This window comes from Klebsiella pneumoniae (assembly GCF_000742135.1).
Lineage (GTDB): Bacteria > Pseudomonadota > Gammaproteobacteria > Enterobacterales > Enterobacteriaceae > Klebsiella > Klebsiella pneumoniae.
Map to the genome: position 1 here is coordinate 3,387,659 of NZ_KN046818.1, position 114,601 is coordinate 3,502,259.

Annotated in this window: 106 protein-coding genes, 2 tRNA genes, 1 other RNA gene and 3 pseudogenes (1 of these 112 only partly in view); 63 read left to right on the forward strand and 49 right to left on the reverse strand. The window is 55.7% G+C overall.

Going from position 1 to position 114,601, the window contains the following annotated elements:
- Positions 1-37 precede the first annotated feature (37 nt).
- The 3 genes and pseudogenes from DR88_RS0126295 to DR88_RS09610 all read right to left on the reverse strand — a co-directional run.
- Positions 38-1,192 (reverse strand): annotated as a pseudogene (locus DR88_RS0126295) (tyrosine-type recombinase/integrase); the annotation flags it as partial.
- 179 nt (positions 1,193-1,371) lie between these two features.
- Positions 1,372-1,447, reverse strand: a tRNA-Phe gene (locus DR88_RS09615).
- Between the two features lie 105 nt (positions 1,448-1,552).
- A complete protein-coding gene (locus DR88_RS09610; protein WP_002916694.1) occupies positions 1,553-2,266 on the reverse strand; it encodes a DUF554 domain-containing protein in 714 nt (237 codons plus the stop codon).
- Between the two features lie 419 nt (positions 2,267-2,685).
- Here DR88_RS09610 and DR88_RS09605 point away from each other — a divergent pair, with 419 nt between their 5' ends.
- Positions 2,686-4,824 carry an ornithine decarboxylase gene (locus DR88_RS09605; protein WP_004149820.1) on the forward strand — a complete coding sequence of 713 codons (2,139 nt, stop codon included), beginning with the start codon at positions 2,686-2,688 and terminating at the stop codon, positions 4,822-4,824.
- 43 nt (positions 4,825-4,867) lie between these two features.
- Here DR88_RS09605 and DR88_RS09600 read toward each other — a convergent pair whose 3' ends face one another.
- The 4 genes from DR88_RS09600 to mutY all read right to left on the reverse strand — a co-directional run bounded on the left by DR88_RS09600 (position 4,868) and on the right by mutY (position 8,852).
- Entirely contained in the window at positions 4,868-6,121 is a 1,254-nt protein-coding gene (locus tag DR88_RS09600; RefSeq protein WP_004144787.1) for a nucleoside permease, read from the reverse strand.
- A 191-nt stretch (positions 6,122-6,312) separates the two neighbouring features.
- The gene (mltC, locus tag DR88_RS09595) at positions 6,313-7,395 is read right to left on the reverse strand and encodes a membrane-bound lytic murein transglycosylase MltC (RefSeq protein WP_002916629.1); all 1,083 of its coding nucleotides are present in this window, start codon (positions 7,393-7,395) and stop codon (positions 6,313-6,315) included.
- Positions 7,396-7,444: 49 nt separating this feature from the next.
- Complete coding sequence (locus DR88_RS09590; RefSeq protein ID WP_004105744.1) at positions 7,445-7,720, reverse strand: oxidative damage protection protein; 276 nt, start codon at positions 7,718-7,720, stop codon at positions 7,445-7,447.
- 28 nt (positions 7,721-7,748) lie between these two features.
- Positions 7,749-8,852, reverse strand: a complete 1,104-nt coding sequence (gene mutY / locus DR88_RS09585) for an A/G-specific adenine glycosylase (RefSeq protein ID WP_169313501.1) — start codon at positions 8,850-8,852, stop codon at positions 7,749-7,751.
- A gap of 90 nt (positions 8,853-8,942) precedes the next feature.
- Here mutY and trmB point away from each other — a divergent pair, with 90 nt between their 5' ends.
- From trmB to DR88_RS09570, 3 genes are read left to right on the forward strand one after another with little or no spacing between them, the layout of a single operon-like run.
- Entirely contained in the window at positions 8,943-9,662 is a 720-nt protein-coding gene (trmB, locus tag DR88_RS09580; protein ID WP_002916627.1) for a tRNA (guanosine(46)-N7)-methyltransferase TrmB, read from the forward strand.
- The gene (locus tag DR88_RS09575) at positions 9,662-9,988 is read left to right on the forward strand and encodes a YggL family protein (RefSeq protein WP_002916620.1); all 327 of its coding nucleotides are present in this window, start codon (positions 9,662-9,664) and stop codon (positions 9,986-9,988) included. Before trmB ends, DR88_RS09575 begins: the two co-directional genes overlap by 1 nt.
- A gap of 50 nt (positions 9,989-10,038) precedes the next feature.
- Positions 10,039-10,758 (forward strand): YggN family protein, encoded by a 720-nt coding sequence (locus DR88_RS09570; protein ID WP_019704316.1) that lies wholly within the window; start codon positions 10,039-10,041, stop codon positions 10,756-10,758.
- A 47-nt stretch (positions 10,759-10,805) separates the two neighbouring features.
- Here the strand turns inward: DR88_RS09570 and DR88_RS09565 are convergent, their stop codons facing one another.
- The 8 genes and pseudogenes from DR88_RS09565 to DR88_RS09535 form a co-directional block, all read right to left on the reverse strand.
- On the reverse strand, positions 10,806-12,107 hold the full coding sequence (locus tag DR88_RS09565; protein ID WP_004149816.1) for a TRAP transporter large permease: 1,302 nt from the start codon (positions 12,105-12,107) through the stop codon (positions 10,806-10,808).
- Entirely contained in the window at positions 12,107-12,610 is a 504-nt protein-coding gene (locus DR88_RS09560) for a TRAP transporter small permease (RefSeq protein WP_025861936.1), read from the reverse strand. Before DR88_RS09560 ends, DR88_RS09565 begins: the two co-directional genes overlap by 1 nt.
- Positions 12,611-12,656: 46 nt before the next feature.
- Entirely contained in the window at positions 12,657-13,643 is a 987-nt protein-coding gene (locus tag DR88_RS09555) for a TRAP transporter substrate-binding protein (RefSeq protein ID WP_004149814.1), read from the reverse strand.
- Positions 13,644-13,948: 305 nt separating this feature from the next.
- Positions 13,949-15,085: a radical SAM family heme chaperone HemW gene (hemW, locus tag DR88_RS09550; RefSeq protein WP_004149812.1), complete on the reverse strand. Its 1,137-nt coding sequence runs from the start codon at positions 15,083-15,085 to the stop codon at positions 13,949-13,951.
- The gene (locus tag DR88_RS09545) at positions 15,078-15,671 is read right to left on the reverse strand and encodes an XTP/dITP diphosphatase (RefSeq protein WP_002916615.1); all 594 of its coding nucleotides are present in this window, start codon (positions 15,669-15,671) and stop codon (positions 15,078-15,080) included. Before DR88_RS09545 ends, hemW begins: the two co-directional genes overlap by 8 nt.
- 12 nt (positions 15,672-15,683) lie before the next feature.
- Positions 15,684-15,975: pseudogene (yggU, locus tag DR88_RS0126300) on the reverse strand (DUF167 family protein YggU).
- Positions 15,972-16,538, reverse strand: a complete 567-nt coding sequence (locus DR88_RS09540) for a YggT family protein (protein WP_002916613.1) — start codon at positions 16,536-16,538, stop codon at positions 15,972-15,974. Before DR88_RS09540 ends, yggU begins: the two are co-directional and overlap by 4 nt.
- 20 nt (positions 16,539-16,558) lie before the next feature.
- Positions 16,559-17,260 (reverse strand): YggS family pyridoxal phosphate-dependent enzyme, encoded by a 702-nt coding sequence (locus DR88_RS09535; protein WP_004144780.1) that lies wholly within the window; start codon positions 17,258-17,260, stop codon positions 16,559-16,561.
- A gap of 16 nt (positions 17,261-17,276) precedes the next feature.
- Between DR88_RS09535 and DR88_RS09530 the strand changes: the two genes are divergently transcribed.
- Together DR88_RS09530 and DR88_RS09525 are read left to right on the forward strand one after the other, a co-directional pair.
- On the forward strand, positions 17,277-18,257 hold the full coding sequence (locus DR88_RS09530; RefSeq protein WP_004149811.1) for a type IV pilus twitching motility protein PilT: 981 nt from the start codon (positions 17,277-17,279) through the stop codon (positions 18,255-18,257).
- Positions 18,258-18,605: 348 nt separating this feature from the next.
- On the forward strand, positions 18,606-19,259 hold the full coding sequence (locus DR88_RS09525; protein WP_002916607.1) for a LuxR family transcriptional regulator: 654 nt from the start codon (positions 18,606-18,608) through the stop codon (positions 19,257-19,259).
- A 52-nt stretch (positions 19,260-19,311) separates the two neighbouring features.
- On the opposite strand, the gene ruvX is transcribed toward DR88_RS09525, so the two are convergent.
- The 8 genes from ruvX to metK all read right to left on the reverse strand — a co-directional run bounded on the left by ruvX (position 19,312) and on the right by metK (position 26,573).
- On the reverse strand, positions 19,312-19,728 hold the full coding sequence (gene ruvX, locus DR88_RS09520) for a Holliday junction resolvase RuvX (RefSeq protein ID WP_002916605.1): 417 nt from the start codon (positions 19,726-19,728) through the stop codon (positions 19,312-19,314).
- Entirely contained in the window at positions 19,728-20,291 is a 564-nt protein-coding gene (locus DR88_RS09515) for a YqgE/AlgH family protein (protein ID WP_002916603.1), read from the reverse strand. Before DR88_RS09515 ends, ruvX begins: the two co-directional genes overlap by 1 nt.
- A 174-nt stretch (positions 20,292-20,465) precedes the next feature.
- On the reverse strand, positions 20,466-21,416 hold the full coding sequence (gshB, locus tag DR88_RS09510; RefSeq protein ID WP_002916600.1) for a glutathione synthase: 951 nt from the start codon (positions 21,414-21,416) through the stop codon (positions 20,466-20,468).
- 20 nt (positions 21,417-21,436) lie between these two features.
- Positions 21,437-22,168 (reverse strand): 16S rRNA (uracil(1498)-N(3))-methyltransferase, encoded by a 732-nt coding sequence (gene rsmE / locus DR88_RS09505; protein WP_025861937.1) that lies wholly within the window; start codon positions 22,166-22,168, stop codon positions 21,437-21,439.
- Between the two features lie 91 nt (positions 22,169-22,259).
- Positions 22,260-22,967 carry a deoxyribonuclease I gene (gene endA, locus DR88_RS09500; protein ID WP_002916589.1) on the reverse strand — a complete coding sequence of 236 codons (708 nt, stop codon included), beginning with the start codon at positions 22,965-22,967 and terminating at the stop codon, positions 22,260-22,262.
- 94 nt (positions 22,968-23,061) lie between these two features.
- Positions 23,062-23,562: a SprT family zinc-dependent metalloprotease gene (locus DR88_RS09495; protein WP_002916588.1), complete on the reverse strand. Its 501-nt coding sequence runs from the start codon at positions 23,560-23,562 to the stop codon at positions 23,062-23,064.
- Between the two features lie 77 nt (positions 23,563-23,639).
- Positions 23,640-25,034, reverse strand: coding sequence for a sugar porter family MFS transporter (locus tag DR88_RS09490; protein ID WP_002916587.1), 1,395 nt, complete (start codon positions 25,032-25,034; stop codon positions 23,640-23,642).
- A 384-nt stretch (positions 25,035-25,418) separates the two neighbouring features.
- A complete protein-coding gene (gene metK / locus DR88_RS09485) occupies positions 25,419-26,573 on the reverse strand; it encodes a methionine adenosyltransferase (RefSeq protein ID WP_004149807.1) in 1,155 nt (384 codons plus the stop codon).
- Between the two features lie 467 nt (positions 26,574-27,040).
- Between metK and yqgG the strand changes: the two genes are divergently transcribed.
- The 4 genes from yqgG to speB all read left to right on the forward strand — a co-directional run bounded on the left by yqgG (position 27,041) and on the right by speB (position 30,545).
- A complete protein-coding gene (gene yqgG, locus DR88_RS31880; protein WP_418133705.1) occupies positions 27,041-27,190 on the forward strand; it encodes a small protein YqgG in 150 nt (49 codons plus the stop codon).
- A gap of 84 nt (positions 27,191-27,274) precedes the next feature.
- Positions 27,275-27,406, forward strand: coding sequence for an acid stress response protein YqgB (gene yqgB / locus DR88_RS29885; RefSeq protein WP_002916578.1), 132 nt, complete (start codon positions 27,275-27,277; stop codon positions 27,404-27,406).
- Between the two features lie 8 nt (positions 27,407-27,414).
- Entirely contained in the window at positions 27,415-29,391 is a 1,977-nt protein-coding gene (gene speA, locus DR88_RS09480; protein WP_004149805.1) for a biosynthetic arginine decarboxylase, read from the forward strand.
- 233 nt (positions 29,392-29,624) lie between these two features.
- A complete protein-coding gene (gene speB / locus DR88_RS09475) occupies positions 29,625-30,545 on the forward strand; it encodes an agmatinase (protein WP_002916572.1) in 921 nt (306 codons plus the stop codon).
- A 127-nt stretch (positions 30,546-30,672) separates the two neighbouring features.
- Here the strand turns inward: speB and DR88_RS09470 are convergent, their stop codons facing one another.
- On the reverse strand, positions 30,673-31,893 hold the full coding sequence (locus DR88_RS09470; protein WP_004149802.1) for an MFS transporter: 1,221 nt from the start codon (positions 31,891-31,893) through the stop codon (positions 30,673-30,675).
- 427 nt (positions 31,894-32,320) lie between these two features.
- Between DR88_RS09470 and DR88_RS09465 the strand changes: the two genes are divergently transcribed.
- From DR88_RS09465 to DR88_RS09400, 14 genes are all read left to right on the forward strand, one after another.
- Positions 32,321-32,644, forward strand: a complete 324-nt coding sequence (locus tag DR88_RS09465; RefSeq protein ID WP_004151769.1) for a Rieske (2Fe-2S) protein — start codon at positions 32,321-32,323, stop codon at positions 32,642-32,644.
- Complete coding sequence (locus tag DR88_RS09460; protein WP_004144765.1) at positions 32,641-32,949, forward strand: recombinase-like helix-turn-helix domain-containing protein; 309 nt, start codon at positions 32,641-32,643, stop codon at positions 32,947-32,949. The genes DR88_RS09465 and DR88_RS09460 overlap by 4 nt, the downstream gene beginning before the upstream one ends.
- A 10-nt stretch (positions 32,950-32,959) precedes the next feature.
- The gene (locus DR88_RS09455) at positions 32,960-33,982 is read left to right on the forward strand and encodes a Rieske 2Fe-2S domain-containing protein (protein WP_025861938.1); all 1,023 of its coding nucleotides are present in this window, start codon (positions 32,960-32,962) and stop codon (positions 33,980-33,982) included.
- Positions 33,982-34,731 (forward strand): SDR family oxidoreductase, encoded by a 750-nt coding sequence (locus tag DR88_RS09450; RefSeq protein ID WP_004151771.1) that lies wholly within the window; start codon positions 33,982-33,984, stop codon positions 34,729-34,731. Before DR88_RS09455 ends, DR88_RS09450 begins: the two co-directional genes overlap by 1 nt.
- A 13-nt stretch (positions 34,732-34,744) precedes the next feature.
- Complete coding sequence (locus DR88_RS09445) at positions 34,745-35,533, forward strand: IclR family transcriptional regulator (protein ID WP_004174431.1); 789 nt, start codon at positions 34,745-34,747, stop codon at positions 35,531-35,533.
- Positions 35,534-35,621: 88 nt separating this feature from the next.
- Entirely contained in the window at positions 35,622-36,548 is a 927-nt protein-coding gene (locus tag DR88_RS09440; RefSeq protein ID WP_004149799.1) for a VOC family protein, read from the forward strand.
- On the forward strand, positions 36,545-37,741 hold the full coding sequence (locus DR88_RS09435) for an NAD(P)/FAD-dependent oxidoreductase (protein ID WP_004149798.1): 1,197 nt from the start codon (positions 36,545-36,547) through the stop codon (positions 37,739-37,741). Before DR88_RS09440 ends, DR88_RS09435 begins: the two co-directional genes overlap by 4 nt.
- Before the next feature lie 26 nt (positions 37,742-37,767).
- Entirely contained in the window at positions 37,768-39,024 is a 1,257-nt protein-coding gene (locus DR88_RS09430) for an MFS transporter (RefSeq protein WP_004149797.1), read from the forward strand.
- Positions 39,025-39,034: 10 nt separating this feature from the next.
- The gene (locus tag DR88_RS09425; protein WP_004174433.1) at positions 39,035-39,565 is read left to right on the forward strand and encodes a cupin domain-containing protein; all 531 of its coding nucleotides are present in this window, start codon (positions 39,035-39,037) and stop codon (positions 39,563-39,565) included.
- A gap of 9 nt (positions 39,566-39,574) precedes the next feature.
- Entirely contained in the window at positions 39,575-40,345 is a 771-nt protein-coding gene (locus DR88_RS09420) for an alpha/beta fold hydrolase (protein WP_004174434.1), read from the forward strand.
- The gene (locus DR88_RS09415) at positions 40,329-41,123 is read left to right on the forward strand and encodes an SDR family oxidoreductase (RefSeq protein WP_002916526.1); all 795 of its coding nucleotides are present in this window, start codon (positions 40,329-40,331) and stop codon (positions 41,121-41,123) included. Before DR88_RS09420 ends, DR88_RS09415 begins: the two co-directional genes overlap by 17 nt.
- 9 nt (positions 41,124-41,132) lie before the next feature.
- A complete protein-coding gene (locus DR88_RS09410) occupies positions 41,133-41,897 on the forward strand; it encodes an aspartate dehydrogenase (protein WP_004211378.1) in 765 nt (254 codons plus the stop codon).
- A 15-nt stretch (positions 41,898-41,912) separates the two neighbouring features.
- Entirely contained in the window at positions 41,913-43,382 is a 1,470-nt protein-coding gene (locus DR88_RS09405) for an aldehyde dehydrogenase (RefSeq protein WP_004149795.1), read from the forward strand.
- A gap of 13 nt (positions 43,383-43,395) precedes the next feature.
- The gene (locus DR88_RS09400; RefSeq protein WP_004149794.1) at positions 43,396-45,036 is read left to right on the forward strand and encodes a thiamine pyrophosphate-binding protein; all 1,641 of its coding nucleotides are present in this window, start codon (positions 43,396-43,398) and stop codon (positions 45,034-45,036) included.
- A gap of 136 nt (positions 45,037-45,172) precedes the next feature.
- On the opposite strand, the gene DR88_RS09395 is transcribed toward DR88_RS09400, so the two are convergent.
- On the reverse strand, positions 45,173-46,441 hold the full coding sequence (locus DR88_RS09395; protein ID WP_015958965.1) for an OprD family outer membrane porin: 1,269 nt from the start codon (positions 46,439-46,441) through the stop codon (positions 45,173-45,175).
- Positions 46,442-46,818: 377 nt separating this feature from the next.
- Positions 46,819-47,577, reverse strand: a complete 759-nt coding sequence (gene loiP, locus DR88_RS09390) for a metalloprotease LoiP (RefSeq protein ID WP_004151780.1) — start codon at positions 47,575-47,577, stop codon at positions 46,819-46,821.
- A gap of 278 nt (positions 47,578-47,855) precedes the next feature.
- Between loiP and tkt the strand changes: the two genes are divergently transcribed.
- The 7 genes from tkt to DR88_RS09355 all read left to right on the forward strand — a co-directional run bounded on the left by tkt (position 47,856) and on the right by DR88_RS09355 (position 56,333).
- Positions 47,856-49,847, forward strand: coding sequence for a transketolase (gene tkt / locus DR88_RS09385; protein WP_002916513.1), 1,992 nt, complete (start codon positions 47,856-47,858; stop codon positions 49,845-49,847).
- Positions 49,848-50,232: 385 nt separating this feature from the next.
- Positions 50,233-51,261: an erythrose-4-phosphate dehydrogenase gene (gene epd, locus DR88_RS09380; RefSeq protein WP_002916512.1), complete on the forward strand. Its 1,029-nt coding sequence runs from the start codon at positions 50,233-50,235 to the stop codon at positions 51,259-51,261.
- A gap of 39 nt (positions 51,262-51,300) precedes the next feature.
- Positions 51,301-52,464, forward strand: coding sequence for a phosphoglycerate kinase (gene pgk / locus DR88_RS09375; RefSeq protein ID WP_002916508.1), 1,164 nt, complete (start codon positions 51,301-51,303; stop codon positions 52,462-52,464).
- Between the two features lie 97 nt (positions 52,465-52,561).
- Positions 52,562-53,641: a class II fructose-bisphosphate aldolase gene (gene fbaA, locus DR88_RS09370; protein WP_004144748.1), complete on the forward strand. Its 1,080-nt coding sequence runs from the start codon at positions 52,562-52,564 to the stop codon at positions 53,639-53,641.
- 190 nt (positions 53,642-53,831) lie between these two features.
- Positions 53,832-54,689, forward strand: coding sequence for a small-conductance mechanosensitive channel MscS (locus DR88_RS09365; protein ID WP_002916504.1), 858 nt, complete (start codon positions 53,832-53,834; stop codon positions 54,687-54,689).
- A 151-nt stretch (positions 54,690-54,840) separates the two neighbouring features.
- Positions 54,841-55,476 carry an arginine exporter ArgO gene (argO, locus tag DR88_RS09360; protein ID WP_004144747.1) on the forward strand — a complete coding sequence of 212 codons (636 nt, stop codon included), beginning with the start codon at positions 54,841-54,843 and terminating at the stop codon, positions 55,474-55,476.
- A gap of 89 nt (positions 55,477-55,565) precedes the next feature.
- Entirely contained in the window at positions 55,566-56,333 is a 768-nt protein-coding gene (locus DR88_RS09355) for an oxidative stress defense protein (RefSeq protein WP_002916499.1), read from the forward strand.
- A 53-nt stretch (positions 56,334-56,386) separates the two neighbouring features.
- Here the strand turns inward: DR88_RS09355 and argP are convergent, their stop codons facing one another.
- A complete protein-coding gene (gene argP / locus DR88_RS09350; RefSeq protein WP_002916497.1) occupies positions 56,387-57,280 on the reverse strand; it encodes a DNA-binding transcriptional regulator ArgP in 894 nt (297 codons plus the stop codon).
- A 167-nt stretch (positions 57,281-57,447) separates the two neighbouring features.
- On the opposite strand from argP, the gene rpiA reads away from it, so the two are divergent.
- Together rpiA and serA are read left to right on the forward strand one after the other, a co-directional pair.
- Positions 57,448-58,107, forward strand: a complete 660-nt coding sequence (gene rpiA / locus DR88_RS09345) for a ribose-5-phosphate isomerase RpiA (RefSeq protein WP_002916495.1) — start codon at positions 57,448-57,450, stop codon at positions 58,105-58,107.
- A gap of 269 nt (positions 58,108-58,376) precedes the next feature.
- Positions 58,377-59,609 (forward strand): phosphoglycerate dehydrogenase, encoded by a 1,233-nt coding sequence (gene serA / locus DR88_RS09340; RefSeq protein ID WP_002916493.1) that lies wholly within the window; start codon positions 58,377-58,379, stop codon positions 59,607-59,609.
- Positions 59,610-59,692: 83 nt separating this feature from the next.
- On the opposite strand, the gene DR88_RS09335 is transcribed toward serA, so the two are convergent.
- The 3 genes from DR88_RS09335 to zapA all read right to left on the reverse strand — a co-directional run bounded on the left by DR88_RS09335 (position 59,693) and on the right by zapA (position 60,942).
- Positions 59,693-60,289 (reverse strand): 5-formyltetrahydrofolate cyclo-ligase, encoded by a 597-nt coding sequence (locus DR88_RS09335; protein ID WP_004144746.1) that lies wholly within the window; start codon positions 60,287-60,289, stop codon positions 59,693-59,695.
- Positions 60,290-60,387: 98 nt separating this feature from the next.
- Positions 60,388-60,571: non-coding RNA, 6S RNA (gene ssrS, locus DR88_RS27415), on the reverse strand.
- Between the two features lie 41 nt (positions 60,572-60,612).
- Complete coding sequence (gene zapA, locus DR88_RS09330) at positions 60,613-60,942, reverse strand: cell division protein ZapA (RefSeq protein WP_002916488.1); 330 nt, start codon at positions 60,940-60,942, stop codon at positions 60,613-60,615.
- Positions 60,943-61,108: 166 nt separating this feature from the next.
- Here zapA and DR88_RS09325 point away from each other — a divergent pair, with 166 nt between their 5' ends.
- From DR88_RS09325 to DR88_RS09290, 8 genes are all read left to right on the forward strand, one after another.
- Positions 61,109-61,687 carry a YecA/YgfB family protein gene (locus tag DR88_RS09325; RefSeq protein ID WP_002916486.1) on the forward strand — a complete coding sequence of 193 codons (579 nt, stop codon included), beginning with the start codon at positions 61,109-61,111 and terminating at the stop codon, positions 61,685-61,687.
- Between the two features lie 23 nt (positions 61,688-61,710).
- Positions 61,711-63,027 carry a Xaa-Pro aminopeptidase gene (gene pepP / locus DR88_RS09320; protein WP_004193720.1) on the forward strand — a complete coding sequence of 439 codons (1,317 nt, stop codon included), beginning with the start codon at positions 61,711-61,713 and terminating at the stop codon, positions 63,025-63,027.
- Complete coding sequence (gene ubiH / locus DR88_RS09315) at positions 63,024-64,202, forward strand: 2-octaprenyl-6-methoxyphenyl hydroxylase (RefSeq protein ID WP_002916482.1); 1,179 nt, start codon at positions 63,024-63,026, stop codon at positions 64,200-64,202. The genes pepP and ubiH overlap by 4 nt, the downstream gene beginning before the upstream one ends.
- 10 nt (positions 64,203-64,212) lie before the next feature.
- On the forward strand, positions 64,213-65,415 hold the full coding sequence (gene ubiI, locus DR88_RS09310) for an FAD-dependent 2-octaprenylphenol hydroxylase (RefSeq protein WP_004149783.1): 1,203 nt from the start codon (positions 64,213-64,215) through the stop codon (positions 65,413-65,415).
- Between the two features lie 422 nt (positions 65,416-65,837).
- Positions 65,838-66,932: a glycine cleavage system aminomethyltransferase GcvT gene (gcvT, locus tag DR88_RS09305; protein WP_023301503.1), complete on the forward strand. Its 1,095-nt coding sequence runs from the start codon at positions 65,838-65,840 to the stop codon at positions 66,930-66,932.
- 24 nt (positions 66,933-66,956) lie between these two features.
- Positions 66,957-67,346 (forward strand): glycine cleavage system protein GcvH, encoded by a 390-nt coding sequence (gene gcvH / locus DR88_RS09300; RefSeq protein ID WP_002916479.1) that lies wholly within the window; start codon positions 66,957-66,959, stop codon positions 67,344-67,346.
- A gap of 206 nt (positions 67,347-67,552) precedes the next feature.
- Positions 67,553-70,426 carry an aminomethyl-transferring glycine dehydrogenase gene (gene gcvP, locus DR88_RS09295; RefSeq protein ID WP_023313619.1) on the forward strand — a complete coding sequence of 958 codons (2,874 nt, stop codon included), beginning with the start codon at positions 67,553-67,555 and terminating at the stop codon, positions 70,424-70,426.
- Between the two features lie 62 nt (positions 70,427-70,488).
- Positions 70,489-71,232, forward strand: coding sequence for an SDR family oxidoreductase (locus tag DR88_RS09290; RefSeq protein WP_004174442.1), 744 nt, complete (start codon positions 70,489-70,491; stop codon positions 71,230-71,232).
- A 120-nt stretch (positions 71,233-71,352) separates the two neighbouring features.
- Here the strand turns inward: DR88_RS09290 and DR88_RS09285 are convergent, their stop codons facing one another.
- From DR88_RS09285 to DR88_RS09260, 6 genes are all read right to left on the reverse strand, one after another.
- On the reverse strand, positions 71,353-71,856 hold the full coding sequence (locus DR88_RS09285; RefSeq protein WP_004181240.1) for a protein disulfide oxidoreductase: 504 nt from the start codon (positions 71,854-71,856) through the stop codon (positions 71,353-71,355).
- A complete protein-coding gene (locus tag DR88_RS09280; RefSeq protein ID WP_004149776.1) occupies positions 71,846-72,457 on the reverse strand; it encodes a DsbA family protein in 612 nt (203 codons plus the stop codon). The genes DR88_RS09285 and DR88_RS09280 overlap by 11 nt, the downstream gene beginning before the upstream one ends.
- Position 72,458: 1 nt before the next feature.
- Positions 72,459-74,468, reverse strand: coding sequence for a protein-disulfide reductase DsbD family protein (locus tag DR88_RS09275; RefSeq protein WP_004149774.1), 2,010 nt, complete (start codon positions 74,466-74,468; stop codon positions 72,459-72,461).
- 49 nt (positions 74,469-74,517) lie between these two features.
- Positions 74,518-74,877: a hypothetical protein gene (locus tag DR88_RS09270; RefSeq protein ID WP_004210062.1), complete on the reverse strand. Its 360-nt coding sequence runs from the start codon at positions 74,875-74,877 to the stop codon at positions 74,518-74,520.
- 124 nt (positions 74,878-75,001) lie between these two features.
- Entirely contained in the window at positions 75,002-76,435 is a 1,434-nt protein-coding gene (locus DR88_RS09265) for a 6-phospho-beta-glucosidase (protein ID WP_025861871.1), read from the reverse strand.
- 118 nt (positions 76,436-76,553) lie between these two features.
- Positions 76,554-77,282 (reverse strand): MurR/RpiR family transcriptional regulator, encoded by a 729-nt coding sequence (locus DR88_RS09260; protein WP_002916321.1) that lies wholly within the window; start codon positions 77,280-77,282, stop codon positions 76,554-76,556.
- A gap of 49 nt (positions 77,283-77,331) precedes the next feature.
- Here DR88_RS09260 and yqfB point away from each other — a divergent pair, with 49 nt between their 5' ends.
- Positions 77,332-77,643, forward strand: a complete 312-nt coding sequence (gene yqfB, locus DR88_RS09255; RefSeq protein WP_004144734.1) for a N(4)-acetylcytidine aminohydrolase — start codon at positions 77,332-77,334, stop codon at positions 77,641-77,643.
- A gap of 163 nt (positions 77,644-77,806) precedes the next feature.
- On the forward strand, positions 77,807-78,466 hold the full coding sequence (gene trhA / locus DR88_RS09250) for a PAQR family membrane homeostasis protein TrhA (RefSeq protein WP_002916317.1): 660 nt from the start codon (positions 77,807-77,809) through the stop codon (positions 78,464-78,466).
- A gap of 98 nt (positions 78,467-78,564) precedes the next feature.
- On the opposite strand, the gene ygfZ is transcribed toward trhA, so the two are convergent.
- Positions 78,565-79,548: a tRNA-modifying protein YgfZ gene (gene ygfZ, locus DR88_RS09245; protein WP_002916313.1), complete on the reverse strand. Its 984-nt coding sequence runs from the start codon at positions 79,546-79,548 to the stop codon at positions 78,565-78,567.
- Positions 79,549-79,793: 245 nt separating this feature from the next.
- Between ygfZ and sdhE the strand changes: the two genes are divergently transcribed.
- Together sdhE and DR88_RS09235 are read left to right on the forward strand one after the other, a co-directional pair.
- Complete coding sequence (sdhE, locus tag DR88_RS09240) at positions 79,794-80,060, forward strand: FAD assembly factor SdhE (RefSeq protein WP_002916312.1); 267 nt, start codon at positions 79,794-79,796, stop codon at positions 80,058-80,060.
- Complete coding sequence (locus DR88_RS09235; RefSeq protein WP_002916310.1) at positions 80,041-80,451, forward strand: protein YgfX; 411 nt, start codon at positions 80,041-80,043, stop codon at positions 80,449-80,451. Before sdhE ends, DR88_RS09235 begins: the two co-directional genes overlap by 20 nt.
- Before the next feature lie 6 nt (positions 80,452-80,457).
- Here the strand turns inward: DR88_RS09235 and fldB are convergent, their stop codons facing one another.
- Positions 80,458-80,979: a flavodoxin FldB gene (gene fldB / locus DR88_RS09230; RefSeq protein WP_002916308.1), complete on the reverse strand. Its 522-nt coding sequence runs from the start codon at positions 80,977-80,979 to the stop codon at positions 80,458-80,460.
- Positions 80,980-81,079: 100 nt separating this feature from the next.
- Here fldB and xerD point away from each other — a divergent pair, with 100 nt between their 5' ends.
- From xerD to lysS, 5 genes are all read left to right on the forward strand, one after another.
- Positions 81,080-81,976, forward strand: a complete 897-nt coding sequence (gene xerD, locus DR88_RS09225) for a site-specific tyrosine recombinase XerD (protein WP_004144729.1) — start codon at positions 81,080-81,082, stop codon at positions 81,974-81,976.
- Between the two features lie 22 nt (positions 81,977-81,998).
- A complete protein-coding gene (gene dsbC, locus DR88_RS09220) occupies positions 81,999-82,712 on the forward strand; it encodes a bifunctional protein-disulfide isomerase/oxidoreductase DsbC (RefSeq protein WP_004174456.1) in 714 nt (237 codons plus the stop codon).
- A gap of 5 nt (positions 82,713-82,717) precedes the next feature.
- Positions 82,718-84,451 (forward strand): single-stranded-DNA-specific exonuclease RecJ, encoded by a 1,734-nt coding sequence (gene recJ / locus DR88_RS09215; protein WP_004149758.1) that lies wholly within the window; start codon positions 82,718-82,720, stop codon positions 84,449-84,451.
- Between the two features lie 85 nt (positions 84,452-84,536).
- A protein-coding gene (gene prfB, locus DR88_RS09210; RefSeq protein WP_095858446.1) for a peptide chain release factor 2 occupies positions 84,537-85,635 on the forward strand; the annotation gives its coding sequence in 2 pieces (ribosomal slippage) (positions 84,537-84,611 and positions 84,613-85,635; 1,098 coding nt in all).
- Positions 85,636-85,644: 9 nt separating this feature from the next.
- Positions 85,645-87,162 carry a lysine--tRNA ligase gene (gene lysS / locus DR88_RS09205; RefSeq protein ID WP_002916299.1) on the forward strand — a complete coding sequence of 506 codons (1,518 nt, stop codon included), beginning with the start codon at positions 85,645-85,647 and terminating at the stop codon, positions 87,160-87,162.
- Positions 87,163-87,396: 234 nt separating this feature from the next.
- On the opposite strand, the gene idi is transcribed toward lysS, so the two are convergent.
- Genes idi through DR88_RS09185 form a run of 4 tightly spaced genes read right to left on the reverse strand, consistent with a single transcriptional unit; the run spans position 87,397 to position 90,817 of the window.
- Positions 87,397-87,951: an isopentenyl-diphosphate Delta-isomerase gene (gene idi / locus DR88_RS09200; protein ID WP_002916298.1), complete on the reverse strand. Its 555-nt coding sequence runs from the start codon at positions 87,949-87,951 to the stop codon at positions 87,397-87,399.
- Positions 87,952-88,004: 53 nt separating this feature from the next.
- A complete protein-coding gene (locus DR88_RS09195; RefSeq protein ID WP_004144724.1) occupies positions 88,005-88,721 on the reverse strand; it encodes a DUF554 domain-containing protein in 717 nt (238 codons plus the stop codon).
- Positions 88,722-88,733: 12 nt separating this feature from the next.
- Positions 88,734-89,312, reverse strand: a complete 579-nt coding sequence (locus tag DR88_RS09190) for a UbiX family flavin prenyltransferase (protein WP_004144723.1) — start codon at positions 89,310-89,312, stop codon at positions 88,734-88,736.
- Positions 89,313-89,323: 11 nt separating this feature from the next.
- A complete protein-coding gene (locus tag DR88_RS09185; RefSeq protein WP_032443949.1) occupies positions 89,324-90,817 on the reverse strand; it encodes a UbiD family decarboxylase in 1,494 nt (497 codons plus the stop codon).
- Between the two features lie 211 nt (positions 90,818-91,028).
- Here DR88_RS09185 and DR88_RS09180 point away from each other — a divergent pair, with 211 nt between their 5' ends.
- From DR88_RS09180 to DR88_RS09145, 8 genes are all read left to right on the forward strand, one after another.
- Positions 91,029-91,928, forward strand: coding sequence for a LysR family transcriptional regulator (locus DR88_RS09180; protein ID WP_004181230.1), 900 nt, complete (start codon positions 91,029-91,031; stop codon positions 91,926-91,928).
- Positions 91,929-92,030: 102 nt separating this feature from the next.
- Complete coding sequence (gene actS / locus DR88_RS09175) at positions 92,031-92,744, forward strand: amidase activator ActS (protein WP_004157874.1); 714 nt, start codon at positions 92,031-92,033, stop codon at positions 92,742-92,744.
- Between the two features lie 80 nt (positions 92,745-92,824).
- Positions 92,825-92,898: transfer RNA gene (locus DR88_RS09170), tRNA-Gly, on the forward strand.
- 154 nt (positions 92,899-93,052) lie between these two features.
- Complete coding sequence (locus DR88_RS09165; protein WP_004149745.1) at positions 93,053-94,660, forward strand: site-specific integrase; 1,608 nt, start codon at positions 93,053-93,055, stop codon at positions 94,658-94,660.
- Complete coding sequence (locus DR88_RS09160) at positions 94,661-95,293, forward strand: DUF4145 domain-containing protein (protein WP_000290523.1); 633 nt, start codon at positions 94,661-94,663, stop codon at positions 95,291-95,293. It abuts the gene before it with no gap.
- A 1,101-nt stretch (positions 95,294-96,394) separates the two neighbouring features.
- A complete protein-coding gene (locus DR88_RS09155; RefSeq protein WP_023286860.1) occupies positions 96,395-96,886 on the forward strand; it encodes a hypothetical protein in 492 nt (163 codons plus the stop codon).
- A 347-nt stretch (positions 96,887-97,233) separates the two neighbouring features.
- Positions 97,234-97,644 carry a DUF6971 family protein gene (locus DR88_RS09150; protein WP_023302705.1) on the forward strand — a complete coding sequence of 137 codons (411 nt, stop codon included), beginning with the start codon at positions 97,234-97,236 and terminating at the stop codon, positions 97,642-97,644.
- 102 nt (positions 97,645-97,746) lie between these two features.
- Complete coding sequence (locus DR88_RS09145; RefSeq protein WP_025861868.1) at positions 97,747-98,874, forward strand: hypothetical protein; 1,128 nt, start codon at positions 97,747-97,749, stop codon at positions 98,872-98,874.
- Positions 98,875-99,500: 626 nt separating this feature from the next.
- On the opposite strand, the gene DR88_RS09140 is transcribed toward DR88_RS09145, so the two are convergent.
- Positions 99,501-100,889 (reverse strand): MFS transporter, encoded by a 1,389-nt coding sequence (locus DR88_RS09140; RefSeq protein ID WP_032443950.1) that lies wholly within the window; start codon positions 100,887-100,889, stop codon positions 99,501-99,503.
- A gap of 129 nt (positions 100,890-101,018) precedes the next feature.
- On the opposite strand from DR88_RS09140, the gene DR88_RS09135 reads away from it, so the two are divergent.
- The gene (locus DR88_RS09135; RefSeq protein ID WP_002916293.1) at positions 101,019-101,948 is read left to right on the forward strand and encodes a LysR family transcriptional regulator; all 930 of its coding nucleotides are present in this window, start codon (positions 101,019-101,021) and stop codon (positions 101,946-101,948) included.
- A gap of 134 nt (positions 101,949-102,082) precedes the next feature.
- On the opposite strand, the gene DR88_RS31750 is transcribed toward DR88_RS09135, so the two are convergent.
- The 3 genes and pseudogenes from DR88_RS31750 to DR88_RS0126335 all read right to left on the reverse strand — a co-directional run bounded on the left by DR88_RS31750 (position 102,083) and on the right by DR88_RS0126335 (position 103,706).
- A complete protein-coding gene (locus DR88_RS31750; protein ID WP_108523715.1) occupies positions 102,083-102,172 on the reverse strand; it encodes an IS3 family transposase in 90 nt (29 codons plus the stop codon).
- 66 nt (positions 102,173-102,238) lie between these two features.
- Positions 102,239-102,454 (reverse strand): annotated as a pseudogene (locus DR88_RS31755) (DDE-type integrase/transposase/recombinase); the annotation flags it as partial.
- 118 nt (positions 102,455-102,572) lie between these two features.
- On the reverse strand, positions 102,573-103,706 hold the full coding sequence (locus DR88_RS0126335) for an alpha/beta hydrolase (RefSeq protein WP_032443952.1): 1,134 nt from the start codon (positions 103,704-103,706) through the stop codon (positions 102,573-102,575).
- A 1,359-nt stretch (positions 103,707-105,065) separates the two neighbouring features.
- Here DR88_RS0126335 and DR88_RS09130 point away from each other — a divergent pair.
- On the forward strand, positions 105,066-105,740 hold the full coding sequence (locus tag DR88_RS09130) for a LuxR C-terminal-related transcriptional regulator (RefSeq protein ID WP_004149735.1): 675 nt from the start codon (positions 105,066-105,068) through the stop codon (positions 105,738-105,740).
- 592 nt (positions 105,741-106,332) lie between these two features.
- Here the strand turns inward: DR88_RS09130 and DR88_RS09125 are convergent.
- The 3 genes from DR88_RS09125 to DR88_RS09115 all read right to left on the reverse strand — a co-directional run bounded on the left by DR88_RS09125 (position 106,333) and on the right by DR88_RS09115 (position 111,742).
- A complete protein-coding gene (locus DR88_RS09125) occupies positions 106,333-107,202 on the reverse strand; it encodes an FUSC family protein (protein WP_223369634.1) in 870 nt (289 codons plus the stop codon).
- 276 nt (positions 107,203-107,478) lie between these two features.
- On the reverse strand, positions 107,479-111,123 hold the full coding sequence (locus tag DR88_RS09120; protein ID WP_032443953.1) for a transporter substrate-binding domain-containing protein: 3,645 nt from the start codon (positions 111,121-111,123) through the stop codon (positions 107,479-107,481).
- A gap of 16 nt (positions 111,124-111,139) precedes the next feature.
- On the reverse strand, positions 111,140-111,742 hold the full coding sequence (locus tag DR88_RS09115) for a response regulator (protein ID WP_025861928.1): 603 nt from the start codon (positions 111,740-111,742) through the stop codon (positions 111,140-111,142).
- Positions 111,743-112,676: 934 nt separating this feature from the next.
- On the opposite strand from DR88_RS09115, the gene DR88_RS09110 reads away from it, so the two are divergent.
- The 3 genes in view from DR88_RS09110 to DR88_RS09105 are tightly spaced (each overlapping or abutting the next) and all read left to right on the forward strand, a layout consistent with a single transcriptional unit that may run on beyond the window.
- On the forward strand, positions 112,677-113,174 hold the full coding sequence (locus DR88_RS09110; RefSeq protein WP_207146184.1) for a fimbria/pilus outer membrane usher protein: 498 nt from the start codon (positions 112,677-112,679) through the stop codon (positions 113,172-113,174).
- A complete protein-coding gene (locus DR88_RS0126340; protein ID WP_004900490.1) occupies positions 113,171-113,374 on the forward strand; it encodes a FimD/PapC C-terminal domain-containing protein in 204 nt (67 codons plus the stop codon). The genes DR88_RS09110 and DR88_RS0126340 overlap by 4 nt, the downstream gene beginning before the upstream one ends.
- Positions 113,374-114,601, forward strand: the 5' portion of a protein-coding gene (locus DR88_RS09105; RefSeq protein ID WP_004149726.1) for a tetratricopeptide repeat protein. It continues 95 nt past the right edge of the window; 1,228 of the gene's 1,323 nt are visible here — the first part of the coding sequence; its start codon is at positions 113,374-113,376; the stop codon falls past the right edge of the window. Before DR88_RS0126340 ends, DR88_RS09105 begins: the two co-directional genes overlap by 1 nt.

Consider the following 114,601-nt stretch of genomic DNA (forward strand, 5'->3'; position numbering starts at 1 on the left):
TCTGCCGACAGGCGTCGAGATAGTCCGACCACCACTACATCATCTGCGTGCGCTCATCGAGGTGCTCCGCCTTGTGGATATAGGCGGCGCGCACGTTGTTACGTTCCTGATGGCTCATCTGCCGCTCCACGGCATCTTTCGACCAGCGCCCGGACTCGATCAGCGCGCTACAGGCCATCGTGCGGAAGCCGTGACCGCATACGTCCACTTTCGTATCGTAGCCCATCACCCGCAGCGCCTTGTTGATGGTGTTTTCGCTCATTGGCTTGCGCGGATCGTGATCGCCGGGAAACAGCAACTCGCTGTTACCGGACAGCAGCTTTAACTGTTTCAGCACCGTGACCGCCTGTTTTGACAGCGGCACCAGATGCGGCGTTTTCATCTTTGCGCCACGCTCTGAATAGCGCACACCCGGAATCGGCTCACGCTCGGCGGGGATGGTCCACATTGCGCCATCCAGATCGATCTCCGTCCAGCGGGCAAAGCGCAGTTCGCTGGAGTGAATAAAGATCAGCAGGTTAAGCTGCACCGCCAGACGGGTTAACAGCCTGCCGGAATAGCCCTCGAAGCACTCCAGTAATTCCGGCATTTTCTCCAGCGGCAGAGCGGGGTAGTGGTTTTTCGGCGGCGGTGCGATGGCTCCGGTAAGATCGTTTGCCGGATTGCTGGCGATCAGGCTCTCCTGTACCGCGTAGCGCATGATCGCCGTGATGCGCTGTTGGAGCCGCGCGGCGGTCTCCAGATTGCCCTTTCTCTCCGCCACCCGCAGCGGGATCAGCAGATCGGCGGTTTTCAGGTCGGCAACGGGGATTTTGCCAATCAGTGGAAATACGTGCAGCTCCAGCGAGCGCAGGGCTTTAGCGGCGTGTGCCTCCGTCCAGCGGATATTGCCTGCCACCCATTTACGGGCGATTTCTTCAAAGGTGTTGCCGCTTTTCTTTGCCTGCTTCTCCTGCTGCTTTTTTACCCCCGGATCGTCACCCGCGCTGAGTACGGCGCGGGCTTCCTCACGCAGCTTACGCGCATTCGCCAGCGTAACGGTTGGGTAAGCGCCAAACGCCAGCTTCTTCTCCTTCCCGCCAAAGCGGTACTTGAGCTGCCAGAGCTTAGAGCCGTTGGGTTTAATCAGCAGGTCCAGACACTGCGCGTCGCTGGGCTTGTAAGGCGTATTGCCAGACTTGGTATTCCGGATGGTGGTATCGGTATTTGAGTGCCCGGACTCGGACTAACGCCGCAGGCGTTGAACAGCGCGCGTGTCGCGCTGGCCCCGAAGGGGTGAGCCGCTGTGCGGCGAATAATCGAACGCAGTTCGATGGAGAGTCCGGCTACAGAAAAGCAAAAACCCGCCTTTTGGGCGGGTTCTTTAAATAGTGGTGCCCGGACTCGGAATCGAACCAAGGACACGGGGATTTTCAATCCCCTGCTCTACCGACTGAGCTATCCGGGCAACGGGGCGCATTAAACCGTAATCGCCGCGCCTCGTCAACGAAATTTATCTGTTTTGCAGCAGACTGAACAATCTATCACCACATTGCGCTAAAAGCACGCGTTTTCAGGCAAAAAACAGCGTCCAGGCCGCGGAAATTGGCATCGCCAGCACCAGCGCAGGCAGCATATTCACTACGGCAAACATTTTTATCCCGCAGATGCGCAGCCCGGTGGCCACCAGCAGCATGCCGCCGACGGCGCTGAAATCCGCCAGCATCATCGGCGTGGTAAGCGGCATAATGATCGCCGCGCAGGCTGCAAGAGTCAGCTGGATAAGCAGCATCGGTACGCTGATGGCGGCGACGGCAATGCCCAGGGTGCAGGCGAAGATGGTAGCGGTGAAAAAGTCGAGAAACGCTTTGGCAATCAGAATGCTGGCGTCGCCGGTCATCCCTTCGCGCATGGCGCCGAAGACGCCGGTGCCGCTGGCGCAGAACAGGACGATAATCGCCACATAGCTCTGAATATAAGACTCATGAGCCGAAGCCTTTTTCTTGCCTTTCGCTGACATCAACTGCTGGAGTTTACTGACCAGCGTATTGATGCCTTTTTCCATATTGCATATTTCGCCGAGCAGCGTCCCCACCAGGGTCGACAGCACCATCACCGGCAGATTGGCGCACTTAATGACCAGTAAAATGCCGATGCCCAATGACGCCAGGCCAAAAATAGAGGTCATTGCGGTGCGGATCCGTTCCGGCAACCGTTGGCTGAGTAAGGCGCCCAGCACACCGCCGACCAGCACCGCGCTGGCGTTAATAAAAGGTCCTGTAACCACGCTGACTCCTGTTAAAAATCCCTGATAACCGCATTATTATGGCGTTAACTTACCGGGAAAGCTTGTGTATCCGTGATATAAGTGCATACGGTTTTCATCTTGCGCCTGTTCGGGAAAGGTGCCATGATTGCGCGAATTTTCTCCTCCCTGATATGAGGCCGCCGATGACGACACAGCCATTATCTCGCCAGCGACGCCGCGCCCAGATGCGCGGGCTGCCTCATCTTGCTACGCTTACCCCTCTGTTCACCATGCGGTGAAGGACACGTATGCTCACTGTAGGGCAACAGTAAGATCGGACGCGTCTGCTTTTACTGATGTCCGGCGGTCGGAGCTGAATCCGTCAGACCCGGACACATCGTTGGGCAAGGTCTCCCTTGTCTGAGGTTTTTACACTCCCGATACGGGCATTTGCGCTTATGAAATCCATGCACATTGCCGCCAGCTGCGAGCTGGTCACCCGCTTGTCCACCCACCGTCGCGTTGTGGCGCTGGACAGTACCGATTTTACCGATGTGGCGGCAGTCGTCATCTCCGCGGCCGACAGTCGCAGCGGCATCCTTACTCTCCTCAGGCGTAGCGGATTTAACCTGCCGGTCTACCTGCTGAGTGAGACGGCGGTCGACAAGCCGGAGGGGGTGCAGGCGGTGATCGCCGGTAAAGATCAGGAGTGGCTGGAGCTGGAGGCGGCGGCCTGTGATTATGAAGCGCGTCTGCTGCCGCCGTTTTTCAATACCCTGACCCAGTACGTCGAGATGGATAACAGCACCTTTGCCTGTCCGGGGCATCAGCACGGGGCGTTTTTCAAAAAGCACCCTGCAGGCCGTCAGTTCTATGACTTTTTTGGCGAAAATGTCTTTCGCGCCGACATGTGCAACGCCGATGTGAAATTAGGCGATCTGCTGATCCACGAAGGATCGGCCAAGCACGCGCAGAAGTTCGCTGCGAAGGTGTTCAACGCGGATAAAACCTACTTCGTCCTCAACGGCACCTCGGCGGCCAACAAAGTCGTGACCAACGCGCTATTGACCCGCGGCGATCTGGTGCTGTTCGATCGTAACAACCACAAGTCAAACCATCACGGGGCGCTGATCCAGGCGGGAGCGACGCCTGTCTATCTGGAAGCTGCGCGCAATCCGTTCGGCTTTATCGGCGGCATTGACGAGCGCTGCTTTGATGAGCATTACCTGCGGGATCTCATCCGCGAAGCGGCGCCAGAGAAAGCCACGGCCTCTCGCCCGTTTCGTCTGGCGGTGATCCAGCTCGGAACCTATGACGGCACGGTCTATAACGCCCGCCAGGTGGTGGATAAGATCGGCCACCTCTGCGATTACATCTTGTTCGACTCGGCGTGGGTGGGCTATGAGCAGTTTATCCCAATGATGGCCGACTGCTCGCCGCTGCTGCTGGAGCTGACCCCCGACGATCCGGGTATTTTTGTCACCCAGTCCGTGCACAAGCAGCAGGCCGGCTTCTCACAGACGTCGCAGATCCATAAAAAGGATAACCATCTGCGCGGCCAGGCGCGCTTCTGTCCGCACAAGCGGCTGAATAACGCCTTTATGCTGCATGCTTCCACCAGCCCGTTCTATCCGCTGTTCGCCGCACTGGACGTCAACGCTAAAATCCATGAAGGTGAGAGCGGCCGTCGCCTGTGGGCCGAGTGCGTGGCGCTGGGCATTGAGGCGCGCAAAGCGATCATCGCCAACTGCAAGATGATCCAGCCCTTTATTCCGCCGATGGTGGCGGGGCGCCCGTGGCAGGATCACCCGACCGAGGCGATCGCCCGGGAGCGCCGCTTCTTCAGCTTCGAACCCGACGCGCGCTGGCATGGTTTTGAAGGCTACGCGGACGACCAGTATTTTGTCGACCCGTGCAAGCTGCTGCTGACCACCCCGGGCATTGACGCTGAAAGTGGGGAGTACAGTGAGTTTGGCATCCCGGCAACCATTCTGGCGCATTATCTGCGTGAAAACGGCATCGTGCCGGAGAAGTGCGATCTCAACTCGATTCTGTTCCTGCTGACGCCGGCGGAAAGTGCCGAAAAAATGGCGCAGCTGGTAGCGATGCTCGGGCAGTTTGAACAGCATATTGAAGCGGATACGCCGCTGGCCGATGTGTTGCCGACCATCTATAACAAATATCCGGTGCGTTATCGCGACTATACCCTGCGCGAGCTGTGCCAGGAGATGCACGATCTGTACGTTAGCTTTGACGTGAAGAGCCTGCAAAAAGAGATGTTCCGTAAACGGAGCTTCCCAAGGGTGGTGATGAATCCCCAGGATGCCAACCACGAGTTTATTCGCGGCAACGTTGAGCTGGTGCGTCTGAGCGAGGCGGAAGGCCGCGTCGCGGCGGAGGGGGCGCTGCCGTATCCGCCGGGCGTGCTGTGCGTGGTGCCCGGCGAGGTCTGGGGCGGCGCCGTGCTGCGCTATTTCCTCGCGCTGGAGGAGGGGGTCAATATGCTGCCTGGCTTCTCGCCGGAGCTGCAGGGGGTTTACAGCGAGACGGATCCGGACGGCATTAAGCGGCTGTATGGCTACGTGCTGAAGGGATAAAAAAACGCCCCGCCGAACAGGCGGGGCGTTTTACTTTTGCCGATCACACGCTCTGCTGGGCGGCGGTCGGTTGTCTGACGTGTTTGTATTTGAACAGCGCCACGAAGGCAAAGGCCAGCACCAGCGAATAGCCGGCGAAAATCAGCCACACGCTCTGCCAGTCAGTGATCCCCTCGACGGTAAAGTGTTCGACGACTTTGCCGCTCACCATCCCGCCGAGAATACAGCCGAAGCCGTTGGTCATCATCAGGAACATCCCCTGAGCGCTGGCGCGGATTTCCGGGCGCACCTCTTTCTCAACGAACACCGAACCGGAGATGTTAAAGAAGTCGAAGGCGCAGCCGTAGACGATCATCGACAGCACCAGCAGTACAGTGCCGAACGGCGTCGGGTCGCCAAAGGCGAACAGGCCGAAGCGCAGCATCCACGCCACAATACTGATAAGCATCACGTTCTTAATGCCGTAGCGGCTAAGGAAGAATGGGATGGTCAGGATAAACAGCGTTTCGGAAATCTGCGAAATCGACATCAGCACTGACGCGTGCTCGACGATAAAGCTGCCGGCAAACAGCGGATCTTTATCGAAGCTGTGCAGAAAGGTGTTACCGAACATGTTAGTGATTTGCAGCTCGGCGCCGAGCATCATCGAGAAGATAAAGAAGATAGCCATACGCTTGTTTTTAAACAGCGCAAAAGCGTTCAGGCCGAGCATCTCCGTCCAGCTTTGATTGCGCTGGGCGTTGGCGACCGGAATATGCGGCAGCGTCAGGGTGAACAGAGTCAGCAGGACCGACAGCGTCGCGCCAATGTACAGCTGCATATGGCTCAGTTCAAAGCCGGAGAAGCTCACGCCCCACATGGCGAGGATAAAGCCGATGGTGCCCCAGATACGAATTGGCGGGAAATCGGTGACAATATCCAGCCCCGCCGACTGCAGGCGGTAGTAGGAGATGGTATTGATCAAGCCAAGCGTCGGCATATAGGCCAGCGAGTTAAGCAGGATCACGAGGAACATCTCGCCCGGCGTGGTGACCTGCGCCGCGAGGTACAGCGTTAACGCGCCGACCAGGTGGCAGATGGCGTATACCCATTTGGCGCTGATCCACTTATCGGCGACGATGCCGAGCAGCGTCGGCATCAACACCGCGGCGATACCGAGCGAGCTATACACTGCTCCGATTGCCGCGCCGTCAAACTTCAGCGTGACAAACATGTACGAGCCAAGCGTGGTGAGCCAGCTCCCCCAAAGGCAGAACTGCAGGAACGACAGTATTTTGAGCTGCAGCTTAAGATTCATGTAGTTATCCTCACGAATGTGGGCTTGTTATGTTTTTAAAATAACATTAATCCCGTTATTTTGATGCGATTCTATCATTCACCAGCTTAATGCTTCTGTTAACTGCCGCAGAAAACCGAAAGATATTACAGAGTATGGCGGAGAATAAGCGCGGCCTCAGCGCGGGGCTGAGGCCGGAGTCGGGAGGAGGGCTATTTACGGCGGTAGCTTTTCTGCGCCGTATTAACTTTGTACAGATAGCGGCGCGATTCCGCCGACGGATGGCGGGTGGTCAGCGTCTGGTAGACGTCCCCTGGCGCCATGCTGTTGATAATATTGGCCGCCTGCACTTTATCGCTGGAGAAGACCCGCAGTACGCTGCCGGCGCCGCCGTTATAGGCAGTGATCACCGCGTAGCGACGCGAGGTGGGGTTATCGATGCCGGCGAGGTAAACATTGTTCAGCATCGCCAGGTAGGCGGTACCGGTGTCGATGTTATTCGCCGGGTCAAACAGATAACTGCGGCTTGGCAGGCCGGATTTACCCTGGGAGCGGAAGACGTCTCTGCCGGCGCTGTGCTGGACCACCTGCATCAGCCCCATGGCGTCGGCATGGCTGACCGCATAGGGGTTAAAGGAGGATTCGGTCTGCATAATCGCGAGGATCAGCGACTCATCAACCCCATACTTACGCGAGGCCTGACGCACCATGCCGAGGTATTTATGCGCACGTTTGTCGAGGTGGTTCGGCACCAGGTTAATGGTGATGCTGTAGACCACGCGCAGGCCGTTGTTGCGGCTCTTCAGACGGGTTTGCAGCAGATAGTCGGCAAAGCGCGCGGCGCGCCACTCCCAGCGAATCGACGCCCCGGTGTTATCCACCACCTGACCATAGAGGAACGGCTCTTTGGAGATCTGGATGTCATCGACATCGGAATAGAGGTCAATGGAGTTGGGGTCATCGCCCATCAACAGGGTTTTGACGATCGCCTGGCGCAGACGTCCGCGAGGGTCGGTGCCGGCAATGGTCTCGACGGTGATCGTCCCTTCATCGAAGTTGATGTGGCTGCGGGTTTGATACTGGTCGGTGTACTTGACGTAGTCCTTTGGCCCGGCGAGCAGGACTTCGTTGTACCCCCAAATGTTCTCGATGTTGTGGGCGAACTGGCCCATCAAAATATCGAATCCGTTCGTGTCCTTGACCCAGGCCTCGTTGTATTCGGCGCCTTTTTTATTGGAGCTGGAACACGAAACGAGCAACGGCGCAATCAGCGCGAGCGCTAAGTATTTTTTCATCATTCCGGGCGTGCGTGTTGTGTTTGTTTTTTTAAAGGCCGCAGGGCCCTTACTGTTTTTCCGGCGGCGTGTAGCCTTCGATGTGCACGTCTTTCCCTTCAAACAGGAACTGCACCATCTCCTGCTCAAGCAGTTTGCGGTGCTCCGGGTTCATCATGCTGAGCTTTTTCTCGTTGATCAGCATGGTCTGCTTGTGCTGCCACTGCGCCCAGGCTTCTTTGGAGATTTCGTTGTAAATACGCTTTCCGAGCTCGCCCGGATACAGCTGGAAATCCTGGCCGTCCGCTTCACGCTGCAGGAAGGTACAAAAAATGGTTCTGCTCATAATTAATCCTCTTTGATAGCCGAAAAATTTATACCGGCGCTCCGGCTTTTAGCTGTTGCAACAAGCGCTCCACGGGGGCCGCCAGACCGACCGACGGCGGCTGCGCTAAGTTATACCAGAGTGCGTTGCCTTCATCCATGCATGCGCCAGATGAGTGCACTGTAAGCCACATCGGCACAATATCCAGGTGGAAATGGCTGAAAGTGTGGCGAAAAGCGGTTAATTGCGTCAGGTTATCGGCCTTTATCTGGCGCTGCGCCAGCCACTCGCGTAGCTCCGCTTCGTCTGCAAACTGCGGAAAACAGAACAACCCGCCCCACAGACCCACCGGCGGACGCTGGGAAAGAAACACCTCGTCGCCGTGCTGCATCAGCAGGAAGTAGCCGGTGCGTTCCGGGAGGGTCTGCTTCGGTTTTTTGCCCGGGTATTCCGCCCATGAATGGTTCGCGTAGGCCACGCAGCCGTTGCTCAGCGGACACAGCTCGCACTTCGGCTTCGAGCGGGTGCAAACCATTGCCCCGAGATCCATCATCGCCTGGTTGAAGCGCTCGACGCCCTCTGCCGGGGTGACCTCTTCGCTGATGTCCCACAGCCGTTTTTCCACCTCTTTTTTCCCCGGCCAGCCGCTGACAGCATAGCAGCGGGCGAGCACGCGCTTCACGTTGCCGTCGAGAATCGGATAATGCTGACCGAGCGAAAGGGATAAAATCGCCCCCGCCGTTGAGCGCCCGACGCCGGGCAGCGCCGCCACTTCGTCAAAGGTCCGGGGGAATTCCCCGCCGTGCAGTGTGGCGACTTGCTGTGCGGCTTTATGTAAGTTGCGCGCCCGCGCGTAGTAGCCCAGACCGGTCCACAGATGCAGCACTTCATCCAGCGGCGCGTTGGCGAGATCCACCACCGTGGGGAAACGCGCCATAAAGCGTTCAAAATAGGGGATTACCGTGGTCACCTGGGTTTGTTGCAACATCACTTCGGAGAGCCATACTTTGTAGGGCGTCTTGGCGATTTGCCAGGGCAGGGTTTTACGCCCGTATTTGTCGTACCAGTCCAGAACCTGGGCTGAAAATTGCGTGGCAAGAAAAGTCAAAGCTACGGCTCCGGGATCGCGATTACAGGGGGGAGATTGCAGCATAAGGGCGAGTGGCTGTAAACCCTTGCATCCGCCGGGTAACTTTGGATAATGCCCGTTTTCCGAACACATTCACAAGCAGACCAAACTTTTATGAAAAACGACGTCATCTCTCCGGAATTCGATGAAAACGGTCGCCCGCTGCGCCGTATTCGTAGCTTCGTCCGTCGCCAGGGCCGCCTGACGAAAGGGCAGCAGCATGCGCTGGATAACATTTGGCCGGTGATGGGCGTTGAATTCAACGATGCGCCGCTCGATTTCGCCGCCCTGTTTGGCCGTGACGCGCCGGTCACCTTAGAAATTGGCTTCGGGATGGGCGCCTCGCTGGTGGCGATGGCGAAAGCCAAACCGGAACAGAATTTCCTCGGCATTGAAGTACACTCCCCGGGCGTTGGCGCTTGTCTGGCTTCTGCGGAAGAAGAAGGCGTACAAAACCTGCGCGTAATGTGTCACGATGCAGTGGAAGTGCTACATACCATGATCCCGGATAACTCGCTGAATATGGTGCAACTGTTTTTCCCTGATCCGTGGCATAAAGCGCGTCATAATAAACGTCGTATCGTGCAGCCGCCTTTCGCTGAGCTGGTGAAAAGCAAGCTGAAGCTCGGCGGCGTCTTCCATATGGCGACCGACTGGGAAGCTTATGCCGTGCATATGCTGGAAGTCATGTCCTCGCTGGAAGGCTATCGTAACCAGTCGGCAAGCAACGATTACGTACCGCGTCCGGAATCGCGCCCGGTAACCAAATTTGAACAGCGTGGCCATCGTCTCGGCCACGGCGTATGGGACTTAATGTTCGAGAGGGTGAAATAATGGCCAAGAATCGTAGCCGTCGTCTGCGTAAAAAAATGCATATCGATGAGTTTCAGGAGTTAGGCTTCTCCGTCGCCTGGCGTTTCCCGGAAGGGACCAGCGAAGAGCAGATCGACCAGACGGTCAACGATCTGATCGAAGAGGTGATAGAGCCGAACAAGCTGGCCTTCGACGGCAGCGGTTATCTCTCCTGGGAAGGGCTCATCTGCATGCAGGAGATTGGTAAGTGCACTGAAGAGCATCAGGCTATCGTACGCAAATGGCTGGAAGCGCGTAAGTTAGAGGATGTGCGCACCAGCGAACTTTTTGACGTCTGGTGGGACTAAGTTTGACAAGGGTCGGCAATTGCCGGCCCGTTTTGTCTTAAGGGAGTTTTATGATGCGTAAAACGCTGCTGGCGGTGGCGCTCTCCATCACCGCTTTGTCTGCCCATGCGGACTACCAGTGTAGCGTCACGCCGCGTGACGATGTGATCCTCAGCCCGCAGCAGGTGCAGGTGAAAGGGGAAAACGGCGATCTGGTGATAAAGCCGGACGGCAATCTGACCTTTAACGGCAAGGCCTATGCGCTCAGCGCCGCCCAGCGCGAACAGGCGCAGGATTATCAGGCCAGCCTGCGCAGCAGCCTGCCGTGGATTGACGAAGGCGCGCGTTCGCGAGTCGAAAAAAGCCGCAAGGCGCTGGATAAAATCATTACCGAACAGGTTGGCGCCAACAGCAGCATGCACGGTCGCCTGACCAAACTGGACGCGCAGCTGAAAGAACAGATGAACCGCATTATCGAACGTCGCAGCGATGGCCTGACTTTCCACTATAAAGCTATCGACCAGGTACGCGCCGATGGCCAGCAGCTGGTGAATCAGGCGATGGGCGGCATTCTGCAGGACAGCATTAACGAGATGGGGGCGAAAGCGGTGCTCAAAGGCGGCGGTAATCCGCTACAGGGCATTCTCGGCAGCCTCGGCGGCCTGCAAACGGCGATTCAGGAGGAATGGAAAAACCAGGAGGCCGATTTCCAGCAGTTCGGCAAAGATGTTTGCAGCCGGGTGGTATCGCTGGAGGACAGCCGCAAAGCGCTGGTTGGCTCGTTAAAGTAAGTTGATTTCGCTACCTGCGCCTGCAGGTAGCGGTTAGGCTCAGTCGATCACATCAGCCCCAGCAGCTGTGGAATAAACAGTGAGATCTGCGGGATATAAACAATCATCATCAGCGCGATCAGCAGGGCGGCGTAGAACGGCAGCAGCGGTTTGATGAGCTGCTGAATTTTAACCCCTGAAATGGAGCAGCCGACAAACAGCGCGCTGCCTACCGGCGGGGTCAGCAGGCCGATGCACAGATTGGCGACCATCATGATGCCAAAATGGACCGGGTTCATGCCTAAATCCTCAGCGATGGGGAGAAATATTGGCGTAAAAATCAGTACTGCTGGGGTCATATCCATAAAGATACCGACGATTAACAGCACGATGTTAATCAGCAGCAGGATCACCAGCGGATTTTCAGAAAACCCCATGAGCGCATCGCTTATCATGTAGGGAATATCGGCATTGGTCATTGCCCACGACATGCCGACGGAAAAACCGATCAGCAGAAGGACGATAGACGTCATCACCACCGATTCAAGGATCAGCTTTGGCAGGTCGCGCCATTTGACTTCCCGATAAATCAGCACTGAGAGGATAAAGGTGTAGACCACGGCGATGGCGGAAGCTTCAGTGGCGGTGAAAATACCGCCGAGGATCCCGCCCATGACAATAATGACCAGCAGCAGGCTGGGCAGGGCGTCGAAAAAAGCCTTTGCCGCCTGGGCGCAGGTCGGGCGGTCGGAAACCGGATATCCGCGGTGTTTAGCGATACCAGCGCAGACCAGCATGATGGACAGACCCATCAGAATGCCCGGCAAATAACCGGCCATAAACAGCGAGGCGACCGAGACGCCGCCGGCCGTCAGAGAAAAGACGATCAGCACGTTTGATGGCGGAATGAGCAGGCCCGTGATGCAGGATGAAACGTTTACCGCCGTGGAGAATGCCGGATCGTAGCCTTTCTGCGTCTGAATGGGATTGAGCGTCCCCCCTACCGCAGCGGCGGCAGCGACTGCCGAACCGGAGATCGAGCCGAACATCATATTGGCCAGCACGTTGACGTGTCCCAACGATCCGGGTACCCGCCCAACCATCACCTGCGCCAGATTGATGAGGCGTATAGCAATTCCCCCGCTGTTCATCAGGGTACCGGCAAAGATAAAGAAGGGGATAGCCAGCAGCGCGAAGTTATCGAGTCCGTTCGCCAGGCGCTGAGCAACGGTAATCACCGCGATATCCCAGGGAAACATCAGCAGCATTGAGCCGACGGTAGCAAGACCGATGGAAAAAGAGATAGGTACGCCAATAAAGACCAGAATAAAGAACGAGCCAAACAGCGTCAGTGCAATATAGCTATCCATTAATTTGCTCCTGCTTCTGAATGTTTCATGTTTTTTAGTCCGTTGCTGATAAAACACAACGCGTAAAACATCATCATGATGCCGGTGAGCGGCAGGATCAGATACACATAGCCCATCGGGATCTGCATTGCGGCTGAGACCTGGGCGGTCGACAGCGTTTTTTCAATCAGTTTTACGCCGCCGGTAACAATCACTGAGCCAGCAAACAGAAAGATAAGCAGATTGATAATGACGCTGAGCAGTGCCTGCTTGCGGGAAGAGAGCATCAGCGTAAGTAAATCGATCGCCAGATGACGCTGGGCGCCGACGGTATAGGCCGCACCCAGTAGCCCGACCCAGATCATTAAGAAACGCGCCAGTTCATCGGTCAGGGTGCTAGGCTGGTTGAGCACGTAGCGGCTGAACACCTGCCAGACGACGCAGACAACCAGCGCAATCATTACGACGACAGAGAATGCGGCGATGGTGCGGTCCACCGCCAGCTTTATGCGGTTAAGTATCATCATTGATTTCCTGGTGAAAGCGGGCCAGCGGCTGGCCCGTTAAAGGTTATTCAGCGGCAGCGTCAAATTTGGCCAGCAGGGCGGCCTGTTTTGGATCTTTCTTAAAGTCATCAAATAGCGGCTGCACGGCGGCACGGAACGGTGCTTTATCCACTTTGATAATTTCGCCCCCCAGGACTTTGGCCTGCGCGCGGGTATCGGCGTCGATCTTCTGCCACAGCTGTTGCTGATATACCTCTGAGGCTTTGGCCGCTTTGACCAGAATTTGCTGCTGCCCCGGCGTCAGTTTGTCCCAGGTTTTGCTGGAGATCACGAGGAAGTCAGGAATGGAGGCATGCTCATCTTCAGAGAACACTTTCGCGATTTCGATATGGCGAGTCTGCACCCAGGAGGGAACGTTATTTTCCGCACCGTCCACCACCCCTTGCTGCATGGCGGTGTAAACTTCACCAAAGGAGATTGGCGTCGGGGAGCCCCCCATTAATTCAATCATTTTTAAGGTTGTCGGGCTGGCCTGCACGCGGATCTTCAGTCCTTTTAAATCCTCCGGTTTGGTGATGGGCTTTTTGGCATAAAAACTTCGGGTTCCGGCGACATAAGCGGAAAGGGCAAAGAATCCTTTCTCTTTCGTCGAATCCATTATTTCCTTGCCCACTTTCCCGAATACCACCTTATTGAAATGATTTTGATCGTTAAACAGGAACGGTAAATTATATATCGCGTAGATATTATCAAATGACTCCAGATCGCTGGCGGAACCTTTGGTCAAATCCAGCGCGCCATTTTGTAATAACTCCATCGTTTCGCGTGCGCTGCCCATCTGGCTACTGGGGTAAATACGAATCTTCATATTACCGTCAGAAAGTTGGTTTACCTCTTTGGCCATCTCTTCAAACGCCTGATGCACCACGTGACTGCGTTCAAGGTTATGTGCCAGTTTTAACGTGATTTTTTCAGCTGCGCTGGCTCCTGAAGAGAATAGAGCAAGCAAAGATATTGCTATTAGAGAACGAGAAAAAGCGTATTTTTTCATGAGTTGGCTCCATGCACTTGTGGTAATTGGTCAATATCTTAAGCGTCATGTTTTGTTTCTGTATGACATATTATCCTTGTTGTCGTACATCTTTAAGCTGCCTGACTCACACTTTTTCTCAATGAGGTACTGAAATAATGGATTTTATGGGTTTAATTATATTTTGTTTCTATAAATAAAAGAGAATTAATTAGAGGATGGAATATTTTAAAAGAATGAATCGGGAATGGTGAGGTTGATATGTCGATAAATTCGAACTATTGTCCTTCCCGTTAAAACGATAAAGGGAAGGACAAGGGTGATATTTATTCGTTAAGGAAGAGTTCGAGCAGGGAATTCAGGAACAGCTTACCGTGCTCGGTAATCTGCCAGTTCTGCTCGTCTTCCTGCAGGTAGCCCTGGGCTATCGCCGCGTCCAGCTGCGGGCGGATCGCCGCTTCCTCAAGTCCGGTATAGCGGCTAAATTCAGCGCGCGGCGCGGCCTCCAGCAGGCGAAAACGGTTCATAAAGAACTCAAACGGTTTATCCGCTTCTTCCACATCATGCTGACGCTCAAGGTAACGGCCTTCCATATACCCGCGCGGGTGGCGTGTTTTGGCGGTCCGCAGAATGCGTCCGTCAGGGAAGGTGATCTTGCCGTGCGCGCCGCAGCCGATGCCGAGGTAGTCGCCAAAGCGCCAGTAGTTGAGATTATGCTGACACTGGAAGCCTGGCTTAGCATAGGCGGACGTCTCGTACTGCTGATAGCCGGCGGCGCTCAGCAGCTGATGCCCCTGCTCGAAAATATCCCATAGCGCGTCGTCATCCGGCAGCACCGGCGGCCGGGAGCCGAACAAAGTGTTCGGCTCAATGGTCAGCTGGTACCACGACAGGTGCGGCGGGTTGAGGGCAATCGCCTGACGCAGATCGTCCAGCGCCTCCTCCAGCGACTGGTCCGGCAGACCGTGCATCAGGTCGAGGTTGAAGCTGCGCAAGCCGAGGCCGCTGGCGAGACGTGCTGCGCGCTTGGCCTCCTCCGGGCCGTGGATCCGCCCCAGGCGCTGCAGCTTCGGTTCGCTAAAGCTTTGTACGCCGATGGAGATGCGGTTCACCCCGGCGCGCTGATAATCAACGAAGCGATCGGCCTCCACGGTACCCGGGTTGGCTTCCATGGTGATTTCCGCCCCGGCGGCCAGCGGCAGGCAGGCGCGGACGCCATCGAGCAGGGTTTGCATGGCCGGGCCGGACAGCAGGCTCGGCGTACCGCCGCCGATAAAAATAGTGCCTATTTCCCGTCCCTGGGCATAGTGCGCATCAGCCTGCAGATCGTTCAGCAGATGCTGGACGTAGTCATCATGCGGCACCTCGCCTTTCAGCGCATGCGAATTAAAATCGCAGTACGGGCATTTCTGCACGCACCAGGGAATATGGATATAGAGACTCAGCGGCGGCAAATTAGCCATTACGTAATGCTTCCAGTAACAGTTTCAGCGCCTGCCCGCGATGGGAAATGGCGCTCTTTTCTTCACGGCTCAGTTCGGCCGCGGTTTTCCCTTCTGACGGGACGAAGAAGATCGGGTCGTAACCGAAGCCGCCATGACCGGCGGCTTGTCGGGTGATTACCCCAGGCCAGCTGCCGTGGCACACCAGCGGCGTGGGATCCTCGGCATGGCGCAGATAGACCAGCACGCAGTGGAACTGGGCCTGACGCTGGTCGTCCGGCACGTCTTTTAACGCGTCGAGCAGCTTCTCAAGATTCTGCTGGTCGCTGGCATCGACGCCGGAATAGCGTGCGGAGTAAATACCCGGCGCGCCGCCAAGAGCATCGACGGCCAGACCGGAATCGTCGGCGATGGCCGGCAGGCCGGTGATCTGCGCCGCGTGGCGCGCTTTCAGAATCGCGTTTTCAATGAAGGTCAGGCCGGTCTCTTCCGCAGAGTCCACGCCCAGCTCGGTCTGAGCGACGATATCGAGACCAAAATCTTCCAGCAGCGAGGCCAGTTCGCGCACTTTGCCGGCGTTGCCGGTAGCGAGGACGACTTTTTGCATGATGAATCCTGTTTATTCAGTTAGCGCCGCGACCGCAGTCGGGATCTGTTGTGGGGCGATGATTTTAACTTGCTTATGGCGGCCCAGCTCGCCTTTTTCAATCAGTACCTGGCTTTTGGCGACGCGGAACTGTTTTGGCGAGAAATTTCACCAGGTGAGCATTGGCCTGGCCATCAACGGGCGGGGCGGTAATGGCGACTTTAAGCTCGTCGCCATGTACGCCCACGATGCTATCGCGGCTGGCCTTAGGCTGAATGTACAGCCTCAGCACCAGCCCGTCAGCGCAGGTTTCAACGGCACTCATAGCGCCATCCACAGCCCCGGCAGCAGTACATTACCGGTGGCCTGCAGCACTTCGGCGATGCCCATATTGATTACGTACAACAGCAATACCAGCACCATCGGCGAGAAATCGATACCGCCCATCGACGGCAGCAGGTTGCGGATAGGGCGCAGCAGCGGGTCCGCCAGCTGCATCAGCACATACTCCACCGGGCTACGGCCCTGGCTGACCCAGCTCATGATCGCCATCAACAGCAGTACCCAGAAGATCAACGAGCCGATGGTTTTCAGCAGAATAAGCAGAGCGGAGATCCAGATGATCGGCTGGAAGGTGATCACCATAAACAGCACGATCGCTTTGATGACGCAGAGAATAAATGCCACCAGCAGCGAGGCGCTGTCAATCGGCCCCATTGCCGGGATAATCCGGCGCAGCGGTCCGACAATCGGCTGCGTGGCTTTCACCACAAACTGCGAAAACGGGTTGTAAAAGTCGCAGCGCGCCCACTGCATCCAGACGCGTAACAACACGACCATCGTGTAAAGCTCAATGACCGTTGAAAGCAGGAAAGTCAACGTCTTCATGGCGTTCCTCAGATTCCTTATTATTTGCTGTAGTCGCGCGCACCAAAAATGGCTGTACCGATGCGCACCATCGTGCTTCCCGCCGCGATTGCGGCTTCCATATCGTCCGACATTCCCAGAGACAACGTATCGACCGTGGGGTACCGCGTTTTTAATCGCGCAAATGCTACCGCCATTTGCCGGGCGACGGCAAACTGCCTTACATATTCTGACTCAGGCGCGGGAATGGCCATCAGGCCGCGCAGTTCCAGATGAGGTAACTCAGCGATCTCCGCCGCTAAGCCGTCGAGCGCTTCCAGCGGGATGCCGGATTTGCTCTGCTCATCGCTGATGTTAATTTGAATCAGCACCTTCAGCGGCGGCAAATGCGCCGGGCGCTGCTCGTTCAGGCGGGTGGCGATTTTCAGCCGATCGACGGTGTGGCACCAGTCAAAATGCTCTGCCACCAACCGGCTTTTGTTGGACTGCAGGGGGCCAATAAAGTGCCACTGCAGCCCGCTGACGCCAGCCTGCTGGAAATGGTTAATCTTCTCCACGCCCTCCTGGACGTAGTTTTCACCAAATGCCCGCTGGCCTGCCGCAATGGCTTCTTCGATCGCGCTCGCAGGTTTCGTTTTACTCACTGCAAGCAATGTCACTTCTTCTGGCGCACGCCCGCATCGGGCGGCAGCACCGGAGATTTTGTCCCGGACCTGTGCCAGGTTATGCGCAATATCGTTCATATTCCGAGGATGAGTTATGAAGCTGGAAGAAATCGTAGCCCTTAGTGTAAAGCATAATGTCTCCGATCTACACCTGTGCAATTCCGCCGCACCGCGCTGGCGGCGGCAGGGCAGGCTGGAGCCCGCGCCCTTTCCCGCGCCGGATATTGCGAATTTACTCAACGACTGGCTCGATGCCGCACAGTTACTGCACTGGCAGGAACACGGCCAGATTGACTTTGCGCTGAACCTGGCCTGCGGTGCGCGGCTGCGCGCCAGCGCCTTCGCCCATACGCGTGGGATATCGCTGGTGCTGCGTCTCCTTCCTGAACAGTGCCCGCGTCTGGATATGCTCGGCGCCCCGCCTGCGCTGAGCGAACTGCTGGCGGAAGAGAGTGGTTTGCTGTTGGTCACCGGAGCGACGGGCAGCGGCAAGTCGACCACCCTGGCGGCAATGGTGGGGCACCTCAATCAGCATCTTGATGGCCATATTCTGACGCTTGAAGATCCGGTGGAATTTATTCATCACAGCGAGCGCTGTCTGATCCAGCAGCGGGAAGTTGGCCGTCACTGTCCTTCGTTCGCCGCGGCGCTCCGCGTGGCGCTGCGCCAGGATCCGGATGTGATCCTGCTCGGGGAGCTACGCGACAGCGAAACCATTCGCCTGGCGTTAACCGCGGCGGAGACCGGGCACCTGGTAATGGCGACATTACATACCCGCGGCGCGGCGCCGGCGGTGGAGAGATTGATCGATGTCTTTCCGGCGGAGGAGAAAGATCAGGTTCGTAGCCAGCTTGCCGGAAGCCTGTGCGCGGTGCTGGCGCAAAAATTGTTACCTGCACGTCAGGGCGGGAGAGTTGCGCTATACGAGCTTCTGGTCAACACGCCAGCGGTGGCGAATTTGATCCGTGAAGGAAAAGTACATCAATTGCCTGGTGTGATGCAGACCGGGATGCAGGCCGGAATGTTGACCTTTACCCAGAGTTTTCAGCAACGTGTCGCTGCAGGCGCGCTATAAGATGAGAAAGAGATTGATATGACAGGTTAAATGATATGTTAGATGAATGTTTATTTGTTGTTTATTAATATTATTTGGTAATACAAATAACTTTTGATTATAAATTCAAATAACACATTCAGATTAGATATGTCGACAGTGAATACGCATTTCCAGGAAAAAAGTTTGATTATCTTTTGACAGCTTTGAGTCATTCGATTTATGCTGTTTGTGGGAATAGGATGATTCTCATGGAATAACGTTTCAGTTTGTAAATTACCTTGGTGATTTATAAATTCACGACTGTTTGTATATTTTTTTATTCATTTAACCACCATGGCGGTGGGTAACAGCTAAGGAGAGTTTTAAGTGATTAATTTAAATGGAAATTCATCATCTTCTCGTCAGGTAACCTTTATTACCCACCCGTCTATTCAAAGCAAAGCCTTTGCCAGCTATCTGAGCGAAACCCTGATGGCACCGGTGGTTTTACAAAATATTAATAAACCGCTGGCGCAGCGTTTGGCAAAAGATTCTGTAATATTATTTGATATTGCAGTGTCAAATAAGAAATTAAACGGGGTGTGGCGGGATATTATTCGCCTGCAGGCAGATAATCCTCGTTTGTTGATTATTAATAGCGCACAAAAGTATGAGCTATACGAAATGGCGCAGTGGCCGGCTTTATATGGCGTGTTCCGTCATGACGATGATGAATCGCGCTTAATTGAGGGCGTTAAGGCCGTGCTGAACGGCGAGCAGACGGCTGAATTGAGCGTGATGCACCCGGCGATGTACGCTGCGGACCATGCATCGACTCCAGTAGAGAACTCGCCGCTGACCGAGCGGGAATGCGAGATCCTCAACGAACTGCGCTGCGGCGCAACGAACCTGGATATCGCCCGCGCGCTGTTTATCAGCGAGAACACGGTGCGGACGCACCTGTACAATGTGTTTCGTAAACTGAGCGTGAAAAATCGCACCCAGGCGGTGAGCTGGGCTAACGAACATCTGCGCCACTAAGCGGGTAAACGTGCGCCGTCAGCGGTCCGCCGGCGGCGCAGGAGGGCAGAGTTTAAAAGCTCTGCTCGAAGTAGCTTTCCAGTATGACTACGGCAGAGGCTGAATCGACGCTGCCTTTATTCAGCGCCCGGTAGCCGCCGTGTTCAAACAGGCCCGCGCGGGCCTCAACCGTACTCAGTCGTTCATCGTGGAGAAGGATCGCGACGCCAAAGCGGCCATGAATTTTATTGGCGAAATTACGCGCGCGCGCCGTCAGCGGTTGCTCGGTGCCGTCCATATTGAGCGGCAGGCCGACGATTACCGCCTCAGGCTGCCACTCTTTAAGCAGTTTTTCGATGACGTTCCAGTCCGGTTTACCGTCCTGCGCCTTCAGCGCCGGTAATGGTCGTGCGGTCGCGGTGATGCGTTGTCCCACCGCCACGCCGATGCTTTTGGTGCCAAAGTCAAAGCCGAGAAAGGTTCCGCTCATCACGCATGCCCCGCGACGCCTGGCATCGTCACAATGTCGATACCAATCAGTTTAGCCGCCTCGCGCCAGCGATCGGCGATCGGCGTACGGAAAAGAATATTCTGATCCGCCGGGGCGGTGAGCCAGGCATTATCTAAAATCTCCTGCTCCAGCTGCCCTTTCTCCCACGAAGAGTAGCCCAACGCAACCAGCACGTTGCCCGGCTGCCGATCGGTACCTAAGGTTTCAAGAACATCCCGCGAGGTGGTAATCACCGTGTTATCCGAGATGCGAATGCTCGAGGAAAAGTCAGAGGGCGGGGTATGCAAAATGAAGCCGCGGTCTTCCGCCAGCGGGCCTCCCAGCATCACCGGTTTATCCAGACGGATCTCTGGATTGCGCGGCTCCGGGACAATTTTGAGCTTCTCAAGGATCCCTTCCACCTGCAGATTTTCCAGCGGCTTATTGATAATAATGCCCATGGCACCCTCGTCGTTGTACTCGCAGATATAGACTACGGAGCGGCGGAAAATGGGGTCCTGAAGCGCGGGCATGGCAATCAGAAAGTGATGCTGTAAATTCATTGTCAGAGGTTCGTTCCTGGTTCAAAAAAGCAACACCCAGTATGCGGGCAAAGTAGAATGGTGTCGATGCACTTTATCTGGCTGGCGCCCGAGTGGCGTCAGGCTGGCAACGTTTCACGAGCGCGGTAATCCGCGCTCGCTGCGCCAAAAGCGGACGTTGGTCCGCCGTCGTGCTTATTTATCGATACGTCTTTCGATAGCGTCCATCAGCATACCGGTGATCGAAATATCCGGGAAGGCGGCTTCGATTTCGCGTACGCAGGTGGGGCTGGTGACGTTAATTTCCGTCAGACGGTCGCCGATGATATCCAGGCCGACGAAGATAAGGCCTTTGGCCTTCAGCGTCGGGCCGACGCGGCGGGCGATTTCCCAGTCGCTTTCGGTCAACGGGCGGGCTTCGCCGCGGCCGCCGGCGGCCAGATTGCCGCGGGTCTCGCCACCCTGCGGAATTCGCGCCAGGCAGTAAGGCACGGGCTCTCCATCCACTACCAACACGCGCTTGTCGCCATCTTTAATGGCCGGCAGATAGTTCTGCGCCATGCAGTAGCGGCTGCCCAGTTCGGTCAGCGTCTCGGCAATCACCCCAAGGTTTGGATCGCCGGCTTTAACACGGAAAATAGAGGCGCCGCCCATGCCGTCGAGCGGTTTCATGATGATATCGCCGTGCTTTTCCCAGAAGGCTTTCAGCTGGGCTTTATTGCGGGTGACCAACGTTTCCGGAGTCAGTTCAGAGAACCAGGCGGTGAACAGCTTCTCGTTACAGTCGCGCAGACTCTGCGGCTTGTTGACGATAAGCGTGCCTTTCTCTTCCGCTCGCTCCAGGATGTAGGTGGCATAAATAAATTCGGTATCAAACGGCGGATCCTTACGCATCAGGATGACGTCAAGGTCCGCCAGCGGCAGATCCTGCTCGCCGGTGAAGTCATACCATTTATCGTAGTTCTGTTCGACGCTCAGCGTGCGCGTCCGGGCGCGGGCTTCGCCGTTGATCAAATAGAGGTCGTTCATCTCCATATAATGGAGTTCATAGCCGCGACGCTGCGCCTCCAGCAACATAGCGAAGCTGGTGTCTTTCTTGATGTTGATGGTTGCGATGGGATCCATCACGATGCCGAGCTTGATCATGGTTCTTCTCCGTTAACGCCTCAACCTAAGTCGCCAAAACGCACCTGTAGGGCGGTGATGGCGGTGAGCGCAGTAGTCTCTGTACGCAGAACGCGCGGTCCCAACAGGATATCAGTAAACTGGTATTGCGCGGTCATCGCTATCTCTTCAGCCGACAGCCCGCCTTCCGGGCCAATCAGCAGACGGACGCGTTCAACCGGCAGCGGCAGCGTGTTAATGCTGGCGCTGGCGCGCGGGTGCAGGTTGAGCTTCAGCCCGCTGTCCTGCTCGGCGCACCACGCCTCCAGCTGCATCGCCGGACGTATTTCCGGTACCACGTTACGACCGCTCTGTTCGCAGGCGGCAATAGCGATTTTCTGCCACTGCTGGATCTTTTTCTGCAAACGTTCGGCATCCAGTTTAACGCCGCAGCGCTCGGAAAACAGTGGCGTTATGAGGCTTACCCCGAGTTCGATCGATTTCTGGATGGTGAATTCCATTTTTTCGCCGCGGGACATCACCTGGCCTAAATGGATATGCAGCGGCGATTCCCGATAGTCGGGTTCGCCACTGAGCACCTCAACCGTAACGTTTTTCTTAGCGGCCTCGGTGATGACCGCGTCAAACACCTGGTTACTGCCGTCAAAAAGCTGTAGGTGCTGACCGGCGGTCATGCGCAGGACGCGGCCGACGTGGTTGGCCGCGTCATCGCTCAGCGCGATCTGGCTGCCGACAATGAGGCGTTCTGGATGATGGATGCGAGGAATGCGCATGCTTGATATTCCGTTCGTTGCGCAGATGCCAGCTTCCCGCCATCGGGCGGGAAGCACAGGGCTGCAAATTAACAATTGCCGCTAGTGTAGGTTAGCTCTTTTGCGCCTGGCAAGCCTGCTGGACATACGGATTATGGTTGCCCTGCACTTTCGCGATGCGCTCATCACGTTCACATTCCCAGGCGGTGACCGGGTACTGTTTATTCCAGGCGGTAAACAGCTGAGTTTGCTGGCGGGAAAGATTCAGCTGATAGCGGTCGCGCATATAGAAGTAGGTGCGGGCGATAGCGCCGCGAGCGCGGGCAGGGGGCTCGGCGATTTTATCTTTAAAATCGACCTTCATGGTGCACTGGCCGTACTGGCCTTCACCGCCGTTCCACTGGCTGTACATGAAGTTGCCGCGATCGCCATTCACTTCTCCCACCGCCGGCTGCAGGTTGTGCATGTCGCTTTCCATCTTGCGGTATTCCGGATCTTTGGCGCAGTTTTTACGTCCACCCTCCTGCCAGCACTGACGCTGATGGCCGAACTGCCATGCCGGCACTACGTGCTCCCATTCAACCCGGCTGGCGCGGTTCTCATTTTTACGCACTTTATAGCCGCAGGATTCCAAATCGATAACGCCTTTTTTCCCCTGCCAGTCGATTTTACAGCCGCAATAAAAATCGCCCGGAACGTCGGCATTCACTTTGACGCCAGCGGCTTTGGCCTGGGAAAAACTATTAATACCAGCGGCCGCAAGCGGACCACTGACTGCCGCGCTCAATACCGCTACGGCTAAAACATGCATACGGGACATCGTTAACTCCGTGTCAAAACGAGCCCGCAACGTAGCGAATGAGGGTGCCGGATGCAATCAGTCAGATCAGAAAGTTTCTAATTAATTCCGATGGTTATTTTTCAGCCACCAGCAGATCGCCGCAGCGAACGCAGCGGTAGGTGGCCTCGCCGCGAACCACCCGGTTATGGCGACGGACGGTGAGCTGGTGCTGCTGACAGCGACAGCGATAGGGGAAGGTGTTCTGGCGGACCGAAGCGAGTTCAAAGCGGTGGGTGCGACGCGCGGGAACGCCAAGGACGCTCTCCATCATCCATTTCCACTCTTTCCCGTGCGGCGCGACGCGGCCGAAATGCTGCCAGACCAGCAGGTGCGCCAGCTCATGCGGCACCACTTCATCGATAAACTCCCGCTGATTTTCCAGCAGCAGCACCGGGTTTAAACGAATTTCGTTTTTCTCCAGCCAGGCGGTGCCGGCGGAAGTACCACGCTGCTGGTAGACCAGCGTCGGTTCCGCATAGCGGCGTTCCAGCTTGCGATTCGCATTGGCGAGATGCTCCCGCAGGCTGCGCATGACGGCCTGCTGAATAGCGATGGGAATACGGGGCGTTTTCATAGCGCCAGAGGATAGTGCGGCGGAGGGGGGAGAGCAAGAGGAAGCTTCCTCCCGGGATGGGAGGAAGCTCAGGAAGGTTAATCGCGGGCACCGATCTCGCGCAGTGGACGACCCTGCATCAGGTTACGTTCAATATGTTCCAGCGAGACGTTTTTGGTTTCCGGGATCAGCCACAGCGTCAGCAGGATAAACAGCACGTTCAGACCGCCGTACACCCAGAAGGTATTGGCGCTGCCCAGCGAGTTGAGCATGGTCAGGAAGGTGGCGCCGACAATCATGTTGGCAATCCAGTTGGTCGCTGTGGAGCAGGTGATACCGAAGTCGCGGCCTTTCAGCGGCTGGATTTCGGAGCACAGTACCCAAATCAGTGGGCCGGCGCTCATGGCGAAACCGACGATGAACATCAGCAGCATCAGGACGGCGATGTACTGGGCGGTAGAGGAGTGAATGCCGATGTGCATCATGGTACCCAGGACGCCCATACCCGCGGCCATCACGATAAAGCCAAGGATCAGCGTCGGTTTACGGCCCCAGCGGTCGACCAGACCGATGGCGATAAAGGTGGCCAGCACGTTAGTCAGACCGACGATCACTGTCCCCCACATTTGCTCAGTGGTGTTGGCATAACCCGCCAGCTCAAAAATCTTCGGCGCGTAGTACATGATGACGTTCATCCCGGTGAACTGTTGCATCACCTGCAGCAGGATGCCGAGGAACACCGCGCGGCGGAAGTTGCTGTTGTCTTTAAACAGCGACCAGCCGGACTGTTTTACCTTCAGGCTTTCACGGATTTCATCGAGCTCGCGTTTCGCTTCGGCGCTGGTATCGCGCAGGCGCAGCAGCACGCGTTCCGCATCGACAAAGCGACGTTTGGCGGCGAACCAGCGCGGGCTGTCCGGCAGGAAGATAACGCCGATCAGCAGCAATACCGCCGGAATGATGATAACCCCGAGCATCCAGCGCCATGCGCCGCTGTAGCTGAAAGCGGTGTCAGAGAGATAGGCGCCAAGGATCCCGATGGTGATCATCAGCTGGTACATGGAAATCATACTGCCGCGAATTTTTTCTGGGGCGATTTCCGACAGATACAGCGGAGCCGTATATGAGGCGACGCCCACCGCCAGGCCGAGCAGCACACGGGACACCAGCAGGATCTCGACGTTTGGCGCGGCGGCAGAGAACAGCGAACCGGCGACGAAGAGGATGGCGCCGATCATCAGGCTCTTTTTCCGGCCCAGTTTGAAAGAGAGCCAGCCGCTGCCGACCGCGCCGACGGCAGCTCCGAACATCATGGAGCTGACCACCCACTCCTGGGTGTGGGCGGAAATCTGGAACTCATTGGCAATAAAGGGTAAGGCACCCGCAATAACACCGATATCAAGGCCGAACAGCAGGCCAGCCAGCGCGGCGAGGAAACAGACGAAGAACGTCATAGTCTTGTTCGAACGCCCTTGTTTTTTGTTGTCAGGCATAACGCCCTCCAGTTGAGTTATTGATTCTGTCGATGGTTAGGGTAGGACACTCGTCGGTAAAAAAACGTGACTATAATCACGGCTGTGTAATCGTTTCCACAAAGGTAAAGAAACGTAATCCATTAAATGCTTTTTAAATCAGCAATATAAACAAGGATAGACGACATTTTGAAAAACGGTAATCAGAGTTGACCGAAACAATATGTAACATTGTGAAAAATGGGTACAGGAGATAGCGTCTTTGGGCAGAAGGTGACAGTCTTTACTATGTAATCGCTTTCATTTTTTGGCGGCCGCGCGTTGAAATGGGGGCGCAGAAAAGTGGGGGAGGCGTAAATAAAAAGGCCAGCGCGAGACTGGCCTTGAAGAGAGGAAGCGCGGAGATTATTTCAGACCGGCCGCTTCCCGCAGCAGCGCCGCTTTGTCGGTTTTTTCCCATGGGAAATGTTCGCGACCAAAGTGACCGTAGGCTGCGGTTTCTTTGTAGATCGGGTGCAGCAGATCCAGCATCTGAATCAGACCGTATGGACGCAGGTCGAAGAACTCGCGCACCAGCAGGGTCAGCTGTTCAGAAGGCACTTTCTCGGTGCCAAAGGTTTCCACCATGATGGACGTCGGTTCTGCAACGCCGATAGCGTAGGAAACCTGAATTTCGCAACGATCGGCCAGGCCTGCGGCAACGATGTTCTTCGCCACATAGCGCGCCGCGTAGGCTGCGGAACGGTCAACTTTAGATGGATCTTTACCGGAGAACGCGCCGCCGCCGTGGCGAGCCATGCCGCCGTAGGTATCAACGATGATCTTACGACCGGTCAGACCGCAGTCGCCCATCGGGCCGCCAATAACGAAACGGCCGGTCGGGTTGATGAAGAATTTGGTGGACGCGTTGAGCCATTCGGTCGGCAGAATCGGCTTGATGATCTCTTCCATCACTGCTTCCTGCAGGGATTTCTGATCGATATCTTCCGCGTGCTGAGTCGACAGAACGACCGCGTCGATGCCGACGATTTTGCCGTCGTCATACTGGAAGGTCACCTGGCTTTTCGCATCCGGGCGCAGCCACGGCAGGGTGCCGTTTTTACGCACTTCAGCCTGACGCTGCACCAGACGGTGAGCGTAAGTCACCGGCGCCGGCATCAGCACGTCGGTTTCGTTAGTGGCGTAGCCAAACATCAGCCCCTGGTCGCCGGCGCCCTGTTCCAGCGGATCGGCACGGTCAACGCCCTGGTTAATGTCCGGAGACTGTTTACCAATGGCGCTCAGTACGGCGCACGAGTTGGCGTCAAAGCCCATATCGGAATGCACGTAGCCAATTTCGCGGACGGTGTTGCGGGTGATCTCTTCGATATCAACCCATGCGCTGGTGGTGATTTCGCCGCCTACCAGCACCATGCCGGTTTTGACATAGGTTTCACATGCGACACGCGCTTTCGGATCCTGCTCGAGGATCGCATCCAGCACGGCATCGGAGATTTGGTCAGCAATTTTGTCAGGATGCCCTTCTGATACGGACTCAGACGTAAAAAGGTGTTTTGCCATATTTTATTTCACCTGTGGACGATTCGGATAGCTCATACTGTTGTGTAATGTGGCTTTGGTGGATAATCAGCGCAAAGCCGCGCAGGTAGCGACACGAGCAGTCTGAGTGTTAATCAGTATAGACGGATTAACTTCTGGACGGCCATTTTAGGTCAAATCTTGAGCCCATTTCCAGCCTTTTTTGATGGCGGTCGCATTTATGGGAAAACCCGCCTGGCAAAATTTCCTGACAACCGCGCAAACAGGCACATTTTTATTTTGCTTTTTACCCCGCTTCTCGGTATAAAACGCCGCGCGCGGCTCATTAAAAAAGCGCACGGGGCATGGCCCTGTGGTGCCACTTCCAGCCGGGTTAAGCAGTCTGTATTTACAGAATCTCGCAGCGGCGTAGCGCCTGTTGCCCGGTATGTATAGCTTTGGCTTGTCGCCGACCCTGTCGCAGGGCGGTGTGGAGGTGATACCAGATAATGAACCAATGTTTTTCGTTTGATTCGTCGCGTCGTTCTGTCGCGCGTCAGCACTCCGCAACCTGCATCTCTCTCATGCAAACCAGCCGATGTTCACCCCATCTCGGCGCTTCTCAGGATTCCAGGGCCGGTCGGCCGTCAGAAAACTGAACAAGGGCGCTCTTGCCTGGCAAGAGTTTTCTCGTGGTTTCTCCGGACTGTCATACTCTGTTCGGCTACGTGTTTTACGATGATATGAATAAGAAACCGGTCGCGCAGTCGCAAAACCAGCAGATAGTGCTGGGCTTTAGGACTGTTCATGGGTTGTTATCGCATCTTTGGACTGCGATAGTAGTTAACTGTCTTACACTTATTATTAAAAATTGAGGTTCGCTATGTCTGACGACATGTCTATGGTTTCGCCTTCGTCAGCAGGCGAACACGGTGTACTACGTTCCATGCAGGAGGTAGCGATGAGCTCCCAGGAAGCCAGCAAGATGCTGCGTACTTATAATATTGCCTGGTGGGGCAATAACTATTATGACGTCAACGAACTGGGCCACATCAGCGTTTGCCCGGATCCGGACGTCCCGGAAGCGCGCGTTGACCTCGCGGAATTAGTCAAAGCGCGTGAAGCGCAAGGGCAGCGCTTGCCGGCGCTGTTCTGCTTCCCGCAGATCCTGCAGCACCGCCTGCGCTCGATCAACGCCGCCTTCAAACGCGCGCGTGAATCGTATGGCTATAACGGCGATTACTTCCTCGTCTACCCGATCAAGGTTAACCAGCACCGTCGCGTGATTGAATCGCTGATCCATTCCGGCGAGCCGCTGGGCCTGGAAGCCGGTTCGAAAGCGGAACTGATGGCCGTGCTGGCGCACGCCGGGATGACCCGCAGCGTCATCGTCTGTAATGGTTATAAAGACCGCGAATATATCCGTCTGGCGCTGGTGGGCGAGAAGATGGGCCACAAGGTCTATCTGGTCATTGAGAAGATGTCCGAGATCGCTATCGTGCTGGAAGAGGCCGAGCGCCTGAACGTGGTGCCGCGCCTTGGCGTACGTGCGCGTCTGGCCTCGCAGGGCTCCGGTAAATGGCAGTCCTCCGGCGGCGAGAAGTCCAAGTTCGGCCTCGCAGCGACCCAGGTGCTGCAACTGGTCGAAATTCTGCGCGAGGCAGGCCATCTTGAGAGCCTGCAACTGCTGCACTTCCACCTCGGTTCGCAGATGGCTAACATTCGCGATATCGCCACCGGCGTGCGTGAATCGGCGCGTTTCTACGTCGAACTACATAAGCTGGGTGTCAACATTCAGTGCTTCGACGTCGGCGGCGGCCTGGGCGTGGACTATGAAGGCACCCGCTCGCAGTCCGATTGCTCGGTGAACTACGGTCTGAACGAATACGCCAACAATATCATCTGGGCGATCGGCGATGCCTGCGAAGAGAATGGCCTGCCGCACCCGACGGTGATCACCGAGTCCGGCCGCGCGGTGACCGCGCACCATACCGTGCTGGTTTCCAACATCATCGGCGTTGAGCGTAACGAATACACCGAGGCGACCCCGCCGGCGGAAGACGCTGCGCGTCCGCTGCAGAGCATGTGGGAAACCTGGCTGGAGATGCACGAGACCGGCAACCGCCGCTCGCTGCGCGAATGGCTGCACGACAGCCAGATGGACCTGCACGATATCCACATCGGCTACTCCTCAGGCACCTTCAACCTGCAGGAGCGCGCGTGGGCGGAACAGCTGTATCTGAACATGTGCCATGAGGTGCAGAAGCAGCTCGACCCGAGCAACCGCGCCCATCGTCCCATCATCGATGAGCTGCAGGAGCGAATGGCGGATAAAATCTACGTCAACTTCTCGTTGTTCCAGTCGATGCCGGATGCCTGGGGGATCGATCAGCTGTTCCCGGTGATGCCGCTGGAAGGGCTGAACAAGTCGCCGGAGCGCCGCGCGGTGCTGCTGGACATCACCTGCGATTCCGATGGCGCCATCGATCACTACGTGGACGGCGACGGGATCGCCACCACCATGCCGATGCCGGAATACGACCCGGAGAACCCGCCGATGCTGGGCTTCTTCATGGTTGGCGCCTATCAGGAGATCCTCGGCAACATGCACAACCTGTTCGGCGATACCGAGGCGGTGGACGTGTTCGTCTTCCCTGACGGCAGCGTTGAGGTTGAGCTGTCCGACGAGGGCGATACCGTAGCGGATATGCTGCAGTATGTGCAGCTGGATCCGAACACGCTGCTGACCCAGTTCCGCGATCAGGTGAAAAATACCGGTCTGGACGATGCGCTGCAGCAGCAGTTCCTCGAGGAGTTCGAGGCGGGACTGTACGGCTATACTTATCTGGAAGACGAGTAGCCGCTGATGCCCGGTGGCGCTGCGCTGACCGGGCCTGCGTATGTCGGCCGGATAAGGCGAAGCCGTCATCCGGCAGCATGCGATACTCACTTGAACCCGTATGCATTACCGGCGATAATTCACGCCAATAAGCGATTTATCTATCAAACCCTTCCTCGTCGGGCCTAACGACGCGGAGGGGTTTTTTTATACTTATTTTTTACGTTCCACGACTGTCAAAAGAGGTCATATCCATGAGCACTTTAGGTCATCAATACGATAACTCCCTGGTATCCAATGCCTTTGGCTTTCTGCGTTTGCCAATGAACTTTATGCCGTATGAAAGCGATGCGGACTGGGTCATCACCGGCGTGCCGTTCGATATGGCGACCTCCGGGCGCGCGGGCGGCCGTCATGGCCCGGCGGCGATCCGTCAGGTTTCCACTAACCTTGCCTGGGAGCACAACCGTTTCCCGTGGAACTTCGATATGCGCGAGCGCCTGAACGTGGTGGACTGCGGGGATCTGGTGTACGCCTTCGGCGACGCGCGCGAAATGAGCGAGAAGCTGCAGGCTCACGCCGAGAAGCTGCTGGCGGCCGGCAAACGTATGCTCTCCTTTGGCGGCGACCACTTCGTTACCCTGCCGCTGCTGCGCGCCCATGCCAAGCACTTTGGTAAAATGGCGCTGGTGCACTTCGATGCTCACACCGATACCTACGCCAACGGCTGCGAGTTCGACCACGGCACCATGTTCTATACCGCGCCGAACGAAGGGCTTATCGATCCGAACCACTCCGTACAGATCGGGATCCGCACCGAGTTCGACAAAGACAATGGCTTTACGGTACTGGACGCCGGCCAGGTTAACGACCGCAGCGTTGATGACGTGATTGCCCAGGTGAAGCAGATCGTCGGCGACATGCCGGTGTACCTGACCTTTGATATCGACTGTCTGGATCCGGCGTTTGCGCCAGGCACCGGTACCCCGGTTATCGGTGGGCTGACCTCCGACCGCGCGATCAAGCTGGTGCGCGGCCTGAAGGACCTGAACATCGTCGGGATGGACGTGGTGGAAGTTGCCCCGGCCTACGATCAGTCCGAAATTACCGCTCTGGCGGCGGCGACCCTGGCGCTGGAGATGCTGTACATCCAGGCGGCGAAAAAGGGCGAATAAATCTGTTCCCGTCATACTTCAAGTTGCATAGGCGTGGGCAATAAATCGGCCCATCCCTGGGCCTCGTCCTTACGGGGCCAGCGCAAGCGCTGTTCAAAACGACTAGCCGTTTTGTCCTGCAACTTATTTAGGGTATAGACGCGTTTACTGCTGCTGCGCGACGCATACGCAGCAGCAGTGCGCCGCCGGCGCACAGCGTGATCAGCTGCGATGCCACCAGAACGGAAAAACCTGAACTGACCGATCCCACCGATTTCATCACCACTCCCATCAGCAGCGGAATAAACGCCGCGCAAATATTGCCAATGCCGTTAATGATCCCATAGGCGCTGCCCACCGCTTCGCGCGGGGCGTGATGCTGAACCACCGCGGGGATCGCTGCCCCCTGTAATCCCCAGAAAACGTTCGCCGCCAGCATAAACAGCGCCAGCATCGCCGGCTGCTGGCTGAGCATCAGCGCCAGCACAGAACCGGCGGTGAGTAGGCCGCCGATAATAAACAGCAGCGGCGCCTGCTCCGGGCGCATTTTGTCGAGGAGCACGCCGCCAAGAAACTTTGAGCCGAGGCTTAACAGAAAGGGGACAGCCGCCAGCAGGCCGGTAGCCTGTAGCGAGAAGTGGTGCTCGTCGCGCAGCCAGGCGGGCAACCAGGCGCTACTCCCCCACAGATAGCTGAGCGTGGCGATTTCTACCAGCAGGATCCAGCCTAGCAGCGGCGTACGCCAGGCGAGGGCAAAAGTTTGGCTAAAGCCAGGCTTCGCGCGCTGTGAGGTTACTTGTGGCGCGGGGAGAAACCGCCAGATTAATCCGCCGCCGAGCAGCAGGTTAAGCAGCGCCAGCGCGTAGAAGGAGCCGATCCAGCCAACGTGCGCCATCAGCCAGGTGACCAGCGGGAAGCCTACCGCCAGCCCCAACGATACGCCAAGGGCGGTCAGCGCATTCGGCTTGCCTATTTCATCAGCGGCGAAGTTGTCGTTGATAAAGCGCGTTTTCAGAGAGAACAGCGGCCCCTCCGCCACGCCAAGAACGATGCGCGCGATCAACATTCCCAGCAGTGAGCCGAGTAGCGGGGAAATGGCGCACACCAGCGCCCATATAGCAATGCTGCTTAAGAGTCCCTGACGATAATGCCATCTACTTTCTATAACTGGGGTTAATAATAATGCCGAAAAACCATAACCCAGAAGAAAGCATGTCATTAGCATACCTTGTAACATTCTGTTTTCATTTAACTGAAAATGGGCAGCGAATTCCGGGTTAAGGATCATCACCGAGATATTTACCCGATCGACGTAGGAAATAATTATTAACAAAAGTAATGCTATTACCCCTTGCCATCTTGCCGCCATTCGTTGTCTCCACGCTTAATTTAATGATTGCCAGTTATTATTTTTTAACGCCAGAAATAGTTACATGAGTAAAATGGTTCACCTATGAAACTCATTGTTTTTAAATGATTAAATAAATAGCTGTTTCATGGATGAAACACCATGGTTTCCGCTGTTGCCCATTTTTAATGATCGATTTGAAAAGAAGTCAATAGTCGTATGTGAAATTTAAATCGGCATTTTTATTTATAATGGATCACCGCTTTAAATATCATCATTTCATCTGAATGCAGTTTTTCGTGATCAATTGCACACTTAGCTAATTTAAAAGCCACTCATTAACAAATTCGTCACATTAATGCTTGACGAAACATTCACCGCTTTTATATTGACCGTATTAAATAAGAAACAGAGTTTCATATATGAAACAAAAGCCTGGAGGATTGCGATGAGCTGGATAGGCGTATGTGACGCGGAGCAAGTACAGGAAGATTTCCCATATAGCGGCAATATCGACGGTAAGGAAATCGGTATTTATCTGATTGATGGCGAATATTACGCGCTGGAAGACGTTTGCCCTCATGCCTATGCGCTCCTGAGCCAGGGCTTTGTCGAAGATGGCAAGGTGGAATGCCCGCTGCATGAGGCGGTATTCGACGTCAAAACCGGCCAGTGCCTGCATGGACCCGGCGGTCGCAACCTTAATCGTTACCCGGTGCGGGTATACGACAATCAGATCCAGATTACCTTTATCGAGGAGAACGTGGCATGAGCGAATCCCTGGACTTCAACCCGGCGCTACCGGAAAGCCGCCAGTTTACGCCACCGGCGGAAGGCGGAAACGGCAATATCCATAAGCCTGGCGACTATCACAATCTGATTTGGCAAACCCGCAGCCGGGTACCGGAAAACTGGGAACTGCAGCTTATCGCCACCCTGGAAACGTTGTTCGAGCAGGGCGCGGAAAGTCTCGGTGAACTGGTGAACGGCCTCAATGGCGTCAGGATGCATGACCAACAGGGCGAACCGTGGAGCGAAAGCAGCTTCCAGGCATTTTTACAGGTTAACGGCTACTGAGGACACAGCGATGACGACAACGGTACAAAACTATCTTGATAAAGGACTGCGCGGCCTGTGGTATCCGGTGCTGGCGAGCTGGGAAGTGCAGTCTGCGCCGGTAGGCATTACCCGTCTCGGCGAGCAGATCGTGGTCTGGCGGAATAAAGATGGCCAGGTGCAGGCCCTGGAAGACCGCTGCCCGCATCGCGGCGCACGCCTGTCAATGGGCTGGAACTTAGGCGATCGTATCGCCTGCTGGTATCACGGCGTGGAAGTCGCCGGCAACGGCGAAGTCAAAGACGTCCCGGCGGTGGATCGCTGCCCGCTGGTCGGCCAGCAGTGCGTGCGCAGCTACAGCGTGCACGAAGCGCACGGGGCAATCTTCCTGTGGTTTGGCGTCACCGCCGATCAGCAGCCTGATGAATTGAGCTTCCCTGAGGAACTAGCCGATAGCGAAAAATACAGTAACTTCCTGTGCACCGCGGCGTGGAAATGCAACTACCAGTACGCGCTGGAAAACGTGATGGACCCGATGCACGGTACCTATCTGCACTCGTCATCGCACTCGATGGCGGAAGGCGATCGCAAAGCCGATATGGTCCTGCAGCCGACGAAAACCGGCTTTATCTTCGAGAAAAAAGGGCAGAGCGGCGTTAACTTTGACTGGGTTGAACTGGGCAACAGCGGCGCCTACTGGATGCGTCTGTCTATTCCGTACAGAAAGCGTTTCGGGCCGGGCGGCCATTTCTGGATCGTCGGCATGGTGGTTCCGGAAGATAACGATAACTGTCGCGTCTTCTTCTGGCGCATCCGCGGCGTTCAGGGCTGGCAGCGCGATCTGTGGCGCTTTATGTACCGCAACCGTCTGGAAAAACTGCACTGGGAAGTACTGGAACAGGATCGCGTGGTGCTGGAAAGCCTGGCGCCGAACGCCCGCGATCATGAATACCTTTATCAACATGACGTCGGTCTGTCCCGCCTGCGCCGCATGATGCAGAAAGCGGCGAAAGAGCAGTTAGCGCTCCGCGAAGCGCAGCAGGGTGCCGCCTGATGAACGGCCTGCTAAACGGTAAACGTATTGTCGTCACCGGTGCGGCGCGCGGTCTCGGGTACCACTTTGCCGAAGCCTGCGCCGCTCAGGGCGCGACGGTGGTGATGTGCGACATCCTGCAGGGAGAGCTGGCGGAAAGCGCTCATCGCCTGCAGCGGAAGGGCTATCAGGTCGAATCTCACGCCATCGATCTTGCCAGTCAAGCATCGATCGAGCAGGTCTTCAGCGCCATCGGCGCGCAGGGGTCTATCGATGGCTTAGTCAATAACGCAGCGATGGCCACCGGCGTCGGCGGAAAAAATATGATCGATTACGATCCGGATCTGTGGGATCGGGTAATGACGGTCAACGTTAAAGGCACCTGGTTGGTGACCCGCGCGGCGGTACCGCTGCTGCGCGAAGGGGCGGCGATCGTCAACGTCGCTTCGGATACCGCGCTGTGGGGCGCGCCGCGGCTGATGGCCTATGTCGCCAGTAAGGGCGCGGTGATTGCGATGACCCGCTCTATGGCCCGCGAGCTGGGTGAAAAGCGGATCCGTATCAACGCCATCGCGCCGGGACTGACCCGCGTTGAGGCCACGGAATACGTTCCAGCCGAGCGTCATCAACTGTATGAGAACGGCCGCGCGCTCAGCGGCGCGCAGCAGCCGGAAGATGTCACCGGCAGCGTGGTCTGGCTGCTGAGCGATCTTTCGCGCTTTATCACCGGCCAGCTGATCCCGGTCAACGGCGGTTTTGTCTTTAACTAATAAGTGAGGCGGTATGGCGAACGATCAGGAAGTGAAGTATCTGGTGCCCGGTCTTGAGCGCGGTTTACAACTGCTGCTGGCGTTTGGCGAACAGCATCGCGATCTGACCTTTGCCGAGCTGCATCGGCTGGTGGATATGCCGAAAGCGACCGCCTATCGCGTGGTGCAGACGCTGGAATATATGGGCTTTCTCGAGCGCAACGCCCGCACCAATACCTTTTCGCTGGGCATGAACGTACTGCGTCTGGGCTTTGAATATATCGCCTCACTGGATGTCGCTCAGGTGGGTCAGCCGGTCATCGAGCAACTGCGCGATATCAGCCAGTGCAGCAGCCATCTGGCGATCCGCGACGGCCGCGACATTATCTACATCGCCCGCGTCAGCGCCGCCGGTTCGCGTATCAACCAGGTCAGCGTCGGAACGCGGCTACCGGTGCACTGCACCTCGCTTGGCCGCATGCTGCTGACCGATGTTTCCCGCAGCGAGTTTGAACAATTGTTCCCGAATGAACGTCTGCCGGGCAATACGCCGGGCCAGCTGTACGACCGCGAAGCGCTGTGGCAGATGGTGCAGCAGGATAAAGCCCGCGGCTACGTGATTGGCGAATCGTTCTATCGCCACGGCATCTCATCGATTGTCTATCCGGTCTTTAACCGCAGCGGCCGGGTGGCGGCGGTCGTCAGCATTCTGGTGCCGTCGGACGAGATCCCGCAAAGCGATCGCGAACGGTTGCAGAACGACGTCAGTATGGCAGCGGACAAAATTTCCGGCTTCCTCGGATATTTGTCACAGGCAAGTTAAATCAACAACTTAACAGCAGGCGCTTGATTGCGTCGGGCATGTTTTACGCCCAAATTCGGGCGACTGAACGGTAAAGAGGCGACGAATAATGAGTATTACCGGAATTGAAAAGCTGGAATTTGGCGTAGACGACCTGAACCACAGCGCTAAATTCATGCGCGATTTTGGCCTGACCGGCGACGCCAGCGGCCGCGCGTTTACCACCCTCAGCGGCGCGCGGGTCGAACTTAACCCGACCGATGCCGCCAACTTACCGCCAGCCTTTGAGGCGGGCAACACCCTGCGTCGCATGACCTGGGGCGTGGCGGATCGGGCGGCGCTGGATGCGCTGCGCCCGAAGCTGGAACGCCAGCCCGCTTTCCGTGAAATCGACGGCGCGCTGGAGTGCCGCGATCCCAACGGTATGACGCTGCGGGTGCAGGTTAGTCAGCAAACGGCGGTTGAACTGAACGTTGAACCGATCAACCAGTGGGGCGATGTGCGTCGCATCGACACCCCGAGCCCGGTCTACGACCGCGCGCAGCCGATTAACGTCGGCCACGTGGTGTTCTTCGTGGAAGAACTGGCGGCGGTGGAAAGTTTCTATCGCGAAGTACTCGGCTTTCAGGTGTCAGACCGCTACATCAATCGCGCGGTGTTCCTGCGCTGCGGCGTGCGCGGCGGACACCATAACCTCTTCTTATTGCAGTTGCCCAACCGCAAGCGCGGGCTAAACCACGTCGCGTTTACCGTACGGGATATTCATGAAGTGATCGGCGGCGGCATTGCGATGAATAAAAACGCGTGGAGCACGTTTATCGGTCCCGGCCGCCATCCGGTCTCCTCGGCCTACTTCTGGTATGTCAACAGCCCGACCGGCGGCGCTTTTGAGTACTACACCAACGATGATTATCTGACGGAAAACTGGCAGCCGCGCGAGCTGGAGCATTCACTCGTGTCCTTTACCGAATGGGCGGTGGAAGGCGGTATCGATCACGATACCCGTCGCCAGCAGAAAAAACCGGAGGCGGTATGACGGCGCGGATAGTCATTATCGGCGGCGGCCAGGCTGGCGGCTGGGCGGCGAAAACGCTGCGTGATGAAGGGTTTAGCGGCGAGATTTGCGTGGTTGCCGAAGAGCAATGGGATTTTTACGAACGTCCGCCGCTGTCGAAAGCGGCATTGCTGGAGGCCGAACCGGCGCTGCCGCGGTTATTCAGCGCCGAGGTGCAGCAGGCACTGGATTTGCGCTGGTACCGCCCGCTGCGCGCGAAATCGATCGACCGGCAAAATAAAACCCTGGCGCTGAGCAACGGCGAAATGCTGGCGTACGACCTACTGCTGATCGCCACCGGCGGCCGCGCGCGGCTGCCGTCCGAGGCCTGGGGGCAGCATCCTCAGGTATATACCCTGCGCCACTGGCAGGACGCGCAGCGTCTGAAGCAGCGGTTGGCATCGGCAACGCGGCTGGCGATCGTCGGCGGCGGCTGGATTGGCCTCGAAATCGCCGCCTCGGCGCGCAAAAGCGGCGTAGCCGTGACCCTTTATGAACAGCAGCCGGCGCTGTGCATGCGCTCGGTCAGTATGGAGGTCTCGCAGGCGCTGGATGAGTTGCATCGCGGGCAGGGCGTTGATATTCGCCGCGGCTGCGGCGCGCTGGAGCTGGAAGATGATAACGGCTTGCCGACGCTGCACTGCGACGGCCAGCGGGAAACCTTCGATGCGGTAGTGGTGGGGATCGGCGTCGATCTGAATCTCGAACTGGCGCGCGATGCCGGGCTCACTGTCGATCGCGGGATTGTCGTTAATGCCCAGGGGCGCAGTAACGATCCGGCGATTTTCGCCGCTGGCGATGTCGCCCAGCACCATCAGTACGGTCTGTGCATTCAGTCGTGGGCCTTTGCGCAAAATCAGGCCATCGCGACAGCGAAAGCGATGCTCGATCCACAGGCCAGCGGCTACGACGAGGCGCCGTGGCTGTGGTCAGATCAATACGATCGCAATGTCCAGATCCTCGGGATCCCGCAAGCGGGCAGCCGGACCATTGTGCGTGACGAGCCGCAGGGCGCGATCTACTTCTCCCTGAATGCCGATGGACGCTTAACTCAGCTGGTGGCCTTCAATAATGCACGTATCGTGAAGCTGGCGAAGCGCTGGATGGCGGCGGGAAGGGATCTCTCTAACGTCCCGCTCGCTGACCCGACTTTCTCGCTGATGTCATTGCGATAAGAAACGCGAACCCTTAAGGGGGAGAAATGACCACATTAGAGACCAACGCCGCGCCTGCAGAGGCGAGCGGCGAGGGCGTCCGCACGCCTGAAAAAGCAGTTCGTTGGGCCATTCCGCTGTCGCTGCTGGCCTGCGTGCTGCTGGCTTTTTTCGACAAAATCAGTATCGCCGCGCTGTTTTCCGATAGTCACTTCCAGCAGGCGATGGGCATCGATTTCGACACCACCCGGTTGGGCATTCTGATGAGTGCCTTTTTGCTGAGTTACGGCTTCTCGTCAGTGTTATTAAGCGGCCTTGGCGACCGGATTGCGCCGCTGCGTCTGCTGACTGGAATGATGGTGGTGTGGTGCATCCTGATGGTGATCATGGGCTTCACCCACAACTACGCGCTGATGGTGACGCTGCGCATCCTGTTGGGCATTGCTGAAGGGCCGCTGTTTCCGTTGGCGTTCGCCGTGGTGCGCCACACCTTCCCGCAGCGGCTACAGGCCCGCGCCACCATGCTGTGGCTGCTCGGCACGCCGGTTGGCGCGGCGCTGGGTTTCCCGCTGTCAATTTGGCTACTCAATACCTTCGGCTGGCAGAGCACATTTTTCGTGATGGCGATGCTGACGATACCGGTGCTGATTTTTGTACGCATCGGGCTGCGCGGCGTACAACTGGAGGCGAGAGCGAGCAGCGATAAAACCTCGCAGGAAGCGCGCCGCAGCGCGCGTCTCGAGCTCTTTGTGAGTCCGCATTTTTGGATGATCTGCATCTTCAACATCGCCTTTCTCGCCTATCTGTGGGGGATCAACGGCTGGCTGCCGGGCTACCTGATTAAAGGCAAAGGCATTCATCTGGAACACGCCGGCTGGCTGTCGTCGATGCCATTTATCGCCATGTTGCTAGGCGAAATTATCGGCGCCTGGCTGTCCGACCGCGTCGATAGGCGCGCCGCCGCCTGCTTTATTTCCCTGGCAGGCGCGGGTATTGGCCTGGCGGCAGTGATGCATTTCACCACGCCGCTGCCGGTAATCGCGGCGATGAGCTTTAGCACCTTTATGTGGGGCACCGGCGCGCCAAACATTTTCGCGCTGCTGGCTAAAGCGACCCATCCACGGGTCAGCGCCACGGCGGGTGGAATTTTCAACGGGCTGGGAAACTTTGCCGGGGCGCTATCGCCGGCGGTGATGGGCGCGCTTATCGCCTTCACCCATAGCATGGATTCCGGGCTGATTTTTCTGGCGGTGATGGCGGCGGTGGGCTGCGCCCTGTTACTGCCGCTGCTGAGACGTTACTGAGGATAAAACGATGACTGATTCAACCGTAACTGCAAAACAGAGTTTGAAACCTGACCATATGACGATGGAAGAGTGGGTGGAGTCGCGTATCGCGCGCTTTGAAGGCCGTAAATACGACTGGAATGCGCTGAAATTCCAGGCCGATTTCGATCCGAAATATCGCCGCGCGCAGATGCGCTACATCGGCACCGGCGCCACCGGCGTCGCCAGTGATACCAACACCGTTCCGGCCGAGCACTTCACCTTTTCCACCATGGTGTTGCCGTCCAAATGTGAAGGCCCGCTGCACCTGCATGATGACGTAGAAGAGGTGTTCTTCATGCTCAAAGGGCAGATCACTCTGATGATTCAGGACGGCGACAACTATACCGAAACCGTGCTGCGCGAACGCGATCTGATCTCGGTGCCGCCTGGAATTTACCGCGGTTTGTTTAACCACGGCGAAGAAGAGGCGCTGATGTGCGTGATGCTCGGCACCCATAAGCCGCATATTCCGACCTACCCGGAAGATCATCCGCTGGCAAAAGTAAAACGTAACTAAGGGGCGATGATGACGGGGTTTCGTGAACAAGGAAGCGGTATTCCGCTGACGCTGCTGCACGGCATCAGTTCCGGCGCGGCCTCCTGGCATAAACAGATGGCGCTACCCGGCTACCGCGTGCTGGCCTGGGATATGCCCGGTTATGGTGAAAGCCCGATGCTGGCGGCGGCGCCGGCGAATGCCGGCGATTACGCCGACGCGCTGGCGCGAATGCTGGACCGCGCTGGAGTAGAGCAAACCATACTGGTCGGCCATTCGCTGGGCGCGCTGGTGGCGGCCGCCTTCGCCGCGAAATACCCGCAGAGGGTGCTTTACCTGGTGCTCGCCGACGTCGCGCAGGGCTACGGCCAGGCGGAAGCCGCACAGCGGGAAAAAGTCTGGCAGGGGCGTCAACAGCAGATAGCGCTGGGCGGCGAGGCGATGGCCCAGGGGCGGGCGGCAAAACTGCTGCGCCCTGGCGCGCGCGAAGCCGATGTGGCGACGGTGGCGGCGGGGATGCGCAGGCTACGCCGCGACGGTTATCTCGCCGCGGCCTGGATGCTGGCCCATGACGACATTCACCGTTGGCTCGCCGACTATCGCGGTCGTCTCTCCGTGTGGTGTGGCGAGCAGGATGCCATTACCCAACCGGAGTTAGTGCAGGGAGTGGCGCTGCGTTACGGCGCTCCTTACATCGCCATCCCTCAGGCTGGACATGCCAGCTATCTCGATAACGAAATCTTTTTTAATCAACAGCTTTTACGCATAGGGGAAGAGGTGCGCGATGAATGCACAAATTGAAGGACGCGTCGCGGTAGTCACCGGCGGTTCGTCAGGAATCGGCTTTGAAACGCTGCGCCTGCTGCTGGGCGAAGGGGCGAAAGTCGCCTTTTGCGGCCGCAACCCGGATCGGCTTGCCAGCGCCCATGCGGCGTTGCAAAACGAATATCCAGAAGGTGAGGTGTTCTCCTGGCGCTGTGACGTACTGAACGAAGCTGAAGTTGAGGCGTTCGCCGCCGCGGTCGCCGCGCGTTTCGGCGGCGTCGATATGCTGATTAATAACGCCGGCCAGGGCTATGTCGCCCACTTCGCCGATACGCCACGTGAGGCCTGGCTGCACGAAGCCGAACTGAAACTGTTCGGCGTGATTAACCCGGTAAAGGCCTTTCAGTCCCTGCTAGAGGCGTCGGATATCGCCTCGATTACCTGTGTGAACTCGCTGCTGGCTCTGCAGCCGGAAGAGCACATGATCGCCACCTCTGCCGCCCGCGCCGCGCTGCTCAATATGACGCTGACTCTGTCGAAAGAGCTGGTGGATAAAGGTATTCGTGTGAATTCCATTCTGCTGGGGATGGTGGAGTCCGGGCAGTGGCAGCGCCGTTTTGAGAGCCGAAGCGATAAGAGCCAGAGTTGGCAGCAGTGGACCGCCGATATCGCCCGTAAGCGGGGGATCCCGATGGCGCGTCTCGGTAAGCCGCAGGAGCCAGCGCAAGCGCTGCTATTCCTCGCTTCGCCGCTGGCCTCCTTTACCACCGGCGCGGCGCTGGACGTTTCCGGCGGTTTCTGTCGCCATCTGTAAGGAAAGATGATGAAAAAGGTCATGTTAATTGGCTATGGCGCGATGGCCCAGGCGGTGATTGAACGCCTGCCGCCGCAGGTGAGGGTGGAGTGGATCGTGGCGCGCGAATCGCATCACGCAGCGATCTGCCTGCAGTTTGGTCAAGCGGTGACGCCGCTTACCGATCCGCTGCAATGCGGTGGGACGCCGGATCTGGTGCTGGAATGCGCCAGTCAGCAGGCGGTCGCGCAATACGGCGAAGCGGTACTGGCGCGCGGCTGGCATCTGGCGGTGATCTCGACCGGTGCGTTGGCGGACAGCGAACTGGAACAGCGTTTACGTCAGGCGGGCGGCAAGTTGACGCTGCTGGCTGGCGCAGTAGCCGGGATTGACGGCCTGGCGGCGGCCAAAGAGGGGGGGCTTGAACGAGTGACCTATCAGTCGCGTAAAAGCCCGGCCAGCTGGCGCGGCAGCTATGCCGAACAGCTTATCGACCTCAGCGCGGTCAATGAAGCGCAAATTTTCTTCGAAGGCAGCGCCCGCGAGGCGGCGCGGCTATTCCCGGCAAATGCCAACGTGGCGGCAACCATCGCGCTGGGCGGTATCGGCCTTGACGCGACCCGAGTACAGCTGATGGTCGATCCGGCGACGCAACGCAACACCCATACGCTACACGCCGAAGGATTGTTCGGCGAGTTTCACCTGGAGCTGAGCGGCCTGCCGCTCGCCAGCAATCCGAAAACATCGACCCTCGCGGCACTGAGCGCGGTACGCGCCTGCCGTGAACTGGCATAACGCAGAGAGGCTGAGATGGACGAATTAGACATTTTTATCGGCGGCCAATGGCGTCGCGGCGGCGGCAATTTGATGCACAGCCAGTTTCCGGCGGATGGCGCTATTAACGCGGCGCTGCATGCGGCAAGCCTCGATGATTTACAGGAGGCGATCGACAGCGCCGACCGCGCCTGGCGGGAGCCAACGTGGCGGGCGATGCTGCCGCATCAGCGGGCGAAGATCCTGCATAAAGTCGCCGATCTGATTGAAGCACAGCTTGATGAGCTCACCCAAAAGCAGAGCCGCGATAACGGTAAACCGCTGGCGGAAGCGCGAGGGCTGGTGATGAGCGCGGCGGGGACGGCGCGCTATTTTGCCGCCGCCTGCGAGTTACTGGAAGGCGAGCTGCCGACGCCGCGGCAGGCGGATCTATTGACTCTGAGCCGCTATGAGCCGCTGGGCGTGGTGGCGGCGATCACCCCGTGGAACTCGCCGATCGCCAGCGAAATGCAGAAGGTGGCCCCGGCGATCGCCGCCGGAAATGCGGTGATCCTCAAACCGGCGGAAGCCACGCCGCTCATGGCGCTGGAGCTGGCGAAGATCTTTGAGCAGGCCGGTTTACCCGCCGGACTGCTGAGCGTGCTGCCGGGTAAAGGATCGATTATCGGCGATGCGCTGGCCCGCCATCCTAAGGTGCGCAAAATTTCCTTTACCGGCGGCACCACCACCGGACGTCACCTGGCGCACGTGGCGGCGGAAAAGCTGATCCCGGCGTCACTGGAGCTGGGCGGCAAATCGCCGACCATCGTGCTGGAAGATGCCGATATCGAACAGGCGGCGCGGGGCATCTGCTACGGCATTTTCAGCTCCGGCGGTCAGGCCTGTATTGCCGGCTCGCGGCTGTTTGTTCATGACAAAGTGTATCCGCAATTAATGGCCCGCCTGCTGGAGTTAACCCAAGGGCTGCGGGTTGGCCATCCGTTCAGCGCTGGCACCCACGTCGGGCCGCTGATCAACGATAAACACCGGCAGAGCGTGCTGGAGTACGTCGAGCTGGCGAAACGCGAAGGCGGCAGCGTGCTATGCGGCGGCGAGATCCCGGCGGATCCGGCGCTGGCGGCAGGCAGCTATTTCCTGCCGACCATCATTGAAGGGCTGAACAATCAGGCCCGCGTTTGCCAGGAAGAGATCTTCGGACCGGTTCTGGTGGCGATGCGTTTTCACGATGAAGCGGCGCTGATCCGCGAGGCCAATGATTCGGTCTTCGGACTGGCGGCGGGGATCTGGACGCGTGATACCGGCCGCGCGCTGCGTCTGAGCGAACAACTGGAAGCCGGTACGGTGTGGATCAACACCTACAAAGTTTTCTCCATTTCGACCCCGTTTGGGGGCTTTAAAGAGAGCGGTCTGGGCCGCGAAAAAGGGATCCAGGGGCTGAAAGCCTGGATGCAACAAAAGAGCATTTATCTGGCGACGGGTAATAGCGTCAACCACTGGTGCGACTGAGAAAGGGTGAGCAATGAGCGAAATGATAACCGTCGGCGATGCCATCGCCAGAACGCTGGAGCAGTATCACGTTGAAGCCATTTATGGCGTCATTTCTATCCATAACCTGCCGATCGCCGATGCCGTCGGCCAGCGGGAAAAAATCCGCTTTGTTCCAGCGCGCGGTGAAGCGGGCTCGGTGACCATGGCTGACGCGCACGGCCGTTTTTCCGGGCTCGGCGTGGCGCTGACCAGTACCGGCGCGGGTGCGGGTAATGCGGTCGGCGCGCTGGTTGAGGCGATGAACGCCGGTACGCCGCTGCTGCACCTGACCGGACAGGTCGAAAAAGCCTGGCTGGACGCCGACACCGGTTTCATTCATGAAACCCGCGATCAGTTGACCTTCCTGAAAGCCAGTTCGAAGCGCGCTTACCGCATTAGCAACGCCAACCAGGCGGTGGCTATCCTGCATAAGGCGATTCAGGAGGCGCAGACGCCGCCGTGCGGCCCGGTCTCGGTGGAGATCCCAATCGACATTCAGAGCGCCAAAATTCCGCTTTCACTGCTGACCGCGCCGCTGAAACGCGCTCCGGCGGTTGAGCCGGAAGCGTCGCTGGTCGATGCGCTGTGGGCGCAGCTTAAGCAGGCGAAGCAGCCGCTGCTGTGGCTTGGCGGCGGCGCGTTAGAGAGCGGCGAGGCGGTGAAGACGCTGGCGGATGCCGGGGTGACGGTGATTTCCAGTACCCACGGCCGCGGCATTCTGGCGGACAGCCATCGCGCCAGCCTGCGCGCGTTTCATAATTCTCCCTCGGTTGAAGCGCTGATTTCACAATGTGATTTCACACTTGTTGCCGGTTCCCGGCTGCGCAGCAACGAAACGCGCTCGTGGACGCTGGAACTGCCCACGCCGCGGGTGCAGATTGATATTGACCCGGCGGCGGCCAGCCGTAACTACTTGATGGACAATACCCTGGTGGCGGATTGCCGGGCGCTATTAGCGGCGCTGGCAGCGCGGGTGCAGGGCCGGATATGGGGCGATGCGCGTTGGGATAGCCAGCTTAAAGAGGCGGTAGAGGCGGCGGAGCAGGGGCTGCGCGACCAGTGCGGCGATTACGCTAAATTGAATGACGCGATTGCGCAGGCGCTGCCCGATGACGGCATCCTGGTGCGCGATATTACCGTTTCCGGCAGCCTGTGGGGCAGCCGTCTGTTCCGCGCTCACGGCCCGCTGATGAATATCCATTCTCTGGCCGGAGCCATCGGTATGGGGCTACCGATGGCGGTGGGTACCGCGATTGCCAATCCGCAACGTAAAGTGGTCGGCCTGGTCGGCGACGGCGGCCTGAGCCTCAACCTTGGCGAACTGGCGACCCTGGCGCAGGAGAAGGCCAACGTGACGCTGTTGATTATGAATGACGGCGGCTACGGCGTAATGCGCGGTATTCAGGATAAGTATTTTGGCGGCCGCCAGTATTACAACGAGCTGCACACGCCAGACTTTACCCTGTTGGCGCAGGCGATGGGTCTGCAGGCGTGGAGCGTGGATCGGGCTGAGGATTTCCAGGCGGTGATGACCGAAGCGCTGGCGATGCCGGGGCCATCGGTGGTGGAAGTGAAGATGGGCCAGATTGGCGCGCTGCGCTTTGCCGGCCCGCCGCAGAAGACGCTGTATTAATGATAACCCAGTGACCCCAACCCTCTCCCTTCCGGGGAGAGGGTACCGCACGGCACAGGGGGTTAATCAAGGCGCCGGACGGTTGCTCCTGCGCGCCGGGAGAGGGCCGGCTCACTGGAGAGGGTTCATTATATGGTTAAAACACGTTAAACGGATATTCGACGTAGAACCGCACTTCATTCCCGCTGACGTTATAGTCGCTGGCGTTGCTGGAAACGCGCAGCACCGAATAGCGGAGTCTCAATTTCAAATCTTTCGCCATGCCGTTTTGCACCTGGTACTGCACCTGGTTGAACCATTCGTGTTCTTTACCGTTGCTGGTCTCGGCGGTTTTAATGTTATCCCCGCGAACGTAGGCGGTGGTCCAGCTCAGGCCCGGTACGCCCAGTCCGGCAAAATCCAGGCCATAGGAGGCCTGCCAGGAACGTTCATCCTCGCCGTTAAAATCTGACCAGTAGGAGTTAGCCAGCCAGATGGTGTTGCCGCCATCGCCAACGCCGCCCTGATTCTGATACCCGCCGTAGTGGTAGCCGGTGCTGCCGCTGCTTTGCTGGTAAGCGACCTTAAAAGTGTGAATATCCCAGATATAGCTGGCGGCCAGGCTCCAGATGCTGTTGCTGCGCCCGGTGTCATTGGCGTCGGCATATTCTTGATCTAAGCGCGAGTTATAGCCGTTGAAGTCAACAATCAGCTGCTGGTCGGCGGCGAACGGCTGCTTGTAGTTCAGGCCGAGATACTGCTTATTCAGCACGTCTTCGACGTGCGAAGCGTAAAGCGCGCCGCTGAGCTGGTCGTTGAATTGATAGCTGGCGCCGCCAAAGGTCAGGCTCTTCAGGCCGCTATTGTGGCTGTCGTCGCTTTTGCGCTGCTGATCGGTGAGATAACCGGCGTTAATTTCCAGACCGTCGATTTCTCTTGAGGTCAGCATGGTACCGGTATAGCTCTCGTACAGCAGCCGCGAGTCATCGGCGTAGACGATGGGCAGCATCGGGCGCTGGCTGCCGTAGCTGAGGACGGTATTCGAGAAGCGCATTTTAGCGGTAGCGCCAAATTTTGCTAAATCGGACTTCGCGCGGCCATCATCATCCTGGGCGAAAAAGTCGATACCGCCCGCGCCGCTGCGGCCGCGGCCGCCGTCGAGGCGCACGGCGTACTGCGCAATGCCGTCAACGCCGAAGCCGACCGGCCCTTGAGTAAAGCCGGACTCAAAGGTCGCGATGATACCCTGACCCCATTCGGCTTTATCCGGCAAACCATCGCGATAATCGCGTTTGATATAAGCGTTACGTAAAAAGAGATCCAGGTGGCTGTCTTCAATAAAGCCCTGACTGGTAGATTGTTGGCTGGCGAAAGCCGGCGCGGCGGCAATAATGCCAAGTGCGATTAATGGTAATTCTTTTTTCACTGAGGGCACTTCTCTGTCTGTCGATATATTCAAGGGAATCGCTGCTGACCAGATATTCTCCTGAAATAATGTCGAAAGCAATCATTGTGTGAGCAGTTATTGCAGCCGGAAACAGGTTGTATGGCGCATGAGCCGTGCGCCAGGCAGTAAGGGGTGGACTATTTATTATTCGGGTAAAGACGATTCTGGAAGCCAGATAGTGTGCGGCCTTTTAAATTTACCAAATAATATATTTCTGAATCGCCGGGCATAAAATAATTGGCTGTGATGCACTGTGATAATAATTAACGGTTTGTGCGCTTAAATTATCAATTAATGCGGCTAAATATTTTTACGGATATATAAAAAAGGGAGGCAATAATGCCTCCCGCTGTCGCTTATTTAATGCCGTCGGCCTTCATGCGATCGCGAATATGCTGCGCGCGGGCTTCCGATGCCGGGTGATCGTCAAACATGGAGCTCTGACGACCGGCTTCCAGCTTGGCCAGTTTCTCGAAGCTGGTGGCCAGTCCCGACGGATTGATACCGCGCTTACGCAGCAGGTCGTAAGAGTAGTCATCCGCTTCCGATTCCTGACGCTGGGAGAACTGCGAGTTCACCAGTTTTTCGCCCAGATCGCCCAACTGAGACTGCGACAGGCTACCGACGATACCGCCCGCGGAGGCCGCCGCCGCACGCACAGCGTTGGTACCCAGGGCGACCTGCATGCCTTTCTTCACGTGGCCCAGCGCGACGTGGCCCATTTCGTGGCCGATCACCGCCTCGACTTCATTATCGTTCATCAGATCCATCAGCCCGCTGTAGACGCGGATGCAGCCGTTGGCCATGGCGAAGGCGTTGACATCCTTGGTCTCATAGACCTTGTAGTTCACGGGCTGACCATTGATGTTATCGCCCAGCGCAGCCGCGATTTTGTTCAGCCGCTGGCTGTATTCACTGTTGGCCGGGGCGATTTTCGCTTTGGCGTCCATCTCTTTACAGGCCTGGTCGCTTAAGGTTTTCACCTGCGCGTCGCTGAGAGAGTATGCCTGGAAGGCTTCGGCGCCTGAGCTGAGCAGACCGTTGGAGTCCATGTTCTGACATCCGGTGAGGGTTGCTGCGATCCCAAGAGCAAGTACGGTTGAGCGAATTTTCATTTTTATCTTCCACAATCTTATGGTTGTTTATCCGAAAATACGGCGACGGCAGGGAACCGTATTCTGCGTAAATTATAAAGAGTATCGCAGGATGCGGGCGAGCGGATTCCAGCGTAGCACAACCTGTTCCAGAGATTTCTTAAAGGGCAAAAGGATGCTCCATGTACATGACTTGTCGCTTGGGTTACATTGTTCACACTTTTTTCCGGCGTAGCCCAAAACGCGCTCTCGTCAAGTCGTTAAGGGCATGGCCTTCAACAGTCCGAACTGGAGTCAAAATGTCCTCACGTAAAGAGCTTGCTAACGCTATTCGTGCGCTGAGCATGGACGCTGTACAGAAAGCCAAATCCGGCCACCCGGGGGCCCCGATGGGTATGGCTGACATTGCCGAAGTGCTGTGGCGTGATTTCCTGAACCATAACCCGAACAATCCGGCCTGGGCTGACCGTGACCGTTTTGTGTTGTCAAATGGCCATGGTTCGATGCTGATTTACAGCCTGCTGCACCTCACTGGCTACGATCTGCCGATTGAAGAGCTGAAAAACTTCCGCCAGCTGCACTCCAAAACCCCGGGTCACCCGGAAGTCGGCTACACCGCAGGCGTGGAAACCACCACCGGTCCGCTGGGCCAGGGTATCGCTAACGCGGTCGGGATGGCTATCGCCGAGAAAACCCTGGCGGCGCAGTTCAACCGTCCGGGACACGATATCGTCGACCACTACACCTACGCCTTCATGGGCGACGGCTGCATGATGGAAGGCATTTCTCACGAAGTGTGCTCCCTTGCCGGTACCCTGAAACTGGGTAAACTGGTGGCGTTCTATGATGACAACGGCATCTCCATCGACGGCCACGTTGAAGGCTGGTTCACCGACGACACCGCGAAACGCTTTGAAGCCTACGGCTGGCACGTGGTGCGCGGCGTGGACGGTCACGACGCTGACGCCATCAAACGCGCGGTAGAAGAAGCGCGGGCGGTCACCGACAAACCGTCCCTGCTGATGTGCAAAACCATCATCGGTTTCGGTTCGCCGAACAAAGCCGGTACCCACGACTCCCACGGCGCGCCGCTGGGCGACGCCGAAATCGCCCTGACCCGCGAAGCGCTGGGCTGGAAACACGCGCCGTTTGACATCCCGTCTGACATCTATGCCCAGTGGGATGCCAAAGAAGCCGGCCAGGCGAAAGAAGCGGCGTGGAATGAGAAGTTCGCTGCCTACGCCAAAGCCTTCCCGCAGGAAGCAGCCGAATTCACCCGCCGTATGAAAGGCGAAATGCCGTCTGACTTCGACGCGAAAGCTAACGAGTTCATCGCGAAGCTGCAGGCCAACCCGGCGAAAATCGCCAGCCGTAAAGCCTCGCAGAACGCCATCGAAGCTTTCGGCCCGCTGCTGCCGGAATTCCTCGGCGGCTCCGCAGATCTCGCGCCGTCCAACCTGACCCTGTGGTCTGGCTCTAAGCCGATCAACGAAGACGCTGCCGGGAACTACATCCACTACGGCGTGCGCGAGTTCGGTATGACCGCTATCGCCAACGGTATCGCGCTGCACGGCGGCTTCCTGCCGTACACCTCCACCTTCCTGATGTTCGTGGAATACGCGCGTAACGCGGTACGTATGGCCGCGCTGATGAAACAGCGTCAGGTGATGGTCTACACCCACGACTCCATCGGTCTGGGCGAAGACGGCCCGACTCACCAGCCGGTAGAGCAGGTGGCTTCCCTGCGCGTGACCCCGAACATGTCCACCTGGCGTCCGTGTGACCAGGTGGAATCCGCGATTGCGTGGAAATATGGCGTGGAGCGTCAGGACGGCCCGACCGCGCTGATCCTCTCCCGTCAGAACCTGGCGCAGCAGGAGCGTACCGCAGAGCAGCTGGCGAACGTGGCCCGCGGCGGTTATGTGCTGAAAGATTGCGCCGGCCAGCCGGAGCTGATCTTCATCGCCACCGGTTCAGAAGTGGAGCTGGCGGTTGCCGCATGGGACAAACTGACTGCCGAAGGCGTGAAGGCGCGCGTGGTTTCCATGCCGTCCACCGACGCGTTCGACAAGCAGGATGCGGCTTATCGCGAATCCGTACTGCCGAAAGACGTGACCGCGCGCGTTGCCGTGGAAGCGGGTATCGCTGACTACTGGTTCAAATACGTTGGCCTGAACGGCGCTATCGTTGGCATGACCACCTTCGGTGAGTCTGCGCCGGCTGAGCAGCTGTTCGAGGAGTTCGGCTTCACCGTTGATAACGTGGTCGCTAAAGCGAAAGCGCTGCTGTAATCGCTGGTACGGTGCGGGCTGATGCCCTCACCCCAACCCTCTCCCACAGGAGAGGGTGCAAACACCAAAAACGGTAACCCCTGGGTTACCGTTTTGCTTTTATCTCGCCACCCGGCTTTTTTGTATCTGCTATTCCTGAACCATGTAATACGGTTGTAAATTATTCCAGCAAAAATGTGATGTGAGTCATATAGCTGGTTTATTGCGCTGGACAAACATTCCTTTTATTCCTCATTTCGCTTATTCTAGCTGAAGCGTTTCAGTCGTTTAAATGTTCGACAATTAATCAATCAGTCGCAGTTTGCAGCTGGTAAGGTTCCCCTCAGAGCGTTGCTGGATTACTCTGTCAGCCACCTCATAACAGGGACAGCCTTGCAGGAGATCTATGACCATTCGCATCGCGATTAATGGCTTCGGTCGCATTGGACGCAACGTGGTTCGTGCTCTATATGAATCCGGGCGTCGTGCGGAAATCACCGTGGTGGCAATCAATGAGCTGGCGGATGCCGCGGGCATCGCGCATTTATTGAAATATGACACCAGCCATGGCCGTTTCGCCTGGGATGTCCGTCAGGAGCGCGAGCAGCTGTTTGTTGGCGACGATGCCATCCGTCTGCTGCATGAGCCGACCATTGCGGCGCTGCCCTGGCGCGAACTGGCGGTGGACGTCGTGCTTGACTGTACCGGGGTATACGGGAGTCGTGAACACGGTGAAGCCCATCTTCAGGCGGGGGCGAAAAAAGTGCTCTTTTCCCACCCCGGCGGCAACGACCTCGACGCGACGGTGGTGTACGGCGTAAATCAGGATGAACTTCGCGCCGGGCATCGCATTGTCTCCAACGCCTCCTGCACCACCAACTGCATTATTCCGATCATTAAACTGCTCGATGACGCCTATGGCATTGAGTCCGGCACCGTCACCACCATTCACTCGGCGATGCATGACCAGCAGGTGATTGACGCTTATCATCCGGATCTGCGGCGTACCCGCGCGGCCAGCCAGTCGATCATTCCGGTGGATACCAAACTGGCGGCAGGGATCACCCGTATTTTTCCGCAATTTAACGACCGTTTTGAAGCGATTGCCGTGCGGGTGCCGACGATTAACGTGACGGCAATTGACCTGAGCGTGACGGTGAAAAAACCGGTAAAAGCATGTGAAGTCAACCAGTTGCTGCAAAAAGCAGCACAAGGTGCATTTCATGGTATAGTTGACTATACGGAATTACCGTTGGTCTCGACAGATTTTAACCACGATCCGCACAGCGCCATCGTCGATGGTACGCAAACCCGGGTCAGTGGCGCGCATCTGATCAAAACGCTGGTCTGGTGCGATAACGAATGGGGCTTTGCTAACCGAATGCTCGACACGACGTTAGCGATGGCGGCTATTGGTTTCAGGTTCGACGCGTAAACGTCGACAAAACTTTATGAATCAACGAGAGGATTCACCATGTCTGTAATTAAGATGACCGATCTGGATCTGGCTGGTAAACGCGTTTTTATCCGTGCGGATCTGAACGTACCAGTTAAAGACGGGAAAGTAACCAGCGACGCACGTATCCGTGCATCTCTGCCGACCATTGAACTGGCGCTGAAGCAGGGCGCGAAAGTCATGGTTACTTCTCACCTGGGTCGTCCGACCGAAGGCGAGTACAACGAAGAATTCTCTCTGCTGCCGGTTGTTAATTACCTGAAAGACAAACTGTCCAACCCGGTACGCCTGGTTAAAGACTACCTGGACGGCGTGGAAGTGGCTGCCGGTGAACTGGTGGTGCTGGAAAACGTTCGCTTCAACAAAGGCGAGAAAAAAGACGACGAAGAACTGTCTAAGAAATACGCTGCGCTGTGCGACGTGTTCGTGATGGACGCTTTCGGTACTGCGCACCGCGCGCAGGCTTCCACCCACGGCATCGGCAAATTTGCTGACGTGGCGTGCGCAGGCCCGCTGCTGGCCGCTGAACTGGACGCGCTGGGTAAAGCGCTGAAAGAGCCAGCTCGTCCGATGGTCGCTATCGTTGGTGGTTCTAAAGTGTCCACCAAACTGACCGTTCTGGATTCCCTGTCTAAAATCGCTGACCAGCTGATCGTGGGCGGCGGTATCGCTAACACCTTCGTTGCCGCTCAGGGCCACAACGTCGGTAAATCCCTGTACGAAGCAGATCTGGTTGATGAAGCCAAGCGCCTGCTGGGCACCTGCGATATCCCGGTTCCGACCGACGTTCGCGTAGCGACCGAGTTCTCCGAAACCGCAACGGCAACCCTGAAGTCTGTTAACGACATCAAAGATGACGAGCAGATTCTGGACCTTGGCGACGTTTCCGCACAGAAACTGGCTGAAATCCTGAAGAACGCCAAAACCATCCTGTGGAACGGCCCGGTTGGCGTATTCGAATTCCCTAACTTCCGTAAAGGGACTGAAATCGTGGCTAACGCTATCGCGGACAGCGAAGGTTTCTCCATCGCCGGCGGCGGTGACACCCTGGCAGCGATCGACCTGTTCGGCATCGCTGACAAAATTTCCTACATCTCCACTGGCGGCGGCGCATTCCTTGAATTCGTCGAAGGCAAAGTCCTGCCGGCAGTAGCGATGCTCGAAGAGCGCGCTAAGCAGTAATTCAGTTCAGGCGGGGAAACCCGCCTGTTTTTCAGCGCGCTTAAGGGCTCGCGAACCTTCTTCAACGGTCGAAGATACAGATACAGGACTAAGTAACATGTCTAAAATTTTTGATTTCGTAAAACCGGGCGTCATCACTGGCGACGACGTTCAGAAAGTGTTCCAGGTAGCGAAAGAAAACAACTTTGCACTGCCGGCGGTAAACTGCGTAGGTACTGATTCCATCAACGCCGTTCTGGAAGCTGCAGCGAAAGTTCGCTCTCCGGTTATCGTTCAGTTCTCTAACGGCGGCGCAGCGTTCATCGCAGGTAAAGGCGTGAAAACTGACGTTCCTCAGGGTGCTGCTATCCTCGGCGCTATCTCTGGCGCCCACCACGTGCACCAGATGGCTGAACACTACGGCGTGCCGGTTATCCTGCACACTGACCACTGCGCGAAGAAACTGCTGCCGTGGATCGACGGCCTGCTGGACGCCGGTGAAAAACACTTCGCCGCTACTGGCAAACCGCTGTTCTCTTCCCACATGATCGACCTGTCTGAAGAGTCCCTGCACGAAAACATCGAGATCTGCTCTAAGTACCTGGCGCGCATGGCCAAAATGGGCATGACCCTGGAAATCGAACTGGGCTGCACCGGCGGTGAAGAAGACGGCGTGGATAACAGCCACATGGACGCTTCCGCCCTGTACACCCAGCCGGAAGACGTGGATTACGCCTACACCGAGCTGAGCAAAATCAGCCCGCGTTTCACCATCGCCGCTTCCTTCGGTAACGTACACGGCGTGTACAAACCAGGTAACGTAGTTCTGACCCCGACCATCCTGCGCGACTCTCAGGAATATGTTTCCAAGAAACACAACCTGCCGCACAACAGCCTGAACTTCGTGTTCCACGGCGGTTCCGGTTCTTCCGCTCAGGAAATCAAAGACTCCGTCAGCTACGGCGTGGTGAAAATGAACATTGATACCGACACCCAATGGGCAACCTGGGACGGTATCCTGCAGTATTACAAAGCGAACGAAGCTTACCTGCAGGGCCAGCTGGGCAACCCGAAAGGCGAAGACCAGCCGAACAAGAAATACTACGACCCGCGCGTATGGCTGCGTGCTGCCCAGACTTCCATGGTGACTCGTCTGGAGCAGGCATTTAAAGAGCTGAACGCGATCGACGTTCTGTAAGAAAAATCTGTTTCTTACCCGGAAGCCCGCAGCAATGCGGGCTTTTTTATTATCTTAACAACAGGATAGCGTGGCAGAAAACTGTGATCCATTTGGCAAAACGTGCACTTATTGTTTACCCTATAACCTGACTGCCCTGTCGCAGGCTGAGTTATTTACTTCCCCCCAGGGGATTCATAAGGAATGTTAAATGGAAGATTTGAACGTTGTCGATAGCATCAACCACGCCGGGACGTGGCTGGCACGCAACCAGGAGCTGCTGCTGAGCTATGCCGTCAACATCGTCGCGGCTATCGCTATCCTGATCGTCGGGATGATCGTGGCGCGCGTCGTCTCTAATACCGTCAACCGCCTGATGCTGGCGCGTAAAATTGACGCTACCGTGGCCGATTTTCTCTCTGCGCTGGTGCGCTATGCGGTTATCGCCTTTACGCTGATTGCCGCCCTGGGGCGGGTAGGCGTGCAGACCGCCTCGGTGATTGCGGTGCTGGGTGCTGCCGGTTTGGCGGTGGGTTTAGCGCTGCAGGGATCGCTGTCGAACCTTGCCGCAGGCGTACTGCTGGTGATGTTCCGCCCGTTCCGCGCTGGCGAGTATGTCGACCTTGGCGGCGTGGCAGGTACGGTGTTGAACGTGCAGATTTTCTCCACCACCCTGCGTACCGCGGACGGTAAAGTAGTGGTGGTCCCGAACGGGAAAATCATCGCCGGCAATATCATTAACTTCTCCCGGGAGCCTGCGCGTCGCAATGAGTTTATTATCGGCGTCGCTTACGATGCTGATATCGACAAGGTAAAGCAGCTGCTGACCTCGATTATCGAATCTGACGATCGAATTCTGCGCGATCGGGAAATGACCGTTCGTCTGAACGAACTCGGCGCCTCGTCGGTGAACTTCGTGGTGCGCGTGTGGAGCAAAAGCAGCGATCTGCAAAACGTCTACTGGGATATCCTCGAGCGTATCAAGCGTGAATTTGACGCCAACGGCATCAGCTTCCCTTACCCGCAGATGGATGTTCATGTGGTGCGCCTGCCGGAAAAAGCAGAGTAAAGCGCCTCTCAATAACTCAGGCCGGCCATGCCGGCCTTTTTCAATAGCTCATCATTAGTAGTTCTAATTAATGATTAATTCTTTCAATTTCCGCTAATAATTCATTCGCGCTATAGTCAGCGCCACTCTCGAACTCAGCGGATAAATCCTTATGTTTACTTATTACTTTCAGGGGCTTGCCCTGGGAGCGGCTATGATATTGCCGCTTGGCCCACAAAATGCCTTTGTGATGAATCAGGGGATCCGTCGTCAGTATCATCTGATGATTGCCCTGCTATGCGCGGTCAGCGACTTGCTGTTAATCTGCGCTGGCATTTTCGGCGGTAGCGCACTGCTGATGCAATCCCCGTGGCTGCTGGCGCTAGTGACCTGGGGCGGCGTGGCCTTTTTGCTGTGGTATGGCTTCGGCGCATTGAAAACGGCGTTCAGTCAGAGTCTTGAACTCGCCAATGCAGAGGTAATGCAGCAGGGGCGCTGGAAAATCATCATCACCATGCTGGCGGTGACCTGGCTTAACCCGCACGTTTATCTGGACACCTTTGTGGTGTTAGGCAGCCTGGGAGGTCAGCTGGCGGTGGAGCCGAAGCGCTGGTTTGCGCTAGGGACCATTAGCGCCTCTTTCCTGTGGTTCTTTGGCCTGGCGCTGTTAGCCGCCTGGCTGGCGCCGCGACTGCGTACCGCCAGAGCCCAGCGGATCATCAATATTGTGGTCGGCGCCGTCATGTGGTTTATTGCGTTTCAGCTGGCAAGAGAAGGCGTCAGCCATATCCAGGCGTTGCTTAACTAAGCGTTGTCCGATGGACTTTCCTGCTGTACGCGCTAAGCTTGCTGGCATGCGTCCCGTAAGGGCGATTTAAGTAACATGGAGAAACGACAGTGAAGTTAAAAGTCTTAGCCCTGGCGGCAACACTCGGATTGACCACGATGGCGGCACAGGCCAGCGAATTGCCGGATGGCCCGCACATTGTGACTTCAGGCACAGCAAGCGTTGCCGCGGTTCCGGACATCGCCACCCTGGCGATCGAAGTGAACGTGTCGGCAAAAGACGCCGCGTCGGCAAAAAAACAGGCTGACGATCGCGTTGCGCAATATCTCTCTTTCCTCGAAAAGAGCGGTATTGCTAAAAAGGACATCAACTCGGCGAATCTGCGTACCCAACCAGATTACGACTATCAGAACGGGAAAAGCATTCTGAAAGGCTATCGCGCGGTGCGCACAGTGGAAGTGACCTTGCGCCAGCTGGATAAACTCAACGGTCTGCTGGATGGCGCCCTGAAAGCGGGTCTCAACGAAATTCGCTCCGTCTCGCTGGGCGTTGCGCAACCGGACGCCTACAAAGATAAAGCGCGTAAAGCGGCGATCGACGACGCCGTGCATCAGGCGCAGGAGCTGGCCGCAGGCTTCCACAGCAAGCTGGGTCCGGTGTACAGCGTGCGCTACCATGTCTCCAACTATCAGCCGAGCCCGATGGTTCGCATGATGAAGGCCGCTGACGCTGCGCCGGTTTCTGCCCAGGAAACCTACGAGCAGGCGACTATCCAGTTTGACGACCAGGTCGATGTAGTCTTTGAGCTGCAGCCGGCGCAAGCCGCTGCTCCAGCCACCCCGGCGAAACCGGCGGAAACGCCGAAACCGGCCCAGTAAGCGATAGAAACAAAAAAGCCACTTCAGCGAAGTGGCTTTTTTATGCCCGCGGTTTAATCCTGACGCAGCACCTTGTGTCCGTAGTCAATGAGCGCATCGGTCACCCGGCGCATCATGCGGCTTTCCGGGGCGAAGCGGTGCCAGTAGAGCATGCGGCGCTGGAACAGGCCCGGGGTGAGATCGATAAGTTCGCCGCTGTTGAGCTCTTTTTCGATCTGCAGATGCGGGATCATACAGCAGGTGGTGCCCTGGCGCGCCAGCTGCACGAAAGCTTCCGACGAGTTGACGATGTGGCAGGGGACGCTGCCCGGCGGCAGGTCGAAGTTTTGCTGCAGGAACGCCTGATGCATATCGTCCAGATGGTCGAAGGCGACGACCGGCGCCTTAAGCAGCGCCGAACGCGTCACGCCATTCGGGAAATAGCGTTGCGCAAACTCTTTTGATGCGACAAACAGGTAATCGAGCGCCCCCAGCTGATCCACCAGGCAGCTTGGCAGCGCCTGCGGCTGGATACTCACTGCGCCCACTACTTCGCCACGGCGCAGGCGCTCCTGGGTGCGGGTTTCATCTTCCACCTGCAGGTTGAGACGAATAGGGGAGTCTGACAGAACATTGGCCAGCGCCGGCAGCAGCCAGGTCGCCAGACTGTCGGCGTTCACCGCCAGCGACAGCAGCAACGGCGTAGAGCCGGTTTGTTCATCGCCCAGCCACTCTTCCTCCAGCAGTTCAACCTGGCGCAACAGAGCCAGCAGTTTCTGTCCTTGCTCGGTGGGGCGCGGCGGCACGGTACGCACCAGCAGCGGCTGGCCGAACATATTTTCCAGCTGCTTAATACGCTGTGAGACGGCGGACTGGGTAATACATAGCTTCTGCGCGGCGCGCTCAAATCCTCGTTCCCTAATCACCGCATCCAGCGCTTGTAGTGTCCTGTAGTCCGGTCGTTTCATTATTCTGGCGTGCCCCCATAACTAATCGTTATCTCGCACTATGACATAAATTTTTATTTGATACAGACGAAATTGGTCTGTTCAGTTGTGTGATCTGCATCGCAGGGACATTTCCACTATCGATGTTCTATAATGCGCCACAGGCATTCACATCTCGGACCAGAATTATGACGCAGGATGAACTGAAAAAAGCGGTAGGTTGGGCAGCACTGCAATATGTACAGCCAGGGACTATTGTCGGCGTAGGCACCGGCTCGACGGCGGCCCATTTTATTGACGCGCTGGGCACCATGAAGGGGCAGATCGAAGGGGCGGTTTCCAGCTCCGACGCCTCCACCGAGAAGCTGAAAAGCCTCGGGATCACCGTCTTCGATCTTAACAGCGTCGATCGCCTGGGGATCTATGTTGACGGCGCGGATGAGATCAACGGCCATATGCAGATGATCAAAGGCGGCGGCGCGGCGCTGACCCGTGAAAAGATCATCGCCTCGGTCGCGGATAAGTTTATCTGCATCGCCGACGCCTCCAAGCAGGTCGATATTCTGGGCAAGTTCCCGCTGCCGGTGGAAGTCATTCCGATGGCGCGCAGCGCCGTGGCGCGTCAGCTGGTCAAGCTGGGCGGCCGTCCAGAGTACCGTCAGGGTGTGGTGACCGATAACGGCAACGTGATCCTTGACGTGCACGGCCTGGAAATTCTCGATGCGATCGCGCTGGAAAACGCGATCAACGGTATTCCTGGCGTCGTCACCGTGGGGCTGTTCGCCAACCGTGGCGCCGACGTGGCGCTGATTGGTACTGCCGACGGCGTGAAGACCATCGTAAAATAGTCTGTCCGCAGGGAGCCGACCGGCTCCCTCGCAAATATTTTTTCACCAGGTGCAATTTGGTGACTTCTGTCACATTTATGCAACCATTCTGATTTACACGCTACCATTTCTTCTCTTTCTGGTGTTTTGTCCTGCGATTTCCCTCTGGATGACATTTCTTCAGGACGGCGACGCAAACGTTCATATTGCCGCGATAGTTTTTTTTGATATGTTGCTGAGACGAACTTTCGTTCAGCACGACATCAGTTAAGACAAAACAGGACGGGGAAATGGCTAAGGTATCACTGGAAAAAGACAAGATTAAATTTCTGCTGGTTGAAGGTGTGCATCAAAAGGCAATCGATAGCCTTCGCGCAGCGGGTTACACCAACATTGAATTTCATAAAGGCGCGCTGGATTCAGAACAGCTGAAAGCGTCGATCCGTGATGCCCATTTCATCGGCCTGCGTTCCCGTACCCATCTGACTGAAGAGATTTTCGCCGCAGCGGAAAAACTGGTTGCCGTCGGTTGCTTTTGCATCGGGACCAACCAGGTCGATCTGAACGCCGCTGCGAAGCGCGGTATTCCGGTGTTTAACGCGCCGTTCTCTAACACCCGCTCGGTGGCCGAGTTGGTGATCGGCGAACTGCTGCTGATGCTGCGCGGCGTGCCGGAAGCCAACGCCAAAGCGCACCGCGGGGTGTGGAACAAGCAGGCGGTCGGCAGCTTCGAAGCGCGTGGTAAAAAGCTGGGCATCATCGGTTACGGCCACATCGGTACCCAGCTTGGCATTCTGGCGGAATCGCTGGGAATGCACGTCTTCTTCTATGATATTGAAAACAAACTGCCGCTCGGCAACGCCACTCAGGTACAGCATCTCTCCGACCTGCTGAACATGAGCGATGTGGTCAGCCTGCACGTGCCGGAAAACGCCTCTACCAAAAATATGATGGGCGCGGAAGAACTGGCGCTGATGAAGCCGGGCGCGCTGCTGATCAACGCCTCCCGCGGTACCGTGGTGGACATTCCGGCGCTATGCGATGCGCTGGCCAGTAAGCATCTGGCCGGGGCGGCTATCGACGTCTTCCCGACTGAACCTGCGACCAACAGCGACCCCTTCACTTCGCCGCTGTGCGAGTTTGATAACGTGATCCTCACACCGCATATCGGTGGCTCCACTCAGGAAGCGCAGGAGAACATCGGTCTGGAAGTAGCTGGCAAGCTGGCGAAATACTCTGACAACGGGTCAACCCTGTCGGCAGTTAACTTCCCGGAAGTTTCTCTACCGCTGCACGGCGGCCGCCGTCTGCTGCATATCCATGAGAACCGGCCGGGCGTCCTGACCGCAATCAACCAAATCTTCGCCGCGCAGAGCATCAACATTGCCGCCCAGTATCTGCAAACGTCGCCGCAGATGGGCTACGTGGTGATTGATATTGAAGCGGAAGAAGATGTTGCCCAGCAGGCGCTGCAGGCAATGAAAGCGATCCCGGGGACTATCCGCGCCCGTCTGCTGTTCTAATCATTTTTGCCTCTCGGGCAGGTCGCGTACCTGCCCGTTTTTTTGTTAATACTTTCCAGGCTGAATTTCTCGTCCCCGCGTACCTACCAACACCAGGTTTTTCCCGGGGTGATGACCGCCGGCAGCGGGATATCCCACTCTTCGCTCGGCAGGCTATCCACCTGCTGGCAGTCGTGCGCGTAGCCCACCGGCTGCAGGCGATACTGCTGCCAGTTTTGCAGCGTCCGGTCGTAAAAACCGCCGCCCATTCCCAGCCGTTGGCCACTGACATCGAAGGCCACCAGCGGGGTCACCAGCACATCGAGTTCAGCCAGCGGCAGCACATCCCGCACATCGAGCTTCGGTTCGCGGATCTTCAGGCGATTCACGATCAGTTGGCTCTGCGGATGGTAGTGTAAAAACAGCAGATTGCCGGGGCTAAAGGGATGCAGCACCGGGAGATATACCCGCTTGCCGGCGCGCCAGAGCTGGTCGATCAGCGGCTGGGTGTCCAGCTCGCCGTCAAAGGAGAGAAACAGCGCCACGTTGTGGGCGAGAACTATCGGCGGCCAGGCCATCATCCGCTCGGCGGCCTGTTGGGCAAACAGGCGCTGTTGCTCCGGGCTGAGTGCGCGTCGACGATCGCGGATCTGCTGGCGAATATGCTGACGGGAGAGCAGGGTATCGGGCTGTATAGTCATGCAGGTCTCGTTACGAGCTGGCGAAACAATAGGAGCAAGTGTAATACAGGGCGGCTTCAGCCGAAAACACGTATGGGGGATGATGCGAAGTAAAGAAGGGAATCTCCGAGATGCCGCCGCAGGCTGTAACCCTTGAACCCTTGGTTCAAGGTGAATGTGTCGTCACGGTTTTAAGGCTTCTCGGACGAACCGAGCATGCTCACCAACCGTGGAGCGCCACATTCTTGTGGTATGAAATATCGGCTCAGGGGACTGGCCCGCTTGCAAACATCTCAGAGAAATTTTGTTCTTGCGATTACTCTAACACAGTTAACTGCAAAGTGTTATTCAAACTTCGACCCTGGCTTTTCGCTTATGCGACCTTGCTCAAGCAATGCTTGTTCGATGGTCTGCTGAAGCATGCGAATGCGCTGCTCCATGCTGGAAGCGTAGTCGCGGGTCTTCGCTTTTTCCTGAGTCAACTCATAGCTGATGTTCAACGCCGCGATGAAGACCAGCTGCTCAGTATTTGTGACTCTAGTGCGTTCTTTTAAATCTTGCAACCGCTGATTAAGGTCTTCAGCTGCCTGATTCAGGGCATCCCTTTGTTCAGGCGGGCAATTCACTCGCAGTGAACGGCCGAAAATTTGGAGATCTACGGGTTGTGCAGACATGCCACCTTCCTGCTGATTGACTGCGCTGCCTTCACACCCTGGCCCGGGTCTGCGAAGGGGCGACACTATAGCTACCCTGGTGCGAAGATACAAGCCCTATTCTGGTTCACCAGGGTCCAAAGTGGTAGCATACCATGAATATTCCTCCCAACGATGACGAATGCGCATGTCTATACAGAACGAAATGCCTGGTTACAACGATGTAGACCAGTTACTGAACCAACAAGGGGTAGGTCTCACCCCGGCCGAAATGCACGGTTTGATCAGCGGATTGCTGTGCGGCGGCAACACGGACAGCAGCTGGCAGCCGCTGGTGCACGACCTGACCAACGAAGGTCTCGCCTTTGGCCATGAACTGGCTCAGGCGCTGCGTAACATGCATTCCGCCATCAGCGATTCACTGGATGACGACGGTTTCCTCTTTCAACTGTATCTGCCGGAAGGCGATGCGGTGAGCGTCTTTGACCGTGCCGACGCCCTCGCCGGTTGGGTCAACCACTTCCTGCTTGGTCTTGGCGTTAGCCAGCCGAAGCTGGATAAAGTGAAGGATGAAACCGGGGAAGCGATTGACGATCTGCGTAATATTGCCCAGCTGGGCTACGATGAAGACGAAGATCAGGAAGAGCTGGAGATGTCTCTGGAGGAGATTATCGAGTATGTCCGCGTTGCCGCACTGCTGTGCCACGACACCTTTGCCCGTCAGCAGCCAACCGCACCGGAAGTCCGCAAACCGACATTACACTAACTAAAATTCGTTCAGGGGGCGTCATGACTCAGCAGGAATTTCTATCGCGTCGCCAGACGCTGTTGGCGCAGATGCAGCCAGGCAGCGCGGCGCTGATTTTCGCCGCACCGGAAGCGGTGCGCAGTGCAGATTCGGAATATCCCTACCGGCAGAACAGCGATTTCTGGTACTTCACCGGCTTTAACGAACCGGAAGCGCTGCTGGTGTTGATTAAAAGCGATGAAACCCACAACCATAGCGTGCTGTTCAACCGGGTTCGCGATCTGACCGCTGAGATCTGGTTTGGACGCCGTCTGGGCCAGGAGGCCGCGCCGGCGAAGCTTGGCGTCGACCGGGCGCTGGCGTTCAGCGAAATCAACCAGCAGCTGTATCAGCTGCTCAACGGTCTGGACGCGATCTACTTCGCCCAGGGTGAATATGCCTATGCCGATGAGATTGTGTTCAACGCCCTCGAAAAACTGCGCAAAGGCGCGCGCCAGAATCTGCAGGCGCCGAACTCGGTTATCGACTGGCGGCCCATTGTGCATGAGATGCGCCTGTTTAAATCCGCGGAAGAGCTTGCCGTGATGCGCCGCGCCGGGGAGATCACCGCGCTGGCCCATACCCGGGCGATGGAAAAATGCCGCCCTGGCATGTTCGAATATCAGCTGGAAGGTGAAATTCTCCATGAATTCAACCGCCACGGGGCACGTTTCCCCTCCTATAACACCATCGTTGGCGGCGGCGAAAACGGCTGTATTCTGCACTACACCGAAAACGAATCTGAACTGCGCGACGGCGATTTAGTCCTGATTGACGCCGGCTGCGAGTATCGCGGCTATGCCGGGGATATTACCCGCACCTTCCCGGTAAACGGTAAATTTACCCAGCCGCAGCGCGAGATCTACGACATTGTGCTCGAATCGCTGGAGACCGCGCTGAAACTCTATCGGCCGGGCACCTCGATCTGTCAGGTTAACCAGGAAGTGGTGCGCATTATGATTACCGGCCTGGTGCGGCTGGGGATCCTGAAAGGCGAGATTGACGAGCTTATCGCCAACAACGCCCACCGCCCGTACTTTATGCATGGCCTGAGCCACTGGCTGGGTCTGGATGTGCACGATGTCGGTAATTACGACACCGACCGTTCGCGCGTCCTGGAGCCGGGAATGGTGCTGACCGTCGAGCCGGGGCTGTATATCGCCACCGATGCCGACGTGCCGGCGCAGTATCGCGGCATCGGCATCCGTATTGAAGATGACATCGTGATTACCGAAGACGGTAACGAAAATCTCACCGCCGGCGTGGTGAAGAAGGCGGATGAGATCGAGGCGCTGATGGCGGCGGCGCGCCAGTCATGAGCGTGCTGATCGTCGGGGGGGGGATGACCGGGGCGACGCTCGCGCTGGCCATCTCCCGTTTGACCGGCGGCGCGCTGCCGGTCCACCTCATTGAAGCGCAGGATCCGCATTCGTCACGCCACCCTGGCTTTGACGACCGGGCGATCGCCCTGGCTGCGGGCACCTGCCAGCAGCTGGCGCGTATCGGTATCTGGCAACGCCTCGCCGAACGCGCGACGCCCATCCAGCGAGTACACGTCAGCGACCGCGGTCATGCCGGGTTTGTGAATCTGGCGGCCGCGGATTATGGCCTGTCGGCGCTGGGCCAGGTGGTTGAACTCCACGATGTCGGCCAGCGGCTGTTTGGTCTGCTGCGCGAGGCGCCGGGCGTCACGCTGCACTGTCCGGCGAAAGTGGAAGCGGTCAGTCGCAGCCAGGAGAGCGTCAGCCTTACGCTTGAGGGCGGCGAAATCATTAACGGTAAGCTGCTGGTGGCGGCGGACGGTTCCCGTTCGGCACTGGGCGCCCGCTGCGGCATCAGCTGGCAGCAGCAGCCGTATGAGCAGATAGCGATCATTGCTAACGTCAGCACCGCGTTGCCCCACGAAGGTCGCGCCTTCGAGCGCTTTACCGAGCATGGCCCGCTGGCGATGCTGCCGATGTCGCAAGGGCGCTGCTCGCTGGTGTGGTGTCATCCGCAGTCGCGCCGCGATGAGGTGCAGAGCTGGTCTGACGAACGCTTTTGTCAGGAGCTGCAGCAGGCATTCGGCTGGCGGCTGGGGCGTATTACCCACGCCGGGAAGCGCAGCGTTTATCCGCTGGCCCTCACCACCGCCAGCCGCGCGGTGTCGCACCGCCTGGCGCTGGTCGGCAACGCGGCGCAGACGCTACACCCGATCGCCGGGCAGGGCTTTAATCTCGGCCTGCGCGATGTGATGAGCCTGGCGGAATTACTCGCTGACGCCCATCTCAGCGGCGAAGATGTCGGTCATTATCCACTGCTGTGCCGCTATCAGGCGCGCAGGGCAGGGGATAAAGCCGCCACCATCGGCGTGACCGATGGGCTGGTGCATCTGTTTGCCAACCGTTGGGCGCCGCTGGTGGCGGGGCGCAACGTCGGTCTGATGGCGATGGAATTATTTACCCCGGCGCGCGATGCGCTGGCGCAGCGTACCCTCGGTTGGGTTCCCCGTTAAGGAGTAGAACGTGCAAAGTGTTGATGTTGCCATTGTTGGCGGTGGAATGGTGGGGCTGGCGGTAGCCTGCGGTCTACAGGGTAGCGGCCTGCGCGTCGCAGTGCTGGAGAAAGCAGAGCCGCGACCGCTGGCCGCCGATGCGCCGCCGGCGCTGCGCGTTTCGGCAATTAATGCCGCCAGCGAAAAGCTGCTGACAAAGCTGGACGTCTGGCGCGAGATCGTCGCCCAGCGGGCCAGCTGCTATCACGGTATGGAAGTGTGGGATAAAGACAGCTTTGGCCACATTAGCTTCGATGACCAGAGCATGGGCTTTAGCCACCTTGGCTATATTATCGAAAATGCCGTAGTGCATCATGCATTGTGGCAGAAGGCGCAGCGTTGCGCTGACGTTACCCTGCTGGCTCCGGCGGAACTTCAGCAGGTGGCGTGGGGCGAGAATGAAGCCTTTCTCAGCCTGCAGGACGGCAGCATGCTGACCGCGCGGCTGGTGATCGGCGCCGATGGTGCCAATTCATGGCTGCGCAATAAAGCCGATATTCCGCTGACCTTCTGGGATTACCATCATCATGCGCTGGTGGCGACCATCCGTACCGCTGAGCCGCATCAGGCGGTGGCCCGCCAGGCGTTCCATGGCGACGGGATCCTCGCCTTCCTGCCGCTCAGCGATCCGCACCTGTGCTCGATCGTCTGGTCGCTATCGCCGGGGGAAGCGCAGCGGATGCAGCAGGCTGATGAAACCACCTTCAACCAGGCGCTGAATATCGCGTTCGATAATCGCCTTGGCCTCTGCCAGCTGGCAAGTGAACGTGAAGTTTTCCCGCTGACCGGCCGCTATGCCCGTCAGTTTGCCGCCCACCGACTGGCGCTGGTCGGCGATGCCGCGCATACCATCCATCCGCTGGCCGGGCAGGGGGTCAACCTCGGTTTTATGGATGCCGCCGAGCTTATTGACGAGCTGAAGCGCCTGCACGTCCAGGGCAAAGATATCGGCCAGCATCTTTATCTGCGCCGCTACGAGCGCAGCCGCAAGCACAGCGCGGCGCTGATGCTGGCGGGCATGCAGGGCTTCCGCGAAATGTTCTCCGGGAGCCATCCGGCGAAGAAACTTCTTCGCGATGTGGGACTCAAACTGGCCGATACGCTGCCGGGCGTGAAACCGCAGCTGATTCGCCAGGCGATGGGCCTCAACGATCTGCCTGCCTGGTTACGTTAACCGCGTCACACTTCTTTCACCCGGCCTGGGCGCCGGGTTTTCCCCCTCATTTGAAATATTCTAATTTCACCTCTTTTTTCGCATTAGATTTATTAATGCGTCCTTTTTTTTGTTAAAGAAATTAGAGCCGTAAAATCGCATAAAACACCATCATTACCTAATTGTCGCGCCGTTAATGTTAATTTTATGTGGCGTAAATCGCTTTTTTCCAGTCAATAACTCTGTAGGCTTTTCGGCGGATTTTAGCCATAAGCTAATGTGATGCCCTGAATGAGCTTATGGTTTAGCGCCGGGTTCGGTGGTAAGTTCAGGCCAAAGATAACGTTTGCGTCGGCGTCCGTCAGCGATGCCGACGCCGAATTTCGTGGCGCAAAATCGCCGACAATTTCGTGGCTGGTTCCGTTTTATTCGATGAGGAAAAGATGGCTCAACAGACTCCGTTGTATGAACAACACACGCTGTGCGGCGCGCGCATGGTGGATTTCCATGGCTGGATGATGCCGCTGCATTACGGGTCCCAGATTGATGAGCACCATGCGGTGCGCGGCGATGCAGGGATGTTCGATGTGTCGCATATGACCATCGTCGATTTCCACGGCAGCCGGATCCGCGAGTTCTTGCGCTATTTGCTGGCCAACGATGTGGCGAAGCTCACCACCCCAGGCAAAGCGCTCTACACCGGCATGCTGACCGCCTCCGCCGGCGTCATCGATGACCTGATTGTCTATTTCCTTTCTGAAGATTATTTCCGCCTCGTTGTTAACTCCGCCACCCGCGAAAAAGACCTCGCCTGGATCTCCGAACAAGCTGAACCTTACGGCCTTGAAATTACCGTTCGCGACGATCTGTCGCTGATCGCGGTCCAGGGCCCCCAGGCGAAAGCGAAGGCGGCGACGCTGTTTACCGACGCTCAACGTCAGGCCGTGGAAGGCATGAAGCCGTTCTTCGGCGTGCAGGCCGGCGACATGTTTATCGCCACCACCGGCTATACCGGCGAAGCGGGTTATGAAATTGCGATGCCGAACGAGCAGGCGGCTGATTTCTGGCGCGGTCTGCTGGACGCTGGCGTTAAGCCGTGCGGTCTTGGCGCGCGCGACACCCTGCGCCTGGAGGCCGGGATGAACTTGTACGGCCAGGAGATGGACGAAGGCGTTTCCCCGCTGGCGGCGAACATGGGCTGGACTATCGCCTGGGAGCCCGCCGATCGTAACTTCATCGGCCGCGAAGCGCTGGAGATGCAGCGCGAAAAAGGCACCGAGCAGCTGGTTGGCCTGGTGATGACCGAGAAAGGCGTCCTGCGCGGTGGTCTGCCGGTCCGTTTTACCGATAGCGACGGTAATCAAAAAGAAGGCATTATCACCAGCGGCACCTTCTCGCCGACGCTGGGCTACAGCATCGCGCTGGCTCGCGTGCCGGCCGGGATTGGCGACACCGCGGTGGTGCAAATCCGTAACCGTGAAATGCCGGTAAAAGTGACTAAACCTGGTTTTGTACGCAATGGCAAAGCCATTGTGTGATTTCCCTTTTTTGGAGATGAATTGATGAGCAACGTACCAGCAGAACTGAAATACAGCAAAGAACACGAGTGGCTGCGTAAAGAAGCGGACGGTACCTATACCGTTGGGATCACCGAGCACGCGCAGGAGCTGCTTGGCGATATGGTTTTCGTTGACCTGCCGGAAGTGGGTGCCACCGTTGAAGCGGGCGCCGATTGCGCGGTTGCCGAATCCGTGAAGGCGGCCTCCGATATCTACGCGCCGATTAGCGGTGAAATCGTTGCCGTCAACGAAGAGCTGAACGACTCTCCGGAACTGGTCAACAGCGACCCGTATACCGACGGCTGGATCTTCAAGATCAAAGCCAGCGACGAAGCGCAGGTTGCCGCGCTGCTGGATGCCGCCGCGTATGAAGCTTTACTGGAAGACGAATAAATACGCTTCATCCTTCACGCTGCAGGGGCGTTGGCTTCCTGGCTCCCCCCGGTCACTTACTTTTGTAAGCTCCCGGGGAGTCGCTGTGTCGCCGCCTTCCTGCAACGCGAATGATTTTGCGTATTCTGGCCCGGTAAGCATCAGCGCTTGCCGGGCAAACCAGTCAGACAACCACGATTCACCGCACGTTTCAGGAACCATCGCTCATGACTCAGACTTTAAGTCAGCTTGAAAACCGCGACGCCTTTATTGAACGTCACATTGGCCCGGACGCTCAGCAACAGCAAGAGATGCTGAAGACCGTCGGCGCGGATTCGCTTAACGCCCTGATCGGCCAGATTGTGCCGCAGGATATCCAGCTGGCGACCCCACCGCAGGTGGGCGACGCGACTACCGAATTCGCCGCGCTGGCGGAGCTGAAGGCGATTGCCAGTCGCAACAAGCGCTTCAAGTCTTACATCGGCATGGGCTATACCGCCGTGCAGCTGCCGCCGGTCATTCAGCGCAACATGCTGGAAAACCCGGGCTGGTATACCGCCTATACCCCTTACCAGCCGGAAGTATCCCAGGGCCGTCTGGAGTCGCTGCTCAACTTCCAGCAGGTCACTCTGGATCTGACCGGGTTGGATATCGCTTCCGCTTCGCTGCTTGATGAAGCCACCGCCGCCGCCGAAGCGATGGCGATGGCCAAACGCGTCAGTAAACTGAAGAGCGCCAACCGCTTCTTCGTTGCCGCCGATGTCCATCCGCAAACCCTGGACGTGGTGCGCACCCGCGCGGAAACCTTCGGCTTCGAGGTGATCGTTGATGACGCCGACAAAGTGCTCGATCACCAGGATGTCTTCGGCGTGCTGCTGCAGCAGGTGGGCACCACCGGCGAAATCCACGATTACAGCAAACTGATCGCCGAGCTGAAAGCGCGCAAAGTGATTGTCAGCGTCGCCGCCGACTTTATGGCGCTGGTGCTGCTGACGGCGCCGGGTAAGCAGGGCGCGGATATCGTTTTCGGTTCCGCCCAACGCTTCGGCGTGCCAATGGGCTACGGCGGCCCGCACGCAGCCTTCTTCGCGGCGAAAGATGAATTCAAACGCTCCATGCCGGGCCGGATTATCGGCGTATCGAAAGATGCGGCGGGGAATACCGCGCTGCGCATGGCGATGCAGACTCGCGAGCAGCACATCCGCCGTGAGAAAGCGAACTCCAACATTTGTACCTCGCAGGTGCTGCTGGCCAACATCGCCAGCCTGTACGCGGTATTCCACGGCCCGGCGGGTCTGAAACGTATCGCTGGTCGCATTCATCGTCTGACCGACATTCTGGCCGACGGCCTGCAGAAGAAAGGGCTGAAGCTGCGCCATGCCCACTACTTCGACACCCTGTGCGTCGAAGTGGCGGATAAAGCCGCGGTGCTGGCGCGTGCCGAAGCCCTGCAGATTAACCTGCGCAGCGATATTCACGGCGCGGTGGGCATTACGCTCGATGAAGCGACCACCCGCGAAGATGTGCTGAACCTGTTCCGCGCCATCGTCGGCGACGATCACGGTCTGGATATCGATACCCTGGATAAAGACGTGGCGCTGGATAGCCGTTCGATCCCGGCGGCGATGCTGCGCGACGATGCGATCCTCACCCATCCGGTGTTTAACCGCTACCATAGCGAAACCGAGATGATGCGCTACATGCACGCCCTGGAGCGTAAAGATCTGGCGCTGAACCAGGCGATGATCCCGCTGGGCTCCTGCACCATGAAACTGAACGCCGCGGCGGAGATGATCCCGATCACCTGGCCGGAATTCGCCGAGCTGCACCCGTTCTGCCCGGTCGAGCAGGCGGAAGGGTATCAGCAGATGATCGCCCAGCTTTCCGACTGGCTGGTGAAACTGACCGGCTATGACGCCGTCTGCATGCAGCCGAACTCCGGCGCGCAGGGTGAATATGCTGGCCTGCTGGCGATTCGCCATTATCACGAGAGCCGCAACGAAGGCCATCGCGATATCTGCCTGATCCCTAGCTCCGCGCACGGCACCAACCCGGCTTCCGCGCAGATGGCGGGTATGCAGGTAGTGGTCGTTGCCTGTGATAAAAACGGCAACATCGATCTCGCCGATCTGCGTGAAAAAGCAGAGCAGGCGGGGGCCAATCTCTCCTGCATCATGGTCACCTATCCGTCGACCCATGGCGTGTATGAAGAGACCATTCGCGAAGTGTGCGAGATCGTGCACCAGTTTGGCGGCCAGGTTTATCTCGACGGCGCCAACATGAACGCCCAGGTCGGGATCACCTCTCCGGGCTTTATCGGCGCCGACGTTTCGCACCTCAACCTGCATAAAACGTTCTGCATTCCGCACGGCGGCGGCGGCCCGGGCATGGGCCCAATCGGCGTGAAAGCGCACCTGGCGCCGTTCGTGCCGGGCCACAGCGTGGTACAGATTGAAGGGATGCTGACCCGCCAGGGCGCGGTTTCCGCCGCGCCGTTCGGCAGCGCGTCCATTCTACCGATCAGCTGGATGTATATCCGCATGATGGGCGCGGAAGGGCTGAAGCAGGCGAGCCAGAACGCGATCCTTAACGCCAACTACATCGCTACCCGGCTGAAAGATGCCTACCCGGTGCTCTACACCGGTCGCGATGGTCGCGTAGCGCACGAATGCATTCTCGATATTCGTCCGCTGAAAGAAGAGACCGGCATTAGCGAGCTGGATATCGCCAAGCGCCTGATCGACTTTGGCTTCCATGCCCCGACCATGTCTTTCCCGGTAGCGGGGACGCTGATGGTTGAGCCGACGGAATCGGAAAGCAAGGTCGAGCTGGACCGCTTTATCGACGCGATGCTGGCGATCCGCGCGGAAATCGACCGCGTCAAAGCCGGCGAATGGCCGCTGGAGGATAACCCTCTGGTGAACGCGCCGCACACCCAGGGCGAGTTGGTGGGCGAGTGGAACCATCCGTACAGCCGTGAGCTGGCGGTATTCCCGGCAGGGTTGCACAACAAGTACTGGCCGACGGTGAAACGTCTGGATGATGTCTACGGAGACCGCAACCTGTTCTGCTCCTGCGTGCCGATGAGCGAATACCAGTAAGTTTGCGTTTTAGCTAAACTTTTAAAGGCGCTGCGGCGCCTTTATTTTTTTGGAGGGAAGGTATGGGAATAGCTCTTATTAGCGGCGCGAGCCGCGGCATAGGCCGGGCGACGGCGCTGCTGTTGGCGCAGGAAGGATATACCGTGGCGGTCAATTACCATCACAACATTAACGCCGCCACCGAGGTGGTGAATACCATTGTGGCGTCTGGCGGCAAAGCCACGGCGCTGCGGGCGGACATCAGCGATGAAGCGCAGGTGATGGCGATGTTTGAGGCGATCGACCGCATGGGCGAGCCGCTGACGGCGCTGGTCAACAACGCCGGGATCCTGTTTACCCAGTGTACGGTGGAGAGCCTGAGCGCCGAGCGTATTAACCGCGTGCTGGCCACCAACGTCACCGGTTACTTCCTCTGTTGCCGTGAGGCGGTAAAGCGCATGTCACATCGGCATGGCGGCAAGGGTGGGGCGATAGTTAACGTTTCGTCGGCGGCCTCGCGCCTTGGCGCGCCGGGGGAGTACGTTGACTATGCCGCGTCGAAAGGGGCGGTAGATACCCTGACCACCGGGCTGGCGCTGGAGGTGGCGGCGCAAGGGATCCGGGTCAACGGCGTGCGTCCGGGGCTGATTTATACCGAGATGCACGCCTCCGGCGGTGAACCGGGACGCGTGGATCGAGTGAAAGGTTCGCTACCGATGCAGCGCGGCGGCCAGCCGGAAGAGGTCGCTCAGGCCATTGCCTGGCTGCTGAGCGACAAAGCGTCGTATGTGACGGGTAGCTTCCTTGAACTGGCGGGCGGGAAATAACCCGTAGATGTCTATTGCCCGGCGGCGCTGCGCTTGCCGGGCCTACGGGGTCAAAGCCGAATGGTAGGCCGGGTGGCGGATACGCCTTACCCGGCATAAAAACCGCTAAAGCCCGACGGTCTACCAGGAGGCCAGCCACAGCCGCAGGCGCATTCCCCAACTGCTGGTCCAGCCGGTGGTAACCGACTTTACCTCGCCTTGAGAAATGACCACCAGCGTTGGCGTTACCTGGATATCCCACTGCCGCGCCAGCTGGCCGCTTGGATCATTCACCGTCGGCAGCGCCAGTTTCTTCCTGGTCAGCCACTTCTCCAGCGTGACGTTATCGCCGGAACGCAGGGCTACCGTCAGCACATTGCCGCCGTCGGCGGCAAGCGATGCCACCGACGGCGTGGTATAGCGACAGACTCCGCACCAGGTCGCCCAGACGTACAGCAGCAGCGGCTTTTGCTGGCTTATGGCATGCAGATCCAGCGTCCTGCCGTCGAGTGTCTGCAGCGATGTGGCGCTGACGTTTTGCGGCAGCGCGGGCTGGCGAAAATAATCCACCGCCAGGCTCACCGCCGCGCCAATCAGCAGCCACACCGCCAGCTCGCGCAGCCAGCGCCTGATTTTACTGGCCACGGGCTTTCGCCAGCTGCTCTTTCACCAGCCCCTCCAGGTCTTCAGCAGGGATCGCGCCGGCCACCATCTGATCGCCGATGATCGTTGCCGGGGTGCCCTGAATATTCAGCACCTGCGACAAAATCAGGTTCATCTTCAGCGAATCCATGGTCTTGTCATCGATATTTACACTATCGGTGGCGGTTTTCTTCTGCGCGGCGGCGATACTGGCGTCATCGTGATAGCCTTTTTTCGCCATCAGCCTCTGATGCAGCGCCCAGAATTTTTCGGGCTGCTGACGCCAGGTGGAGAGCGCGGTTTTAGCGGCATTCACCGAACTCTGCCCTTTAAACGGCAGCAGCTTAACGATGAGCTGGATGTCCGGATTATCGTGGACGATTTTTTCCAGCAGCGGATCAAACTGTTTGCAGTAAGGGCAGTTGTAATCGGTAAACGAGACGATTGTGAGTTTTGGCTCTTTCGCGCCGGTGCGCGGGCTATTCGGATCGTTAAACAGCAGCTGGGCTAACTGGTCATTACCGTTCGATTGTGGTTCTTCCGCCGGGGCGGCGAAGCTGAAGGCCGATACGCACAGCAGTAATAAGGCGGTGATAGCTCTCATGTTATTTTCCTTTAGCGGCGGACAGGGTGGCGAGAAGGTGTTCGCGGTCTAACAGCGCAGGCAGAATCTGTCCCTGCGGCAATTCCGGTCCGTAAATCTGGTTAAACGGCACCGCGGCGCTGCCGCGTGCGGTTAAAAACTGGCTAATGTCAGCGGAGGGGCGGCTCCAGTCGCCGCGCAGGGCGACTACGTCTGGCGCTAACAGCGCCTGCTGGACGTCGTCGCGCAGCAGCACGTTGTATTTATTGGCTTTACAGGTCACGCACCAGTCGGCGGTGACATCAATAAATACCCGTTTATGCTCCGCCAGGGCGCTGGCGATAGCCTGCTCGCTGAGCGGCTGCCAGTTAACCCGGTCCCGGCGCGGGCCCTGGCTGTCCTGTTGGGCGACAAAGGCGACGGAGCCCGCTACCACTATGGCCAGGGCGCCCGCGCGCAGCGCCGTCCGCCAGCGGTAGCGCCAGGCGGTGGCCACTAGCAGGGCGATGGCCAGAATCACCAGCAGGGTAAGCACCGGCGTACGGCCGATGTGGATCGTCAGCAGGCTGACCAGCCATAGCGCTGAACCAAGCATCATTAGCCCCAGCACCACCCGCAGATGATTCATCCAGCGGCCCGGGCGTGGCAGTCGTTGCGCCAGACCCGGCCAGGCAACGATCAGCAGCCACGGCAGGCTCATGCCGATCCCCATGGCGAAGAAAATGCCCCACAGCAGCGGCAGGGGCGCCACCAGCGCCACCGACACGGCGGTACCGAGGAACGGCGCGGTACAGGGCGTCGCCAGCAGGGTGGCGAAGGCGCCCTGCCAGAAATGGCCCATTAAGCCGTTGCCGCCCCTGGTGGCGAGGAAAGTGCTGGCGCTGGAGGATAGGCGGATTTCGAACAGCCCCAATAAACTGGCGCCGAACAGCACCATCACCAGCGCCATCGCGCCGATAAACCACGGGTTCTGGAACTGGATGCCCCAGCCGAGCGCCTGATTCCCCAGGCGTAGCGCGGTCATCATCAGCGCCAGCGCCAGGAACGAGACGACGATCCCGCACACCGAGGCGAGGAACTGCCGCCGCACCGCGCCGCGTTCGCGACCTTCGGTTTGCACCAGCGAGCCGAGCTTCATGGCCAGCACCGGCAGCACGCACGGCATGACGTTGAGGATTAGCCCGCCGGCCAGCGCCATCAGCAGCACCCAGCCTAACGCCAGCCCCGGCGCGGCGCTGCCGGCGGCGACGGCGATTTGGCTTTCCTGCGCCTGACCGCTATCGGCCAGCACCAGCGACAGCGTTTTGCCGCTCAGGTCCGGCGCCGCTTCGCCCCAGCTGTCGGTGACTGGTACGGTGGCGGTCAACGTATCGCCGCGGCTGGTAAAGCTCGGCTTACCGAAATCGACATCCTCCATGCTGTCGATAAACAGCGCTGGCTGCTGCCAGCCGGCATCGCGGCGGGCGGTCACCGTCAGTTTGCCGCTGACGTAGCTGGCGGTCAGTTGCGAAGTCAGGCCATCGCGCAGCGGCAGTGTGCCCATCGCGCGGGTAAAATCATAATTAAATCGCTCCCCCGCCGGAGTCGTCATATCCAGCGAAAAGGGATAGTCAGTGAGAATACAGACATTGCTGCAGGTAGAGAGCGTCAGGACGCCGCTAAGCGTCGGCGGTATCTTCCCGCGCAGCGTCATCGGAAAGCTGACGTCGCCGTGATAGCCCTGAGTGGAAATGCCCGCGACGTCGAAGCGCTGCGGCGTCGGCCAGCGCCAGCTCACCTCCAGCGGCGTGTGCCAGGCGATAGCCGGCGCGATGCCGCCTTCCCCTGGCGAGCGCCAGTAGGTTTTCCAGCCCTTTTCCAGCGCTACGTCTAAAAGCAGGCGAGTGTCGCCATTGCTCTCGGTTTGCGCCCGCAGGCGGACGCTGGCGTGTTGATTGTCGGCGGCGCGCAGCCAGCCGCTGTCGGCGGCCTGGCTGACGGGCAGCCATAGCCAAAGCAGGCAGACCAGTAGTCGCCTGAATACCATATACATAAGTTTGCTCCGTAAGTGATGAATTAACCTGAACTGTCAGGAGAATCAATCACTCACGGAAGATGCATAATCGCAGATGCACCCGCAATCGGGGTGAGGAGATAACGCGGGGAGGCCACTGGCGTTCGATACGCGGCGGGATCGCCGCCAGCACCGCCAGCAGCAGGGTGATAGCCAACAGCGCCCCTTCAAACAGCATCGGCGGAACGGCCATCAGCGACTTGGCGCTGAGCTCGCACGGCGTGACCGGCGCCTCGGCCTGATCCTGGTTTTGCTGTAGCGACGGGCTGTCGGCGGTGAGGTTCATGACCAGCGCGTGCATCCCGGCCATCCGTTGAGCGGTGCAGGTTAGCACCACCAGACAGGCCAGGAGGACAAAAAGAATGGCTTTGCGTTGTCGCTTAATCATGATTGCCTCAAATATTCACGAGGCTTATCTTAACGGGCGAACGGGTTTTGGCAATGGTAAAGCTGTAAAGAAGTGTCTGGCGGATAAGCAATTAGCCCTCCCCCGGCCGGGAGAGGGCGGTTAGTTACAGGTTCTCACCGTTGCTGGCGATGACCTCTTTGTACCAGTTAAAGCTCTTCTTGCGCGAGCGGGACATGTCGCCGGTGCCATCGTCGTGTTTGTTGACGTAGATGAAGCCGTAGCGTTTGCTGTACTGCCCGGTGGTGAAGGAGACGCAGTCGATGCAGCCCCATGGGGTATAGCCCATCAGATCGACGCCGTCATAAGTGACCGCTTTGATCATCTCTTCGATGTGGGCGCGCAGGTAGTCGATGCGGTAGTCATCGTTGATGCTGCCGTCGGCTTCTACTTTGTCGTAGGCGCCAAAGCCGTTTTCCACGATAAACAGCGGCTTCTGATAACGCTCATACAGTTCACACAGAGAATAGCGCAGGCCAACCGGGTCAATCTGCCAGCCCCAGTCGGAAGCTTTGACGTGCGGGTTCGGCACGCTGCCTTCGAAACCGGAAATGGCGTCGCCAGTGCCGCCCTCGGCTTTCACCGCGTTGGTCATGTAGTAGCTGAAGCCGAGATAGGCGCAGGTACCTTCGCGCAGGATCTGCGCGTCGCCGTCTTCCATCCTGATGTTGAAGCCGCGGCGTTCCCATTCATTCAACACATAGCTCGGGTAGTAACCGCGCAGCTGGACGTCGGTAAAGACGTAGCGCTCGCGCATCGACTCCTGGGCGAACATGACATCTTCCGGTTTGCAGGAGTAAGGGTAGAGGGCGACCATCGCCAGCATGCAGCCGACCTGCATGTCCGGGTTGATGCGCCGCGCCACTTTCACCGCCAGCGCGCTGGCCACGAACTGGTGGTGCAGCACCTGGTACATGGTCTCTTCCGGATTGTCATGCTCGGTATAGACCACCCCGGAGCAGCAGTAGCCGAACAGCGGCGCGCGCCAGTTGCGCTGGTTGTTGATCTCGTTAAAGGTCATCCAGTATTTCACTTTGTGCTTATAGCGCTCGAAGACCACTTCGGCGAAGCGTACAAAGAAATCGACCACTTTGCGGTTGGTCCAGCCGCCATACTGCTGCACCAGGTGCAGAGGCATCTCGAAGTGGGAGAGGGTGATCACCGGCTCGATGTTGTATTTCAGCAGCTCGTCGAACATGTCGTCGTAGAACTTCAGTCCCTCTTCATTCGGCTGGGTTTCGTCACCCTGCGGGAAGATGCGGGTCCAGGCGATAGAGGTGCGGAAGCATTTGAAGCCCATCTCGGCGAACAGTTTGATGTCTTCTTTGTAGCGACCGTAGAAGTCGACGGCTTCGTGGTTCGGGTAGTATTTTCCCGCTTCGACCTGGTGGGTGATTTCGCGCGGCACGCCGTGCGCCCCGCCGGTCAACACATCGCAGATGCTGGGGCCTTTGCCGTCCTGATCCCAGCCGCCTTCAACCTGATGCGCGGCGACCGCGCCGCCCCATAAAAAATCTTTCGGAAGGGTTAATTTTTTCATCCTGGCTAATCTCTCTAATAACTATTGTTCTCGAGTCTAGCAAAGTGAAAGTGAATGTCACGATATAACAAATTCCGCCAAAGGTAATATGTTACATCAAAAAAACAGGCTGTTATTTTTAGCTGATTTTGCGCGCTAATTTACGTCCGAGGGATTCGAGAATATAGATCACTGGAATTTGCGTTGTAATATCGTAGACGCCGCCAATGCGCGTCTGCGGCACGTGCCAGGAGAGATTGAAATCAGCCAGTTTGGCCAGCCGCGAATGCTCATGGCTGGTAATCGACATCACCTTGCAATGATGTAGGCTGAACTGGCTGGCGAAACGCAGGATCTCTTCCGTCTCGCCAGAGACGGAAAGCACGATCGCCAGCGCGTTGCGGGCCATATCGTTGGTTACCGGAAAATAGGGATCGTCAATATGGTTGCTGAATTTACCGACGTTGGAGAAGAAGCGTGCGCCATATTTCGCCAGCGCGCCGGAGGTGCCGGCGCCGACAAAAATAATACGTTCGGAGGCGAGAATAATATCGACGGCCTGCTCGAGTAATTCATCGAACTCGTCATTATTGACGCTTTTAAAAAAGCTCATTATTTCGCTGGCGCCGATATTTGCCTGTTGAGGCTCATTCTGCTCGAGATATAATTTAAAGCGCACGCGAAATTCAGAGTAGCCCTCGCACTGCAGTTTGCGGCAGAAGCGTAACACGGTGGTCGTGGAGACCCCGGCGGCCTCGGCCAGTTCGCGGATGGTCATGTACATCACTTTGTCACGATTTTTAATGACGTAGTGGTAGACCATCATCTCAAGATTATTGAGACTGGCGACAGCGGCGTGGGAGAACATACTCACAGGGCGAACTCACAATTCATAATGACCAGGACGGAATTATATCATGCAGGCCAATGACATTACCTTTTTTCAGCGTTTTCAGGACGACATCCTCGCCGGGCGCAAAACCATCACCATTCGCGATGCAGCGGAGTCGCACTTTAAGCCCGGCGATGTGCTGCGCGTTGGGCGCTATGAAGATGACGGCTATTTTTGCACCATCGCCGTGACCGCGACCTCGACGGTGACGCTCGATACGCTGACCGAACAGCATGCGCAACAGGAGAATATGACTCTCGGGCAGCTGCGGCAGGTCATCAGCGACATCTATCCTGGCGAGAGCCAGTTTTATGTCATTGAATTCAAAACGCTTTAAGATAATCAGGAACGGCTGTGAGTTGAAATAAAAATGTAACTTTTTGATTTTAATGTATTTACAAATATACATCGTTTTATTTTAGCTAACAGGTGTTCACTGGAATCATTCTCAGTTACCCTAAGTGGGCAATGAAAGCGTTCTTGTTTTCACGGAGTCCAGTATGGTTCGCAAACCATTAATCACTCAGGGATATTCTCTGGCAGAGGAAGTTGCCAACAGCATCAGCCACGGGATCGGGCTGGTGTTCGGTATCGTCGGCCTTGTGTTGCTGCTGGTGCAGGCGGCGGATACAAACGCCAGCGCGACGGCGATCGCCAGCTACAGCCTGTACGGCGGCAGCATGATTATGCTGTTCCTCGCTTCCACGCTCTATCACGCGATCCCGCATCAGCGGGCGAAACAGTGGCTGAAGAAATTCGACCACTGCGCCATCTATTTGCTGATTGCCGGGACCTACACGCCGTTTTTGCTGGTGGGGTTGAATTCACCGCTGGCGAAGGGGCTGATGATCGTCATCTGGAGCCTGGCGCTGCTGGGGATCCTGTTTAAGCTGACCATCGCGCACCGCTTTAAAATTTTGTCGCTGGTGACCTATCTGACCATGGGGTGGCTGTCGCTTATCGTGGTCTATCAGCTGGCAGTGAAGCTGGCGGTGGGCGGGGTAACGCTGCTGGCGGTTGGCGGGGTGGTGTACTCGCTGGGGGTCATCTTCTACGTCTGCAAACGTATTCCTTATAACCACGCTATCTGGCACGGCTTCGTGCTCGGCGGCAGCGTGTGTCACTTCCTGGCGATTTATCTTTACATCGGCCAGTCCTGATAAACATCCCACGGTGGCGCTGCGCTTACCGTGGCTACAAAATACTGCGGCCGGGTAGCCCGGCTAAGGCGCAAGCGCCGCAAGCCGGGAACTTTTCCTTAATTTTCTTCCAGCGAATACGGCAATGGTTTGATGCTCAGGCTGCCGGCATCGTCGCGTACACGGAACACGCTGTCCGGTTCCATGTCGTTATTCATCACTACCTGGACCATCAGGCTTCCGTCATCCAGCTGTACGGCTGCCAGCACCGTACCGGTGCGGCGCCAGTTGTCGCCCATCTTCAGCTCCAGGTCTTCCCCGGCTTCCGGCACCCGGCTGGCGGTCCCTGACAGCGTCCACAGCGCGCGCTTATTGGCGCCGCGGAATTTCGCCCTCGCGACCATTTCCTGGCCGGTGTAGCAGCCTTTTTTGAAGCTGATGCCGCCCAGCGCCTGCAGGTTGGTGGCCTGCGGAATGAACTGCCCGCTGTTGGCGCTGTCGATAACCGGCAGACCGGCTTCAATATTCAGCGCCAGCCACTGTTGGCTGTTGTTAAACTGCGCTTCGCCGCGCAACGCGTCGGTGACGCGGTTGGCGGTGTCGACATCGGTCACAAGCAGGAAGCGCTCGCCCGGGTGTTCAAACCACAGCAGGCTGGTAGCGCCTTCGCTGACCACCGGGGTGGCAGCGTCGGGCAAGGCGGCGAACAGCGGCGCCAGCGCGGCGCGCGCCTGGAAGCCGGCTACTCCCAGCAGAACCAGATCGTCGTTGGCGGCAATGGTGACTTTGGAGAAGACGGCATATTTTTTCAGCTCGGTCAGCTGCGCGTCGCGCAGGCTGCGGCGCTCAATCCACGCGAAGCCGCCCTCGCGACGGAATACGCGCAGGTTGCTCCACATCTTGCCTTTGGCATCACAGTGGGCGGCAAGCAGATGCTGGGCATCGGTGAGATGACTCACATCGGCGGTAATCTGCCCCTGCAGATATTTTTCGCTGTCCGGCCCGCTAATTGTCGCCAGCGCCCAGTCATCCAGGGTCATCAGCGTTAACGGCAGACGAGCGGAAGAGGAAGGCTGACGCGGAGGAAAAGGTGTAAAAGCCATAGTCATATCCTGAATCGCTTAACGCAGTGTGTGTGACCAATGGTAAAAGAGCTATAGTGCATTGCAAGTGCTTTCAACAGGCCATTTGTGCGCTGGCGTGAGACTGCCGCCTGACGCAGGGAATCAATAAACCCATCATTATTTTAAGGTTTTTATGGAAGGATGCTCGCATTCAGCGATATTCCTGTAAAGTTACGGCAGAAAACGGGTTAAACTAACCTATATTTTGCTGCTGGAAGGTCAACATGGACATTAACAATAAAGCACGTATCCACTGGGCATGCCGCCGCGGGATGCGCGAACTCGACATCTCCATCATGCCGTTCTTTGAGTATGAGTACGATACCCTCAGCGACGCTGACAAACAGCTGTTCATTCGCCTGCTGGAAAATGACGATCCGGATCTGTTCAACTGGCTGATGAACCACGGCAAACCGGCCGATGCGGAGCTGCAGCGGATGGTAACCTTAATTCAGACACGGAATCGGGAACGTGGTCCTGTGGCAATCTGATCTCCGTATCTCCTGGCGCGCGCAGTGGTTTTCCCTGCTGCTTCACGGCGTGGTGGCGGCCCTGGTGCTGTTGGTTCCCTGGCCGCTGAGCTATACCCCGATCTGGCTGCTGCTGCTGTCGCTGGTGGTCTTCGACTGCGTGCGCAGCCAGCGGCGGATCCATGCCCGTCGCGGGGAGATAAAACTGCTCACCGATTCCCGTCTTCGCTGGCAAAACGCCGAATGGGAGATCCTCGGGACGCCGTGGGTTATCAATAGCGGTATGCTGCTGCGTTTGCGCCATGTCGATACCCGGCGCGGACAGCATCTTTGGCTGGCGGCGGACAGCATGGACGCCGGAGAGTGGCGCGATCTGCGCCGGCTGGTGCTGCAAAAACCGGCGCAGGAGTAAGCCGCGTCAGGAAAAGTGTTCGGCCATTTCGCCGAGGATCTGCTCGCACCAGCTCTGGATGCGCTCGTCGCTCAGGTCGTACTGGTTGGTTTCATCCAGCGCCAGGCCAACGAACAGTTGGCCATCGGCGATCACCGGTTTCGGGCTGGTGAACTCATAGCCTTCGGTTGGCCAGTAGCCGACAAACTTCACGCCCCTGGTCGCCAGCTTGTCATGCAGCATGCCGAGCGCGTCAAGGAACCATTCGCCGTAGCCCAGCTGATCGCCCATGCCGTACAGCGCGACGATCTTTCCCTCGAGGTTCAGGGTGTCCAGCTGATCCCAGACCGCTTCCCAGTCTTCCTGAATTTCGCCGAAATCCCAGGTCGGGATGCCAAGGATCAGTACGTCGTACTGGCTCATCAGCGCGGGGGAGTCATCTTTCAGATTGTGCAGCGTCACCAGTTCGGGGCCGATGATATCGCGGATTTTCTCCGCGGCCATTTCGGTGTAGCAGGTACTGGAGCCGTAAAACAGACCTATATTCATCGCGTAAACATCTCGATTCTTGCCGTGAATGGCGGGCAGTGTACCAGAAAGGCGTCCTCTTAAGGCATAATGAGAGCGTTTAACGAACAAAGAGGCCGATGTGAAACAGGATCTGGCACTAATCGAACAGTTTCTCGATGCCCTTTGGCTGGAGCGCAACCTGGCGGAGAATACGCTCAGCGCCTACCGTCGCGATTTGACGATGTTAGTTGAGTGGCTGCACCATCGCGGCCTGTCGCTGGCAAGCGTTGGCAGCGACGATCTGCAGGCGCTGCTGGCTGAGCGGCAGTCCGGCGGCTACAAAGCCACCAGCACCGCGCGCCTGCTGAGCGCCGTGCGCCGTTTTTTCCAGCATCTGTACCGGGAAAAAATTCGCCCGGACGATCCCAGCGCGCTGCTGGCCTCGCCGAAGCTACCGCAGCGGCTGCCAAAAGATCTCAGTGAGGCGCAGGTTGAGCGCCTGCTGCAGGCGCCGCTGGTGGAGCAGCCGCTGGAATTGCGCGATAAAGCGATGCTGGAGGTGCTGTATGCCACCGGCCTGCGCGTCTCGGAGCTGGTGGGGCTGACGATGAGCGACATCAGCCTGCGGCAGGGCGTGCTGCGGGTGGTGGGAAAAGGCAACAAAGAGCGGCTGGTGCCGCTGGGGGAAGAGGCGGTACTGTGGGTGGAAAATTACCTCGAGTATGGTCGCCCCTGGCTGCTGAACGGCGTGGCGTCGGATGTCTTATTTCCCAGCCAGCGCGCCCAGCAGATGACGCGCCAGACCTTCTGGCACCGGATTAAACACTATGCCGTACTGGCGGGGATCGACAGCGAAAAGCTTTCCCCGCACGTGTTACGCCATGCGTTCGCCACGCATTTGCTCAATCATGGCGCCGATCTGCGCGTGGTGCAGATGCTGTTAGGACACAGCGATCTCTCCACCACGCAGATATACACCCACGTGGCGACCGAGCGTCTGCGACAACTTCATCAACAGCACCACCCGCGGGCGTGAGTGCTGAACAAAAGGACTGAGTATGAAAAAAGGTTTATTGATGTTCACCCTGCTGGCGGCCTCCCTTTCAGGAACGGCGCACGCCGATAGCGCGGCAATTAAACAGTCGCTGGCGAAGCTGGGTGTGCAGAGCACCGATATTCAACCATCGCCGGTTTCCGGGATGAGCACGGTGCTGACCGACAGCGGCGTGCTGTACGTGACCGACGACGGCAAACATATCATCCAGGGGCCGATGTACGACGTGAGCGGCGCGCAGCCGGTCAACGTCACCAACCAGCTGCTGCTGGGTAAGCTGAACGCGCTGAGCAATGAGATGATTGTCTACAAAGCGCCGAAGGAGCAGCACGTCATCACCGTCTTCACCGATATTACCTGCGGCTACTGTCATAAACTGCACGAGCAGATGAGCGACTACAACGCGCTGGGGATCACCGTGCGTTATCTGGCCTTCCCGCGCCAGGGGCTGCAAAGCCAGGCCGAGCAGGATATGAAAGCGATCTGGTGTGCGAAAGATCGCAACAAAGCGCTGGATGACGCCATGAATGGTAAAGGCGTGCAGCCGGCGAGCTGCAGCGTAGATATCGCCAAACATTACACCCTCGGCGTGCAGATGGGCGTCAACGGTACGCCGGCGATGGTCCTCAGTAACGGCATGGTGCTGCCGGGCTATCAGGGGCCGAAAGAGCTGAAGGCGTTCCTCGATGAGCACAAAAAACAGACAAGCGGTAACTGATTCGCGTGAAACAACAGATACAACTACGCCGCCGCGAGGCGGTTGACGGCGTCGAACTCCCCGCCGACCTGCCGCCGCTGCTGCAGCGGCTATATGCCAGCCGCGGGGTGCGCAGCGCGCAGGAGCTGGAGCGCAGCGTCAAAGGCATGCTCCCCTGGACGCAGCTCACCGGCGTTGAAAAAGCGGTCGAGATGCTGCATGACGCGTTCCAGAAAGGGTTGCACATCGTGGTGGTCGGTGATTTTGACGCCGACGGCGCCACCAGCACCGCGCTCAGCGTGTTGGCCCTGCGCGCGCTGGGTTACGGCAACGTCTCCTATCTGGTGCCGAACCGCTTTGAAGACGGCTACGGTTTAAGCCCGGAAGTGGTCGATCAGGCCCATGCTCGCGGCGCGCAGATGATCATGACCGTCGACAACGGGATCTCGTCCCATGCCGGCGTCGATCATGCCCATGCGCTGGGGATCCCGGTGCTGGTGACCGATCACCATCTGCCGGGCGAGACGCTGCCGGCGGCGGAAGCTATCGTTAATCCCAACCTGCGCGATTGCGACTTCCCGTCAAAATCACTGGCCGGGGTGGGGGTGGCGTTTTATCTGATGCTGGCGCTGCGCACTTTTCTGCGTGATAAAGGCTGGTTCGACGCTCGCGGCATCCCCGCACCGAACCTTGCCGAGCTGCTGGATCTGGTGGCGCTTGGCACCGTCGCGGACGTCGTGCCGCTGGATGCTAACAACCGTATCCTCACCTGGCAGGGGTTAAGCCGCATTCGCGCCGGCAAATGTCGGCCCGGTATTAAGGCGCTGCTGGAAATTGCCAACCGCGATCCGCAAAAGCTGGCGGCCAGCGACCTCGGTTTCGCCCTCGGGCCGCGCCTGAACGCGGCGGGACGGCTGGACGACATGTCGGTCGGTGTCGCGCTGCTGCTGTGCGATAACATCGGCGAAGCGCGGGTGCTGGCCAACGAGCTCGATGCGCTTAATCAGACGCGCAAAGAGATTGAGCAGGGGATGCAGGCGGAAGCGCTAACGCTCTGTCAGCAGCTGGAGCGCAGCGCGGATACCCTGCCCGGCGGGCTGGCGATGTACCATCCGCAATGGCATCAGGGGGTAGTCGGCATTCTCGCCTCGCGGATTAAGGAGCGCTTCCATCGCCCGGTTATCGCTTTTGCGCCTACCGGCGACGGCACGCTGAAAGGCTCCGGTCGTTCCATTCAGGGGTTGCATATGCGCGATGCGCTGGAGCGCCTTGATACGCTTTATCCCGGGCTAATCCTGAAGTTCGGCGGCCACGCGATGGCGGCGGGCTTATCGCTGGAGGAGGCGCGTTTTGAAGAGTTTCAACAGCGCTTCGGCGAGCTGGTGACCGAATGGCTGGATCCTGCGCTGTTGCAGGGCGAGGTGGTTTCCGATGGCCCGCTGGCGGCGGCGGAGATGAGCATGGAAGTGGCGCAGATGCTGCGCGACGCCGGGCCGTGGGGGCAGATGTTCCCGGAACCGCTGTTTGACGGTCGTTTTCGCCTGCTGCAGCAGCGGCTGGTGGGCGAGCGTCACCTGAAGGTGATGGTCGAACCGGTTGACGGCGGGCCGCTGCTGGACGGTATCGCCTTCAACGTTGATACTTCCATCTGGCCGGATAACGGCGTGCGTGAAGTCCAGTTAGCCTACAAGCTCGACATCAACGAGTTCCGCGGCAACCGTAGCCTGCAGCTGATCATCGATCACCTCTGGCCAAATTGACAACAGTGTAGGAATAAGGGCGCGAATCCGGTAGAATTCCGCTCTTATCACCGCATTTTGACAAATCCATTAAAAGAAACCGACCATGTTTGAAATAAATCCGGTAAAAAACCGCATTCAGGACCTCACGGAGCGCTCCGACGTTCTTAGGGGGTATCTTTGACTACGATGCCAAGAAAGAGCGTCTCGAAGAAGTAAACGCCGAGCTGGAACAGCCGGACGTGTGGAACGAACCCGAACGCGCCCAGGCGCTGGGTAAAGAGCGTTCTTCCCTGGAAGCCATCGTAGATACCCTGGATCAGATGTCCCAGGGGCTGGAAGACGTTGCCGGCCTGCTGGATCTGGCCGTGGAAGCGGACGACGAAGAGACCTTTAACGAAGCCGTCGCCGAGCTGGATACCCTGGAAGAGAAGCTGGCGCAGCTTGAGTTCCGCCGCATGTTCTCCGGCGAATACGACAGCGCCGATTGCTACCTTGACATTCAGGCCGGTTCCGGCGGCACCGAAGCCCAGGACTGGGCCAGCATGCTGATGCGCATGTACCTGCGCTGGGCGGAAGCGCGCGGCTTTAAGACCGAAATCATCGAAGAATCCGAAGGTGAAGTCGCGGGGATTAAATCCGTGACCATTAAGATCATTGGCGATTACGCCTACGGCTGGCTGCGTACGGAAACCGGCGTTCATCGTCTGGTGCGTAAGAGCCCGTTCGATTCCGGCGGCCGCCGTCATACCTCCTTCAGCTCCGCGTTCGTTTACCCGGAAGTGGAAGACGATATCGATATCGAAATTAACCCGGCCGACCTGCGCATTGACGTATACCGCGCCTCCGGCGCCGGTGGTCAGCACGTTAACCGTACGGAATCCGCGGTGCGTATTACCCATATCCCGACCGGGTTGGTGACGCAGTGCCAGAACGACCGTTCGCAGCACAAGAACAAAGACCAGGCCATGAAGCAGATGAAAGCAAAGCTTTATGAACTGGAGATGCAGAAGAAAAATGCCGAGAAGCAGGCGATGGAAGACAACAAGTCCGATATCGGCTGGGGCAGCCAGATCCGCTCTTACGTGCTGGATGACTCGCGTATTAAAGATCTGCGTACCGGGGTGGAAACCCGCAACACTCAGGCGGTGCTCGATGGCAGCCTGGACCAATTTATCGAAGCAAGTTTGAAAGCAGGGTTATGAGGAACCAACATGTCTGAACAACAAGCACAGGGCGCTGACGCGGCAATTGACCTTAATAATGAACTGAAAACCCGTCGCGAGAAGCTGGCTGCGCTGCGTGAGCAGGGCGTCGCATTCCCGAACGATTTCCGTCGTGACCATACCTCTGACCAACTGCACGCTGACTTCGATGGCAAAGAAAACGAAGAGCTGGAAGCGCTGAACGTTGAAGTGGCCGTTGCTGGCCGCATGATGACCCGTCGTATCATGGGTAAAGCGTCCTTCGTGACCCTGCAGGACGTAGGCGGCCGCATCCAGCTGTACGTGGCGCGTGATGACCTGGCGGAAGGCGTTTATAACGACCAGTTCAAAAAGTGGGACCTCGGCGACATCATCGCCGCCCGCGGTAAGTTGTTCAAGACCAAAACCGGTGAGCTCTCTATCCACTGCACCGAGCTGCGTCTGTTGACTAAAGCTCTGCGCCCGCTGCCGGACAAATTCCACGGCCTGCAGGATCAGGAAGCGCGTTACCGTCAGCGTTACCTGGACCTGATCTCCAACGATGAATCTCGTAAGACCTTCAAAGTGCGTTCGCAGATCCTGGCGGGCATCCGTCAGTTCATGGTTGGCCGCGGCTTTATGGAAGTAGAAACCCCGATGATGCAGGTGATCCCGGGCGGCGCTTCCGCGCGTCCGTTCATCACCCATCATAACGCGCTGGATCTGGACATGTACCTGCGTATCGCGCCGGAACTGTACCTCAAGCGTCTGGTGGTTGGCGGCTTCGAACGCGTCTTCGAGATCAACCGTAACTTCCGTAACGAAGGGATCTCCGTTCGTCATAACCCAGAGTTCACCATGATGGAACTCTACATGGCTTATGCGGATTACAAAGATCTGATCGAGCTGACCGAATCTCTGTTCCGCACCCTGGCGCAGGACATCCTCGGCAATACCGAAGTGCCTTACGGCGATCAGGTGTTCGACTTCGGCAAGCCGTTTGAAAAACTGACCATGCGCGAAGCGATCAAGAAATACCGTCCGGAAACCGAGATGGCGGATCTGGATAACTTTGATTCCGCGAAAGCGATCGCTGAGTCTATCGGCATCAAAGTGGAGAAGAGCTGGGGTCTGGGCCGTATCGTGACCGAGATCTTCGAAGAAGTGGCGGAAGCGCACCTGATCCAGCCGACCTTCATCACCGAATACCCGGCGGAAGTTTCTCCGCTGGCGCGCCGTAACGACGTCAACCCGGAAATCACCGACCGCTTTGAATTCTTCATTGGCGGCCGTGAGATCGGTAACGGCTTTAGCGAGCTGAACGACGCCGAAGACCAGGCGCAGCGCTTCCAGGATCAGGTTGATGCGAAAGCCGCAGGCGACGACGAAGCAATGTTCTATGACGAAGACTATGTCACCGCGCTGGAACACGGCCTGCCACCGACCGCTGGTCTGGGTATCGGTATCGATCGCATGGTCATGCTGTTCACCAACAGCCACACCATCCGCGACGTTATTCTGTTCCCGGCGATGCGTCCGCAGAAATAATCGCCCTTCGCGAAAAGCAAAAAACCCGGCTTGCCGGGTTTTTTTATGTCTGATGTGAGGTCCTAAGGCTGGCGTAGCCTGGCTCAGCGCAGCGCAAGCCGGGGATCCCGGATGGCGGCGTAAACGCCTTATCCGGGCTACGCAATGGCGCAGAACCGTAGGCCTGTGCAAGCGTAGCGCCGCCAGGCATTAATGACAGGCACAGGGCTGCGCCTGGCCTGGAGAATAGTCAGCTTACCCGCGCAGACGCGCAACAAAGTCGGTCAGCGCCTGGCGGGCGTCCCGATTTTCCGCTTCCAGCACCATCCACGGGCTGAACGCCCACGGCGTGGCGGCCAGCGCGCTTAACATGGTTGCCAGGTCAACCCACTGATAGTCCATGACTTCATCGTCGTTAGGCTGCACTTCGCTTACCACGCGCGCGGCATATACCGGGCACACTTCGTTCTCAACGATACCGTTTGGGGCGACCGCCCGGTAGCGGAAGGCCGGGTGAACCGGCGCGATATCAGAGATCTCCACACCGAGTTCGAAGCGACAGCGGCGCGTGACGGCCTGCTCGAAGGTCTCGCCCTGCTGGGGGTGTCCGCAGACCGAGTTGGTCCATACCCCGGGCCAGGCTTTTTTGCCCAACGAACGGCGAGTGACCAGCAACTGACCCTGCTGGTTAAACAGCCAGCAGGAAAACGCGAGATGTAAAGGGGTATCAAACGTATGGGCGGCATACTTCTCCAGCATACCGGCAGGCTGATCCTGCTCATCCAGCAAAATGACGTGTTCCCCGGCCATGACGACTCCTGAAAATAAAAAATGACCCGGCACAAACCCGCCGGGTCATGTACTCAGGCCACTAGGGTAGCCCATAAATGGGAGAAAGGCATTACCAAAACAAGCCCTGGCAGCATGTTGGCGACCGGGAAAAGCTTAATGTTGCAGATGCGTAATCCAGTGGCCACCATCAGCAATCCACCGGCGCAGGAGAAATCCGCCATCATTGACGGCGTGATCATCGGCAGAATAAACACCGCTAGCATCGCCAGCGCCACCTGAATCACGATCTGCGGGATAGCGATGGTCATCACCGCGTAGCCCAGCAGCGTCGCGAAGATCCCGGCGGTAAAAAGATCGAGGATGGTTTTAATGTACAGGATTGATGGATCGCCGCTCATACCTTCGGTCATGGCACCAAAAATACCGGTACCGCTGGCGCAAAACAGGACCAAAATAGCCACGAATTTTTCGGTGAACTCTTCATGACCTAATCCCTGAACGGGTGGAAGAACTTTATTAATCAACCCGCGCGTTGATCCCGCCGCGCTGCCGATGCGTTTTTCCAGATGCAGCAGTTCGCCGAGGAAGGCGCCGAGTACCATCGCCAGCACTACCGCCGGCATATATTTCACCTTCAGTACCAGGGTGATACCCAGGCCGACGGAGCAGAGACCAAAGGTCATCGGCAGGGCTGTTTTGACGCGTTCCGGAAGTTTTCCTCCGGCCATTGCGCCGATCAATCCGCCGATAATCACGGCGGAACCATTTACATACGGACCAATTAACATTGCGAGTTCCTGTTACGTGTAAAGCAGCTCGCCCTCACCCCAGCGTGGGATGTTATTGACCTCCAGGTCAAACAGGTCAAGCGCGCGGTTTACGCTATGGGTAATAATGTCATCTGCGCTTTGCGGACGCTGATAGAGTGCAGGCACCGGCGGAAAGATGATGCCGCCCATCTCGGTAACTGCCGCCATATTACGTATATGGCCGAGATTAAGCGGCGTCTCGCGCGCCAGCAGTACCAGCCGACGGCGTTCCTTTAGCACTACGTCCGCCGCGCGGGTAAGCAGATTATCGGTGAGACAGTGGGCGATAGCGCCCAATGATCGCATCGAGCAGGGGGCAACCAACATCCCCAGCGTTTTAAACGAGCCGCTGGAGATGGACGCGCCCAGATGGTTGATGGGATGTACCACGTCAGCCAGCGCCATCACTTCATCTAAGCGGTAATCCGTTTCCAGCTCGCAGGTTTTTTCCGCACCTTTGGAGACCACCAGATGAACCTCTATCGCCAGTGGCCGCAAAAGTTCCAGCGCTTTCACGCCGTACTGGAACCCGGAAGCGCCGCTAATCCCAATGATGATGCGTGGTGTCATGGTATTCGCCCTTATTCGAAGTCCGGCAGGAAACGTTTTACATCAACCGCTTTGAACTTAGAGCGCTCAAAGTTGTGTTTCAGATGGAACGGTACGGTGCAGTCGAAAATGGTTTTGCACGACATTCCCTGCTGCAGCACGCTCGGGCTGTACTCTGGCACCTGCGACGGGTCGAGCGGATGACAGCGCACACCCGGGATCATTACGGTATCGACATCACCCTGGTAGCGGGTTTGCATCGCCCACAGCACATCGTCGCTATCGAAAATATCAACATCCTCATCCACCAAAATGACGTGCTTCAGCTCCGGGAAAGCGGAGAACGCCAGGAGCGCCGCCTGGCGCTGGCGGCCTTCATCGGCAGGGGAAGATTTCTTAAATTGCAGTACCGCCAGTAGTTTGCCGCCGCCTGCCGAGTGGGCGAAGACGTTGAGTAATTTGCCCGGCATGGCGCGCTCCACCATATCGAGAATACTCGCTTCGGTCGGGATCCCGGCCATGTTGACATGTTCTTCGCCTGGTCCGACGGTGGTGCGCCAGATAGGCTGAGTACGATGGGTGACGGCTTTGACTTTAATAACCGGAATCGCCTCTTTCGCTTCACCGGTATAGCCCGGGAACTCCGGCATTGCGCGGCCGGTATGGGTGTTCTGATCTTCGCGTACGCGCACGTTCGGCACCAGTTCGCCTTCGATAACGATTTCGGCGTGGGCAATGGCTTTTTCATTAATAGTCTTACATTGCACCATCTCCACCGCGCGGCCACGCAGCGCGCCGGCAATGCTTAGCTCGTTGAAACCCAGCGGGGTGGTCGGTGGCTCAAAGCAGGCGGCGATTTCGATAGCCGGATCGACGCCGATACTGATCGAAATAGGCAGCGGCTGGCCCGCCGCTTCCGCCTTCATGCGGAAGGCATCGATATGACGACCCGGCGTCAGCCACATTGATAGCTCATCGCGGCTCTGGACACACAGGCGATGAATAGTGATATCGGATTCATGGGTTTGCGGGTCGGAGGCGTAGCACAGGCCCATAGTGATATACGGACCGGCATCTTCTTCGGTGTTAGTTGGCGCAGGCAGCAGTTTACGCAGATCAAAATCAGCATCGCTGGCGAGGTGAACCACTTCCTGGCATACCGCCGTGCCCTGTACCATGGTTGGGCTAATAGCATTTTCAACGGAATCTTTCAGCAAATGACCCAGTTTTGCCGGTTCACACTGCAGGAACTGGCTAACGCGCTGGCGCGAGCCGTTCAGACCGATGGCCACGCTGATATCGTCGAACCCCTTAATTTTGTTAAAGACCATGACCGGGCCGTTCTTGCGCGTTGGGCGCTGGCAGGTGCCGCCGGCGCCCACGTAGCGGTATACGCCTGAGAGCTCGGCGTGAGGATCGACTTCGGTATCGGTCTCAACATATTCGCCCGGCAGCGTTTTTAACAGTGCCAGAGCCGAACGTAAATCATGCACCGGTGACGGCGTTTTTTTATCTGAATTTGCCATGAGTGTTCCTTTAAAAAGCAATTTTGCTAAGCGCACAATATTTTTCTTCGATAAATTAAACAAATACCGTTTACCGGATGGTCAGTAGATCAAAAAAGTTGGTTTTAAAAAAATGTTAATAAACAATTAATCAATATGGTGAATTCGACGCGGCTTTTTATTTCTCAGCGTTAGTGTGATACTGCCCGGAAGATAATTAATGAGGCCGGTCATGGATCTTAAACGCTTACGCTATTTTTGCCGGGTAGTGGAACACGGTTCGGTGAGTCAGGCAGCGAAGTCGCTCAATATGGCGCAACCACCGCTCAGCAAGCGGATTCAGGAGCTTGAAGAAGAGCTGCAGGTTTCACTTTTCGAGCGCCGCGGCAACCGCATTGAACCGACGGAAGCGGGGTATTTCTTATATCGGAAAGGCTGTGAAATTTTACGCCAGGTGGAGGATACCGCTCGGGAGACGGCCGATATTGCGCAAAAGACCCGCGTGGAAGTACGTATTGGCTTAACTCATCTGTACCAGAATTATTTTCAGCCTTTATTAATGGAGCTCTATCGGCGCAATCCTGAAACCGCGATAAATATCTCGGTGACTGACTCAAGTCATCTGGAAACATTATTAAATGAAGGCGCTATCGATCTGGCATTAATACAGCGACCCTACCGCGGAGAAGGCTTCGATTATATCTCCTTCGACCCCATTAAACTGGTAGCGGTCATTAATAAAAAATGCCTGTCGCAACCGCCTTCCAACCCCTATGACTACAATGCTCTGGCGGAGATGCCGCTGGTGCTGCTGCACCGGGCGAAAGATTCCGGCACCTATGAAATGTTAATGGACCTGTTCCGTAAATCCGGCGTTAGCGCGAAGGTGATTATGCATATTACCCAGCCCGGAGTGATCCTCGACTGGCTGGAGGACGGGCTGGAAGCGGCGACATTGCTGCCATCTTCGGAAGTGAATGCCGAAAAACTTCCTCATTGCTATGTGGTTGATGTCTTCCCCTCACCGCAAATATTTTATCCGGCTCTGGTGAAATTGCCGTCGATGCCGTATCTGCCGGCGCTGATGGATATTATAGCCGGGGGTTATCCTTTTACCGCGCCGAGGGAGTAGAGATCAGAGAAAAAGCGTAGAGCATTGGGGATTGTTGCACGGACTGGTATGATATTCGCCCTGATTGCGAGGTAAGTGGTTGTGTTAAGTGCAGGATGCCTGATGATGAAACGCTTTTATATGACACTGATGCTGGCGGCAAGCCTGGTGCTGGCCGGCTGCTCCAGCACCTCCGATTCCGGTGGCACCTACACCGTTAAACGCGGCGATACCCTGTACGGCATCTCCCGCACCACCGGCACCAGCGTTCGCGATCTGGCCCGCCTGAATAACATCTCCCCGCCTTACACCATTGAGGTGGGGCAGAAGCTGAAGCTTAACGGCAGCAGTTCAACGAAGACAACGAAGAAAAAATCTTCCTCTACGCGCACCGCGGCGGTCACGCCTTCGTCCGCGGTACCTCAGTCCTCCTGGCCGCCGGTGGGACAGCGCTGCTGGCGCTGGCCGACCAGCGGCAAAGTGGTCCTGCCTTATTCCACCGCCGATGGCGGCAATAAAGGTATTGATATCGCCGGAACCCGCGGCCAGCCGGTGTATGCCGCCGGGGCGGGCAAGGTGGTCTACGTCGGCAATCAGCTGCGCGGCTATGGCAACCTGATCATGATTAAGCACAGCGAGGATTACATCACCGCCTATGCCCACAACGATAAGCTAATGGTGAATAATGGCCAGAGCGTGAAGGCCGGCCAGCAAATTGCCACCATGGGCAGTACGGATGCCGACTCAGTGCGGCTGCATTTCCAGATCCGCTACCGGGCGACAGCCATCGATCCGCTGCGTTACCTGCCGCCGCAGGGAAGTAAACCTAAGTGCTAAAAGGTTATTTTATCGCCAGTCAGCATCCGGCAGGCTTGTCACAGGGTGCGTAAGGGCTATAATGCTTCTCGCACCTCTTCGCGGGCGTAGTTCAATGGTAGAACGAGAGCTTCCCAAGCTCTATACGAGGGTTCGATTCCCTTCGCCCGCTCCATGACCCTTCTTAAAGTATTCCAACTTACTGAATCCTAAGGGATACGGCTTTAAGCCTTCCGATAGTTTTACTCACTGTAACCAACGCTGTAACCCTGTAGCGACCAAGCTACGTCCTTATGTTGACACAGTGAGCTGACCTAAGGCCTCAGTACATGCTCAATTCCTGCACCTACCTTTACCAGCGTAACGGCGTCTACTATTTTCGTCTTCGAGTTAGACAATCAAACGATGATAGAATGGCCTCAGTTTCATTACGGACCAAGGATAGACGAACCGCTATGGCTCACTCCCGGCACATTAAGGCAGCACTCAAGGCAATCCATGCGGATAACCCTACAGCCTCCTACGAGGATATGAGGAAACACTTACGGGATATCGCGGAGTGGGAACTTTCAGCGGGACGCTCTGACCTCTTCGAGCCGGACATGAGGGACATCTATCGGGACCAGTACGGTGAACTTGGTGAGAACCTTACCGATGCTCTGGCTAGTGAACCGCTGAGTATTGACCAGCATCGCTACATCAATGAGGCCCTGAAGGTACTCAAGGCTTGCATGAAGCGTATCGAAGCGGGAGACAGTCAGTCACTGATAGATTACGTCGATCGTTTTGATGGTATTGATCGGCAGGATGACCAAGCCTCTGTGTCCCTATCTGTTAGTGCTCCTGAGGTAAAACCAGCAGCGCTAGCTGCACTAGCAGTCACACCAAGCGTCACTGTGGCTAGCCTCTTTGAGCAGTATGAAGCGGAGAACGCTCAGAACTGGAAGCCTGCTACCTTAAGGGAAAACCAATCGTCTCACGCTGCGTTAATCGAAATCTTTGACTATCTGGGTCTTGGTGCTGACGCCAATACGGTAACACGCGCTGACGTGCTTAGAATCCGTGATGTCCTCCAGCAGTTACCGAAGAACCGTAAGCAGCGCTTCAAGGATGCCCCGTTGGTTGACTTGCTGGGCCGTGAAGAGAAAACAGATTGTCTGGACGTAGTCACCATCAACAATAAATATCTCATTAAGATGGCGGCGGTCTTTAAGTGGGCTGTGCGTAATGACCTGATTAAAAAGAATATGACTGAGGGGCTGGAACTCAAGGTTCCCCAGCGTAAAGCCTCAGAGGCCCGTAACGCTTTCTCTACGGAGCAGGTAGGGCAACTGCTGGTCGCCGCTAAGGCATACTCTCAGAAGACCTCTGGCAAGCCTTACCACTATTACGTTACGGTGCTGGCGGCTATCACTGGTGCGCGACTCAATGAAGTAGCTCAACTTCAGGTAAAAGACGTTAGGGTCACTGAGGCCGGGACCGTTTATATTCATATCAATGAGGATGACAGCAGCCTGCCCGGTAAGAGCATCAAGAACGCCCACAGTGATCGCTGTGTCCCTCTGGTTGATGGTGCCTACGGTTTTGTATTGGCTGACTTTATGGACCTGTTAGAAGCCCGTAGGAACGCGGGGGGTGAAGATGCTATGGTATTCGATGGCCTGCGTCTCATGAAGAACGGCTACGGTGAGCAGGTGAGCAAGTGGTTTAACAGAACGTTGTTACCTAAAGTTCTGGCTGACAGTGACGGCTTGGCGTTCCACTCGTTTAGACATACGGTCGCCACTCAGTTAAAACAGCATGGCGTCGAGTTGGCTTACGCTCAGGCTATTATGGGGCATAGCTCAGGGTCTATTACTTATGACCGCTACGCTAAAGAAGTTGAGGTAGACCGATTGGTTAACGTTCTGGCTGATGTTTATAAGGAGGTAAAGTAAATGGCGGTTCCATACGAACCAGCGGAGTTTGATAAAGAGGCTTTTAACTGTCCGTATTGTCAGGCTTATGCTAAGCAAACATGGGGGCGATTATATCCGTACTATGAAGACACGGGTTTCCCTATGCATGTATCACAATGTGAGCGCTGTGGGGAATATTCATATTGGTTCGAAAAGTCCCTTCTGATTCCTGCTTCTGCGAATGTTGAAATGCCAAATCCAGACATGCCGGAAGACTGTAAGTCCGACTACATGGAAGCCAGAAGCATCGTTAACCTGTCTCCTAAAGGGGCCGCAGCACTCCTCCGCCTGTGTCTCCAGAAGTTAATGGTTCACTTGGGTGAGCCGGGAGAGAACATAAACAAAGACATCAAGTCTCTCGTTGAGAAAGGTCTTCCTCCCCGTATCCAACAAGCTGCTGACATTTGCCGTATCGTTGGTAATCAGGCCGTGCATCCCGGAGAGATTAGCCTTGATGATGACCCTCAGTTAACACATGGTCTCTTTAAGTTATTGAATATCATTGTTGATGACCGCATCACCAGACCTAAAGAAATCGAAGCGATGTTCCAGAGTATGCCTGAAGGTCCCCGACAAAATATCGAAAAGCGGGACAGCAAGGCTGGCGGATAGTCCTTCGGAATTAGGGCACACTATAGGGGGAAGTCTAATACGACTCACTATAGGGAGATACGCCAAATCACCTTGATAATTGACTATATGTCAAGCATTTTGAATTAGGGCACACTATAGGGAGACAGTGAGAAATAAATTTTATGATGACACTCACTGTCCCTATGCACACTTCACGCTGGCGCAGTTAGCACCGCTGACAATCAGCATTCCTTTAACCGTAACTCATCGCATCCTTTCAGGGGCGGGATGGCCACATACAGACGAACACAGCGGAGACATTATGTCACTGCTTCCCGGTTCTTCTAGGTCAGTCGATGAGTGAATAGCAAATAGTCTTTATACTAATAATAGACACGAGCCTGCAGGGGCTAACTTAAAGTTTTACTTAAAGACCATTAAGATACTTATAGTTTAAATAATAGATTAATTAAAAGATAACTATTGGAACTTTGAGTATTACCCCAAGTGAACTTAAAGAGGTGATGATATTTATCATTAATAATCACCATACTCTGGGCCACTCACAGTCCTCTGTGTCTCCAGCGGTCAGCCCTTGGATAATTAGGTAGCACTATAGGGAGACGGTCTGAATACCACTTCGCTAGCGCAGCTAGTGCTGCTGTCAACACATGGTTCTCTTTCTGTACAACCGTCAGTCCTCACCCGAAGCCTACTCTGGGCATGGCTCCTTGCCGATGCGCTGATGTACCTCATTGTGAAATCTTTAGGTAGTAATCAACGCCAGACAACTGGCAACATCGTGTGTATCAGCTTTGGGCCATGAACCCAGAGACGCTTCTGGTGCGGATTCACCGCTACTCGCACCACCACCAGCAGTGCTAGCTGCGCCAGCCATTGAACATTATACAGGGTCTCCGGTCACACATGACGTGCCGCCCCTGAGTTCATCAGATTGGTCCTCACCTACCGACCCGCATTTTCTGCGTGTCGTCTATCCGGTCCTCACACGACCAGTTATTAACCACAAAGTCATTCTGTCTGCATCCTGTCGCCTGCTGGTCTCCCTTTACGTGGGGACTTTGTGTAGGTCAGCAGGGTGTGACTTCAGGATGCAAACAAAATGGAGTACACGTAAATATGAGTAATCAACAACTATCAGCCAACCAAATCGCCTACCTGAGCCGCGCTATGTCAGACGGTAAGGGCCTCATCGAAATCGGTGAGTTGGCTCGGGGTCTTGGTAAACGACCTGACAACGTTAAGCGTAAACTGGAGAGAATCTTCCCGGAGGATCATTTACTCAATCTGAGGAAAAGATATAAAGCCTCAATTGGTAAGGGGGCATCGCGGGAGATTGAAACTTACATGCTCGACTACAAGACCGCTGGCGCTCTCGCTATGTCATATGACGGTATGTTAGGCATTGAGGTCTTAACCATCCTTGAGGACTCCCTGAGCACCATCCAAGCGATGACCATCGAAGCCGCAAAAGATAACTCCGCTGGCGTCCTTAAGGCCGCTGCTGGCTTCCGTGAGCGGTACCGTGAGCGCTTGGAGTTCCGTCCGGGTGCCTCCGAGAATGAGGACCGCAGCGTCGCCCTTAAGCGTCTTGGACGTAAGGGTCTGTAATCATGAAGACCCTACCGCCAGACCTACCGCCCACTTACAGTGTAGACGTGAAGATTGACCCCCGGACACCTGAAGGCCGTAAAGCTATGCGCCTACTGGATGTGCCTACAGCCATACTCGTAGCCGCGCTGGGTCTCCCACCGAAGCACACCCGGCCCGATATGTATTACTCGAAAGGTGCGCTGTGTCTCATGGCGACCGCCGAAGGGTTGACCCCGATGGACTTCAAGTAAGCCACCACACCACCACAAACAACACTCTTTTGAACTGACCGATGCGGGGAGACCGTAGGGCTAGCCGTGCCTGCGAGACCGATAAGTTCAACCATTTCAAAGGAGAATCAAATTATGTCTATTTCATACCGTAAGCTCGACATCAACCTGAGCGCCGACAAAGAGACCGTGCTGGTCTTCGGTCAAGAGATGTCCACCAAGTATTTCACTGAGATTGTAGTGACCTCAATGCTGAATGGTCTACCTGCCCTGAGCGCAGGAGCACACGCCATCCTGACCTCCCTGCACGCTGCTGGTCTTAACGCTAATGACTACGGGGCGTATTCCCGAGCGTGGTCTGAGAGCAACGCAGAGGCACGTAGAGAAGCTGAGCGTCAGCGCATTGAGAACGAGAAAGACCGTCAGCGCATCACCGCTATGTATGCAACCCCTGAAGAAATCGCTAAAGAGGCCGCAGAGCGTAAGGAACGTAAGGCAGACCTTGAGCGTCGCTTCAGCCGTAAAGGCGCTGCATTCGGTCTGTAAGTTCAACGGCTACGCCCACTCATGGCGCTGTGGGTCAAAACTCATGGTGCCATACCGCTACCAACATCAATCTCATTCAAATTAAATACAAGGAGGCATCCCATGCCAGAAGTAAAACGTATCGACTCGAACAATTCAAAGATTAAACACACCGACGAACTCCGCGCTCACCTGCTGGATAAAGAAGGCAACAAGATTCCGCATAGCGTCTTTGGTACTGATACGACGCGCACCGAGATTATCTCTCAGGCTGACGGTACAGGCGAGATCATGAATGTTGGCTTCACTGACCGCTCAGGCCGCCCGCAGGCATTCGGTAATGACGTGACTGATTATGTACAGGCCCTTGAGTCTGCACTTGATGAGACGCTTAACGATGGTGATTTTATCGATGGGTTGAATACCGAAGTATTCCCTTGTGAGCAGCGCCCATTTGCCACTCTACCGACTCCGATTAACCGTGAGACTCTGACCGATCGCACCGTCCGCTTCCTGTCCAACGGCGTGTATAACCCAGCGAAGAACGCCCCGACCACTAAGGTGAAAGGCGGTCAGACCCTGATGGTTGGCCCTGTGATTGCCGACAAGGACGCCAAAGAAACAGGTGTCCTGTGTTCAGCTATTACCCACGTGTCCGACTTTGCAATGATGGGCGGCTGGACTGGCGCTGGTCTGATGGCTACGGCTACCGATATGGTTGACCAGTATCTACGTAATATGACCTCTAAAGTTGTCGATGTGCTGCTGGATGCTCCAGACCTTCAGTCAACCAAAGTGGGCGCATTGTCTGGCAAAGCGTCAGCACAAGCCGATGACATTCTGGATGCTGTAGCGGTGAACCTGCCTTTCTACCTTGGCTCCTCACTGACCGATTACACTCTACTGGTCCCAGAGAAGTACGAAGCTATCCTCAATCGTGCAGCCCAGAAAGCGGGTATGACCGAGATTAGCGAACTGGTAGGCACTGCCGTTGCGCCTTACAGTGGTGATGACCGTGGCGTTATCATTCTGCCGAAGAAGTACGCTATGTTATCTTTCCGTTCAACCCGCAGCGGCGACCTCGTTAACGTGTTGGTTACTCGTGACGCTAACCGTGCAGGCTATGACGTCGAACTGGTAGGCGCACTAGATGTCATGGCAACGGGAACCGTTAAGGTTAAGGCTGGAGCGTTCGACACTGAGGCGGCTGCTAGTTATCCGCTGGTCCACGTCCTGAAGTTTGAAGACTAACCGTTAAGATTCCCCCGGAGGTAAAACTCTGGGGTTTATTTTGTACTAGCAAAACAGTACACGAGTACACCTGTCAGTACACATCACAACTCAAGGAGGCGCTATGTCAAACCTGATGATGCTCTATCTGGTCCTCCTTCTGGTGTATTACGTAGTGAAGGAGCTTTAAGAAATTACCACAAAAATCTGAGGGGATATGTAATAGTTCCCTTGTGGGCAGCTCCCCCCGTAGCTATCGAGATAGCACAGCGTATACCTCTCTGTGAATCTTTCTAAAGGAGAAGGGCGGCACGTCTTACCTCAGGTTCTATTCCCGCCATGGGAATCTAACTGTGGGTATTGACCAGAGATCACTCAGTGTGTAACCATAAGTGTAACCAGACGGATTCACCTGTCTTTAAGAATCAAATGGTTAGTTGGTGATTGTCTTCGATACTTCGATTCCCTTCGCCCGCTCCAAATTCAAGTCTCCTGAAGTCTACCTAACTCAATTTTCCCTTGATAAATCAGCGGTTATAGCATTCTGTTAGTCTATTGAACTCCGACGGAAGACTCCGCTTTGGTTGCGGGATCGGCGTTTTGCGCTGCTGGCGTTGGAGTCGTAGCGTTTAGTGATATTTTTGCGCTTATCCTGTTTCCGCAGGATGAGTGATTTTACGCAACCGGCTCGCGCTGACGACGACCGATACCGCAGAGGCCGCGGCGGCGCTCCACAGCGCAACATGAATTGACCTTTCATCTGCTGCCAGCAGAACGGCTACGGCGGCGGCTCCCAGGCACTGCCCGAAAGTGCGCATAATGGATAAAACACCGGACGCATAACTCGCGTGCTCACGAATAACGTTTGAGAGCATTTCCCGGTTATTGGGACTCTGAAAGCAGCCAAACCCTATTCCGCATACCAGACTTCGCAGGCAGATATCCCACATTGAAGGGCTGGCGGGTAATGTCGCCAGCAGGATCAAACCGACGACAAATACCACCAGCCCCAGGGTGGATATCGCCGGGGCTGATATCGTGTCCGCCCAACGGCCTGCATGCGGCGCAATCAGCACGATCCCTAATGGCCACGGCGTAAACAGCAGGGCAGACACTACCGGACTGTAGCCGTATTCGCTCTGAAACAGGAAGGGTAGCGCAATAAAGGTGATCCCCTGGCTGACGAAAGCAACCATCGACGTGAAGGCCGCGAGGGTAAAACGTTCATTTTTAAACATGCTCGGCGGCAGTAAGGGATGACCCGTGCGGCGGATTTGCCAGATAAAAGCCATGCCGCTCAGCGCAGCGAGAGCCATCCAGCAAAGGCTGCCGAATTGAGAAGTAGCGTTCTGTAGGCTGTTCGCCGCCATGATCGTCGAACCCAACAGCAGCGCCGACAATATGGCGCCCACGGTGTCGAAGGGCGCCTGCATACGGATCGCATCCCGCGGCAGCGCTCTGACCGCCAGCAGTAGGGCGAGGGTGCCGGGAAGAACGTTTATCGCAAACAGCCATTGCCAGCTAAGGGTGTGAAGGATCGTACCGCCCAATACCGGGCCGATAGCGGAGCTCGAGGCAATGAGCAGGGCATGGAACCCCAGAATGCGGCCAAGTAAGCGTCCGGGAAATACGGACCTGAGTATTGCGGGGGCAATACTCAGCGTCGCCGCGCCGCCGATCCCCTGAAGCACGCGCATACCGATAAGCACTTCGGGCTTATTCGCCAGCGCACAACCCAGTGATGTCAGGGTAAAGGTCGTCAGGCCCGCCAGAAATACGGGGCGATAACCCAGACGGGCCGCAAGCGCCGCGAATATCGCCAGCGTCATCGCAGCTGCCAGCAGATACCCGTTGGCGAACCAGACGGCAATACTGGCAGGTACCTGCATCTCCTGAGCCATGGAGGGCAGGGCAATGTTGATCATGGTGCCATCAAACACGCCCATTAAGGTGGTGGTCATTATTGCGGCCATCACCCGTGCGCGCGCCGGGCCAGGCAGTCCTTCGTCGCCGGGTTGACTGGAAAAGAGCGTCATCATTTGTCCTCTGAGAAGAGTGTATGGATGACAAAACTATAAAGATGGCTTTTACCAGGCGGAAGGCGCACTATTTTCACTTTATTGTTGCATCAAACGCCTTATCTTAATGTGCTGGGAGGAAGGGTAATGTCTGATCCCGATTTTAATTTGCTGGTAGCTCTCGACGTACTGCTGAGTGAAGCGAGTGTCGCAGGTGCGGCTCGTCGTCTGAACCTCAGCACTTCGGCCATGAGCCGGACATTAAGCAGGTTACGCGATGTCACAGGAGACCCGATCCTGGTACGCGCCGGGCGTAACATGGTACTGACCCCGTGGGCCGAAGCGACCCGGGATCGCGCCAGGCGTGCAGTGCACGATGCCAGGGCGGTATTACAGCCCTCAACTGAAACGTTCAGCGCGCAAAATCTGGCGCGTCTTTTTACCATCAGGGCAAACGATGGTTTTGTGGTGGCGTTTGGGCCTGCGCTTATAGCAGCGGTTGCCGACGCAGCGCCGGACGTCTGTATACGCTTCGCGCCTAAGCCGGAAAAAACGTCGCGCTATCTTCGGGAAGGGCTGGTTGATCTGGAGATTGGCGTTCAGAGTAATATGGGGCCAGAAATACGGCTGCAACGACTGTTTGAGGATCGGTTTGTTGGCGTCGTCCGTAAAGGGCACCCGCTGGCTAAGCAGGCTGAAATAGGCGTGAGTGATTATGTCGCCTGGGGCCATGTGGTAGCGTCACCCGAGGGCGCGTTGCACGGATCCGTTGACGATGCGCTGGCCGAACTGGGGACAAAACGTAAAATTGCGAGCGTCGTACCGGGATTTCCGACAGCACTTTCCGTGGCGCTGGAATCGGATCTTATCGCCATGATACCCGCACTCTATTTACTCAATCAGCAGGTAACGGACCAGGTACACCTTTTCGAGCTGCCGTTCAAAAGCCGTCGTATTACGGTATCGCAGATGTGGCACCCAAGAATGGAACGCGACCCCGGTCACCGCTGGCTGAGAGAGCAAATTCTTGCGATATGCGGTGTGGCCAGGTCAGTCATGACTAAGGAGCCTGTATAGCGATTGCTATAACATCAACTTAAGTTAATGATGCAGTTCATTGATATTTAAGATGAAATAAATTAAGCGAAGTAGCGGTGTAGTAGCTAAATTGAGATGTTCGTCTCGGGGATGCGGATGTTTTCCTGGACTGGTTATGTATTTAGCCCAAGATGTTGCCGGTACTTCATCGGACTCATTGCACCTACTGATACCTTAATTCGCTTATCGTTATACCAGCGTATTTAACTGTCCAGAAGGCAGATAAATTTTTCCAGTGTTATGTCTGCCCATTTTCTGCCGTAGAATATTTCATTTTTGACCCGCCCGAAGAAGCGCTCCATAGGACTGTTATCCCAGCAGTTTCCGCGCCGACTCATACTCTGCTTGATCCGGTATCGCCACAGTAACTGCCGGAACTGCCTGCTCGTATAATGACTGCCCTGATCACTGTGGAACATCACTCCGACGGGCTTACCGCACGTTTGCCATGCCATTTCCAGCGCTTTCATGGTGAGTCTACTGTCCACACCTTACGACCAGGCAGAATGGTAGATTCAACTATCTACTGCTCACGATGTACGCTACTGCGTAGCATGATAAGCCCCTTCCTTTAGCTTAAATATTCCAGGAATGCCCTGTGGATCAGGGTTTATCTTTCAATCCCAGGACAAACGGTACGGAATCGCGTAGAGAAGGATTTACCGCGCCGCTGTGGTCAAGTCCGGGGTAGAGATGAATATTAGTATGCGTACCTGCCGCCTGCACGTCTTTGGCAAACTGCTGTTGCATAGCTGTTGGTACATTAATGTCGTCTCCACCAATGCCAATAAATACCGGATGCGTGATTTTCAGCGTCGGATAAGAAAGTGAAGGGAGCGCATTAGTCAGCAGTGACTGGATGTTAGGTGTCAGACTATTGTTCATATTCAGGCGGTTATGCATCACTTTTTGCGTTAACGGGGTGATACAGAGGGCTTTTGCCTCATCCAACTGTACTAAGGCAGCGTTCTGGAAGTAATTCTCCGCCTTCAGCGTAGGGTTAGTATCCGCAGCCGATTGCCATATATAAAAAATATACGGTATTTTAGGATCGCCAGATGACTGATTTTTATCATCACTTTTGGTGAATAAGCTGGCAACATCGCTCTCTGCAGAAAAATAGGGGGTGCCAGTTAGCACGGTCCCGATGATATTCAGCTCTGGTGCGTAGGTGGGCTGATAGCCTGCTGCAGCAAAGGCGGCGTGTGCCCCCTGAGACTGGCCAACCAGTACCAGTTCGTTTTTAAGCGGAAATTCAGTGAGCGCAGCACGTATACCGTCAAGCACGCTCCAGCCCTCACCTTGTGCGTTAAGATAGTGGTGCATCCCGTCTGAGCCTAATCCGGGATAGTCAGGAGCCACAACCGCGTACCCCAAAGAAAGCCATGTATTAAGATATTGGCTGTCTCGTGCCGTGCGTGTATTCAGTGACGGTGCGCAGTCCGAGTTTATTCCTACTGTGCCATGTGTCCAAACGATTACCGGCCAACCGCCCTCTGGCTCTGGGCCAAAGGGAATAAACACTGCCGCACTGTCAGTACGCTCTCCTTTGCCCCGTACACCATCCACAGCCGTATACTCAATCCGGTACTGACTCTTCGCCTCTAAAAGCCCATGCGCGGGATCCAGAGGCATTTTCGTCACCACTGTCCCCGTCTTTGCTATTGCAATACTTGTGACAGGTGAAATAAGGGTGAAGACTACTAAGCTTTGGTTTACTAATTTTTTAAGGTACATAGCTTTTCCGCGTTTATTATAGTGGGCATGGAGAACACTCGGGAGCACTCCTGCAACCTTAAACAAACCAGTTCCGACGGGCATCTTTCAACATCATGACTTTGAGCATCTTACGAATACCCTTCTTAATACGCCGGAACCATCCAGACGCACCTTATCACAGCTACTACAAATGAACCTGCAACAGGGGGAACAAGATATTGTATGCTGGTCAGAGATTCAGTCTGTCGTCTACTTGAAGGATTGTTATCAGTATAGTGGTTGTTAGCAATACGCGCCGTCAGCTTAAATAGGGAGAAAAGACAAGCATAGGTTAAGCGTTCCAGTGCCTGGTGCGGCGATGATAATCTCCTCTCAGTAAGTAAAGCCTTACAAAATAAGTGGAGATGGTGTGGGCAGTCATCTCGCCAATATCATGCGCAGTGTGTGTTCCAAGGGGTAATTAATTATCTTCTCAAAAAATCAGGGACTTACTGGATAAGATGGCGTAAAGGGGGACTGCTACTCAAAATTTGGCATAGATTAATACTTTTTATGTGTGACTGTTGTGTGACAGAATTTATGTGATCAAAGAATCATTCTCAAAAAATACCCTTCGATGATAATTAAGTATCGGGATTATTAAAAGGTAATTAATTAAGTTTGCTTACTATAAATAATAATTAATTTTATCATATGGTTAGTTGGTAACATGTATTTTTTTATCAGTTCTTAATTTCTGTAATTTTCGTGAAAACCCTTTTTGATAGGCTTTGGCTATTGTATTTGTTGTTTTTGATTGATTTAAACTGTTTTTATTCTCTCGAACAATGTTTTACTTTTCTTATGTTTGATGGAGCTAAATACTCTTTTTGAGCTTAAATGAAGTAAACCATATGCAGTAAACAAGAACATAACGATTCTGCAGCGATGAGTGAGTATCTTCAGGCCTTTGATCGAAAACACTTTTTGTTATCCTGCGATGGTTTAAGCTGCGAGTGTTATCCTCTGATCCAAAGTAGATATGAAAAATCAATGTACTACCTCGCTTTCCCTCCATTCTTCTCCGGTATTTTAGTATTGGTTTGAGCAAAATTATTGTTTTAAGCGTTATTTTTGGAATGTCGTGTTTTAGCAAAGAGGAGTTCTGATAGAAGTTAATTGAGTTGTTTTTTGGTGACCAGAAATAAATAACGAGTTTCGCTTTTGATTAATTGAAGTTTTTGCAATCAATGTGAGTAAGAAAATGATGGAATGTTGTGCGATGCAGACAACTTGCTTTTTAAATATAACGTCTATTTCTCGATGGATAGATTTTATTGTAGTGCGTTTTTATGAATGTAAAAAAAGGACCATCAGCGATAGAGGTGTTCAAGATAAATGCCAGATTTAAATGATGGAGATCTAACCGAAGAGAGAAATATCAGCGTGGTCCTTATTAATCGTTATCCCCTGGAATCTATAGCCATAAAAACCCTTCTGGAAAATAAAGGAATGTCTGTTACTGGTGAGGCGATAAATGGTATGGACGCCCTTAGAATCGTTGACCAGTTGAAGCCAAATACGATTATTGTCGATGTCGACCTGCCAGATATCGACGGGATCGGACTGGTTGAGACGTTACGTAAGCGCCTTTATAAGGGAAGCATCATTGTGACCTCGAATAAGTACGAGTATTTTTATTCGCGATGTACTGCCAGTGCTGGAGGTAATGGTTTTGTGAGTAAAAAAGGAACGATTAATATTATTCTCTCCGCTGTTCAGGCTGCGCATAATGGTTATTCTTATTTTCCATTTTCGCAACATAGGGTTTCCGGAGAAGGAACGTATGCGAGGAATAAGCTACAAGCCTTATCCGAGCAGGAAATCATAGTTTTGCGACATTTACTGGAGGGGGCTAGTAATTTTCATATAGCCGCCAAAATGGATATAAGTTCAAAAACCGTTTCCACTTATAAAAGTCGTCTGATGAAAAAGCTAAATTGTCAAACGCTTGTAGAACTCATCGGATTTGCTAATAAATTTAGAATCGATGAATCCTTTATCTCTGATTAGGTGTGTGGGATTGAATGTATTATATTTATAAGTTGCCCCTTAGTGGTTATTTATTGTTTTTCTATAATTAAGGTGTTTTATTGATAATATAATATGAGGATTGTTTTATTATCCATGACGAGAAGTGCCAGACGTAAAAGCAATGTCTGCCCGCGTGGAGAGGTGATGCAATCGAGTGCCATGAACTGAAATGAATGCAAAGCAAATTGCTTGGTCCGGTTACTCTGAGCAAAAATAGCTGCATAAGGAGCATAGTAATATCTTTCGTTAGGATCGCGAATGACAATTAGCTGTAACGAGCTGGAAAGAGTTTAACAGCAGCTGTTATTTAATGTAAGCATAATGTAGCTTGAATTAGTGTATCATAACGTATGGCTGCCGATTAATTTCCGGTTTTCGAGCAGCCACCCGCCAAACCCGATGAAAAAATTCTGTCACTGATAGCGTAAGCTAGCGATTAGAGAGATTAAGTATGATATGTCTGCTTATTCGACAAGAGAAGAATTGATGGCACATTACCGGCCTTATTGTAACGATAGCCTGGATATTGCTGAAAGTTGACAGGAGCGATCATCGGGCTCGAACCACGAGGCTAAGATCGCTTGTACGAAAATATCTTCATCATAATGAACGCGATCGAAATTCCTTCGATAGTGAAAAGTACTCGTTCCTGAGCTAATGAAAAAATATCGCTGCCGACGGCTGGATTGAAGGCCAGGGTTATTGTGGTCAGACAAAATGACCAGCGGAAGTAATTTTTGGCCCCAAACTGTAACATTAACAGGAACATCCCGCCAACAATGGCTATGTGAAACAAGGGGTAAGGGTAACATACCAGGATTATGCTTCCGACGATGGCTCCCAGCATCGTTCCCATGCTTCTGGTTTGTATGCGATATCGCGTTTCCTCCCACCCAGGTTTAACCACCCGCAGTGCGGCGGCAGGGATCCAACATGCATGCGCCACTGTACTAAGCGACACGGCGATAGTTCCTAATAACGCGGTGAAGGTAATGCCCAATAGAAACCGGCGTTGTGTCGGTGACTCCATGGGATAAAGGGGGGCGCGCGCTGGTGATAGCGTTTCTTTTGGTATAAAGATTAGAATAAAGGGGATAGCCCACAGGCAACCAAGACCAAAGGAAAAAATATACTGACTAAGCGTTTCAGCGGATGATTGCCCGTGCGCCAGAAAAAAAACAAGGGCAGCCAGTGAGACCGGCAGGCGTAGATTCCCTCCGCGAAGTTCAGCCAGGCCTTGTGCCAGGGCTGCCAGGATGGCGAACAGGAAAAAATAAATTGAGCCGCCTGGGGCGCTGAAACCCAGCGTCGCGAAAAAGATCATTATTCCGGCCGCAATTAATACTTGCTGAAGGGGCTTTTTCACAGGCAATACTGAAAAAGAAATTACTAGCATATAGGCACCAAAAGACGCAATACTCCCTGATGCCGGTTCCTGCATAAACAGACTCACTATCCACGGAAAGAGCATGGTAAGCGTGAGCGGAATAGCTGATACTTTGTGCCTGATTCCAGGACTATGTGTTTTTTTTATCACCATATTATCGTTTCAATTCAATCAAAATTGTACAGAGCAATTGTGTTTCACAAATAGCCTGCCTACGGACAGGCAGAAGATAAATACCCATCGCAGTTGAATAGGGCGCCTGAGCGGCCATTAGCAAAGATACCGTAAGGGCACTAACCTTTAGGTTATTCATACTGCTACCAGCTTGCTTTATTCCCTTGAGGTAAGCCCTTCCCTTTTAAGAAAATTGTCCATTGCTTTCTCTAATGCAATCAATTGTTGTTCAAGCAGCTGCATATCCTCCCCGAAAAGGGAAAGCGGTTGCTCTGATGCCAGTGCATTTTCTAATTTATCTGCAAGCACATGTAACGACGTTGCGCCGATTAACTGTGCCGTACCATTAATTCGATGTAGATGATATCGAACGATATCTCGATCATGGCTGAACATCGCTTTTTTAAGCGCCGCCAGATCTTTGATATTCTCATGGTATGCCTGATTAATTAATTCAAGCATGAATGCCGTATCATCCATTGCGTTAGCCCGTAGTGCCTGCATATCAATCAGTTCATTACATACTGTAGTATCCAATGGTGTGTTTAATGACGCCGATATTTCATTCTGAGTTGGATTTTCCAGACGCTGCGTTATGCTGTTAAAAGCTGCAGCAAGTTGCGGCAAATTAACGGGTTTAATCAGGCACAAATCCATACCGCTGGCCAAACAACGTGCTTTTTCGTCAGGCTGCGCATTAGCCGTTAAGCCCCAAATGACCAGGGCGGGATTAATCTTCCTTACCTGCTGGGCTAGTGTAAGTCCATCCATTCCGGGCATATTGAGATCCGTTATCAGCAGATCGTACTGTCGTCGTTTGATCAAACTGAATGCCTGTTCGCCATCTTCGACATCATCTACATAATAACCGAGAATATCTAACTGACGGCGCAGTAATAACCGGTTGGTAGGGTTATCGTCAGCAATGATGACCCGTAGCCCAGATGATACAGGAAGGGCCATTTCCTGATTATTTAAATCTGCAGGGGCGCGATCGGATACTTGAGTCTGAACATATATGCTCATTGTTGTGCCCGTGCCAGGGTGGCTGGCCACCGAAATGGTGCCATGCATGCGATCCATCAGCTCCTTACAGATGGTTAACCCGAGACCAGAGCCCATTTGCTTCTTACCACAGCTGGCCTGACTGAAAGGTTTGAACAGTAGCTGCTGTTCCTCTTCGCTGATCCCTACGCCACTGTCTTTGACGCTTAGCATCAGCTGAGCCGCATCATTTTCACGAGGTTGTGTTTCCACCTTAATCTCTACGCCACCGCTCACCGTAAATTTGATCGCGTTGCTTAAGAAATTGGCGAGCACTTGCTTAATGGCCTGCGGATCCAGCCACAATATGCCTCCGGCATTCAACTGATAACTTACCGTTAACTGCAGGTTTTTTTGGCGAGCAAGGCCAGCAAAATTGGCCATCGTTGCTTGGGTTAATGCCTCGATGTCAACCCATTCTGGAGTCAGCTCAAAATTACCAGATTCTATTTTTTCCATATCCAGCACATCGCCGATCAGTCCAATCAACGATTGCGCTGTAGCATAAGCCAACTGAAGTGATTCCTGCGCTTCTCGTTCGCTTTGCGGCCCCGTTGCCAGTAATTCCAGAAAACCCATAATAGCGCTGACCGGGGTACGTATTTCATGGCTCATTCTGGCCAAAAATCTACTTTTTGCCCGGCTAGCCTCAATGGCTTTATCTTTTTCGACCTGAAGCGCCTCCATGAGTTTGCGGGATTCAGTTATGTCCTGCCAGCCACAAATCAGTACAGGTGGTAATGGTACTGGCAGCGGGCACAATGTCATCCAGTGCAGAATAGTACGGTCTTCGGCACCGTTGTTGAGTGTAAATTGATGTGATGCCACCGTATCCGGTGCCAATCCTTGCTGCATTTCCTGCTGAATAACCGGAAAGATATGCACAAGCGGGCTTCGGCGATCAAAAAGGGAATAATGTATAGCCTCTCTTTGTTGCGGCGTAAAAAACGCGTTGAAGGCACGGTTGTAACTTTCAATTTCTCCTTCCGGCGTCGTAATATAGACCGGGACCGGTATCGAATTCGATAAGGTCTGACGTAAACTCAGCTGGTATTCCAGCGCTGCCTGCGAGGCCTTTTCCCGCCGAATGGCGCGTAGCAAATAACCACCCCAGAGTAAACTACTCAAAATGAGCAGTACCGCACTAACCGTCAAAATATAAAAAGGACGGCTATAGAGATCCCAGGTATCGATTTTTACCTCAGGCATTTTAATCCACTTGCCCGCCAGACTTAGCGTTTCTTTGGGGGGGATTTCGGCCAGCGCCTTGTTTAGAATACTTTGTAGCTCGGGTTTATCACGAGGTACAGCAAAAGCAATTTGCGCAGAAGGCTGATTGGGGATCCGCTGATAGCTCATTGTTTCGGGATAGTAATGATCGATGATATATCGAGCTGCCAGTTGGGTGGTCACCACGCTATCCACTTTGCCAAGATTGAGACTACTCAGAGCGGTACTGGTATTCTCAACGATGATCCAATGGACGTCGGGATACTTCTGAATCAGCTTATCCCGTAAGGAATAATAAGCAGGTATAGCGACTGTTGAACCGGCTTGGAAAATATCTTTTTGCTTATTTTCAGTGCGGCTCACCACTACATAAGGTGTGGAAAAAAATGGCTGCGTGAAGGCCATTTCATCTTCACGTTCCGGGCTATAGGTTACTGTAGGCACCATATCCCAGTCTCCTTTACGCATAATCTCTGCCATATCGCTGTTGGATTTTGCGATAACGGGTTGAAAGTGCAGCCCGGTCTGCAATTGAACAAGATTGAGAATATCTCCTACTAACCCACGAATTTCCCGGTTTTCATCCAGTACGGTGAAAGGGGCATAATAAGGATTGACCAGAGTTCTGAGGACCGGATTTTTTTCTATCCAACGCTTTTCTTTCGGCGTTAAAGATAGTGGTTTAGTTAAAAAAGTGAGGTTACCGTCATCCACCCAGGTATGGGAGATCCGGATATGTGTCGATGCATCTAAGGCGGAAATGAATTTATTGATTATCTCGACGAGCCTGGACTGATTTTCTCGTGCGATAAAATAGCTACCCGTTAACGGTGAACGCCAGTATTTAACAATGTCTAGCTTTTGATAGAAATCGCGAGCGATGAGAAAGTTGCTGGCGATATTGTCGCCAATGAAGTAGTCGTTTTCACTTTTGGCAACAGAAGCCAGTGCTTGATAATTGCTGGAATAGGAGACAATGTTGGCGTGTCTGAATATCGATTTAATGAAGGTATCTGATGGATAGTGTTGACTCACTGCCACATTCACAGTTTTATCAAGCTGGTAAAATGGCATCATTCCGTTCGAATTCAGGGTTACTAATGTCGGATAGGCCTGGAATAATAGCTGGCTGATAATGAACGGTGTGGTGGCCTGATGAGAGGTATTGTTTGAGGTCAGTACCAGATCTGCCTCTTCGTTATTCAAGGCACTAAGCGCCTGAGGTTCATCATCATAATAGTGAAGTACAAGATTTACGTGCAAAGCATCTTTCAGCAGCTGCAAATAATCTGCATTAATCCCTCGATAACAGCCATTGTTACTATTCATGGCGATGGGCGGATTTTCTTCACCATAGACCGCAATCGTCATGGTACGTTTATCAGCAAGCCATGCGAGATCCTCCTGGCTTAGAGGAAGCTTAGAGATAAAATTGTGCTTTTTGCTGCTTAGCGTCAGCGTAATTGGTTCAGTCGTAGCGGCTACTGTTTGGCCTGTTAGCAATATCATAGCCAGCACAATAATCATTCGAGATATCATTTTTTCAACCGATATTGTTATTGTTTGAAAAGACGAATAAATCTTTAAGCGTTTTACAGTTGAGCTTCCCCATAAGCCTTCTTTTATAAGTGCTGACAGTTTTTGGGTTGATATTCATCTCTGCCGCAATATTTTGATTTGGTGCGCCACTAAGAATATACCGCATTATTTTAATTTCTTGTTCTGACAATGAAAGTATCTTATTTTCAGCAGGCGTGGGGTTATATGATGGGAGAGGGAAGTAATAATATCCACGCTGCACAGCCTGAATAGCAGCAACGAAGTTATCCATTGACTCTTTTTTGCTAATAAAGGCATTAGCTCCCGCATCGACACTGCATTTACGATAGAAAATTTGGTTTTTCCCGGACACCATGACAATGCTACCAGCGTAGTGCTTTTGGCGAAGTTTTGTTACCACATCGATGCCACTCGATCCAATTAGCATGACATCCACGATAACGATGTCGGGTTGCAACCGATCAACCAGCTGGATAGCATGAAAATCATCTGCTGCTTCACCCGTTACCACTATATTTTGGTTTTCCAGGACGGTTTTTAGTGCTAAACGTGCAAATGGATGATCGTCAATAATGACTGCACTCATATTGTGGTTACTGCTGTTCATTGCATAATCCTTTTATAGGGTGAGTGAAGCAATGGGGTATCGTGGTACCACCTGAATTATTGTTTTAAATGATTAGCCTGACCCTGGGTAACTAACTCTTTTGGCTAATATACAGGCGTTAACTCCCTGGGACGTAGAGTAAAAAACACGCTCATTAACCAAACGTAACAATCCCAAAATAGCTAATCACGAATCTCAACGCACACAAACAAACAGTGCGAGACAAGCGCAAAACCAATAGCCTTACTTATCTCATGGGAATTTCTCTGCGAACATTTATTCAGCATATGCAAGCTTATGAGTGGTTACGTTAGTTACCAAAAACTTTGTTATCTCATTGTGTTGAATAAATTCAGAACCAGTTATTGTGATATAAGTCAAAATTTTAAGGCGGTAGATCCTGAAAATAGATATTAATCATGCTAACCCTCCCTGATGTTGTTCAGTCATTCCGATCTCTGTGTTGACGTAATGACAGAACTTTATTATGAACCAAATGTTTTTGTAAAAATAGAGACCTCTTCCCCAAAATGCAAGCACGAATATTTTTTTTAAGATTGCTATGATTGCTATGTAAGGTATTTCCTACAGAGGTAGTATTTTTCCTGTTGGTCTAATGTCAGGAACATTAATGCATTAAATCGAAAAAGGGCATCGACAGAAAGGAGGATGAATATTGTTGCTGAATCAACAAAGAAACGTTATAAAGACCTGGAGCGTAAATTATTAGTTGCCGAAAGGTTGTCAATACAAATTTATTGAACTTGAGATCTTCTTGGGGGAATTATCCTACAGGCGTAGGAAGCTACTCTCGATGAAATAATCCAGCTCTCATTTATTAATTTAACTTAATCTCTAAGATAGGCATTGTCAGCCACGGTAGGCTGCGCAGAAATTTAATTGTAATCTTTATTTGATACAGAACTGGGGTAACCAAAATCAGCCTGGTAACAGCAACCTTAATATGGGCTGGCAGGGAAGCAAAGGCAGCATTAACGCGGGCTATGGCTACTCCCATGATACGCGTTCAATGAACATGAATATTACCGGAGGGGCAATTGCGCACTCTGAAGGCCTGACGCTGTCGCGAACGCTTGGAAGCTCAAGGGCGCTGGTCAGTGCACCGGACGCAAGCGGCGTCCGTCTTACCAGCGGCAATGGCGTAACCGATTGGCAGGGTTTTGCCGTTGCGCCTTATCTTTCCGATTATACCAGCAACAACATCGGCCTCGATCCCAGCCCCCTGCCGGATAATGTGGACCTGCCGAAAACCAACGTTGAAGTTTATCCGACGAAAGGTGCAGTGGTGAAAGCCGATTTCGCTACCCGTATCGGTTACCTGCTACTAATGACCCTGACGCGCGTGGGCGGGATGGGTATTGTGCCCTTAGTGCGACGGTTTCGCTGTTGAATAGCAAGGGGCGTGATGATGCGACCAGCATCGTGGGGGATAACGGTCAGGTGTATATGGCTGGTCTGCCGGTGAAAGGGGAATTGCCCGTGGTGTGGGGTAAAGGCGTCGATAAGCAGTGTCGGGTGAATTTTAATCTTAACGGCCTTAAGCCAACGGCACAAATGCCGGTAATTCAATTGAATGGCGATTGTCGTTAATGAAAATGCGTTATGTCCTGGCGTCAGGCAGCAGCGCAGCAAGAGAGATCGATATGAATAAAATGAAAAGTGTTATCTGTTTTCTGGCACTGGGTGCTATCAGCCCGCACGCCTGGGCTACGCCAAATAATGATGACATTAAAGCGATGCTTTCCCAGGCAAAGAGTGGGGATGCCTGTGCCCAAACCCAACTTGGCATTCTTTATGCTGAAGGCAGTGGTGTCACCCGTGATTATAAAAAAGCGCGATCGTGGTTTGAGCAGGCCGGTAAACAAAATTATGCCGATGCGGAATATAACCTCGGCGTGATGTACGGCAATGGGGATGGTGTGGCGCGCGATAATAAAAAAGCGCTGACCTGGTTTGAAAAAGCGGCAGAGCATGGCCATATCGGCGCCCGTTATAATCTGGGCATGATCTACAGCCAGGGAATTGGCACCGCCAAGGATCCGGTTCGTGCGACTTTCTGGTTTGAGCTTGCCGGGCAAGATGGTTCGGTGGAAGACAAATATACGCTTGGCGTGATGTACAGCAAGGGTGAACCGCTGGAGAAGAATGATGTAAAAGCCCGGCAATGGTTTGAACGCGCAGCCAATGAGGGGCATGTGCTTGCCCAGTATAATTTAGCGGTCATGTACAGCGAAGGACTGGGGGGCGATCGCGATCTGCAAAAGGCGCGTCACTGGGCGGATAAAGCCGCCGGGCAGGGTGATCCAGAGGCCACCAGATTGCTCAGCGTATTGAATGAGCGTGGTAAACAGAGTCCCTTCGAAATACTGATGGTGGCAGGCGGTGACCCTGCTGCCGCGCCGCATATTGTGCCACCGGTTCGGCTGGGTGCCGATCATGGGGTTGAAAAGCCAGCGGCTGAAACACTTTCGGAGACACCCGCTGCAGTCATAAATACGGCACCAACCACTGAGTCTGTCGAGATTATAAAGATTGACGAGGGTAGCTCCGGCGTGGAAATAGAAAAAATAACGGAGGACGCGCCGGCAGAGGAAGCCATGCCGTCGGATGCGCTGAGAAGTCAAAAGATGGAAAACAGGGAGAGTGAGGCACGGGCAGGCGAAGCGGAAAATTTACAAAACTCTCAACGGGGTTCAACCCAAAATAACGAACTGACTCCCGCCACTGGTTCGCAGGCAGTGAGTGAAGGCGCTCCCCGGGAAGAGGGGCAACAGGCAGAGGAGAACGACGTCATGGGATCATCCGGTGTCAGTGAGT

Excerpts from the sequence above, each read along its gene's own strand:
- DR88_RS09605 (WP_004149820.1), top strand. The coding sequence starts at position 2,686 with ATGAAATCCATGCACATTGCCGCCAGCTGCGAGCTGGTCACCCGCTTG.
- DR88_RS09600 (WP_004144787.1), bottom strand. The coding sequence starts at position 6,121 with ATGAATCTTAAGCTGCAGCTCAAAATACTGTCGTTCCTGCAGTTCTGC.
- mltC (WP_002916629.1), bottom strand. The coding sequence starts at position 7,395 with ATGAAAAAATACTTAGCGCTCGCGCTGATTGCGCCGTTGCTCGTTTCG.
- DR88_RS09590 (WP_004105744.1), bottom strand. The coding sequence starts at position 7,720 with ATGAGCAGAACCATTTTTTGTACCTTCCTGCAGCGTGAAGCGGACGGC.
- mutY (WP_169313501.1), bottom strand. The coding sequence starts at position 8,852 with ATGCTGCAATCTCCCCCCTGTAATCGCGATCCCGGAGCCGTAGCTTTG.
- trmB (WP_002916627.1), top strand. The coding sequence starts at position 8,943 with ATGAAAAACGACGTCATCTCTCCGGAATTCGATGAAAACGGTCGCCCG.
- DR88_RS09575 (WP_002916620.1), top strand. The coding sequence starts at position 9,662 with ATGGCCAAGAATCGTAGCCGTCGTCTGCGTAAAAAAATGCATATCGAT.
- DR88_RS09570 (WP_019704316.1), top strand. The coding sequence starts at position 10,039 with ATGATGCGTAAAACGCTGCTGGCGGTGGCGCTCTCCATCACCGCTTTG.
- DR88_RS09565 (WP_004149816.1), bottom strand. The coding sequence starts at position 12,107 with ATGGATAGCTATATTGCACTGACGCTGTTTGGCTCGTTCTTTATTCTG.
- DR88_RS09560 (WP_025861936.1), bottom strand. The coding sequence starts at position 12,610 with ATGATACTTAACCGCATAAAGCTGGCGGTGGACCGCACCATCGCCGCA.
- DR88_RS09555 (WP_004149814.1), bottom strand. The coding sequence starts at position 13,643 with ATGAAAAAATACGCTTTTTCTCGTTCTCTAATAGCAATATCTTTGCTT.
- hemW (WP_004149812.1), bottom strand. The coding sequence starts at position 15,085 with ATGGCTAATTTGCCGCCGCTGAGTCTCTATATCCATATTCCCTGGTGC.
- DR88_RS09545 (WP_002916615.1), bottom strand. The coding sequence starts at position 15,671 with ATGCAAAAAGTCGTCCTCGCTACCGGCAACGCCGGCAAAGTGCGCGAA.
- DR88_RS09540 (WP_002916613.1), bottom strand. The coding sequence starts at position 16,538 with ATGAAGACGTTGACTTTCCTGCTTTCAACGGTCATTGAGCTTTACACG.
- DR88_RS09535 (WP_004144780.1), bottom strand. The coding sequence starts at position 17,260 with ATGAACGATATTGCGCATAACCTGGCACAGGTCCGGGACAAAATCTCC.
- DR88_RS09530 (WP_004149811.1), top strand. The coding sequence starts at position 17,277 with ATGAAGCTGGAAGAAATCGTAGCCCTTAGTGTAAAGCATAATGTCTCC.
- ruvX (WP_002916605.1), bottom strand. The coding sequence starts at position 19,728 with ATGAGCGGAACCTTTCTCGGCTTTGACTTTGGCACCAAAAGCATCGGC.
- DR88_RS09515 (WP_002916603.1), bottom strand. The coding sequence starts at position 20,291 with ATGAATTTACAGCATCACTTTCTGATTGCCATGCCCGCGCTTCAGGAC.
- gshB (WP_002916600.1), bottom strand. The coding sequence starts at position 21,416 with ATGATCAAGCTCGGCATCGTGATGGATCCCATCGCAACCATCAACATC.
- rsmE (WP_025861937.1), bottom strand. The coding sequence starts at position 22,168 with ATGCGCATTCCTCGCATCCATCATCCAGAACGCCTCATTGTCGGCAGC.
- endA (WP_002916589.1), bottom strand. The coding sequence starts at position 22,967 with ATGTCCCGTATGCATGTTTTAGCCGTAGCGGTATTGAGCGCGGCAGTC.
- DR88_RS09495 (WP_002916588.1), bottom strand. The coding sequence starts at position 23,562 with ATGAAAACGCCCCGTATTCCCATCGCTATTCAGCAGGCCGTCATGCGC.
- DR88_RS09490 (WP_002916587.1), bottom strand. The coding sequence starts at position 25,034 with ATGCCTGACAACAAAAAACAAGGGCGTTCGAACAAGACTATGACGTTC.
- metK (WP_004149807.1), bottom strand. The coding sequence starts at position 26,573 with ATGGCAAAACACCTTTTTACGTCTGAGTCCGTATCAGAAGGGCATCCT.
- yqgG (WP_418133705.1), top strand. The coding sequence starts at position 27,041 with ATGAACCAATGTTTTTCGTTTGATTCGTCGCGTCGTTCTGTCGCGCGT.
- yqgB (WP_002916578.1), top strand. The coding sequence starts at position 27,275 with ATGAATAAGAAACCGGTCGCGCAGTCGCAAAACCAGCAGATAGTGCTG.
- speA (WP_004149805.1), top strand. The coding sequence starts at position 27,415 with ATGTCTGACGACATGTCTATGGTTTCGCCTTCGTCAGCAGGCGAACAC.
- speB (WP_002916572.1), top strand. The coding sequence starts at position 29,625 with ATGAGCACTTTAGGTCATCAATACGATAACTCCCTGGTATCCAATGCC.
- DR88_RS09470 (WP_004149802.1), bottom strand. The coding sequence starts at position 31,893 with ATGGCGGCAAGATGGCAAGGGGTAATAGCATTACTTTTGTTAATAATT.
- DR88_RS09465 (WP_004151769.1), top strand. The coding sequence starts at position 32,321 with ATGAGCTGGATAGGCGTATGTGACGCGGAGCAAGTACAGGAAGATTTC.
- DR88_RS09460 (WP_004144765.1), top strand. The coding sequence starts at position 32,641 with ATGAGCGAATCCCTGGACTTCAACCCGGCGCTACCGGAAAGCCGCCAG.
- DR88_RS09455 (WP_025861938.1), top strand. The coding sequence starts at position 32,960 with ATGACGACAACGGTACAAAACTATCTTGATAAAGGACTGCGCGGCCTG.
- DR88_RS09450 (WP_004151771.1), top strand. The coding sequence starts at position 33,982 with ATGAACGGCCTGCTAAACGGTAAACGTATTGTCGTCACCGGTGCGGCG.
- DR88_RS09445 (WP_004174431.1), top strand. The coding sequence starts at position 34,745 with ATGGCGAACGATCAGGAAGTGAAGTATCTGGTGCCCGGTCTTGAGCGC.
- DR88_RS09440 (WP_004149799.1), top strand. The coding sequence starts at position 35,622 with ATGAGTATTACCGGAATTGAAAAGCTGGAATTTGGCGTAGACGACCTG.
- DR88_RS09435 (WP_004149798.1), top strand. The coding sequence starts at position 36,545 with ATGACGGCGCGGATAGTCATTATCGGCGGCGGCCAGGCTGGCGGCTGG.
- DR88_RS09430 (WP_004149797.1), top strand. The coding sequence starts at position 37,768 with ATGACCACATTAGAGACCAACGCCGCGCCTGCAGAGGCGAGCGGCGAG.
- DR88_RS09425 (WP_004174433.1), top strand. The coding sequence starts at position 39,035 with ATGACTGATTCAACCGTAACTGCAAAACAGAGTTTGAAACCTGACCAT.
- DR88_RS09420 (WP_004174434.1), top strand. The coding sequence starts at position 39,575 with ATGACGGGGTTTCGTGAACAAGGAAGCGGTATTCCGCTGACGCTGCTG.
- DR88_RS09415 (WP_002916526.1), top strand. The coding sequence starts at position 40,329 with ATGAATGCACAAATTGAAGGACGCGTCGCGGTAGTCACCGGCGGTTCG.
- DR88_RS09410 (WP_004211378.1), top strand. The coding sequence starts at position 41,133 with ATGAAAAAGGTCATGTTAATTGGCTATGGCGCGATGGCCCAGGCGGTG.
- DR88_RS09405 (WP_004149795.1), top strand. The coding sequence starts at position 41,913 with ATGGACGAATTAGACATTTTTATCGGCGGCCAATGGCGTCGCGGCGGC.
- DR88_RS09400 (WP_004149794.1), top strand. The coding sequence starts at position 43,396 with ATGAGCGAAATGATAACCGTCGGCGATGCCATCGCCAGAACGCTGGAG.
- loiP (WP_004151780.1), bottom strand. The coding sequence starts at position 47,577 with ATGAAAATTCGCTCAACCGTACTTGCTCTTGGGATCGCAGCAACCCTC.
- tkt (WP_002916513.1), top strand. The coding sequence starts at position 47,856 with ATGTCCTCACGTAAAGAGCTTGCTAACGCTATTCGTGCGCTGAGCATG.
- epd (WP_002916512.1), top strand. The coding sequence starts at position 50,233 with ATGACCATTCGCATCGCGATTAATGGCTTCGGTCGCATTGGACGCAAC.
- pgk (WP_002916508.1), top strand. The coding sequence starts at position 51,301 with ATGTCTGTAATTAAGATGACCGATCTGGATCTGGCTGGTAAACGCGTT.
- fbaA (WP_004144748.1), top strand. The coding sequence starts at position 52,562 with ATGTCTAAAATTTTTGATTTCGTAAAACCGGGCGTCATCACTGGCGAC.
- DR88_RS09365 (WP_002916504.1), top strand. The coding sequence starts at position 53,832 with ATGGAAGATTTGAACGTTGTCGATAGCATCAACCACGCCGGGACGTGG.
- argO (WP_004144747.1), top strand. The coding sequence starts at position 54,841 with ATGTTTACTTATTACTTTCAGGGGCTTGCCCTGGGAGCGGCTATGATA.
- argP (WP_002916497.1), bottom strand. The coding sequence starts at position 57,280 with ATGAAACGACCGGACTACAGGACACTACAAGCGCTGGATGCGGTGATT.
- rpiA (WP_002916495.1), top strand. The coding sequence starts at position 57,448 with ATGACGCAGGATGAACTGAAAAAAGCGGTAGGTTGGGCAGCACTGCAA.
- serA (WP_002916493.1), top strand. The coding sequence starts at position 58,377 with ATGGCTAAGGTATCACTGGAAAAAGACAAGATTAAATTTCTGCTGGTT.
- DR88_RS09335 (WP_004144746.1), bottom strand. The coding sequence starts at position 60,289 with ATGACTATACAGCCCGATACCCTGCTCTCCCGTCAGCATATTCGCCAG.
- zapA (WP_002916488.1), bottom strand. The coding sequence starts at position 60,942 with ATGTCTGCACAACCCGTAGATCTCCAAATTTTCGGCCGTTCACTGCGA.
- DR88_RS09325 (WP_002916486.1), top strand. The coding sequence starts at position 61,109 with ATGTCTATACAGAACGAAATGCCTGGTTACAACGATGTAGACCAGTTA.
- pepP (WP_004193720.1), top strand. The coding sequence starts at position 61,711 with ATGACTCAGCAGGAATTTCTATCGCGTCGCCAGACGCTGTTGGCGCAG.
- ubiH (WP_002916482.1), top strand. The coding sequence starts at position 63,024 with ATGAGCGTGCTGATCGTCGGGGGGGGGATGACCGGGGCGACGCTCGCG.
- gcvT (WP_023301503.1), top strand. The coding sequence starts at position 65,838 with ATGGCTCAACAGACTCCGTTGTATGAACAACACACGCTGTGCGGCGCG.
- gcvH (WP_002916479.1), top strand. The coding sequence starts at position 66,957 with ATGAGCAACGTACCAGCAGAACTGAAATACAGCAAAGAACACGAGTGG.
- gcvP (WP_023313619.1), top strand. The coding sequence starts at position 67,553 with ATGACTCAGACTTTAAGTCAGCTTGAAAACCGCGACGCCTTTATTGAA.
- DR88_RS09290 (WP_004174442.1), top strand. The coding sequence starts at position 70,489 with ATGGGAATAGCTCTTATTAGCGGCGCGAGCCGCGGCATAGGCCGGGCG.
- DR88_RS09280 (WP_004149776.1), bottom strand. The coding sequence starts at position 72,457 with ATGAGAGCTATCACCGCCTTATTACTGCTGTGCGTATCGGCCTTCAGC.
- DR88_RS09275 (WP_004149774.1), bottom strand. The coding sequence starts at position 74,468 with ATGTATATGGTATTCAGGCGACTACTGGTCTGCCTGCTTTGGCTATGG.
- DR88_RS09270 (WP_004210062.1), bottom strand. The coding sequence starts at position 74,877 with ATGATTAAGCGACAACGCAAAGCCATTCTTTTTGTCCTCCTGGCCTGT.
- DR88_RS09265 (WP_025861871.1), bottom strand. The coding sequence starts at position 76,435 with ATGAAAAAATTAACCCTTCCGAAAGATTTTTTATGGGGCGGCGCGGTC.
- DR88_RS09260 (WP_002916321.1), bottom strand. The coding sequence starts at position 77,282 with ATGTTCTCCCACGCCGCTGTCGCCAGTCTCAATAATCTTGAGATGATG.
- yqfB (WP_004144734.1), top strand. The coding sequence starts at position 77,332 with ATGCAGGCCAATGACATTACCTTTTTTCAGCGTTTTCAGGACGACATC.
- trhA (WP_002916317.1), top strand. The coding sequence starts at position 77,807 with ATGGTTCGCAAACCATTAATCACTCAGGGATATTCTCTGGCAGAGGAA.
- ygfZ (WP_002916313.1), bottom strand. The coding sequence starts at position 79,548 with ATGGCTTTTACACCTTTTCCTCCGCGTCAGCCTTCCTCTTCCGCTCGT.
- sdhE (WP_002916312.1), top strand. The coding sequence starts at position 79,794 with ATGGACATTAACAATAAAGCACGTATCCACTGGGCATGCCGCCGCGGG.
- fldB (WP_002916308.1), bottom strand. The coding sequence starts at position 80,979 with ATGAATATAGGTCTGTTTTACGGCTCCAGTACCTGCTACACCGAAATG.
- dsbC (WP_004174456.1), top strand. The coding sequence starts at position 81,999 with ATGAAAAAAGGTTTATTGATGTTCACCCTGCTGGCGGCCTCCCTTTCA.
- lysS (WP_002916299.1), top strand. The coding sequence starts at position 85,645 with ATGTCTGAACAACAAGCACAGGGCGCTGACGCGGCAATTGACCTTAAT.
- idi (WP_002916298.1), bottom strand. The coding sequence starts at position 87,951 with ATGGCCGGGGAACACGTCATTTTGCTGGATGAGCAGGATCAGCCTGCC.
- DR88_RS09195 (WP_004144724.1), bottom strand. The coding sequence starts at position 88,721 with ATGTTAATTGGTCCGTATGTAAATGGTTCCGCCGTGATTATCGGCGGA.
- DR88_RS09190 (WP_004144723.1), bottom strand. The coding sequence starts at position 89,312 with ATGACACCACGCATCATCATTGGGATTAGCGGCGCTTCCGGGTTCCAG.
- DR88_RS09185 (WP_032443949.1), bottom strand. The coding sequence starts at position 90,817 with ATGGCAAATTCAGATAAAAAAACGCCGTCACCGGTGCATGATTTACGT.
- DR88_RS09180 (WP_004181230.1), top strand. The coding sequence starts at position 91,029 with ATGGATCTTAAACGCTTACGCTATTTTTGCCGGGTAGTGGAACACGGT.
- actS (WP_004157874.1), top strand. The coding sequence starts at position 92,031 with ATGATGAAACGCTTTTATATGACACTGATGCTGGCGGCAAGCCTGGTG.
- DR88_RS09165 (WP_004149745.1), top strand. The coding sequence starts at position 93,053 with ATGCTCAATTCCTGCACCTACCTTTACCAGCGTAACGGCGTCTACTAT.
- DR88_RS09160 (WP_000290523.1), top strand. The coding sequence starts at position 94,661 with ATGGCGGTTCCATACGAACCAGCGGAGTTTGATAAAGAGGCTTTTAAC.
- DR88_RS09155 (WP_023286860.1), top strand. The coding sequence starts at position 96,395 with ATGAGTAATCAACAACTATCAGCCAACCAAATCGCCTACCTGAGCCGC.
- DR88_RS09150 (WP_023302705.1), top strand. The coding sequence starts at position 97,234 with ATGTCTATTTCATACCGTAAGCTCGACATCAACCTGAGCGCCGACAAA.
- DR88_RS09145 (WP_025861868.1), top strand. The coding sequence starts at position 97,747 with ATGCCAGAAGTAAAACGTATCGACTCGAACAATTCAAAGATTAAACAC.
- DR88_RS09140 (WP_032443950.1), bottom strand. The coding sequence starts at position 100,889 with ATGACGCTCTTTTCCAGTCAACCCGGCGACGAAGGACTGCCTGGCCCG.
- DR88_RS09135 (WP_002916293.1), top strand. The coding sequence starts at position 101,019 with ATGTCTGATCCCGATTTTAATTTGCTGGTAGCTCTCGACGTACTGCTG.
- DR88_RS0126335 (WP_032443952.1), bottom strand. The coding sequence starts at position 103,706 with ATGTACCTTAAAAAATTAGTAAACCAAAGCTTAGTAGTCTTCACCCTT.
- DR88_RS09130 (WP_004149735.1), top strand. The coding sequence starts at position 105,066 with ATGCCAGATTTAAATGATGGAGATCTAACCGAAGAGAGAAATATCAGC.
- DR88_RS09125 (WP_223369634.1), bottom strand. The coding sequence starts at position 107,202 with ATGCAGGAACCGGCATCAGGGAGTATTGCGTCTTTTGGTGCCTATATG.
- DR88_RS09120 (WP_032443953.1), bottom strand. The coding sequence starts at position 111,123 with ATGATTATTGTGCTGGCTATGATATTGCTAACAGGCCAAACAGTAGCC.
- DR88_RS09115 (WP_025861928.1), bottom strand. The coding sequence starts at position 111,742 with ATGAGTGCAGTCATTATTGACGATCATCCATTTGCACGTTTAGCACTA.